This window comes from Halosimplex yunnanense, from assembly GCF_054504345.1.
In genome coordinates this window covers 1-111,410 of the sequence record NZ_JBTJEL010000037.1, presented here as the reverse complement: position 1 = coordinate 111,410, position 111,410 = coordinate 1, and the positions used below count along the sequence as shown (strand labels likewise).

107 protein-coding genes, 1 tRNA gene and 1 pseudogene (1 of these 109 running past the window's edge) are annotated in these 111,410 nt (G+C 68.1%); 60 read left to right on the top strand and 49 right to left on the bottom strand.

What is annotated here, in order from left to right; translation table 11 throughout:
* The 6 genes from AB2U09_RS19380 to AB2U09_RS19355 all read left to right on the top strand — a co-directional run.
* On the top strand, positions 1-1,845 hold the 3' portion of the coding sequence (locus AB2U09_RS19380) for a GLUG motif-containing protein (protein ID WP_459194391.1). 555 nt of this gene lie to the left of the window's left edge; 1,845 of the gene's 2,400 nt are visible here — the last part of the coding sequence; its start codon lies off the left edge, out of view; its stop codon occupies positions 1,843-1,845.
* Between the two features lie 56 nt (positions 1,846-1,901).
* Complete coding sequence (locus tag AB2U09_RS19375; RefSeq protein WP_459194390.1) at positions 1,902-3,203, top strand: M26 family metallopeptidase; 1,302 nt, start codon at positions 1,902-1,904, stop codon at positions 3,201-3,203.
* 45 nt (positions 3,204-3,248) lie between these two features.
* Complete coding sequence (locus AB2U09_RS19370; RefSeq protein ID WP_459194389.1) at positions 3,249-4,466, top strand: DUF8167 domain-containing protein; 1,218 nt, start codon at positions 3,249-3,251, stop codon at positions 4,464-4,466.
* Positions 4,463-5,692, top strand: a complete 1,230-nt coding sequence (locus AB2U09_RS19365) for a cation:proton antiporter regulatory subunit (RefSeq protein WP_459194388.1) — start codon at positions 4,463-4,465, stop codon at positions 5,690-5,692. The genes AB2U09_RS19370 and AB2U09_RS19365 overlap by 4 nt, the downstream gene beginning before the upstream one ends.
* A gap of 119 nt (positions 5,693-5,811) precedes the next feature.
* Entirely contained in the window at positions 5,812-6,189 is a 378-nt protein-coding gene (locus AB2U09_RS19360; RefSeq protein ID WP_459194387.1) for a DUF7857 domain-containing protein, read from the top strand.
* A complete protein-coding gene (locus AB2U09_RS19355; protein ID WP_459194386.1) occupies positions 6,186-6,884 on the top strand; it encodes a MinD/ParA family ATP-binding protein in 699 nt (232 codons plus the stop codon). The genes AB2U09_RS19360 and AB2U09_RS19355 overlap by 4 nt, the downstream gene beginning before the upstream one ends.
* 133 nt (positions 6,885-7,017) lie before the next feature.
* Here AB2U09_RS19355 and AB2U09_RS19350 read toward each other — a convergent pair whose 3' ends face one another.
* Both AB2U09_RS19350 and AB2U09_RS19345 read right to left on the bottom strand, forming a co-directional pair.
* Positions 7,018-8,511 (bottom strand): DUF7125 family protein, encoded by a 1,494-nt coding sequence (locus tag AB2U09_RS19350; RefSeq protein WP_459194385.1) that lies wholly within the window; start codon positions 8,509-8,511, stop codon positions 7,018-7,020.
* Between the two features lie 117 nt (positions 8,512-8,628).
* A complete protein-coding gene (locus AB2U09_RS19345; protein WP_459194384.1) occupies positions 8,629-9,546 on the bottom strand; it encodes a transcription initiation factor IIB in 918 nt (305 codons plus the stop codon).
* Positions 9,547-9,872: 326 nt separating this feature from the next.
* Between AB2U09_RS19345 and AB2U09_RS19340 the strand changes: the two genes are divergently transcribed.
* Positions 9,873-10,610, top strand: coding sequence for a DUF1028 domain-containing protein (locus tag AB2U09_RS19340; protein ID WP_459194383.1), 738 nt, complete (start codon positions 9,873-9,875; stop codon positions 10,608-10,610).
* Between the two features lie 36 nt (positions 10,611-10,646).
* On the opposite strand, the gene AB2U09_RS19335 is transcribed toward AB2U09_RS19340, so the two are convergent.
* Positions 10,647-11,909 (bottom strand): M20/M25/M40 family metallo-hydrolase, encoded by a 1,263-nt coding sequence (locus AB2U09_RS19335; protein ID WP_459194382.1) that lies wholly within the window; start codon positions 11,907-11,909, stop codon positions 10,647-10,649.
* 142 nt (positions 11,910-12,051) lie between these two features.
* On the opposite strand from AB2U09_RS19335, the gene AB2U09_RS19330 reads away from it, so the two are divergent.
* Positions 12,052-12,996 (top strand): aldo/keto reductase, encoded by a 945-nt coding sequence (locus AB2U09_RS19330; RefSeq protein WP_459194381.1) that lies wholly within the window; start codon positions 12,052-12,054, stop codon positions 12,994-12,996.
* Positions 12,997-13,056: 60 nt separating this feature from the next.
* On the opposite strand, the gene AB2U09_RS19325 is transcribed toward AB2U09_RS19330, so the two are convergent.
* The 5 genes from AB2U09_RS19325 to AB2U09_RS19305 all read right to left on the bottom strand — a co-directional run bounded on the left by AB2U09_RS19325 (position 13,057) and on the right by AB2U09_RS19305 (position 15,633).
* The gene (locus AB2U09_RS19325; RefSeq protein WP_459194380.1) at positions 13,057-13,551 is read right to left on the bottom strand and encodes an RNA-binding protein; all 495 of its coding nucleotides are present in this window, start codon (positions 13,549-13,551) and stop codon (positions 13,057-13,059) included.
* Positions 13,552-13,628: 77 nt separating this feature from the next.
* A complete protein-coding gene (locus tag AB2U09_RS19320; protein ID WP_459194379.1) occupies positions 13,629-13,862 on the bottom strand; it encodes a DUF8028 family protein in 234 nt (77 codons plus the stop codon).
* Positions 13,863-13,970: 108 nt separating this feature from the next.
* A complete protein-coding gene (locus AB2U09_RS19315) occupies positions 13,971-14,234 on the bottom strand; it encodes a DUF6684 family protein (protein ID WP_459194378.1) in 264 nt (87 codons plus the stop codon).
* Positions 14,235-14,408: 174 nt separating this feature from the next.
* On the bottom strand, positions 14,409-15,014 hold the full coding sequence (locus AB2U09_RS19310; RefSeq protein ID WP_459194377.1) for a response regulator transcription factor: 606 nt from the start codon (positions 15,012-15,014) through the stop codon (positions 14,409-14,411).
* 13 nt (positions 15,015-15,027) lie between these two features.
* Positions 15,028-15,633 carry a DUF7504 family protein gene (locus tag AB2U09_RS19305; RefSeq protein ID WP_459194376.1) on the bottom strand — a complete coding sequence of 202 codons (606 nt, stop codon included), beginning with the start codon at positions 15,631-15,633 and terminating at the stop codon, positions 15,028-15,030.
* Between the two features lie 273 nt (positions 15,634-15,906).
* Here AB2U09_RS19305 and AB2U09_RS19300 point away from each other — a divergent pair.
* A tRNA-Asp gene (locus tag AB2U09_RS19300) sits at positions 15,907-15,979 on the top strand.
* A gap of 638 nt (positions 15,980-16,617) precedes the next feature.
* Here the strand turns inward: AB2U09_RS19300 and AB2U09_RS19295 are convergent.
* Complete coding sequence (locus AB2U09_RS19295) at positions 16,618-17,619, bottom strand: DUF5784 family protein (RefSeq protein ID WP_459194375.1); 1,002 nt, start codon at positions 17,617-17,619, stop codon at positions 16,618-16,620.
* 168 nt (positions 17,620-17,787) lie between these two features.
* On the opposite strand from AB2U09_RS19295, the gene AB2U09_RS19290 reads away from it, so the two are divergent.
* A complete protein-coding gene (locus tag AB2U09_RS19290) occupies positions 17,788-17,958 on the top strand; it encodes a DUF5786 family protein (protein ID WP_459194374.1) in 171 nt (56 codons plus the stop codon).
* A gap of 112 nt (positions 17,959-18,070) precedes the next feature.
* Here the strand turns inward: AB2U09_RS19290 and AB2U09_RS19285 are convergent, their stop codons facing one another.
* Both AB2U09_RS19285 and AB2U09_RS19280 read right to left on the bottom strand, forming a co-directional pair.
* A complete protein-coding gene (locus AB2U09_RS19285) occupies positions 18,071-18,937 on the bottom strand; it encodes a YkgJ family cysteine cluster protein (protein ID WP_459194373.1) in 867 nt (288 codons plus the stop codon).
* A 42-nt stretch (positions 18,938-18,979) separates the two neighbouring features.
* On the bottom strand, positions 18,980-20,419 hold the full coding sequence (locus tag AB2U09_RS19280) for an ATP-binding protein (protein ID WP_459194372.1): 1,440 nt from the start codon (positions 20,417-20,419) through the stop codon (positions 18,980-18,982).
* Between the two features lie 174 nt (positions 20,420-20,593).
* On the opposite strand from AB2U09_RS19280, the gene AB2U09_RS19275 reads away from it, so the two are divergent.
* Entirely contained in the window at positions 20,594-20,797 is a 204-nt protein-coding gene (locus tag AB2U09_RS19275; RefSeq protein WP_459194371.1) for a DUF7561 family protein, read from the top strand.
* Positions 20,798-21,258: 461 nt separating this feature from the next.
* Here the strand turns inward: AB2U09_RS19275 and AB2U09_RS19270 are convergent, their stop codons facing one another.
* The gene (locus AB2U09_RS19270; RefSeq protein WP_459194370.1) at positions 21,259-22,611 is read right to left on the bottom strand and encodes a hypothetical protein; all 1,353 of its coding nucleotides are present in this window, start codon (positions 22,609-22,611) and stop codon (positions 21,259-21,261) included.
* A gap of 90 nt (positions 22,612-22,701) precedes the next feature.
* Positions 22,702-24,057 carry a hypothetical protein gene (locus AB2U09_RS19265; RefSeq protein WP_459194369.1) on the bottom strand — a complete coding sequence of 452 codons (1,356 nt, stop codon included), beginning with the start codon at positions 24,055-24,057 and terminating at the stop codon, positions 22,702-22,704.
* Between the two features lie 106 nt (positions 24,058-24,163).
* Between AB2U09_RS19265 and AB2U09_RS19260 the strand changes: the two genes are divergently transcribed.
* The gene (locus AB2U09_RS19260; RefSeq protein ID WP_459194368.1) at positions 24,164-26,011 is read left to right on the top strand and encodes a helicase C-terminal domain-containing protein; all 1,848 of its coding nucleotides are present in this window, start codon (positions 24,164-24,166) and stop codon (positions 26,009-26,011) included.
* Between the two features lie 26 nt (positions 26,012-26,037).
* Here the strand turns inward: AB2U09_RS19260 and AB2U09_RS19255 are convergent, their stop codons facing one another.
* Positions 26,038-26,724, bottom strand: a complete 687-nt coding sequence (locus tag AB2U09_RS19255) for a helix-turn-helix domain-containing protein (RefSeq protein WP_459194367.1) — start codon at positions 26,722-26,724, stop codon at positions 26,038-26,040.
* An 87-nt stretch (positions 26,725-26,811) separates the two neighbouring features.
* Between AB2U09_RS19255 and AB2U09_RS19250 the strand changes: the two genes are divergently transcribed.
* The 3 genes from AB2U09_RS19250 (at position 26,812) to AB2U09_RS19240 (ending at position 30,621) form a co-directional block, all read left to right on the top strand.
* On the top strand, positions 26,812-27,918 hold the full coding sequence (locus AB2U09_RS19250) for an ABC transporter ATP-binding protein (protein ID WP_459194366.1): 1,107 nt from the start codon (positions 26,812-26,814) through the stop codon (positions 27,916-27,918).
* Positions 27,915-28,775: an ABC transporter permease gene (locus AB2U09_RS19245; RefSeq protein ID WP_459194365.1), complete on the top strand. Its 861-nt coding sequence runs from the start codon at positions 27,915-27,917 to the stop codon at positions 28,773-28,775. Before AB2U09_RS19250 ends, AB2U09_RS19245 begins: the two co-directional genes overlap by 4 nt.
* A gap of 256 nt (positions 28,776-29,031) precedes the next feature.
* A complete protein-coding gene (locus AB2U09_RS19240) occupies positions 29,032-30,621 on the top strand; it encodes an RICIN domain-containing protein (protein ID WP_459194364.1) in 1,590 nt (529 codons plus the stop codon).
* A 91-nt stretch (positions 30,622-30,712) separates the two neighbouring features.
* Here the strand turns inward: AB2U09_RS19240 and AB2U09_RS19235 are convergent, their stop codons facing one another.
* Complete coding sequence (locus AB2U09_RS19235) at positions 30,713-31,396, bottom strand: helix-turn-helix domain-containing protein (protein ID WP_459194363.1); 684 nt, start codon at positions 31,394-31,396, stop codon at positions 30,713-30,715.
* A 77-nt stretch (positions 31,397-31,473) separates the two neighbouring features.
* Here AB2U09_RS19235 and AB2U09_RS19230 point away from each other — a divergent pair, with 77 nt between their 5' ends.
* The 7 genes from AB2U09_RS19230 to AB2U09_RS19200 all read left to right on the top strand — a co-directional run bounded on the left by AB2U09_RS19230 (position 31,474) and on the right by AB2U09_RS19200 (position 39,053).
* Positions 31,474-32,217 (top strand): cupin domain-containing protein, encoded by a 744-nt coding sequence (locus AB2U09_RS19230; RefSeq protein WP_459194362.1) that lies wholly within the window; start codon positions 31,474-31,476, stop codon positions 32,215-32,217.
* A 164-nt stretch (positions 32,218-32,381) separates the two neighbouring features.
* A complete protein-coding gene (locus AB2U09_RS19225) occupies positions 32,382-34,508 on the top strand; it encodes a S9 family peptidase (RefSeq protein WP_459194361.1) in 2,127 nt (708 codons plus the stop codon).
* A 234-nt stretch (positions 34,509-34,742) separates the two neighbouring features.
* Complete coding sequence (locus AB2U09_RS19220; RefSeq protein WP_459194360.1) at positions 34,743-35,039, top strand: hypothetical protein; 297 nt, start codon at positions 34,743-34,745, stop codon at positions 35,037-35,039.
* 145 nt (positions 35,040-35,184) lie between these two features.
* Positions 35,185-35,475, top strand: a complete 291-nt coding sequence (locus AB2U09_RS19215) for a hypothetical protein (protein WP_459194359.1) — start codon at positions 35,185-35,187, stop codon at positions 35,473-35,475.
* A 149-nt stretch (positions 35,476-35,624) separates the two neighbouring features.
* Positions 35,625-37,076 (top strand): phosphomethylpyrimidine synthase ThiC, encoded by a 1,452-nt coding sequence (gene thiC / locus AB2U09_RS19210; protein ID WP_459194358.1) that lies wholly within the window; start codon positions 35,625-35,627, stop codon positions 37,074-37,076.
* A gap of 119 nt (positions 37,077-37,195) precedes the next feature.
* Entirely contained in the window at positions 37,196-38,206 is a 1,011-nt protein-coding gene (locus tag AB2U09_RS19205; RefSeq protein ID WP_459194357.1) for a TIGR04024 family LLM class F420-dependent oxidoreductase, read from the top strand.
* A gap of 196 nt (positions 38,207-38,402) precedes the next feature.
* On the top strand, positions 38,403-39,053 hold the full coding sequence (locus AB2U09_RS19200) for a hypothetical protein (RefSeq protein ID WP_459194356.1): 651 nt from the start codon (positions 38,403-38,405) through the stop codon (positions 39,051-39,053).
* A gap of 9 nt (positions 39,054-39,062) precedes the next feature.
* On the opposite strand, the gene AB2U09_RS19195 is transcribed toward AB2U09_RS19200, so the two are convergent.
* The 6 genes from AB2U09_RS19195 to AB2U09_RS19170 all read right to left on the bottom strand — a co-directional run bounded on the left by AB2U09_RS19195 (position 39,063) and on the right by AB2U09_RS19170 (position 43,722).
* On the bottom strand, positions 39,063-40,448 hold the full coding sequence (locus AB2U09_RS19195) for an FAD-binding oxidoreductase (protein ID WP_459194355.1): 1,386 nt from the start codon (positions 40,446-40,448) through the stop codon (positions 39,063-39,065).
* Positions 40,449-40,544: 96 nt separating this feature from the next.
* Entirely contained in the window at positions 40,545-40,772 is a 228-nt protein-coding gene (locus AB2U09_RS19190; RefSeq protein ID WP_459194354.1) for a hypothetical protein, read from the bottom strand.
* Positions 40,773-40,894: 122 nt separating this feature from the next.
* Positions 40,895-41,080: a hypothetical protein gene (locus AB2U09_RS19185; protein WP_459194353.1), complete on the bottom strand. Its 186-nt coding sequence runs from the start codon at positions 41,078-41,080 to the stop codon at positions 40,895-40,897.
* A gap of 124 nt (positions 41,081-41,204) precedes the next feature.
* A complete protein-coding gene (locus tag AB2U09_RS19180; RefSeq protein WP_459194352.1) occupies positions 41,205-41,987 on the bottom strand; it encodes a 6-hydroxymethylpterin diphosphokinase MptE-like protein in 783 nt (260 codons plus the stop codon).
* Between the two features lie 126 nt (positions 41,988-42,113).
* Entirely contained in the window at positions 42,114-43,316 is a 1,203-nt protein-coding gene (gene folP, locus AB2U09_RS19175) for a dihydropteroate synthase (RefSeq protein ID WP_459194351.1), read from the bottom strand.
* Between the two features lie 100 nt (positions 43,317-43,416).
* Entirely contained in the window at positions 43,417-43,722 is a 306-nt protein-coding gene (locus AB2U09_RS19170; RefSeq protein WP_459194350.1) for a DUF7577 domain-containing protein, read from the bottom strand.
* Positions 43,723-43,830: 108 nt separating this feature from the next.
* Here AB2U09_RS19170 and AB2U09_RS19165 point away from each other — a divergent pair, with 108 nt between their 5' ends.
* Both AB2U09_RS19165 and AB2U09_RS19160 read left to right on the top strand, forming a co-directional pair.
* Entirely contained in the window at positions 43,831-44,358 is a 528-nt protein-coding gene (locus AB2U09_RS19165) for a DUF8114 family protein (protein ID WP_459194349.1), read from the top strand.
* Entirely contained in the window at positions 44,358-45,185 is an 828-nt protein-coding gene (locus AB2U09_RS19160) for an RNA methyltransferase (protein ID WP_459194348.1), read from the top strand. The genes AB2U09_RS19165 and AB2U09_RS19160 overlap by 1 nt, the downstream gene beginning before the upstream one ends.
* 66 nt (positions 45,186-45,251) lie before the next feature.
* Here the strand turns inward: AB2U09_RS19160 and AB2U09_RS19155 are convergent, their stop codons facing one another.
* Genes AB2U09_RS19155 through gatE form a run of 3 tightly spaced genes read right to left on the bottom strand, consistent with a single transcriptional unit; the run spans position 45,252 to position 48,623 of the window.
* Entirely contained in the window at positions 45,252-45,749 is a 498-nt protein-coding gene (locus AB2U09_RS19155) for a hypothetical protein (RefSeq protein ID WP_459194347.1), read from the bottom strand.
* The gene (locus tag AB2U09_RS19150; RefSeq protein WP_459194346.1) at positions 45,746-46,741 is read right to left on the bottom strand and encodes a hypothetical protein; all 996 of its coding nucleotides are present in this window, start codon (positions 46,739-46,741) and stop codon (positions 45,746-45,748) included. Before AB2U09_RS19150 ends, AB2U09_RS19155 begins: the two co-directional genes overlap by 4 nt.
* 4 nt (positions 46,742-46,745) lie before the next feature.
* A complete protein-coding gene (gene gatE, locus AB2U09_RS19145) occupies positions 46,746-48,623 on the bottom strand; it encodes a Glu-tRNA(Gln) amidotransferase subunit GatE (protein ID WP_459194345.1) in 1,878 nt (625 codons plus the stop codon).
* A 160-nt stretch (positions 48,624-48,783) separates the two neighbouring features.
* Here gatE and AB2U09_RS19140 point away from each other — a divergent pair, with 160 nt between their 5' ends.
* Positions 48,784-49,605, top strand: coding sequence for a hypothetical protein (locus AB2U09_RS19140; RefSeq protein WP_459194344.1), 822 nt, complete (start codon positions 48,784-48,786; stop codon positions 49,603-49,605).
* A gap of 24 nt (positions 49,606-49,629) precedes the next feature.
* Here the strand turns inward: AB2U09_RS19140 and AB2U09_RS19135 are convergent, their stop codons facing one another.
* Entirely contained in the window at positions 49,630-51,039 is a 1,410-nt protein-coding gene (locus AB2U09_RS19135; RefSeq protein WP_459194343.1) for a class II fumarate hydratase, read from the bottom strand.
* Positions 51,040-51,164: 125 nt separating this feature from the next.
* Here AB2U09_RS19135 and AB2U09_RS19130 point away from each other — a divergent pair, with 125 nt between their 5' ends.
* Complete coding sequence (locus tag AB2U09_RS19130) at positions 51,165-51,914, top strand: LolA-like protein (protein WP_459194342.1); 750 nt, start codon at positions 51,165-51,167, stop codon at positions 51,912-51,914.
* Between the two features lie 82 nt (positions 51,915-51,996).
* Here AB2U09_RS19130 and AB2U09_RS19125 read toward each other — a convergent pair whose 3' ends face one another.
* Positions 51,997-53,175, bottom strand: a complete 1,179-nt coding sequence (locus AB2U09_RS19125; protein ID WP_459194341.1) for a DUF7282 domain-containing protein — start codon at positions 53,173-53,175, stop codon at positions 51,997-51,999.
* Between the two features lie 233 nt (positions 53,176-53,408).
* Complete coding sequence (gene fen / locus AB2U09_RS19120; RefSeq protein ID WP_459194340.1) at positions 53,409-54,389, bottom strand: flap endonuclease-1; 981 nt, start codon at positions 54,387-54,389, stop codon at positions 53,409-53,411.
* 105 nt (positions 54,390-54,494) lie between these two features.
* On the opposite strand from fen, the gene AB2U09_RS19115 reads away from it, so the two are divergent.
* From AB2U09_RS19115 to AB2U09_RS19105, 3 genes are all read left to right on the top strand, one after another.
* Positions 54,495-55,283 carry a hypothetical protein gene (locus AB2U09_RS19115; RefSeq protein WP_459194339.1) on the top strand — a complete coding sequence of 263 codons (789 nt, stop codon included), beginning with the start codon at positions 54,495-54,497 and terminating at the stop codon, positions 55,281-55,283.
* Complete coding sequence (locus tag AB2U09_RS19110) at positions 55,280-56,608, top strand: hypothetical protein (RefSeq protein WP_459194338.1); 1,329 nt, start codon at positions 55,280-55,282, stop codon at positions 56,606-56,608. The genes AB2U09_RS19115 and AB2U09_RS19110 overlap by 4 nt, the downstream gene beginning before the upstream one ends.
* A 73-nt stretch (positions 56,609-56,681) precedes the next feature.
* The gene (locus tag AB2U09_RS19105; protein WP_459194337.1) at positions 56,682-58,046 is read left to right on the top strand and encodes a hypothetical protein; all 1,365 of its coding nucleotides are present in this window, start codon (positions 56,682-56,684) and stop codon (positions 58,044-58,046) included.
* 33 nt (positions 58,047-58,079) lie between these two features.
* Here the strand turns inward: AB2U09_RS19105 and AB2U09_RS19100 are convergent, their stop codons facing one another.
* Entirely contained in the window at positions 58,080-58,529 is a 450-nt protein-coding gene (locus AB2U09_RS19100) for a TIGR00725 family protein (protein ID WP_459194336.1), read from the bottom strand.
* 106 nt (positions 58,530-58,635) lie between these two features.
* On the opposite strand from AB2U09_RS19100, the gene AB2U09_RS19095 reads away from it, so the two are divergent.
* A complete protein-coding gene (locus tag AB2U09_RS19095; RefSeq protein WP_459194335.1) occupies positions 58,636-59,901 on the top strand; it encodes an alkaline phosphatase family protein in 1,266 nt (421 codons plus the stop codon).
* 81 nt (positions 59,902-59,982) lie between these two features.
* On the opposite strand, the gene phaC is transcribed toward AB2U09_RS19095, so the two are convergent.
* The 4 genes from phaC to AB2U09_RS19075 are packed head-to-tail and all read right to left on the bottom strand — an operon-like array spanning position 59,983 to position 62,902.
* Positions 59,983-61,467, bottom strand: a complete 1,485-nt coding sequence (gene phaC, locus AB2U09_RS19090) for a class III poly(R)-hydroxyalkanoic acid synthase subunit PhaC (protein ID WP_459194334.1) — start codon at positions 61,465-61,467, stop codon at positions 59,983-59,985.
* Between the two features lies 1 nt (position 61,468).
* Positions 61,469-62,014 carry a poly(R)-hydroxyalkanoic acid synthase subunit PhaE gene (locus AB2U09_RS19085; protein ID WP_459194333.1) on the bottom strand — a complete coding sequence of 182 codons (546 nt, stop codon included), beginning with the start codon at positions 62,012-62,014 and terminating at the stop codon, positions 61,469-61,471.
* A gap of 37 nt (positions 62,015-62,051) precedes the next feature.
* Positions 62,052-62,600: a hypothetical protein gene (locus tag AB2U09_RS19080; protein WP_459194332.1), complete on the bottom strand. Its 549-nt coding sequence runs from the start codon at positions 62,598-62,600 to the stop codon at positions 62,052-62,054.
* A gap of 5 nt (positions 62,601-62,605) precedes the next feature.
* Complete coding sequence (locus tag AB2U09_RS19075; protein WP_459194331.1) at positions 62,606-62,902, bottom strand: AbrB/MazE/SpoVT family DNA-binding domain-containing protein; 297 nt, start codon at positions 62,900-62,902, stop codon at positions 62,606-62,608.
* A 469-nt stretch (positions 62,903-63,371) separates the two neighbouring features.
* On the opposite strand from AB2U09_RS19075, the gene AB2U09_RS19070 reads away from it, so the two are divergent.
* Positions 63,372-63,926 carry a MaoC family dehydratase gene (locus AB2U09_RS19070; protein WP_459195129.1) on the top strand — a complete coding sequence of 185 codons (555 nt, stop codon included), beginning with the start codon at positions 63,372-63,374 and terminating at the stop codon, positions 63,924-63,926.
* Between the two features lie 62 nt (positions 63,927-63,988).
* Here AB2U09_RS19070 and AB2U09_RS19065 read toward each other — a convergent pair whose 3' ends face one another.
* Positions 63,989-65,347 (bottom strand): oxidoreductase, encoded by a 1,359-nt coding sequence (locus AB2U09_RS19065; protein WP_459194330.1) that lies wholly within the window; start codon positions 65,345-65,347, stop codon positions 63,989-63,991.
* A gap of 126 nt (positions 65,348-65,473) precedes the next feature.
* On the opposite strand from AB2U09_RS19065, the gene AB2U09_RS19060 reads away from it, so the two are divergent.
* Positions 65,474-65,902, top strand: coding sequence for a universal stress protein (locus AB2U09_RS19060; protein WP_459194329.1), 429 nt, complete (start codon positions 65,474-65,476; stop codon positions 65,900-65,902).
* 93 nt (positions 65,903-65,995) lie between these two features.
* On the top strand, positions 65,996-66,487 hold the full coding sequence (locus AB2U09_RS19055) for a phosphopantetheine adenylyltransferase (RefSeq protein ID WP_459194328.1): 492 nt from the start codon (positions 65,996-65,998) through the stop codon (positions 66,485-66,487).
* A 14-nt stretch (positions 66,488-66,501) separates the two neighbouring features.
* On the opposite strand, the gene AB2U09_RS19050 is transcribed toward AB2U09_RS19055, so the two are convergent.
* The 6 genes from AB2U09_RS19050 to AB2U09_RS19025 all read right to left on the bottom strand — a co-directional run bounded on the left by AB2U09_RS19050 (position 66,502) and on the right by AB2U09_RS19025 (position 72,329).
* Complete coding sequence (locus AB2U09_RS19050) at positions 66,502-66,951, bottom strand: universal stress protein (protein ID WP_459194327.1); 450 nt, start codon at positions 66,949-66,951, stop codon at positions 66,502-66,504.
* 51 nt (positions 66,952-67,002) lie between these two features.
* Complete coding sequence (locus tag AB2U09_RS19045; RefSeq protein WP_459194326.1) at positions 67,003-67,440, bottom strand: universal stress protein; 438 nt, start codon at positions 67,438-67,440, stop codon at positions 67,003-67,005.
* Between the two features lie 143 nt (positions 67,441-67,583).
* Positions 67,584-68,117 carry a KEOPS complex subunit Cgi121 gene (gene cgi121 / locus AB2U09_RS19040; RefSeq protein ID WP_459194325.1) on the bottom strand — a complete coding sequence of 178 codons (534 nt, stop codon included), beginning with the start codon at positions 68,115-68,117 and terminating at the stop codon, positions 67,584-67,586.
* Between the two features lie 19 nt (positions 68,118-68,136).
* Positions 68,137-70,557 carry an ATP-dependent DNA helicase gene (locus AB2U09_RS19035; RefSeq protein ID WP_459194324.1) on the bottom strand — a complete coding sequence of 807 codons (2,421 nt, stop codon included), beginning with the start codon at positions 70,555-70,557 and terminating at the stop codon, positions 68,137-68,139.
* Positions 70,558-70,864: 307 nt separating this feature from the next.
* Entirely contained in the window at positions 70,865-71,512 is a 648-nt protein-coding gene (locus tag AB2U09_RS19030) for a hypothetical protein (protein ID WP_459194323.1), read from the bottom strand.
* A 286-nt stretch (positions 71,513-71,798) separates the two neighbouring features.
* A complete protein-coding gene (locus AB2U09_RS19025) occupies positions 71,799-72,329 on the bottom strand; it encodes an HTH domain-containing protein (RefSeq protein WP_459194322.1) in 531 nt (176 codons plus the stop codon).
* Between the two features lie 142 nt (positions 72,330-72,471).
* Between AB2U09_RS19025 and AB2U09_RS19020 the strand changes: the two genes are divergently transcribed.
* From AB2U09_RS19020 to AB2U09_RS18980, 9 genes are all read left to right on the top strand, one after another.
* The gene (locus tag AB2U09_RS19020) at positions 72,472-72,714 is read left to right on the top strand and encodes a ferredoxin (protein WP_459194321.1); all 243 of its coding nucleotides are present in this window, start codon (positions 72,472-72,474) and stop codon (positions 72,712-72,714) included.
* A 208-nt stretch (positions 72,715-72,922) separates the two neighbouring features.
* A complete protein-coding gene (nadA, locus tag AB2U09_RS19015; protein ID WP_459194320.1) occupies positions 72,923-74,056 on the top strand; it encodes a quinolinate synthase NadA in 1,134 nt (377 codons plus the stop codon).
* Between the two features lie 2 nt (positions 74,057-74,058).
* Positions 74,059-75,702, top strand: coding sequence for an L-aspartate oxidase (locus tag AB2U09_RS19010; RefSeq protein WP_459194319.1), 1,644 nt, complete (start codon positions 74,059-74,061; stop codon positions 75,700-75,702).
* Between the two features lie 15 nt (positions 75,703-75,717).
* Entirely contained in the window at positions 75,718-76,545 is an 828-nt protein-coding gene (nadC, locus tag AB2U09_RS19005) for a carboxylating nicotinate-nucleotide diphosphorylase (protein ID WP_459194318.1), read from the top strand.
* Between the two features lie 153 nt (positions 76,546-76,698).
* Complete coding sequence (locus tag AB2U09_RS19000; RefSeq protein ID WP_459194317.1) at positions 76,699-77,061, top strand: hypothetical protein; 363 nt, start codon at positions 76,699-76,701, stop codon at positions 77,059-77,061.
* The gene (locus AB2U09_RS18995; RefSeq protein WP_459194316.1) at positions 77,058-78,062 is read left to right on the top strand and encodes a DUF7284 family protein; all 1,005 of its coding nucleotides are present in this window, start codon (positions 77,058-77,060) and stop codon (positions 78,060-78,062) included. The genes AB2U09_RS19000 and AB2U09_RS18995 overlap by 4 nt, the downstream gene beginning before the upstream one ends.
* A complete protein-coding gene (locus AB2U09_RS18990; RefSeq protein WP_459194315.1) occupies positions 78,059-82,447 on the top strand; it encodes a ComEC/Rec2 family competence protein in 4,389 nt (1,462 codons plus the stop codon). The genes AB2U09_RS18995 and AB2U09_RS18990 overlap by 4 nt, the downstream gene beginning before the upstream one ends.
* A 27-nt stretch (positions 82,448-82,474) precedes the next feature.
* The gene (locus AB2U09_RS18985; protein WP_459194314.1) at positions 82,475-83,029 is read left to right on the top strand and encodes a hypothetical protein; all 555 of its coding nucleotides are present in this window, start codon (positions 82,475-82,477) and stop codon (positions 83,027-83,029) included.
* 372 nt (positions 83,030-83,401) lie between these two features.
* Positions 83,402-83,926, top strand: a complete 525-nt coding sequence (locus tag AB2U09_RS18980) for a hypothetical protein (RefSeq protein WP_459194313.1) — start codon at positions 83,402-83,404, stop codon at positions 83,924-83,926.
* 550 nt (positions 83,927-84,476) lie between these two features.
* Here the strand turns inward: AB2U09_RS18980 and AB2U09_RS18975 are convergent.
* Positions 84,477-84,911 (bottom strand): hypothetical protein, encoded by a 435-nt coding sequence (locus tag AB2U09_RS18975; RefSeq protein WP_459194312.1) that lies wholly within the window; start codon positions 84,909-84,911, stop codon positions 84,477-84,479.
* A gap of 215 nt (positions 84,912-85,126) precedes the next feature.
* Between AB2U09_RS18975 and AB2U09_RS18970 the strand changes: the two genes are divergently transcribed.
* Together AB2U09_RS18970 and AB2U09_RS18965 are read left to right on the top strand one after the other, a co-directional pair.
* Entirely contained in the window at positions 85,127-85,597 is a 471-nt protein-coding gene (locus AB2U09_RS18970) for a hypothetical protein (RefSeq protein WP_459194311.1), read from the top strand.
* Positions 85,598-85,726: 129 nt separating this feature from the next.
* The gene (locus tag AB2U09_RS18965) at positions 85,727-86,179 is read left to right on the top strand and encodes a hypothetical protein (RefSeq protein ID WP_459194310.1); all 453 of its coding nucleotides are present in this window, start codon (positions 85,727-85,729) and stop codon (positions 86,177-86,179) included.
* A 19-nt stretch (positions 86,180-86,198) separates the two neighbouring features.
* On the opposite strand, the gene AB2U09_RS18960 is transcribed toward AB2U09_RS18965, so the two are convergent.
* The 3 genes from AB2U09_RS18960 to AB2U09_RS18950 all read right to left on the bottom strand — a co-directional run bounded on the left by AB2U09_RS18960 (position 86,199) and on the right by AB2U09_RS18950 (position 90,201).
* Positions 86,199-86,936, bottom strand: coding sequence for a GNAT family N-acetyltransferase (locus AB2U09_RS18960; RefSeq protein ID WP_459194309.1), 738 nt, complete (start codon positions 86,934-86,936; stop codon positions 86,199-86,201).
* Between the two features lie 124 nt (positions 86,937-87,060).
* Positions 87,061-89,268, bottom strand: coding sequence for a glycoside hydrolase family 3 N-terminal domain-containing protein (locus AB2U09_RS18955; RefSeq protein WP_459194308.1), 2,208 nt, complete (start codon positions 89,266-89,268; stop codon positions 87,061-87,063).
* Positions 89,269-89,352: 84 nt separating this feature from the next.
* Complete coding sequence (locus tag AB2U09_RS18950) at positions 89,353-90,201, bottom strand: TrmB family transcriptional regulator (RefSeq protein WP_459194307.1); 849 nt, start codon at positions 90,199-90,201, stop codon at positions 89,353-89,355.
* Positions 90,202-90,302: 101 nt separating this feature from the next.
* Here AB2U09_RS18950 and AB2U09_RS18945 point away from each other — a divergent pair, with 101 nt between their 5' ends.
* Positions 90,303-90,641 (top strand): DMT family transporter, encoded by a 339-nt coding sequence (locus AB2U09_RS18945; RefSeq protein ID WP_459194306.1) that lies wholly within the window; start codon positions 90,303-90,305, stop codon positions 90,639-90,641.
* A 24-nt stretch (positions 90,642-90,665) separates the two neighbouring features.
* Here AB2U09_RS18945 and AB2U09_RS18940 read toward each other — a convergent pair whose 3' ends face one another.
* On the bottom strand, positions 90,666-90,836 hold the full coding sequence (locus tag AB2U09_RS18940) for a DUF5786 family protein (RefSeq protein WP_459194305.1): 171 nt from the start codon (positions 90,834-90,836) through the stop codon (positions 90,666-90,668).
* Positions 90,837-90,982: 146 nt separating this feature from the next.
* Here AB2U09_RS18940 and AB2U09_RS18935 point away from each other — a divergent pair, with 146 nt between their 5' ends.
* The 4 genes from AB2U09_RS18935 to AB2U09_RS18920 all read left to right on the top strand — a co-directional run bounded on the left by AB2U09_RS18935 (position 90,983) and on the right by AB2U09_RS18920 (position 94,566).
* Positions 90,983-91,678: an RNA 2'-phosphotransferase gene (locus AB2U09_RS18935; RefSeq protein ID WP_459194304.1), complete on the top strand. Its 696-nt coding sequence runs from the start codon at positions 90,983-90,985 to the stop codon at positions 91,676-91,678.
* Between the two features lie 66 nt (positions 91,679-91,744).
* Positions 91,745-92,689: a carbohydrate kinase family protein gene (locus AB2U09_RS18930; RefSeq protein WP_459194303.1), complete on the top strand. Its 945-nt coding sequence runs from the start codon at positions 91,745-91,747 to the stop codon at positions 92,687-92,689.
* 452 nt (positions 92,690-93,141) lie between these two features.
* Positions 93,142-93,615, top strand: a complete 474-nt coding sequence (locus tag AB2U09_RS18925) for a TIGR03668 family PPOX class F420-dependent oxidoreductase (protein ID WP_459194302.1) — start codon at positions 93,142-93,144, stop codon at positions 93,613-93,615.
* 39 nt (positions 93,616-93,654) lie between these two features.
* On the top strand, positions 93,655-94,566 hold the full coding sequence (locus AB2U09_RS18920; protein ID WP_459194301.1) for a dihydrodipicolinate synthase family protein: 912 nt from the start codon (positions 93,655-93,657) through the stop codon (positions 94,564-94,566).
* A gap of 42 nt (positions 94,567-94,608) precedes the next feature.
* Here AB2U09_RS18920 and AB2U09_RS18915 read toward each other — a convergent pair whose 3' ends face one another.
* Positions 94,609-95,178 carry an NADPH-dependent FMN reductase gene (locus AB2U09_RS18915; protein WP_459194300.1) on the bottom strand — a complete coding sequence of 190 codons (570 nt, stop codon included), beginning with the start codon at positions 95,176-95,178 and terminating at the stop codon, positions 94,609-94,611.
* Positions 95,179-95,398: 220 nt separating this feature from the next.
* Here AB2U09_RS18915 and AB2U09_RS18910 point away from each other — a divergent pair, with 220 nt between their 5' ends.
* The 3 genes from AB2U09_RS18910 to ddh all read left to right on the top strand — a co-directional run bounded on the left by AB2U09_RS18910 (position 95,399) and on the right by ddh (position 98,555).
* Positions 95,399-96,169: a DUF7260 family protein gene (locus AB2U09_RS18910; protein WP_459194299.1), complete on the top strand. Its 771-nt coding sequence runs from the start codon at positions 95,399-95,401 to the stop codon at positions 96,167-96,169.
* A gap of 189 nt (positions 96,170-96,358) precedes the next feature.
* Positions 96,359-97,564, top strand: coding sequence for an MFS transporter (locus AB2U09_RS18905; protein ID WP_459194298.1), 1,206 nt, complete (start codon positions 96,359-96,361; stop codon positions 97,562-97,564).
* A 61-nt stretch (positions 97,565-97,625) separates the two neighbouring features.
* On the top strand, positions 97,626-98,555 hold the full coding sequence (gene ddh / locus AB2U09_RS18900; protein ID WP_459194297.1) for a D-2-hydroxyacid dehydrogenase: 930 nt from the start codon (positions 97,626-97,628) through the stop codon (positions 98,553-98,555).
* A gap of 31 nt (positions 98,556-98,586) precedes the next feature.
* On the opposite strand, the gene AB2U09_RS18895 is transcribed toward ddh, so the two are convergent.
* A complete protein-coding gene (locus AB2U09_RS18895; protein ID WP_459194296.1) occupies positions 98,587-99,552 on the bottom strand; it encodes an NADPH:quinone reductase in 966 nt (321 codons plus the stop codon).
* Positions 99,553-100,912: 1,360 nt separating this feature from the next.
* Between AB2U09_RS18895 and AB2U09_RS18890 the strand changes: the two genes are divergently transcribed.
* Both AB2U09_RS18890 and AB2U09_RS18885 read left to right on the top strand, forming a co-directional pair.
* A complete protein-coding gene (locus AB2U09_RS18890; RefSeq protein WP_459194295.1) occupies positions 100,913-102,118 on the top strand; it encodes an enolase C-terminal domain-like protein in 1,206 nt (401 codons plus the stop codon).
* Positions 102,119-102,120: 2 nt separating this feature from the next.
* Entirely contained in the window at positions 102,121-103,152 is a 1,032-nt protein-coding gene (locus AB2U09_RS18885) for a TIGR03560 family F420-dependent LLM class oxidoreductase (RefSeq protein ID WP_459194294.1), read from the top strand.
* Between the two features lie 115 nt (positions 103,153-103,267).
* Here AB2U09_RS18885 and AB2U09_RS18880 read toward each other — a convergent pair whose 3' ends face one another.
* Both AB2U09_RS18880 and AB2U09_RS18875 read right to left on the bottom strand, forming a co-directional pair.
* A complete protein-coding gene (locus AB2U09_RS18880; protein WP_459194293.1) occupies positions 103,268-103,525 on the bottom strand; it encodes a hypothetical protein in 258 nt (85 codons plus the stop codon).
* Between the two features lie 104 nt (positions 103,526-103,629).
* The gene (locus tag AB2U09_RS18875) at positions 103,630-103,833 is read right to left on the bottom strand and encodes a hypothetical protein (RefSeq protein ID WP_459194292.1); all 204 of its coding nucleotides are present in this window, start codon (positions 103,831-103,833) and stop codon (positions 103,630-103,632) included.
* Positions 103,834-103,973: 140 nt separating this feature from the next.
* Between AB2U09_RS18875 and AB2U09_RS18870 the strand changes: the two genes are divergently transcribed.
* From AB2U09_RS18870 to AB2U09_RS18855, 4 genes are all read left to right on the top strand, one after another.
* Entirely contained in the window at positions 103,974-105,866 is a 1,893-nt protein-coding gene (locus tag AB2U09_RS18870; protein ID WP_459194291.1) for an ABC transporter substrate-binding protein, read from the top strand.
* Between the two features lie 81 nt (positions 105,867-105,947).
* Positions 105,948-106,943 carry an ABC transporter permease gene (locus tag AB2U09_RS18865; protein WP_459194290.1) on the top strand — a complete coding sequence of 332 codons (996 nt, stop codon included), beginning with the start codon at positions 105,948-105,950 and terminating at the stop codon, positions 106,941-106,943.
* The gene (locus tag AB2U09_RS18860) at positions 106,930-108,063 is read left to right on the top strand and encodes an ABC transporter permease (RefSeq protein WP_459194289.1); all 1,134 of its coding nucleotides are present in this window, start codon (positions 106,930-106,932) and stop codon (positions 108,061-108,063) included. The genes AB2U09_RS18865 and AB2U09_RS18860 overlap by 14 nt, the downstream gene beginning before the upstream one ends.
* A gap of 70 nt (positions 108,064-108,133) precedes the next feature.
* A complete protein-coding gene (locus AB2U09_RS18855; RefSeq protein ID WP_459194288.1) occupies positions 108,134-110,281 on the top strand; it encodes a dipeptide ABC transporter ATP-binding protein in 2,148 nt (715 codons plus the stop codon).
* A gap of 67 nt (positions 110,282-110,348) precedes the next feature.
* Here AB2U09_RS18855 and AB2U09_RS18850 read toward each other — a convergent pair whose 3' ends face one another.
* A complete protein-coding gene (locus AB2U09_RS18850) occupies positions 110,349-110,654 on the bottom strand; it encodes an L-rhamnose mutarotase (RefSeq protein ID WP_459194287.1) in 306 nt (101 codons plus the stop codon).
* A gap of 365 nt (positions 110,655-111,019) precedes the next feature.
* Here AB2U09_RS18850 and AB2U09_RS18845 point away from each other — a divergent pair, with 365 nt between their 5' ends.
* Together AB2U09_RS18845 and AB2U09_RS18840 are read left to right on the top strand one after the other, a co-directional pair.
* On the top strand, positions 111,020-111,220 hold the full coding sequence (locus tag AB2U09_RS18845; RefSeq protein ID WP_459194286.1) for a hypothetical protein: 201 nt from the start codon (positions 111,020-111,022) through the stop codon (positions 111,218-111,220).
* A 25-nt stretch (positions 111,221-111,245) separates the two neighbouring features.
* Positions 111,246-111,410 (top strand): annotated as a pseudogene (locus tag AB2U09_RS18840) (LLM class flavin-dependent oxidoreductase); the annotation flags it as partial.

Here is a 111,410-nt window from a genome sequence, read left to right as displayed (position 1 = left end):
GTCGAGGGTGAGTCCAACACGGGCGGTGCCGTCGGGAGAATCAGTGCCTCGGGGGCGGTGACCGATTCGTCCGCGAGTGTGGCGGTTGACGCCAGTACGAACACTGGCGGGTTCGTCGGATGGCTCAACGCAGGGACGCTCGCTAGCGTGTCGGCCACCGGAGACGTCAGTGCGGAATCCCGGGTCGGCGGCCTCGCCGGACAAAACAACGAAGGGACAGTTCGCAACGCGTACGCGACTGGTTCGGTCAGCGGGACGAACGACGTCGGCGGGCTCGTGGGCGAAATGGAAGACGCGAGTATGACGTCCGTGTATTCTGCTGGTACCGTCGACGGTGAGAACCGAGTCGGAGGAGTCGTCGGATCGTCGGACGGCGGTACCAGCGACGGCTACTGGGACGTGGAGTCGTCGGGCATGGACGACGCAGTCGGCAGGGATCGATCCGGTTCCGAGTCGGACGCGACGGGCTTGACGACTGCAGAGATGACCGGCCAGTCGGCCGTCGAGAACATGCCGGCGCTCGACACGTCGACGTTCTGGGCGCCGACCGACGAGTACCCGGTGCTCCAGGCACAGGTCGACGCCGTCTCGCTATCGATCCCCGATCAGATTATCGTCGACCGGCCCACGACGGCGACGGCCTCGGTGGCACTTACGGACGGCCGCACCGTCGCGGTGACGGGGACGGCCGACTACGACGCGAACCAGTCGCACCTGTCGGTGGACGCCGGGTCCGTCTCCACGTCCGGAACCGGACCGGTCGAGGTGACCGCGACGGTCGCCGACCACTCCGACAGCGCGGTCGTCTCGGTGGTCACACCGCCGGACATCTCCGTCGACGACGCCGCGCTCCGGTACGACAGCGTCGGGTCAGAGACGGCCGCGCCCGTCGACGTGACGCTGACGAACGACGGCGGCGCAGACGGCGAGTTCGACGTGCTCCTGTCGGTCAACGGCACGCTCGAGGAGACCCGGACCGTCACGGTTCCGGGCCACAGTACGCGCTCGCTGCAGTTCAACTGGTCCGCGCCCGCGACGGGTACGTATCCCGTGGCGATCAACGACACCGGCCTCGGCGAACTGACCGTCGTCGAGGAACCCGAGACGAGCGTCGGTTCGGCGACGCTGTCCGAGAGCACGCTCGCGCTCGGCAACGCGACGACGGTCGAGGCGACGCTGGAGAACGCCGGCGACGCCGCTGCGAGCCACACGGTCGAACTGACGGCCAACGGCGATGCCGTCGCGAGCAAAGACGTCGTCGTGCCAGCGGACGGACGGACCGTCTCGTTCGACTACGCGCCGGAGACTGCCGGCGAGTACGAACTGGCTGTCGGTGACGCGAGCGCCGGAGCGCTCACCGCTGCCGAGATGGGGACCGTCTCCGTCGAGAGTGCGTCGGTGCCCGAATCCGTCGGCGCCGGCGAGAGCTACGAGGTGACGGTGACGCTGGCCAACACCGGTGGCCTGCCGCTGAACACCGAGGTCGCCTACAGCGTCGGCGGCAGTTCCGTCGCGACTGAGACCGTGGAAGTGCCGGCCGACGGCACGACCGTCACGTTCGAAGCCACGGCGCCGGAAGACGGCGAGTCCGTCGACCACACAGTGACAGGCGGCGATTCCGAGTGGACCGGCACGACGACCCTCGAAGTCGACGCGTCGGCGGGGACCACCTCGTCGAACAGCGACGGCGGTGACGGCGACGCTGCGAGTGGTGACGACGAATCGAGCGGCGAAGACGACGCGACGGCGACCAGCGACGACGGGGCCGGCTTCGGCGCGACGGCGGCCCTCCTCGCGCTGCTCGGGCTCGTCGCGGCGGTTCGGAGCGGACGCGATCAGCGATAGACGAGAACGATGACTGGATACGACAGACGAATCGACACGGGCGGGGTGGATAGCGAATGAACGTGACGGTGGGAACAGACCGCCTGGGTGTGGTCGTGTTCGCCGCGTTACTGGTGGTCTCGGCCGCTGGACCGTTCGCCGGGGCCGCGGGCGCGGCACAGGAGGAGGAGACCGACACGCCGCGAGCACCGCTTTCGTCGCTCGCGGGTAGCGGGACGCTCGACGATCCGTACGTGATCACGGACGCCGACGAACTGCAGGCGATGAACCAGGACCTGTCGGCCCACTACGCGCTCGCGTCGGACGTCGACGCCGGCGAGACGGAGACGTGGAACGCCGGCAACGGCTTCGAGCCGGTCGGAAACGACGACGAGCGGTTCACGGGGTCGTTCGACGGGCGAGGCTACGAGATCGACGGCCTGACGATCATCCGGCCGAGCGAGAGCGAGATCGGTCTGTTCGGCGCTTCCGAGGGGACCGTACAGAACGTCTCACTGACGGGCGCGCGAGTGAACGGCGACGAGAACGTCGGAGCCCTCGTTGGCCTGAACAAGGGCTCGATCACCGGGTCGTCGGCCGGAGGTGAGGTGTACGGCGCTCGCGAGAACACGGGCGGACTCGTCGGTAACAACGAGGGCCAGATCGTCGCGTGTGCGGCCTCCGCGACGGTCGAGGGCGAAGAAACGGTCGGTGGTCTCACCGGATACAGTAAGGGTCCGGTTCGCGGCTCCTACGCGACCGGGACCGTGACGGGCGAGGAGAACGTCGGCGGTCTCGTCGGATCCAATCGGAACGCCGTCACCGCATCGTACGCGAGCGCCACCGTCGGCGGCGAGACGACCGTCGGCGGACTCACCGGGACCAACCGCGGGACGATCACCTCGTCGTTCGCAGCCAGCACCGTCAAGCGGTCGGAACGAAACGGCAGTCTCGCGGGCCGGAACGGGGGAACGATGGTCGACGTCTACTGGGACGCCGAGGCCGCGGGAACTGCGGTGACTCCGCTGGGCGGGGACGAGGAAACCGGGACCAGACTCACCACAGACGAGATGACCGGTGAGGACGCCGGCGAGGCGCTCGAGGGGTTCGACTTCGCCAACATCTGGTCGACCACCGATTCATACCCGGTCCACCAGTGGGAACAGCCGGACGTCGACCCGCTCGACCAGTGGCAGGTGCCGACGCCCGAACCAACGCCGACGCCGACGGCGACGGTCCCCGGCGGGAACGAAACCATCACGACGGCGGGCAGCTCGGGGATCGGTCCCGGGTTCGGGCCCGTGGCCGGCTTCGGTGCGCTCGCCGTAGTCGCCGTGTTCGCCCGGTACCGCCGTCGGAGCGGAGGTCTCGACGCATGAATAGCTCACGTTCGATACAGACACACATGACATGGAGGTACAAGGATGGCGTCGCTGCCAGTTGAGGTGCTGATCGGGATCTCCTTCGGGGTCCTGATCGGGATCGTCCCGGCGTTCGTGGTGGGGCTGTCGAGCTTTCTGCTCGGCTACTACGGCGGATACGACGTGCCGCAAGTCGCCGCCGTCGGGGTCGCGCTCCCGATCGCCGCTGCGAACGGATACTACGTGGGACTGATAGGGAACAGCGTCGAACAGGCGCCGCGGCTGCTGGTCGGGGCGCTCGTCGCCGTGATGGTCGCGCTGTACGCCAACAGTCAGGGAGCCACGCTCGCAGAGCGGGTCCCGCGAGACCTCTCACAGGCGACTCAGAGCCAGCGGACGCTCTCGGCCGAGGCGGTCGACGCGGTCGACGGGTCGGGGCAGATTACGATCCGGGCGTCGGGAGAGATCCGTGACATCGAGGGACACCCGCCGCTGTCGCCGGACCTCCGGCGAACCCTGGAGGACGGGGCCTGGCGGCTCCCCGCGGACCTGCCGCTCTCGGAACTGGAGACGCGACTCGCCGACCAGCTCCGGACCGACTACGACCTCGTCGACGTGTCGGTGTCCGTCGACGCCCGGGGCCGTGCGTCCATCGCGGCGGCACCGCCGTCGCGAGACCTGGCCGAGCGCGTGCCCGACGGCTGGCGCGCCGTCTCCATCGACGCGCTGTTGCCGACTGGCCTCGCGCCGGGCGACGAAGTCACCGTGGAAGCGGGTTCAGCGACGGCGTCGGGGCACGTCCTCAGTGCGAGTGTCGACGCCGATCGGAGGTCGGGCCCCAGCGGGGGTTCGAACGGGAAAGCCCCGACCGACGGCGAGGACGGCGCGCTCGTGCAGTCGCGCGCCGAGACCGAGGGCGGTCCGGGTCGGGTGACGGTCGCGCTTCCCACGTCCGAAGCGCGCTCGTTGCTCGGCGCCGAGCGCGGACAGCTCCGCGTTACGTCGCACGGGACCAGCCACACGTTCGAGGCGTTCTCGGAACTCGAGCGCGCGGGGCAGTCGGTCCGGAAGGTGCGCGTCGACGACGGATCGGCGTTCGACGACGTCGAGGTGATCGGCGTCCGGGGTGCCGAGGGCGACGGCACCGACAGCGCGGGCTGGGAGTTCCAACCCGGCGACGACGCCGTCGAGACGGCCACGGAGGCGTTCGTGGTCGGTGACGTCAACAGCGAGGCGATGCGCGAACTCGCCGTCGACGCCGACGCGGAGGTGGCCCGATGATACCCGCAGTCCCGCTCCAGCTCGTCACCGACTGGACGACCAACGCGCTGTTGCAGATCATCGGGTACGGGCTGTACGCCAGCGTGACGGCGCTGGGCGTCTCGTTCATCTACCGCGGCTACACGACTCGCGCGATCCCCGTGGGAGTGGCATCGATCATCGGCCTCTCGTTCGTCGCCCTCTCGCTGAACATCACGGCGCTCGTGGAGCCGGCGATCATCGGCGACACCGGGAAGCTCCACTACGCGACAGCGACGTACCTCCTCGGCGTGTTCATCTTCGCGACGATCAACGCCGAGGTCGGTCGCCGGATCGGCGACCACTTCGCCTGTGACGTCTTCGACATCGACCGGCTCGACGCGACGGGCGCGGTCGCCCAGCTGTTTCGGTCGGCGAACCTGCTCGTGACCGTCGAACTGCCGGCGACCGTCGAGGACCTCGACGGCTACCCGACCGTCGACGAGGAGACAAAGCGAGAGCTCGCCGGACGGCAGATGCAGTTCCCCCGCCGACTCTCGGACGGCGAACTGACCTCGCGGCTGGTTACCCGTCTGGAGCGGGACTTCGGCGTCGGCCACGCCCACGTCGAACTCGCGGACGACGGCGCGGTCGCGTCGCTCGCGGTCGGTGAACGCCCGTCCGGCATCGGCCCGTCGCTCCCGCCGGGAACGGTCGCGCTCGCGGTCGAGGGCGACCCTTCACCGGACGTGAGCACGGGCGACCCGGTCGAGGTGTGGGCGACGGGCGGCGACTCCGAGCGGCTCGTCGCGACGGGGAAGTTCCGGGCGACCGTCGGCGACGTTGCCACGCTCACAATCGGGACGAACGCTGCCGAGGCGTTCGACGCCGACGAGAGCTACCGGCTGGTGACTCGGCCCGACACCGCCAGCGACGTGAACGAACTCGTCGCGACCATCTGGGAGGCCGACGAGACGGTCACCGCGGTCACCATCGAGGACGGCGGCCCGCTCCACGGCGAGTTCGTCGACTGGCTCCCGGTGAGCGTGCTGGCCGTCGAGCGCGACGGCGAGCCGATCCCGTTCCCCGCCGAGAACGAGACGCTCGAGGTCGGGGACACCGTCTACGTCCTCGGGACGCCCGAAGGACTCCACAGCCTTGCGGAGTACGAACCGCAGCGCGACGGCGCCGCCGCACCGGACGCCGACGACGACGGCGATGGCGGGGAGTCCAGCGACGGGCTGTTCGCGAAGGTCACGGGCGACTGATCTCGCATTCACGACAGCGGGGCCTCCAGTGCTTTCTCGCGGGTTTTCCCCGGATGCTCGACGCTTCGGAGCGTGGGTGCGTGTTGAACTTTATACAAGAGCGGGGAACCAATGACGGTATGGTAACGGTCGAGACGGACACGGACCGGCGCGACGGGGTGACCCTCGTCACGGCGCGGGTGACCAACACGCTCGGCACGGCACAGACCGTCCGCCTCGTGAACCGACTGGACGGGCCGGTCTGGCCGCCGCGGTTCGGCGACGTCACCGCACCGGAGTGGACCGACGGGACGTGGGAGGGGACCATCGAGCCCGGACAGTGCATCGGGGTCGGCTACGCCACGCCCGCCCCGCCGTTCGACGACCCTGACGAGGAACCGTTCGAGGTCGCCTCCTCGACCCGCTCGACGGGCGAGGCCGAGGTCGACTCGCGCGAAGTGCTCGCGTCGCTCGACGACTGGTCGCCCCCGAGCGACACCGTCTTCTCCGACCGATGATCCTGGCGGTCACCGGCGGGAAGGGCGGTGTCGGGAAGTCGACGACCTCGCTGAACCTCGCGCGCGAACTGGACGCGGTGCTGGTCGACGCCGACCTCGCGACCCCCGACCTGCCGCGGGGTCGCGGGCCGGACCTGCACGACGTGCTGTCGGGCCGCGCCGGCCCGCTCGAAGCCGTCGAGGAAGTCGGCTCGATCCGATTGTTGCCCTGCGGGCGAAGCCTCGCGGGCGCGCGGGCGGCGGATCTGGGAACGCTGGAGCGGGCCGTCGCGACCGTCGACCGCCAGTTCGGACGGGTCGTCATCGACTGCCCCGCCGGTCTGGCGCGAGACGTCGGCTATCAGCTCCACAGCGCCGACGCGGCCGTCATCGTGACGACCGCCAACCGCCCGGCGTTGCTGAACGCCTTTCACACAAGTCACCTCTCGCGGAAGCTCGACACCCCGGTCGTCAGTACGGTCGTCAACAAGGCGACCGCCGAGCGCGACCGCACTATCGCTGCCAGGGTCGAAGACGAGATGGGCGCCCCGACGACCGTCGTCCCGAAGCGGCCGGCGGTCGCCGACTCGATCGAAGCCGGCGTCCCGGTCCGTGAGGCCGCACCCGACTGCGACGCTATCGACGCCTTCGAGACGCTCGCCGAGCGGATCGAGCGGAGCGAGCGACAGATGAGCGAACGTGCCGGCCCGGCCTGACGCCGACGCGCGACCTGCCTCTCGATACCGACACTGCGGAAACTGGTTCCTGCTCGCCGGCCGCTCTCCCTCTGTTCGTCGGTCGCGATCAGTCTCTGACGTTCGTCGTCCGGTTCCCGGCCACCCGAGTCGATTAGCGGCCGCCCTGGTCGGTGCCGTCGCCGTTCGGGGTTCCCGCGAGCTGTTCGGCGGCGGCCGCACCGTTGCGCTGCCCGTGGTGGTTGGTTGCGGCCGCTCGACCGTTCGACCCGTTTGCGAACGAGAGTTCGAGGGGGCCGGTGCAGACCGCCGCGTATCGGAACTTCGGGACGGCCAGTCGGTCGAGTCCGGAGTCGGTGGCCTCGAACTCGAAGACGGCGTCGGCGACGTGCTCGGTCGAGGGCCGGTTCTCGGGCGGCGTCGGCCGCGAGAGACAATGTAGAAGCGCGAGGCCGTCCGACGCCACCATTCGCTCTTTGAGCGTGTTGAGGAACGAGAGATACGAGTCGCGGTCGGCGCGTTCGAGTCGCGCCATGCCGTCGACGATCAGGTTCGAGCCGTCGGGGAGTTCCTCGACGAGTTCGGTCGCCTCCTCGAGGGCGCCCTCGCCGGTGAGCGACCGGACCGTGGGACTGCCGACGTCGACGGTGACGGCGTCGAGCGCCTGCCTGACGCTCTCCTCGGTGCGTTCGGTCGTGATGTACAGCGTGCCGCGCGTCGCGGTGAACTGCGAGAGGAGGTACTCGGACTGGCTGGCCGGGTCGGCCGAGAGCACCGCCACGCTGCCCGGCGGCAGTCCGCCGACGGCCTCGTCGAGCGCGTCGATCCCGGTCACCATGTGGTCGGTGGGGTCACCGTGCCACTGGAATCCGCCGGTCTCGTCCTCGGCGGGCCCGTCCCGACCGACGCCGTCGGCCTGCGCGCCTTCGCTTCCCTCGCCGGATGAGCCAGTCGTGGCCTCCGCCCCAGGGGCCTGCTCGGCCGCCTCGGGCCCGTCGGCGGCGTCGTCGGACTCTGCCTGCTGGGCACTGGACAGCGCAGCCACGGCCTCGTCGTACGCCTGGCGGGCGACCTCGGAGGAGAGCGGCGACTCCAGTTCCGGGACGACCGCCAGAACGGGGACCTCCAGCCGGGACTCGACGGACGGCGGTAGTTCGTCGCAGTGAGTCACCACCGCACCCAGGACGGGGACTTCCAGACGTCGGGCGACGTCGACGGTGGTTTGCGCGGCACTGAGGCTCTGGTCGCTCCCGGTCGTCACGACGACGACCGCGTCGGCGACCGCGATCGGTTCGATAACGTCCGGACCCGCGCCCGAGGGGCAATCGAGCAGGACCTCCGCCGAGTCGGCCTCGAGCCACTCGAGCACCGTATCGATCTCCACGTTCTCGGAACGTTTGGGGCCCGGGAGGACGTGGACGCCGGGCTCGCCTGGCGTCTCCTGAGCGACAGACTGCCAGTGAGTGTCCCTGTCCAGCGCGGTGACCGTCGGCTCGCGGTCGACGCCGGGGATGACGTGTAGATCGGGCAACTGGCGGTCGGTGTCGATGGCCAGACTCTGCCGACCGGCGCGGGCGAACGCGCCTGCGAGTCCGAGTGTCGTCGTCGTCTTCCCGCATCCGCCTTTCGCGCCTGCGATGGCGATCATGCCCCTAGTGGTCCCCTCATCTGTTTTCAACCTACACACGATCAGGGGGTGCCAGCGGGTCGTGACGCGGGGCGACTCTACTCCTTTCCCACCGGTGTCAGACCGCGGCCGACGGGCTCACGAAATCGATTCGAGGTCGGACACCGTCGAACCGATCGTCATCCGCGAGACGTCCGCCAGCTCGGCCGCTTGGCTCTGTTTCACCTCGATGCCGCGCTCGTTCGCGGCCTTGTAGAGGCAGGCGGCGGCGACGCCGCTGGGATTCTTCCCGCCCATGCGACCGGATTCGACGAGCATGACCGCGTACTCGCGGGCGCGGCTCTCGACGTCGGCTTCGACGTCCAGATCCGAGGCGTACCGCGGCAGGTACTCCGTCGGGCTTATCGGCCCGATGGGAAGTCCCAGTTCCCTGTTCAACGCGTCGTAGGCGGTCTTGAGCTCGCTCCGGTCGGCCCGCGCCACGTCGACGATTTCGTCCATCGTCCGGGCGATTGACTGGGTCCGGCAGGTGGCGTACACCACCGCGGCGGCGAACCCTTCGAGCGACCGCCCGCAGAGCAGGTCCTCGGACTGGGCCGAGGAGAACAGCGAACACGACTGATCGCGGACCGACGTCGGCAACGACATCGCCGACACCAGCCGTCGGATCTCCGTGTAGGCGTAGAGCTTGTTGCGCTCGGCCTTCGAATCGAGTCGCGCCCGGTTGTGCTGGCGGCGCATGCGGACCAGCTGTCGCTGGCGGGCGCCGGACACCTCCGAGCCGGTCCCGTACCCGATCTCGGTCGACAGTCCGCGGTCGTGGCGCGAGGCCGTCAGCGGCGCGCCGGTGCGTCGCCGGTCGGTCTCCTCGTCGAGCGAGCGCCACTCCGGGCCGCGCTCGACGGCGTCCTCCGCGAGGACGAGCCCACAGTCTTCGCAGACCGTCTCGGTCTCGGATTCACGAAGCGTCCCACCACATTCGGAACACGCCCGGTCCGCGTCCAGGTCGGCTTCGGCGTCGATACCACTCCGTTGTCGCTCCGTTCGTTCCCTCAAACGTACTCCCCCGTGCAACCAGATGTGTAAACTGGCTTTACTGCAATAACTGTTTATATTTTATCTAAACATTTCAGAACACGCACCTGTAGCTGTTCGATACGGGGACAATCCGCTCACAGTCGCGATCGCGACTCGTGACCGGAGATGACGCGAAACGTCCCCCCACTCGCTCTCGGACTTCCACCCGATCGGCCCCCGCCGATACCACCCATGTCACACAGGGGAACTAAAAACGTACCGGAGGGTTCGAGTGGTTGCCACGAACGGTCCCGCGATCGGAGCGTGACCAAACACTGAGGGTGGTCGGGACCGATCCGGCAGCCGTGACGTTCAGCATCTGCGTTCGCGAGTCCTACACCGACGAGTCGGGCGCCGAACAGACCCGGTTCGGTGTCGCGGTGACGACGCGGCTGGCCGGCGTGGGGACGCTCTGTCCGTTCGCCAGCGAGTACGGCGCCGTGGCGACACAGAGCCTGGTCAACGTCGACCTCGGCCGCAAGGGCATCGAGTACCTGGAGGACGGACTGGCCGTCGAGGACGCACTGGAGTCGCTGCTGAACGCCGACGACGGGCGACCGCAGCGACAACTCCACGGCGTCGGTGCCGAGGGAGAGTTCGCCTTCTCCGGCGAGGAGTGTCGCCCGTGGTACGGCCACGTCGTCGGCGACAACTACACCGTCGCCGGCAACCTGCTGACCGGCGAGGACGTCGTCGAGGCGACTGCGACGGCCTACGAGGCGAGCGTGGCTCCCGCGGTTCCGAGCGACCCGACCACCGACGCCGACGCACCGCTGGCCGAGCGACTGATCGACGCGCTCGCCGCCGGGCACGAACTGGGCGGCGACAAGCGCGAGGACCTGCACGTCCAGAGCGCGGCGCTGCTCGTGCGGACCACGGAGGACCGGGAGATGACCCCCTACTACGACGACCTGCGCGTCGACGCGACCGAGACGCCGATCGAGGACCTCCGCGAGACCTACGGACTCGCGAAGGAGGGCTACGAGATGGCGATGGCCCGCTACGCCGACGACTACGAGGACGACGAGAACGCCGGCAACTGAAGCCAAAAGCCGGGACAGCAGTGAGGGGACGACCGCTCACTCCGACAGGAACCTCCGCGCGGTCCCGACCAGCACCTCGCCGGCAGTCAGCACGTCCGGCCAGTGGATCGACTCGTCGGGGAAGTGCGCCTCCTCGATGCGGCCGGGACCGAACACGACGGTCGGGATCCCGGCCTCGATGTAGTGGCGCGCGTCGCTGCCGTACGTCTCGCCGACTGGGGCAGTCTCGAAGCGTCCAGCGGCGGCCAGCGACTCCTGCAAGGCCGCCACGACGGGGTCCTCTGAGTCGCTCTCGGCGGATTCGAACTGGACGCCGAACCGTTCGAACGCCGGTGGATCGATCGGCCAGTCGTCGGTCGCCGCGAGGGCGTCGAGCGTGTCTCTGATTTCGCGTTCGACTGCGTCGAGCGACTCACCGGGTGCGACGCCGGCGCGGAACTCCGCGGTCAGTGTCCCGGGGACGTTCGATGCCCAGGTACCTGCTTCGATGCGGCCGATCACGATCGGCCACGGCGTCTCGAAGCGCTCGTACAGCGGGTGGGTAACGCGCTCGCTCCGCTCGGCTTCGAGATCCGCGAACGCCCGCTGCACCTGCCCGAACGCCGGAAGGACCGACTCGCCTTCCCACTTGCGCGCGGCGTGGGCGGGCGTCCCCGAGATTTCTACCCGTCCCATCAGACACCCCTCGGTCGCCGTGACGACGCGCATGTCCGTCGGTTCAGCGACGATGGCGGCGTCCCGCTCGAACGGATAGGGGTTCGACAGCGCCGCGCTCGCCGCGCCGACGCCGCCGTCTTCCTCGCCGGCCACGCTCTCGACGACGATTCGACCGTCGAGGTCGAACTCGCCCGCCTCGACTCGGTCGGCGAGGTGTCGCGCGGCGAACACGCAGGCCGCGAGTTGGCTCTTCATGTCCGCCGCGCCGCGGCCGACGAGCCGGTCGCCGTCCCACCGCGGTTCGAACGGGTCGCCGGTCCACCCGCTCTCGCCGATGGGGACCACGTCGACGTGCCCGTTCAGGACGAGCGTCCGCCCTGTGTCGGTGTCGCCGAACTCCAGAACGCCGGCGACGCTCGGGCGGTCCGCGACCGCGAGGTCGGCGGCCGGTGCGAACGATGGGTGGTCGGCGAGAGAGTCCGCATCCGCAGTCCACGCGTACGTCTCGAAGCCGAGGTCGGCGAAGCGGTCGCGGACCCACTCCTGGGGGGGCGCCTCGCCGCCGGCGGTCGTCTCGAACCGGACCAGCCGCTCGGCGAAATCCCGCGTTCGGTCGCCGTAGGCGGCCGCGAAATCCTCCATCGTTCGCCTTTCGGGCGGCCGGATCTATCAGTCCTCGGGCGCGGCGTGCCGGTTGCGAGACGCTCCGGCGTGCGCCACCGCAGACACAGCGTGCCTTTCCGGATTCCGTAGCGTTACACAGGACCACGCACACGGTCCGCACATGGAGTACACCAAGCTCGGTTCGACCGGCGTCGACGTCTCGAAACTCTGCTTCGGCACCTGGCGCTTCGCCAAAGAGTCCGGCGGGACGGTCGAGACGGACAAGGAGACCGCCCACGAACTGCTCGACACCTTCGACGAGCACGGCGGCAACTTCATCGACACCGCGAACGTCTACGGCGACCCGAACGGGACCAGCGAGGAGTGGATCGGCGAGTGGCTCGACGACCGCGACCGCGAGGACTACGTGATCGCTTCCAAGGTCTACTGGAGCGCGCGCAGCCGCTTCGGCGACAACCTCTCGCGGAAGAACATCCGCGCGGAGATCGAGGGCACCCTCGAACGCCTCGGGACGGACTACATCGACGTGTACTACATCCACCGCTGGGACGACGAGACGCCCATCGAGGAGACGCTGCGGACGCTGACCCGGCTGGTCGAGGAGGGCAAGGTCCACTACCTGGCGGCGTCGTCGATGGCGGCCTGGCAGCTGACGAAGGCGCTCTGGACGAGCGACGTCGAGGGACTGGAGCGGTTTGAGGTGACACAGCCGCGGTTCAATGCCGCCGACCGCCCGCAGGAGTACCTCGACGTCTGTGCCGACCAGGACATCGCGGTCTGTCCGTGGTCGCCGCTCGACGCCGGGTTCCTCACCGGGAAGTACGACACGGACGACCCCGAATCGGGCTCGCGCGCGGATCTGCAGGACTGGGACCTGGAGTTCTCCGATCAGCAGTGGCGGGTCCTGGACGCCGTCCAGGAGGTCGCCGAGGAGACCGACGCCACGCCCGCTCAGGTCTCGCTCCGCTGGCTGACCGACCAGCGCGAGTTCACCTGCGTCCCGATCTTCGGCGCCCGGACCGTCGACCAGATGGAGGAGAACCTCGGTGCGGTCGACGTCTCGCTGTCGGACGACCAGTACGACCGGATCGACGAAGCCTACTGAGACGGCGCCGAGAGACTCAAGAAGAGAATTCGGACCAAGCTGCTCGCTTCGCTCGCGCGCTCAGACGGAGAACTCGAACAGGTCGTCGCCCACGTGGTGGATGGACTCGACGACCTTCCCGGAGTCGCCGACCATGTCGTCGCCGCCGGTCTTCGCGCGGCCGATGGCGAGGAACTTCCCGTGGCCTTCCTCGTTGATGGCGACCAGATCGCCCGCTTCGATGCCCTCGTCGGCCTCGACGATGCCGGGGCGCATCACGTCGGCGCCGTCGGAGACGAAGGAGATGGCGCCCGCGTCGACGGTGACGATTCCCCGCTCGGGCGGGTAGGCGTTGGCGCCCTGGACGGTGAGGAACGGTTCGTCCTCGCCCGCTTCGGTCTCGACGTAGAGGACGAGCGGTTCGCCGTCGACGAGGACGACGTTCCAGTCGCTGTCGTCGAACTCGACCTTCTCGAAGCTGTCGGCGTCGAGCGAGACGCCCAGCCGCTCGTCGAGGGCGTCTTCGATCTCCGCCACGGCGTCGGCGCGGAGGTGGTGGCGCGACTTGACGTTCATGTCTCGACGTGGGCCCGGACAGGGGATAAATCGACCGTTCCGCGACCAACCAGCAGCGCCCCGCTCGGGTCGCCGGATCAGCGACCCGGCCCGGACAGGTGGCGGCGACCAGCGAGGAGTGCGACGCCGTGGGTCGTCCACAGGGCGACGAGCAGCGGCATCGTCTCGGGGGAGAACCCGCGGAGCGCGAACAGCGGCAGGTGGACGCAGGGGAGGGCAACGGCGGCCCAGAAGGCCAGGCGCTCGGCGACGCCGAGCGCGTCGGCGAGGGCGCGACCGAGCTGCCGGCGGGAGGGAGTCGGGGCGCTCATCCGTACAGGTAGGTCACGCCCCACCCCTCAAAAGACGGCGAACGTTCAAACCGGGGTTTGAGTTATCCCGCGGCGAGCGATTCGCGTCGGTCGGTCGGCGAGTCGACATCAGTACTTCTCCGCGTCGTTCTCGGTGACCGACTCGGTCCGTCGTTCGTCGCGCTGGATGACTCGCCCGCTGACGTAGGTGAGGATCGTCAGGAGGAGGAGGGGAACGAGCGTGAGTACGTGGCCCCAGAAGACGAACCACGGGTCCCACCCCCACGGGTTGTACAGCCAGAACATCGCGTCGAGGAAGGCGAGGATCCCGATGGGGATGAAGTTCACCGTGAGGTCGAGCCAGGTGTCGTCGGTGAGGTTCAGGTAGCTCATCTGGATATCCCCGGCGCGAGCCGCGCCGTACGGGCGATCCGAGCGCTTCCCGCAAAGCCGCCGGGCTTGCGATGCAAAGCCACGGCTCCCGAGCGGCACAGCCGAGCGTCGAGAACGAACGATGGAACGAAAACCGGGAGAATCCGGGGACAGAACTCGAACCGTCAGCCCCGTTCAGGGGTCGTCGAGGTTCCGCAGGGCGGCGTCGTAGGCGTCGGCGCTGTCGAGGTGTCGGAAGACCTCGTCGAGTCGCTCGTCGAGTTCCGTCAGCCGTCGGTCGAGTTCGGCGTCGTCGCCGTCGTCGGCCGTGGCACGCTCGCTTGCCGTCTGGTAGTACGCTTCGAGCGTGGTCCGGTAGGCCGCGCGGCGATTGAGTCGGTCGACGGTCGCCAGGAGGTGGTCGTCGGCGACCGGCTTGACGAGGTAATCGTCGAAGGCCGTCGCGTCGAGCTCGAGCGCCTCGTCGGTGAGCGCGGCGACCTGACAGTCGGCGTCGTCGGTGCGGACGCGTTCGAGGACTTGCCGCGCCGAGAGCCCGGGGATCTCCGGGTCGAGCAGCGCAACGCTCACGTCGGGGTCGAGACTCGCGAGCGCGTCGGCGCTGTCGTAGGCCGAACGGACGGTGTAGCTGTCACGGAGCACGGCCGCGATCTCGTCGGTGACGGCGGGGTCGCCGTCGGCGACGAGTACGACCGCCGACCGCGGGTCGCTCGGCGAGCGTGTCGCCCGCTCCGTTCCGGTGCAGTGGGTTTCGTCGGTGTTCATCTGTTCGTGAGTCATGCCGCCCGGGGGTTCATTCACCAGTGACGCTGGCCGTTCGGAGGTCGACGACGCTGTCGAACAGGACCTCGAACGTCCGGATCGTCTCGGCCTCGTGGACGTCCGGATTCATGTGGTAGTGCGCGACGGCGCCGGTGCGCTCGACGCTGCTGGTCATGACTTCCAGGAACTTGAATACGTCCCGCTCGTCGGCCCGCTGGAGGAGGTCGCTCACCGAGTGGACGCAGACCGCCGTCTCGCCGTCGGCGGCCAGCCGGCTCAGGTGTCGCTCGACCGTCTCGCCGAGGTCGCCCAGATCCGCTTCCGCGGGGACGACCTCGACTACAGCGTCGGTCGGCGCCGCGGTTGCGTCTCCCGCCGCGGCTGTCGACCGCGCGCTCGTCTGGACGTCGATGACCGTCGCGTCGCCAGGGTCAGCGTGGTCGTGGCCCGTCCACGCTGCCAGCCGATCCGGGGGCGACGCCAGACACGAGACCAACAGTCCGTGACTCCGTCCTTCCGGGCCGTGTAGCAGCCCGCCGCAGACTTCGGATCCATGGCCGCCCACTGACGGCTCCAGCAACAGCACGTTCGACGGCATCTCTGTACCCTCCCCGTTCGTGTCCGACTTGGTACTCATTTCAGTGTCCCCGGAGTTGACGACGACGTAACTCCGCTAGAGGTGTAACGGACTTCGCCACGCAAGTAAGTTCCGCTGGTGTTATCAGTCCTGAAACGGCGTGTCACGGGCGATACGCCGTCTCACGATAGTGGCTGACGTGGAGAACCCTCGCTGGTTCACTAGACGGTTCCGCTGTCGGGACTCGCTGCCGTGGGGTGTGTTGGTCCCCCGTGGCATAGGGCGCTCGTTTGGAAAGCCTTAAATCTACATCCGGCAAAGCGAGTAATGCGTGCCCGGGTGGTGTAGTGGCCCATCATACGACCCTGTCACGGTCGTGACGCGGGTTCAAATCCCGCCTCGGGCGTTTCTCGAAATTCACTCCCCGTGGAGTTTCATCTCCACGCAACGCTGAATTTCGTGTCCGCCGTCCGGGATTTGAGGTAGACCGAGGTTCTGCGCCGCAGGCGCAGGTTCTCGGGCGTGGTTCAAATCCCGCCTCGGGCGACTCTCTGAGTTCAACTCGTGAGCTGCTGGCTTTCCGTCGCGAGTTCAACGGGCGCCTCTCTGGGATCACAACCGCAGGGACCGCTGTGAGTTGAACGTCCTCGTCGCGTTCGCTAGCGATTCGACTGTCGCGGACAGCAGGCGATGAAAGTCCTCGGCGGGCTCGCGGTCGCTGTGCGGGATATCCGCGCTCTCGGCACCGCCCGCGCGGATAGGGCCCGCGCAGACGACTGAACTGCACGCGAGCCCGCCTCGCCCGTTCAGTCCACCAGGAACCGCGACCACACAGCACCACACTGCACCCGCACAGCACCGCAGCCAGCCACACCCTCCCCAACCGATTGCGTTGTCTGCGGGCGACCCGAGCGTCGCCCACATGGCCCGAGGGACCTTCGGTCCCTCGCTGCTCGTCGCAAGCTCCTGCGTTACTCATCCCTCGCACGATGCTGTCGCGGCATGAACGCCGCGACAGCGGGCTCCATCCGGAAATTCGGTCAGTCAGAGCCACTCGATGCCGTCGTCGAGGTCGAGAGGGACGTCGCCGTGGCGGTAGCCCTCGCAGCGGCCGTCGGGGCGGTAGCGGAAGACGACGGTCGGCTGGTACCCGAGCGAGGGGCGCTCGGCGCGGATGGGGTTCCACTCGTCGTCGCGGAAGGAGGTGCAGTCGACGAAGAGGACGGCGTCGTCGTGGATGGCGAGCTGGTCGCGGGTCTTCGAGTCGACCGTGCGCCGGAGTGCGGCGATGGCGGTGCCGGCGTTGCGGTCTCGCGGTGGCATCGGGCGGGTGACCTCGACGAGGCGCTCGCCGCCGGGGGTCTCGACGGCGAAGTCGAGGGCGTGGCCCGAGTCGCGCTCGGACTCGGGGACGAACGGGATGCCGGCGTCGGCGAGGAGCTTGGCGGCGTTGAACTCGCCCATGGTGGCGCGCATGCGGTTGAACTCGTTGCGCTCGCTGGTGCCGAGCTTGGCGGCCATCGTGTAGCGGTGGTCGTCGAGGACGCCGGTCGAGAGGAACCGCTCGTAGAAGGCGAGGGCGTCCTCGCGGGTGGCGTCCGGGAAACCTGCGGCGTCGTCGCGGAAGAACGCCCGGGTGGTCTCGCGGCCGTCCTTCGAGAAGAGGACGGGGAGGAAGAACCACGCGACGTACTCGTAGGCGGCGAGCCACGGGGCCTGTCGTTCGAGGTCGTAGGTGAGCTCGCGCTGGGCCCAGCGAGCGACGCCGAAGGGGGCTTCGTCGAAGGTCTCCTTGTCGGTGCGCCAGAGGACCTCGGGGGTGACGGTGTTACCGAGCCAGTAGGCGCCGTCGTCGTTCCAGACGAACAGCGCGAGGTCCCCGTTGTCCATCTCGATCCGGCGAGCGGTGTAGCCCTCCGGAGCGTCGATCTTCGGCGTCGTCAGTCGGGCGCCGAAGCGGTCGTCGAGCGAGGCGAGGAGCTGACGGCGCACCCGCTCCTCGTCCCAGCGCTCGGTCGACCGCCGAAAGCGAACCGGTCCGGCCATGTCCGGAGGGGGGACCGCCAGTCGTATACACTGTTCGGACTCGTCGTCCGACCGCCCGGCTATCCCGCCCGTCACTCCGAATTCGAGGGGTTCCCGGCCGCTACAGGAATATTGGTACTGACCGTTAGATTGATAGGTGTTAACTCACAAGTATGGGTGTGATTGACAATGTCTATGGGTGCATATGACGAAGTGGAGCACGAGCGGCGGGAGCGGAAAAACAGCGAAGTCGAGGTGAGCGACGACGACCGGCGGACGGAGTACCGCGGCAAGGTCGAGTACGAGAGCGACGAGTCCACCGAGGAGCTCCTCGACCAATTCAAAGAGATCAACTCCTGAACGCAGCCCTACTTCCTGCGTCGACTGCGACCGCCCAGCGGCGGTTCTACTCAGTCCGGCAGCGTGGATCTATTCGGTCGCCCCCAGAACGGTGCGAATCGAACTCCGACCGTCACGCCTCCCAGCCGGGCGTCCCGGGTGCGCCGCGCTCGTCCTCGACTGTTGTGGCCACCGTCGGGTCAGGAGACTCGTCGGCGGCCGCGCGTTCGGTCCACTCCGCGAGCGCGCCGTCGACCCACGAATCGGCGTCGAGCGCGCGCTCCCGGGCTTGCTCGTAGCGGTCGTCGTTGACGGCGAGCGTCCCGGGGCTCGACGCGGCGGCGACCGCCACGAACTCGGCGTGGTCGGCTCGCGTCGCTTCGCCGTCGGCGAGTCGCTCGACGGCGTCCTCGACACGGTCCGGTTCGGGGTGGACGAACACCCGTGACCCGACGGCACCGGGACCGATAGCGGGGTCCGAGTCAGCGGGCGGCTCATCGTCGAGGAGCCGGTCGTCACCGTGGGCTCGCTCGACGCGTTCGCACTCGGTCTCGGCGTCGAGCGCGAGGTTGTCGCCGGGGTAGGTCGAGCAGGTCTCGGGATAGCTATCAGTGCCGTGGATGCGACACTGAAGGGTCTCCGGGTCGAGGAAGACGCAGGACGGGAGCCACTGCGGGTCCGAATCGAAGGGCGCGACCGGTTTAGGCACCTTCTCGAGCCCGACGAGGAAGGCGGGCCGACCGCGGACGGCGGCGACGTCGACGCCGCCGACGGTGACGCTCGGGCCGTCCTCGATGCGGAACAGCCGCGCGACCATCGCGCCGGCGTGGCCGTCGGCGAGGAACGCGCGCACCTCGTCGCACGACAGCGGGACGAGGTTGTCGATGTCGTCGAGCGGCCGGTAGCGGCCGCGGCGCTCGTACCCGTGGTCGAAGTCCTCGGGCGCGAGCGCTCGCCAGTCGAGACAGCAGCCGGCGCATCCCTCGCAGTGCACCTCCATACCTCCGCCGTTGGCAGCCGAAGCGGAAAAACCCGACTCCGGTCAGCCCTCTACCGGGGGCGAGGTGTCGTCGGGGATCTCGCCGAACTCGAAGCGCGCGCCGCCGCTGTCGCTCTCGGTCACGTCGACCTCCCAGCCGTGGGCCTCGGCGATAGTCCGGACGATGCTCAGGCCGAGGCCCGTCCCCTCGTCGCTCGTGGAGTAGCCTGAGTCGAAGACGCTCTCGCGGTTGCTCTCGGCGATACCGGGGCCGTCGTCGGCGACGTAGAAGCCCTGCCTGACGTCGAGGTCGCCGATGGTGACCGACACCTCGGGACCGGCGTGCTCGACCGAGTTCCTGAAGACGTTCTCCAGCAACTGCTGGAGGCGTCCGCCGTCGGCCAGTAGCGTCGCGTCGGTCTGTACGTCGAGCGCGGCGTCGGTGGTTTCGACCACTCGCCAGGCGTTCTCCGCGACGGACGCGAGGTCGACCGGCTCCGGGTCGCTGACGGTCTCTCCCTCGCGGGCGAGCGTCAGGACGTCCTCGATGAGGTCGTCGATGCGGTACAGTGACCGCTCGACGGCGTCGAAGTGCTCCTCGTCGCCGTCCTCGCGGGCGAATTCGAGGCGGCCGAGCGCGACTTCCAGCGGGTTGCGCAGGTCGTGGGAGATGACGCTGGCGAACCGCTCGAGGCGCTCGTTCTGGCGTTCGAGCTGTTTCTCGTACTTCTTGCGGTCGGTCACGTCGCGAGTCACGCCGACGATACCGAGGACGTTCCCGTGCTCGTCCCGCCAGGGCGCCTTGGAAGTGGTCACGTAGGTCTCCTCCAGGTCGTCGCCGTAGGCCTGCTCGATCCGGTCTTCGATCGACTCGCCGGTCTCGACGACGTGGCGGTCGTCGGCGACCGCCCCCTCCGAGAGCGTCGGCGGGTAGAGGTCGAAGTCGGTCTTGCCGACGATGTCCTCGGGCGTGTGGTGGCGCTTGCCGTCCGGACTCTCCAGGTACGGCGGCCCGTTCAGCCCCAGCGCCCCGTCGCTGAGGCGGACGTGGCGGCTCTGTCGGTCCTTGATGTAGATGGACAGCGGGACGTTCTCCAGCAGCGAGTCGAGCATCGTCGACTCGCGGCGCTCTTCCCGGCGGCGCTCGATCACCGGGCGGAGCCGGTCCAGCGTCGCGACGCGGTCGGTGTCGGCGTCGACCTGCAGGTACGTCTCGACGCCGAGTTCGGTGGCCGTCGCCAGCGGGAATGACTCCCCGCCGGCGAGGACGATGACCGGCAGCGACGACGAGAACTCGCGAACGGCCTCGACGACCGCGGGACCGTCGAAGGAGCCGTCGCTGTCGCAGACGACGGCGTCGAACCGGCCGTCGGCCAGCGCAGCGTCGGCGTCGACCGGTGGCGTCCTCCCCTCGACGGTGAGCCCCTCCCCCGACCCCTCCCACGCATCCGCGACTGAGCTGGCGTTTTCCCCGACGTACAGGACGGCTGGTGGTGTGTGCATTTGACAGGCTCCGAGATGATTAGAATCGATTACCACTGGGGGATGATAAGTGCGTGGATTGTAACCACGGCGAACAGTCCGGATCGAAATCACGACCGCGCGGACGGTTCGGACCGCTGCCTCTCGGACGAGCGGGGCCGCGACGTTTTTGAGCGCCCCCGACCTACGCCGGGTATGACGACCCGGCAATGCGACGGCTGCGGCGACGAGGTGAGCATCGCCGGCGGCATCGCCGACATCTGGACGCTCGAGAAGTCGACGACCGACGGCATGACCCTCGAACTCGCCGACGGCTCCGAACATTTCCTCTGTTACGACTGCATGGAACGGCTCCCCGACGACTACGAGCCGACCGCCGAGGACGTCGCCGATCTATAGCGGCCGCTCCGGAACGAGTCCTGAAAAAGGCGTTCTGGTATTCTCGGACCTTACGCCGGATGACCAAGGAACCGCCAGTTCATGCCCTGAGGTGACGATTCAGTGGCGCGCGCTGTCGCGCGTCTCGTCGCGCGACGGCACCGTGCGAGGGATGAGTAACGCAGGAGCGGAGCGACGAGTAACGCAATCGGCTGGGGAGGGTGTGGCTGGCTGCGGTGCCGTGCGGGGTGGTGCAGTTGCCGTTCCTGGTGGACTGAACGGGCGAGGCGCGCTCGCGTTTATTGTAGTCGTCTGCGCGGGCACTATCCGCGCGGGCGGTGCCGAGAGCGCGGATATCCCGCCGCAGCGACCGCGAGCGCGGATATCCCGCCGCAGCGACCGCGAGCGCGCCGAGGGCGTTCATCTCTATTCCGCAGTAGCGGTTCCAAGTATTGCTAGCGAGCGGACCGATCTCCAGACCTCTAGGCGTCGGGGCCGTGGTGTTCGGCGAGCACGGCCGACGTGTCGTTCGCCGGCGACTCCCAGACCATGCTGATCTCGTAGCCACTCTGCGCACCGACCGCGACCGAATCGCCCGCTCTGACGCCGCCGTCGTCGCTGCTGGCTGCTCCCTGCCACGGGCCCGCGCTCGTCTGGTCGGCACCCTCGACGTCGGCGAACCCGCTCCCGCGGACGAACAGGGCGTCGCTGTCCACCGTATCACCACCCTCGTGGGTGATCGTCACGGTTCCGACGCCGTCGCCCGTCGACTCGTAGTCGAAGGCGAAGGAGACGGCCGGCGGCGCCCGCGACTCGGACTCGATGGCGGGCCCCGGGAACTCCCCGGGGAACTCGGTCACGTCGCCCGACGCGACCAGCGCGGTCGCCGTCACGACGCGGCCGTCGGTCCTGACCGTCGGCGACCCGCCGAGGAACGCCTCCGAGTCGCCGGCCCAGTCGGCGACGGCATCCCGATTCGCATTCTCGGTGAAGACGACGCCGGCGTGAACGCGGGTCTGCTCGCTCCCGACGTGGTAACCCATCCCCTCGCCGACGGCCCCTTCGAACGTCTCGCCCGCCTCGTGCGTCCGTCCCTGGACGACGTGGGCGTTTCCGAGCGTGTCGACGAGGCGGTCGCAGTCGGTGACCGCGTCGACGTAGCGTTCGCCGTTGCCCGTGCGGGCGTCGACGATGGCCTCGACGACGGGTTTCTTGTCGCTGGTGTCCCTGCTGGAGAAACTGCCGACCGTGACGAGCATGTTGTCCCGGACGGCGGCCGCTCGGGTGTCGTCGGCAGTGAAGATGCGGAACCCGTGGCGCGCCGGGCCGGTCGAGAACCCGAGCGAGCGCAGGTCTTCCTCGACGGGCGTGCGGTCGAAGTCGGCCTCGATGACCGACGCCGAGCGAGCGAAGCGGTGGAAGGCGGTCGCGTCGCCGACCGTGTCGATCGCGGCGATCGGGTAGGACTGCTCGAACGTGGTCAGCGCGCCCGATCCGAGCGCGTCACCGAACTCGGTCAGCGCCTGCGGCGCCATGGACATGAAGGCGTAGCCCGACTGGTCGATGACGCTCGGCGACGGCATCCACTTCGTCAGTTCGGCGGTCGGCGTCTCCGGCCGAGTTCCCACCGGCGTCGCCGTCGGCGTGCCCTCCGGCGTCGGGCTCGGCGTCGGCGTGTCGCCGCCGCTCTCACCGGACCCGTCGCTCCCGTCATCTCCCCCGTTCGATCCATCGGTCTCTCCCCCGCCCCCGACGCCCAGACACCCTCCGAGCGACGAGAGGACGGCGACAGCTGCTCCCCCACGTTTCAGTGCGTTCCGACGCGTCTCCGGCATGAACTCCGTGTATTCCGAGTGCCATCAAAGTAGTTGCGGAGTTGACCCGTCGGCGTCGCGTCTGCAGACCGCCGTTCTCCGCCCGTGAGGCTACGCGTCCGGTCCCTGGCCTTCCATGATCGTCGACGCCGTGTCGCCGTCTGCGCTCTCCCAGACGACGCTGATCTCGTAATCGCTGGCTGCCCCGACGGTGACGCGGTCCCCGGCGGCGACCGATTCGTCGTCGCCGCTGGCGGACCCCTGCCACTGGCCGGCGCTGGTCTGGTCGACGTCCTCGACGTCGGCGAACCCGCTCCCGCGGACGTAGAGTTCGCTCCGCGGGATCGCGTCGCCTCCCTCGTGGCGGATTTCGAGGGTCCCCACGCCGTCGCCGGTCTCCTCGTAATCGAACCCGAACATCGCCGTCGGGGTCCGCTCGACCGCCCGGTTCGCCTCGCCGGGGAGCTGCGAGTGGAACTGATCGATATCCGAGTTCGAGACGGTCGCCGTCGCGGTCACGACGCGCCCGTCGACCGTCGTCCCGGGTTTCCGTCCGTAGAAGACGTCCGCGTCGCTCGCCCACTCGAGGACCGGCCCCTTGCTGGTCTGCCCGTCGCGGAAGATCACGGGCGTTTCGACGCGCGTCTCCTCGGTCCCGACGCGGTAGACCACGCCGCCGCCGACCGCGCCGTCGAAGGTCTCACCCGGTTCGTGGGTCCGCCCGCGGATCAGGTGGCCAGTCCCGAGCGCGTCGGTCAGGCGCTCGCAGGCCGACACTGCCTCGGCGTACCGGGTCGCTTCGCCCGCCTCCGCGTCGACGACCGCCTCGACCGTCGACCGCGCGGCGTCGGAGTCCTCGGATCCAGCGGCCGAGACGAGGGCGTCCTCGCGGACGGCCGCCGCGCCGGATTCCCCGACGTAGAGCGTGAACTCGCGGCGAGTCCCTGCCTCGGAGAAGCCGCGCGCTTCGAAGCCGGCGGCCGCGTCCTCGACGGCCACGTCGGTCTCGACCACCGTCGCCCGGTTGGCGATCGCGTGCACGGCGCTTGCGTCGGCGTACGAGTCGACGCCGGGGACGCCCGCGTCCCGCTCGAACTCGGCGACCGCGCCGTCGCCGAGGCTGTCCTTCAGGTCGACGAGCGCGCCGGTCGCGACCGAGACGAACGGGTAGTGGTCGCGGTCGAGCGCGGTCGGCGCCGGCAACCACGCCGCGTAGTCGGCGTTGCCGAGCGTGCCGTCGGGGGTGGCCGTCTGGGCGTCGGTAGCGGTCTCCGTCGCGGTAGCCGTCGGCGTCTCGGTCGGCGTGGCCGTCGGGGTCGACGTATCGGTCGCGGTGTCGGTGTCGCCGCCGGCCCCGCCTGCTGAGTCCGTGGGGGTTCCGTCGCCGTCGGCGAGACAGCCGGCAACCGAGCCGGCGAGGAGGGCTGCGCTCGTCCGCTTCAGGAAGCTGCGTCGCGGGGATGTCATCGACCCAGGATTTCCGCGCCGCTGGTAAATACTTGCTGTGTGACAGGGGGCGGGATCGGTCGAGCCTTCCGGCAGTTTTACGCTCCCGGCACCGGTTTGGTCTCCCGTGCAACCGGGTCGGATATTCGACGGGTTCCCGGCGCCTTCCTACCGCGGCGCTCAGGAGCAGGCCCTTGCCGACATCCGCGACGCCTTCGAGGGCGACAACGACGTCGTCCTCGTGCGCGCGCCGACCGGCAGCGGCAAGTCCCTGCTCGCCCGCGCCATCGCCGGCTGCGCCCGCACCGCCGGCGAGAGCGAGGCCGGCGAACCCATCGACGCCTACTACACGACCCCGCAGGTCTCCCAGCTGGACGACGTGGCCGGCGACGACCTGCTCGCCGACCTGAAGGTCATCCGCGGGAAGAACAACTACGACTGCATCCTCCCCGGCGAGACGGACACGCCCGTCGACCAGGCGCCCTGCGCCCGCGAGCGGATGTTCGACTGCCAGGTCCAGCATCGCTGCCCGTACTTCTCCGACCGCGCCATCGCCGCGAACAACCGCATCGCCGCGATGACGCTCGCGTACTTCATGCAGACCGCGGGCTCGGACGTCTTCGGCACCCGCGACGTGCTCGTGATCGACGAAGCCCACGGACTGGGCAACTGGGCGGAGATGTACGCGACGATCGACCTCGGTCCCGACACCGTGCCCATCTGGGACGCCTGCGAGCCGCCCGCGATCGACGGGCTCGACGACGCCGTCAGCTACGCCGACACTCTCCACACGATGGCCGGCCGCCGGCTCACCGAAGTGCGCCAGCAGGCGGAACTCGCCCCCGAGGAGGCCGCCGAGCGCGACGCGCTGGTCAAACTCCAGTCGGACCTGTCGTGGTTCGCCGAGGACTACCGCGACGAGGAGAGCGGGACGACGTGGGTCGTCGACCAGTCCGACGGCGCGGGGACGCGAGTGACGATCAAGCCGATGGCGCCCGAGAAGTACCTCAAACACACCGTCTGGGACCGCGCCCAGAACTTCGCGCTGCTGTCGGCGACCATCCTCAACAAGGACGCCTTCTGCGCCAACGTCGGCCTCTCGCCCGACCGCGTCGCCCTCGTGGAGGTTCCCCACACCTTCCCCGTCGAGAACCGGCCGCTGTACGACGTGACGCAGGGGAAGATGACCTACGAGGCCCGCGACCGGACCATCCCAAAGGTCGCCGAGACGCTCGTGCGGATCATGCAGGCCCACCCATCGGAGAAGGGGCTGGTCCACTGCCACTCCTACGCCATCCAGGAGCAACTGCTGGAACACCTCCGGGAGTACGGCGTCGACTCGCGCGTCCGCTCGCACGACGCGGCCGACCGGGACGCGCAACTGTCGACGTGGAAGCGCGTCGACGACCCCGACGTCTTCCTCTCGGTGAAGATGGAGGAGGCCCTCGATCTGGAGGGCGACCTCTGTCGCTGGCAACTGCTCTGCAAGGCGCCGTACCCGAACACCCGCGACTCCCGCGTCGCGGCGCGACTGGAGGACGACCAGTGGGGCTGGTACTACCGGACCGCCCTGCGGACCGTGATCCAGGCCTGCGGGCGCGTGGTGCGAGCTCCCGACGACCACGGGGCGACCTACCTCGCCGACTCGTCGCTGCTCGACCTCTTCGATCGCGCCCGCGTCGACATGCCAGACTGGTTCGCCGAGCAGGTCGACCGCATGAGCGAACCCGACCTGCCACCTGTCGACACCACGGCCGCGACCGGATCGAGCACTGCGAGCGGGACCAGTCGCTCGCGGTCGTCGGGACCGGCCGGTTCCAGCGACGACTCGGCGGGCGGGTCCGCCGGGGCCTCGGCGTCGGGGTCCGGATCGGACGACGACGACGGCGACGGCCGCTCTCGCGGGGGTCGCCGACGCTCGCGCCGTTCGAAGTCCAGTTCCAACCCCATCGCGGACGTGTGGGACACCGAGTAGGGATTGCCGCCCAGCGCTCCCACGGGCTACTCCAACTGTCCGGCGTCGTCGAGCGCGGCGTCGACGAGTTTCGCCTCCGCCTTCCGGAGGTGGTCGCCGGCGGTCTGGGCGGCACAGCCGAGCGCCGCCGCGACGTCCTCGTGGGTCGCCCGTCTGGGCTGGTCGTAGTAGCCGAGTTCGTGGGCGACGTCGAGGGCCTCGCGCTGGCGGTCGCTCAGCGATTGCGTCGGCTGCTCCGCGTCGGCGGGCGTCGACGTGATCCCGTCGATCCGGACGCTGATGTCGTCCCCCTGCCGTTCGAACGCCCGCTGGAGCGGCGCGGGGTCGCCGACGATGCGAGCGTGGATCTCCCCGTCGCGGAAGACGACCGGCGTGCGGACGACGAGGCCACCGGATTCGAGCGCGCTGGCGAGACAGCTGAAGATAGGGACCGCCGACCGCTGGACGTGGACGAGTACCTGCGTGTCGTCCTCGCTGGACCGCCCGGCGGGGCCGTCCGCCACCTCGACGCGGTCGACGCCCGTGAACTCGGCCGTGCCGTCGGCGAGGGGGGACGGGTCGCCGTCGATCTCGAACAGGATCATCGCGTCCTCGGTCGTCAGGTTCCAGTCGAGGACGCGCGCCCGGTCGATGCCGTCGGCGTTCGCCAGCCGGTCGAACAGCGCCGGCGCTCGCTCGTGGTCGAGGCGGGCCGTGAGGCGAACGTGTTTCACGGCCCGACAGGTACGGCGACGGGTAATAAAACCCGGTTCTATCCCGCCCGGAACGCCCTCCGGGTCGCCGCGACTCCCCACGAGTAGATGTCACAGCGACAGTCGCATGCGACGGAGCACCGACCGCCGGAGACGGCCGAGACGGGTCGCCCTCCCTCGGTCGCGGTCGATGGCCTCGAACTCACCTACGCCGACGGGACGCAGGCGGTCGAGGACGTTACCCTCTCGATCCCGAGCGGGGAGTTTTTCGGGTTCCTCGGCCCGAACGGCGCGGGGAAGACGACGACGATCAAGGTACTCGCGACGCTGCTCGCGCCGACGGACGGGAGCGTCCGGATCAACGGGCACGACGTGACCGCCGAGCGGACCGCGGTCAGGGCCTCCGTCGGCTACATGGCCCAGGAGACCAGCGTCGACCCGGAACTGAGCGCCCGGGAGAACCTCGCGTTCGCCTGCGACGCCTACGGCGTCCCGCGGGGCGACCGGACCGAACGCATCGACGAGCTGCTCGACCTCGTCGACCTGGCCGACGTGGCCGACGCGCCGGCGGACACCTTCTCCGGCGGGATGCAGAAACGCCTCGACGCGGCGACCGCGCTGGTCCACGACCCCGAACTCGTCTTCCTCGACGAACCGACGACCGGGCTGGACCCCAAGGCGCGCAACCGCCTGTGGGAGTACTTCCGGGAGATAAACGACCGCGGGACGACGGTGTTTCTCACCACGCAGTACCTCGAAGAGGCCGACCGGCTCTGCGATCGGCTGGCCGTCATCCGCGACGGCCGCATCGTCGAGGAGGGGTCGCCCGACGCTCTCAAGCGCCGCGTCGGCGGGGAAGTCCTCGAACTCGCGGTCGACGGCGGATCGGGCGCAGTCGACACGGCCGCCGCGACTCTCCGGGAGACGCCCGTGCTCGAATCCGGTGCGACCGTCGAGACGACCGACGACGGCGTCCGGGTCACCACGCGGGACGCCGGCGATCTGGGCCCCGACCTCCTCCTCGCGCTCCGCGACGCCGGGGTGACCGTCAGCGGCTTCGCGGTCGAGGAGCCGACGCTCGACGATGTCTTCCTGGCCATCGCAGACGAGTCGGTCGCGGGACTCGACGCGACCGGGGAGCGGGCGGCGGCCGACGGCGGGGAGCCGGCCGATCACCGGTCCCGTTCAGCCGAACCGTCGGAGAGCGACCGATGAGCTCGCCCGACGCCGCGGCGACGAGGGTAGAGACCGGCAATACGTTCCTCGGGGACGTGCGGGTCAACGCAGAGCGCTGGACGCGGAAGGCGATTCACAACCCGACCGCGTTCGTGCTGGAAATCGTCGTCGCGACCTTCTCGCTCGTGCTGTTCTCTGCGGTCTTCGGCGACGTGGGGGCGGTCGCGCTCGAACGCGCCGGCTTCGCCGACGTGGACTACGTCACCTACCTCCTGCCCGCGGTCCTCCTGCAGGCGACGATGGGCTCGGCGTTCACGTCCGGGATGGGGCTGGTCGGCGATCTTGAGAGCGGCATGTTCGAGAAGACCGTCGTCACGCCGATGTCGTGGACGGCGGTGTTCGCGGGCAAGGCGGCCTCCGAACTGGCGCGCATCGTCCTCCAGTTGCTCGCAGTCGTCGGGCTCGCGTACGCGATGGGCGCGCGGATCGAGACCGGCGTCGTCGGACTGGTCGGTATCCTCGCGGTGTGCGCGCTGGTCGGCCTGTTGTTCATGGCCGTCTCGAACGTCGTCGGGTTGCTGGCGCGGGACGACGAGGTGGTCAACGCCGCCTCCCTGCTGTTCATGTTTCCGCTGCTGTTCCTCTCGCCGGCGTTCGTCCCCCTCTCCTCTGACGTCGAGTTCGTCGCGACGTTCAATCCCGTCACCTACGGCGTCGACGCGGTCCGGGCGCTGGTCCTCGACCGCGACGTGCTGACGGTGCTCTCGGTGGACCAGTTCGGCGGCCTGGCCGACACGCTCGTTCCCGCGATCGCCGTGCTGGTCGGTCTGAACCTGCTCGTCGGTGCACTCGCAGTGCGGCTCCTCGCCCGGGCGAGCAGCGCCGAGGCGGCCTGAACGGACGCGCTCCGAGACGCACACTGGCCGGCGGGATCGGACGAGGCTGCGCGCTTCCGTATGCCCCCTTCGACCGCGTGCGCGCTTCTCTCGGTCTCTCCCCGGAGCACCGGAGCGACTCCCTATTCGTGTGTACAACGGAGTTCCGCGTTGCTCACCGTCGTTGCGGGATGAATAGTCTCCCGTTCTGTATTTCTCCTGCATACTATACAATCAACATTATTTATTTATAGTATTGTCCGGAATCAGTTTCCGCATGACAGATAACACCATGCAAGGGACGTGCGGTGATGGGCAACGAGCGGTGTCGCGGCGATCCGTGCTCCGGGCAGCGGGGATCGGCGTCGGAGGATTGGCACTCGGCGGACTCAGCGGGACGGCCGCGGCGGCGCCGTCTCGACTCCACACGGAGGGCAAGTGGATTCGGGACGCCGACGGCAACGACGTCAAGCTCCGGGGCATCGCGATGGCGGATCCCGGGTTCTACGAGCGGTCGCACCCGAAGTCGTCGATGGAGGTGGCCCAGTGGGCGACCGACGCCGAGAGAGGCTGGCACCCGAACCTGCTGCGGATCCCCTGCACACAGGACTCGATCTCCCACTACGGGGTCGACAGCTACCTCCAGAACTACGTCCGGCCGATAGTCGACCTCTGCGCCGACCGCGGGATCTACGCGCTGGTCGACCTCCATCTGGTGCGACCGTACACGGAGCAGGCGACCGACGAGTCGAGTACGAGCTACGACAAGTATCCCGACGAGGTGGTGCGGAACTTCTGGAACGCCGCCGCGCCGGAGTTCGCCGACGACTCGCACGTCCTCTTCGAGCTGTACAACGAGCCGACCGAGCCGGCCTACTGGGACGACGACCAGCAGGCCTGGAGCACCTGGAAGGGCGTCGCCCAGCCGTGGGTCGACCGGGTCCGCGAACTCGCGCCGGAGACGCCGATCGTCATCGGCTCGCCGCGGTGGACCTCCGTGCCCGACGCGGCGCCCGACGACCCCTTCAGCGGGAACGACCTCATCTACTCGGGCCACATCTACCCGTCGAACGGCCAGCCGTCGGACTTCGACGGCACCTACGGCGCGCCCGCCAGCGAAGTCCCGATCTTCATCACCGAGTTCGGCTGGGACCCCGAGGGCAACGCCGACGTCGACCAGGGGACCACCTCCGGGTGGGGCGAGCCCTTCCGGAACTGGGTTGAAGGCTACGAGAACATGGGCTGGGCGGCCTGGTGTTTCGACGACTCCTGGGCGCCGACCTTTTTCAGTTCGCCGAACGCCGGCGCCGACGAGCCCTGGACGCTCAAGGACGGCGACGAACAGGCCGGCGGCTACATCAAGACGTGGCTCGACGAGACCGTCAACGGCAGCGGCGGCGACGGAGGCGACGGGAGCGACGGCGGCACGTCCGGCGGCCTCGCCGACGGCACCTACCAGGTCACCAACGTCAACAGCGGGCACGCGATGGACGTCTCGGGCGGTGACACCAGCGACGGCGGGGACGTGATCCAGTGGCCCTACGGGGGCGCGCAGAACCAGCAGTGGAACGTCTCACAGAACGGCGACGGGTCCTACACGTTCGAAGCGGTCCACAGCGGCAAGGTCCTGGAAGTCGCCAACGCCGGAACCAGCGCCGGTGACAACGTCCAGCAGTGGACCGACAGCGGCGGCGACCACCAGCGGTTCGAACTGATCGACCAGGGCAACGGCGAGTACCGCATCCAGCCCGTCCACAGCGGGATGGCCGTCGGGGTCGCCGGCGCCTCCACGTCCGACGGCGCGAACGTCGAACAGCAGTCCTGGAGCGACGGCGCCCACCAGCGCTGGACGTTCACGTCGGTCTGAGACCGGGTGGCCGCCCAGCACGCCGACCGGCGCTCGAAGTCCCAACCCCATCGCCGACGTGTGGGACACGGAGTAGCGGCCCGCTCCGGACTCAGACACCGGACCCGAACTCGTCCATCGCGGCGTCGACGAGTTTCGCCTCCGCGCGCTGGAGGTGTCGACTGGCCGTCGACGGCGCGCAGTCCAGTTCGGCGGCCACGTCCTCGTGGGTCGCGTCCCGGGGCGTCTCGTAGTAACCCAGTTCGTGCGCGGCGGCCAACGCGGCACGCTGGCGGTCGCTCAGCCGGGACGCCGGGTGGTCGAGCGCGCCGCGGAACGTCCCGACCGCCTCGACCCGTACGTCCATCGCGTCGGGCGCCCGATCGAGCGCCGTCTGGACGACGTCCGCGTCGCCCACGACCCGGAAGCGCATGTCGCCGTCGCGGTAGACGATCGGTTTGCGGACGACGAGTCCAGTCCGCGTCCGCGCCCGCCTGACGGCCTCGAAGAGCGGCGTCTCGTGCGGTCGGACCGCCGCGAGCGCGTACGTCCAGCGTCCGTTCACCGCCGAGAGCGTGACGGACTCGACCGCATCGGTTTCGGGTGCAGCGGCGGCGAACGGCTCGGCGTCGCCGCGGACGGCGAATAGCACCGTCTCCGCCTCGGCGGGCGTCGTGTTCCACTCCAGCACCTGCGTCTCCGCGACGCCGGGCGCGCTAGCCAGCATCGTATAGAACGCCGGCGCGCGCTCGCCGTCGACCGCTGCAGTGATACGGAGCTGTTTCACGACCGACATCTATCACGGTTACATAATAAATCCCCGTCGTATACTGTACTAAACGCCCACCCGGCCGGCGGGCGACGGTCGACGTGATGACCGACCCGACGCGGGCGGCGCCCGTCCTAACCACCGGGCGACCGCTCGACGACCGCGACGACCCCAAACCGGGACCGGCGCTGGAACTCGACCGCGACGGCCCGAGCGCGCGCCTCCTCCGCGAGTCACCGCACGCCCTCGTCTCGAGTCCGGGGGCCGACACGTGGGCGACTCTGCTCGAACGTCCCACGGACGGAGCGACCGGCCGGTGCGGGCCGGCGGTCGATCACGACCGGCCAGTCCTCGCCCAGTGGCTCGGTCCCGACGCACCCGAGCCGCCAGCGCACGTCCACCCGACGACGGAGACGTTCGAGGCTGTCGAGGGGACGTTGACCGTCGAAGTCGACGGGCGGACCCGCCGACTCTCGGCCGGCGAGTCCGCAACCGTCGACGCCGGCGTCGAGCACACCTTCCGGAACGCCACTGACGGGACCGTCGCGTTCCGGGCCGAAATGCCGTCGATGCGGACGGTCGCCTCGCTCTACACGGTGTGGGCGCTCGACCATGAGGGCGCGTTCGGCGGCGACGGCGAGTACGGTCAGCCGGGACTCCTGCACGCGCTCCCCGTCAGCGAAGACGTGTATCCCGACACGGAGACCACGATCGCACCCGTCACCGTCCAGCGGGCGCTCTGGGCGACCGTCGGTCGGCTGGCGCGCTCGGTGGGGTACACGGGCATCGACGAGGCGTACCTCGCCGACGCGTTCTGGGAGCGCCGGGTCGAACAGCCGCCCCGCTGACGCGCACGCCGCTCTCAACTGCTGTCCGATCCGACTGCCTCGCCGCCTGTGCGCTGGCGCTATTCCCTGGAGCCGTCTCGTCCGTCGGGCACCTGACAGCCCCACTCTGCGACCGCTCCCCACACCAGCCGAACCGCTAAGTGACGGCGAGCCGACGGGCGCGCATGGACGAACTACCTGCCGACGCGGTTTACGACCGGACGCGACCGACCCAGGTGGCGGTCTCGCCGGACGGCGACCGCGTCGCGTTCGCCGCGAGCGAGGCCGACCCCGACGAAGACGAAACCCACCAATCGATCTTCGTCGCACCCGTAAACGGCAGCCGCGACCCGCACCGATTGACCCGTGCTTCGGGCGCCTGGAACGTGGAGTGGTCGCCGGACGGGTCGAAGCTCGGCGTCGTGATGGTCCGCGACGACGACCTGTCCCTGCGAGTTGGACGGGACGACGAGGACGAAGACACGCAAGCCGACGACGGCGACGCGGACGAGGAAACCGACACAGAGGACGGATCGAACGGTGCGAACGGCGACGAGCCGAAGCCGCAGGTCTGGGTGTACGACCTCGAACTCGGGGGCGACGCGCGGCAGGTGACCGACCGCGAGGAGGGCGTACAGGACTTCGACTGGGGTCCGGACGGCGAGCGAGTCGTCGTCTCGGCGCGAGACCCGACCGACGAGGAACGGGAGTACCTCGACCAGCGCCGCGACGAGGGCCCCATCGAGACCGAGCGCCTCCAGCACAAGTACGACGGCAAGGGATGGCTCGACACCGTGACGACGTACCTGTTCGTCGTCGACGTGGAACGTCGCGAGGAGCGGCGGATCGACGACGCCACCGCCGGCGGTATCGGCGGCGAGGGGACCGGCATGCAACCGGCCTGGCATCCCGAGGAGGACCGGATCGCCTTCGTGAGCTACGACGGCGAGGACGGCGACGACACCTACGTGCAGGACGTGTTCGTCGCGGACGTCGGGACCGGCGACGTCGAACGGATCACGGACGGCGAGTACCGCGCGTCGGGCCCGGTCTGGAGTCCCAACGGCGACCGGCTGGCGTTCGCCGGACGGGCGCCGGACAACCTCTACGTTCCGTTCGACGTGTTCGTCGCCGACGCCGAATCCTGGGCGTACGACGCTGTCACGGACGACCTCGACCGAACCATCGGCTGGTTCGGGATGCCGACCTGGCTGGACGACGACCGGCTGCTGGCGACCATCGGTGACGGCGGCTGGACCCGCTTCGCCGAGATCGACGCCGCAGGCGGGACCGAGCGCGTCTTCGACACCCAGCCCCGCGACGAGACCGTCCGGCAGTTCGACGTCGACGGCGGATCCGTCGCGTTCGTTCGTAGCGACCCCGCGGAGGGGATGGACGTCTACGCGATGGACACGGCGGAACTCGATACAGATACTCAGAGCATCGAGGACGCCGACCCCCGACGGCGGATCACCGAACTCAATCCCGACCTGATCGCCGACTACGACCACCCCGAGACCGCCCGGCTCACCTTCGAGAGCGACGACGGGACGGAGGTCGAGGGGATCGTCTACTACCCGCCCGGGTTCGACCCGGACGACCCGGACCCGCGGCCGACGTTGCTGTGGATCCACGGCGGGCCGATGGCCTACGACCAGCCGCAGTTCGCGCTGTTCACGACGTTCTGGACGACGCGCGGCTACCTCGTCTACAACGTCAACTACCGCGGGTCGACCTCCTACGGCCGGGGGTTCTGCGAGGCGCTCAAAGGCGCGTGGAACACCCTCGAAGTCGAAGACCTGCTGGCGGGGACGGACGACCTCGTCGAACGCGGGTGGGCCGACCCCGACCGGCTGTTCGTCGGCGGGTTCTCACAGGGCGGGGTCAACACCGCCTACGTCCTGACGCGGACGGACCGCTTCCGCGCGGGGCTTGCCGAACACGGCGTCTACGACATGCGTTCGTCGTTCGGTACCGACGACTCCCACAAGTGGTTCGAACACGACTTCGGCCTCCCGTGGGAGAACCCCGAGGCCTACGAGGCCGCCTCGTCGATCACCGACGTGGCGGCGATCGACACGCCGCTACTGCTGACCGCCGGCGAGAACGACTGGCGCTGTCCGCCTACCCAGTCCGAACAGCTCTACCGCTCGCTCAGGAAGCGCGGCGTCGAGTCGAAACTCGTCGTCTACCCCGGCGAGCACCACAACGTCGGCAACCCCGACCGCGCGGTCCATCGGCTGGAGACGCTGGAGGAGTGGGTCGCCCGCTTCGACCCCGAGCGGGAGCGTGACGACTCTGAATCCGCCTGACCGCCGCATCGAAGTTCCCGACTGCCGTGTTCCCGACCGATTACCCGAGCGCGTACGCGAGGATGTAGACGACCGAGGAACCGATCATCAGGAAGACGAGGATCAGCGACAGGATCTGCTGCCGATCCAGGCCCGTGACGTTCATGCGCGGAAGTTACCGCGAGGACTGATAGGGTTTTCGCGCCGACCGCGCGCCGTGAAAAGGTTAATGACCGGACAGTTCGAACTGTGAGTATGGGAAGTCGACTGCCCGTCGGCGACCGAACCGTGTCCGTTAGCGGCACGCTCCTCGGACTCGGACTGCTGCTGGTCGGGGTCGGCATGGCCGCCGGTGCAGGGTTCGAACTGCTGCTCGCCTCCGGCCGACCACTCGCCGGACCCGTGATCGACCTCTGGCGCGTCCCCCTCGGTGTCGGACTCGCCGTCGCCGGATTCGCCGTCTTCCGGTCGGTCGCTGGCCGGGGCGGCGCCGACTCCTCCGAGGAGAACGGCCACTCCGAGGCCGGCACCATGTACGTCTGGGAGTTCTAGTCGACCCGGTCCCATCCGATTCTCGCACGCAACTACCGCCGATCCTCCAGCAACGTCCTCGTGTACCCCCGGCCACGCCACCCGGATCGTCGGGACCCACCGGTCGCGAAGAAAGAACAATGTAGTTACAGATCGTAGTACCGATATGGCGCCTCGACTGCCGTCGAACGACTGGCACGTCTCGGCCGCGGGAACGCTGACCGCGATGGCGCTGGTGCTGGTCGGCGGTTTCCTGCTCCTCGAGTTCGGTCTCGCACTCGCCAGCGGCTATGGTGGACTCGGGACGCAGTATCCGCTGCAGGGTGCGGCCGGGGTCGTCCTCGCCGTTGTCGGCGGGCTCGTCTACGAGTTCGTCGCCCGCCGAGACGTCTCGCCGCGGGCCGAGGACGAGGAGAGCTACTCCGATCCGGCCAGTACGCTCCTCTGGGGCTGGTGACGCTCCCGGTCTCCGAGTCCAACGAGCGTACTTCGACCCGACGGAACCCTCGGTCGGTTCTCTCCGTTTCGTTCCCGAGTAGCGGTGGCTTCGTCACTACGACCGCTCGACCAGCAACGTTTATCACTTGGTAGTATAACCTAGTAGTTATGCCGACGCAACTGCAGCGCGCACGAGCGGGGGAAGTGACGGCCGCGATGGAGCGAGTGGCCGAGCGCGAAAACCGGGATCCCGAGTTCGTCCGCGAGCAGGTCGCGGAGGGACAGGCAGTCATCCCGTCGAACCACGGCCACGAGTCGCTGGACCCGATGATCATCGGCCGGGAGTTCGGCACGAAGGTCAACGCCAACATCGGCGCGAGCGAGACGACCAGCGACCTCGAAGACGAACTGGAGAAGCTCCACACCGCCGTCCACTACGGCGCGGACACGGTGATGGACCTCTCGACGGGCGGCGACCTCGACCGGATCCGCGAGGCGAACGTCGAGTACTCGCCGGTCCCGGTCGGGACCGTCCCCATCTACGAGGCGGTCACGCAGGTCGACGACGTGGCCGAGTTGACCCACGAACTCCTGCTCGACGTCATCGAGAAGCAGGCCGAGCAGGGCGTCGACTACATGACCATCCACGCCGGCGTCCGGATGGAACACCTGCCGCTCACTGACGGCCGGAAGACCGGCATCGTCTCCCGCGGCGGCTCCATCCTCGCGCAGTGGATCGAAGAGAACGGGATGGAGAACCCGCTCTACACGAAGTTCGAGGAGATCTGCGAGATATTCGCCGAGCACGACGTGACCTTCAGCCTCGGCGACGGCCTGCGGCCGGGGTCGATCGCGGACGCCAGCGACGAGGCGCAGTTCGCCGAACTCGACACGCTCGGAGAACTAACCCGCACCGCGTGGGACCACGGCGTGCAGGTGATGGTCGAGGGACCGGGCCACGTCCCGATGGACCAGGTCGCCGACAACGTCGAGCGCCAGCAGGAGGTCTGCGACGGCGCGCCGTTCTACGTCCTCGGTCCGCTGGTGACCGACGTGGCGCCGGGCTACGACCACATCACCAGCGCCATCGGCGCGACCGAGGCCGCCCGCGCCGGCGCCGCGATGCTCTGTTACGTCACGCCGAAGGAACACCTCGGCCTCCCCGACGCCGAGGACGTGCGCGAGGGACTCGCCGCATACCGCATCGCCGCCCACGCCGCCGACGTGGCGAACGGCCGCGAGGGCGCCCGCGACTGGGACGACGCCCTCTCGGAGGCGCGCTACGAGTTCGACTGGCGCCGGCAGTTCGAACTCGCGCTCGACCCCGAGCGCGCCCGCGAGTACCACGACCAGACGCTCCCCGGCGACAACTACAAGGAGGCCCGCTTCTGTTCGATGTGCGGCGTCGACTTCTGCTCGATGCGCATCGACCAGGACGCCCGCGACGCCGACGGCGAGGGCCAGATGGAAGCCATCGACGACGAGACGGACGTCGAATCCTCGCCCGCCGCCGAAGTCAACCGCCCGCCCGTCGGCGAACACGACGCCGCCGACGTGCCAGACCTCCCCGAGTTCGTCGAGTATCCCCACCCGGACCACGAGGAACCCGCCGACGACTGACGAGCGACGCCGGATTCAAACTCGGCGTCGGTTGTCCGGCGTGCTACGGGGATTTTTCCGCCCGCACGCCCGAGTGACGGTATGCCCCGAAGTACCACGATCGAGGGGGTGCGTCGACGGTGACCGCCGCGCCCACCCGCGACGTCTTCCTCCCGGTCGCCGCACAGCCCTCGGTCGAATCCCTCGTCGAGTACGCCCAGACCGCCGAGGAACTGGGCTACGAGCGCGCGTGGCTCCCCGAGACGTGGGGCCGCGACGCCGTGACGGTGCTGACCGCCGTCGCCGAGCGCACCTCCGAGATCGGGATCGGCACCTCCATCGCCAACGTCTACTCCCGCTCGCCCGCTCTGATCGGTCAGACCGCCGCGACGCTCCAGGAAGTCTCCGACGGACGTCTGCGCGTCGGTCTCGGGCCGAGCGGCCCCGCCGTCGTCGAGGGGTGGCACGGAGCCGATTACGACCGGCCGCTACGCCGCACCCGCGAGACCATCGAGATCGTGCGTCTCGTGCTCTCCGGCGAGCGCGTGGAGTACGACGGCGAGATATTCCAGCTCTCGGGACTACGTTTACGCTGTGATCCACCGGATACGCCGCCGGGGATCGACGCCGCCGGCATGGGACCGAAATCCGTCGAACTCGCGGGCCGCTTCGCCGACGGCTGGCACGCGCTCATGCTGACAAAAGACGGGCTCCGCGACCGGATCGAGGACCTGCAGCGCGGTGCAGAACTTGGCGACCGGGGGCTCGACGACCTGCGCGTGACGCTCTCGCTGCCCTGTATCGCGCTGGACGACCGCGAGCGTGCACGGGGACTGGCGCGGAACCACCTCGCGTTCTACGTCGGCGCGATGGGCACGTTCTACCGCGAGGCGCTCGAACGGCAGGGCTACGAGGACGAGGCCGTCGAGATCGCAAGCGAGTGGGCGAACCGGAACCACGACGCCGCAGAGGCCGCCATCACCGACGAGTTGCTCGACGATCTGGGCATCGCCGGCACGCCCGAGGAGTGTCGCGAGCGCTACGACGACTGGGAAGGCATCGACGGCGTCGACGCGGTGTCAGTGTCGTTCCCGCGCGGCGCCGAACCGGCGGAGATCACCGAGACGATGCGCGCGCTGGCGCCGGAGTGACGCAAGCGGCTTTTTGTCGTGTTCGCTCCGGGATCCGAACTCACACGGGCCGAACAGTTCCGATCCGCAAGCCGCTCGACCCGGCAGATCCGCCGCCCCCCGTGTATCCGGAGATCGAACGCTGTCCTCGCCATCTTCTCCCGGAACCGTCCGAACCGAAATCGCGGAAAACGAGGCCTGTGATGGTCTAGCCGTGATGACCGACACTGTCTCTCGAACGCGGGACGGCGAGAGCGGGGCGTTGCCGCCGCTCGTCCGTCGCATCGCGCGGGTCGGGACCGCCGGGTTCGTTCTGGCGAACCTGCTCGTGGGGGTGGCCTTTCTCACGGACCCGGTCCCCGTCCCGTACTACCCGTGGCTGTCCCTCCCGGTTGCGCCGCTGCCCGACCAGCCGACGCTGGGCCACTACCCGGCCAGCTACACGCTCGGGCTCTGGCTCTGGGAGGTCACGTTCCCCCTGTCGATCGTGTGGGCGGTCGACAGGGCCGGCGCGGCGACCGAGCGGGGCCGCCGCACGGCGTTCGTCGGCGTCCCCGCGATCGTCGCGCTTGCGTTCCACGCCTACTGTGCGCTCGTGTTCCCGCAGCCGACGCCCACGCCGTGGGAGCCCGCAGTCACGGCGGTCTGTTACGTCTACTGCCAGACCTACGCGCCGCTGTGGAGCGCGGTCACGGTCGGGACCGTCCTGCTGGGCCTCGGCGGCTGGCTCGCGCCCCGGGACTCGCCGCTCGGCCGCGCGAGCACCGCTGCCTTCGGCCTGCTGGCCTTCCCGCTGGGGATCCCAGCGCTGTACGAGGCCGCGACGGCCGGTGCCGGCGGCAACGCGACCGACGCCGTCAACGCATGAGCGGGCCGGTTACTCCACGTCCTCGGGGAAGATTTTTCCCGGGTTCAGGATGCCCTCGGGGTCGAGTGCGTCCTTGATCGACCGCATCGCGGCCACCGTCTCGGCGCCGTGCTCGCGCTCCATGAACTGGCGTTTCCCGAGGCCGACCCCGTGCTCGCCGGTCGCGGTCCCGCCGAGGTCGATGGCCGCCTCGACGATTCGCTCGTAGGCCTCCTCCCCTCGTTCGACCATCGCCTCGTCGTCGGGGTCGACGAGGATCTCGTAGTGGAGATTGCCGTCGCCGGCGTGGCCATAGCAGGCCATCGGCAGGTCGTGTTCCTCGGCCACTTCGCGGGCTTCGCGGACGATCGTCGGGAACTTGCTGATGGGGACGGTCACGTCCCCGGGGTGTAGCGGGCGCAGGTTCGGGCGGTACTCGTCCAGCGCGTAGGCCATCTCGCGGCGCAGCTCCCACAGCTGGGCCATCTCCTCGTCGGCGGCCATCTCGAAGGAGAGGGGGTCGTAGTCGGCGAACACCGACCGGCAGAAGTCGATCTCCTCGTCGATCCCGTGGTCGGCGTGGAACTCGACGAAGACCATCGGGGCGTCGGGCAGGTCGGTCCCGACGTACTCGTTGGCGACCTCGGCCGCGAACGAGCCCATCAGTTCGATCTTCGCCACGTCGACGCCCGACTGGACGGCGTCGGCGATGGCGCTCGCCGCGTCCTCGAAGGTCTCGAAGACGACCCGGCCACCCCGGATCTGCCGCGGCCGACCGGCGAGTTTCAGCGTCGCCCGGGTGATCACCGCCAGCGTCCCCTCGCTGCCGACGAGCAGGTCCTTGAGGTTGTAGCCGGCCGAACTCTTGACGGCCTTGCTCCCGGCGGTGACGACGGTGCCGTCGGCGAGGACGGCGTCCAGTTCGAGCACCCAGTCACCGACGACGCCGTACTTGACGGCCTGCATCCCGCTGGCGTCTGTCGCGATCATCCCGCCCACCGTCGAGATGTCTCCCGAGGAGGGCAGCGGCGGGAATGTCAGCCCGTGATCGGCGGCGGCCTCGTCGACCACGCTCCCGAGGACGCCCGGCTGGACGTCGATCTGGAGGTCCTCGGGTCGAACGGCGAGAATCTCGTCCATCCGGGTCGTATCGAGGCTTATTCCCTCGTGGGCAGGAACGGCGTTTCCCTCCAGTCCGGTCCCGGCGGCGTAGGGTGTGACGGGAATGCCTCGCTCGTGGGCGCCGGCGAGGACCGCCGACACCTCTTCGGTGCTCGTCGGCCAGACGACGGCGTCGGGGCGGACCTCGTCCTCCGGGTGGGTGCCCCAGTCGCCGGCGTGCTCGTCGCGGGCGTAGTCGTCGACGGAGACCCGATCCGGGTCGACGGCGTCGGTCAGAAAGGCGTACTCGGTCATTGCCCGAGTGACCGGCCCCGTCGCATTTAGCTCCGTCGCCGGAGAAGCCGCCACGGCGCCGCAGTTGATTCTACGGCTGCCGACGGCGGGCGGCGGTCACTGGTTCACCGACTGTCGCCCGGCGGTCCGGTGGGCCAGCGAGTGGCCGATGAGCGCGAGGCCGACGGCCGCGAACACGATCGCAGCCCAGCCGTCGAATCCGGCCGGCCACTCGCCCGTGATTCCGTGCCGCACGACGGATACCAGCGCGGCCGCGATGAGCAGCGCGCCGAAGTTCCACGCCGACCAGAACTGCTCGTCTCTGCGGTCGTCCGATGCAGCCATCGGAAATCACCGCGATAGTTGGCCGTCGGTGGGCAAAACCGGACCGCCAAAAGAGTTAGAGGGGGTTGTGTTGCCACCACGGATCGCCTGCGCGGTCCCGGTCAGGTGTGACTCGCTCGCTGTCACTCCCCGGTCAGCGGCACGAACTCGTCGTTGCCGCACTGACAGCGGTCGGTCCCGAGAGGGACGACGTCGCCGTCGGCCCCCGGCTGCAGCGAGTACACCTGTCCGCAGGCGGTGCACTCCCCGACTAACGCCACCTCGTCGCTGGACTCGCTCCCGTCGTCCGTCTCCGGCGCTTCGTTCACCACATTGACAGCACGAAAGCCGGCCCTAAATCCGCACCTGCGTCGTCCGTGCGGCGTACTTGCCAGATTGTCAGCTGTCTGTCCCGACCGGCAGCGACCGATGCGGCCGGCGGATCGACCGCGTTCACACCGGGAGCGACGACTCGTCGATCCCGGCGCGCCGGCCGTCGAGCACGTCGAAGCGCTCGTCGCGGCGGATCTCCAGCCAGCGCAGCAGCCGTTCGGCCCACTCCAGCTTCCGGCGCTTGATCGATCCCACGTCCGGGTCGTCGAAGTCCCAGCCGGGAAAGACAAGCCCGGCGGCGCCGCAGTGGTCGGCGAGGAACGCCGCGCGGTCCCCGTCGGTGAACCCGCCGGTGTTGTGAACCGGTCCCGCCGGCGCCGCCTGCGTCGTCGGGAGTACCGATTCGACGGCGAGCCGGGGAACCCGCTCGCGGAGGGCGGGCCTGTTGTCTCCGTGCGCGTGGACGGCGACCGGGATCCCCTCCTGGGTCAGTTCGCGGGCCACGTCGCTTTTCTCGTCGAGGTCGGTCACCATGCAGTCCACCGCGAGGCCGGCGTCGCGGAGCCACGCGGCGGCGTCCGACGCAGCCACGACGCTGTCGGCGGCGCGAACACGGTCCAGTTCGCCGTCGAGAGACGGTCCCGCGCCGACGACGGCGACGGTCTCCCCGGCGAAGTCGAGGGCGGCTGGCGAGAGTGGTCGGCCCTTCGAGCGGGGCGCGTCTGACGTGGCCGCGCCTGCGTCTGACGCGCCCGCACCTCCGTCCGCCCCCGAATCGCTACCCTGATCGTCGCCGCCGACGAGGTCTGCGAGCAGATCCCGGGCCAGTTCGTCGTCGGCGCGGTCGAACCCCATATCGGCCAGTATCGCCCCGTAGACGTGTTTCCAGTCGTGGAATTCCATGGCTGTAGCTACGCGGTGTGAGTCACAATAAACCGGATTAGCCGAAGTGGCACGGACAAGGTACCCCTACCCAGGTGCCCTTTCGGCCTTCACAACCCCGTTTTGGCGCATCCGGTATAAGCTTTCTCACCTCTTTTCGGTCCCGCCGCCCGGCAGCGTCCCCGCGAGCGGACGTGGCACGTCGGTTCTGTCCGCCAGCGACGCCAGCGCAGCCTCCGTTCCGCATAAAAATCCCTCGTCGCCGCCTTCGTTGGTCAAGAACCGACAGCCGGCCGCGCTCGCCGCCGTCCGCAGGCGATCCCGCGTCGACTCGTCCAGCCCGCCGACGGCGTACACCCGGCTCACGGCCGTCGCCGGATCCGCGTCGACGACGCCGGCGCGTTCGAAGTGGCGCGCCGCCTCGCGGGGGGTCGTCACGTCCAGTTCCTCGACGGTGAGGTCAGCGTTCGTGGGGTCGCTCCGGTCGTGTTCGCGGGCGAACTCGTCGCCGACCAGCGCGGCGTCGCGAGTCTCGGCGACGTCGTGGGTCCGGATCACGTGGGCGCCGCGCTCGACGGCCATCGACGTGGCCGCGAGGCTCACGGGGAGCGCGCCCTCGGTCGAGCGGTCGGCGATCGACCGCAGGAAGTTCTTCCGGTTGATCGAGACGAGCATCGGCCGGTCGAGCCCCCGGAACTCCCGCAGGCGGCGGAACGTCTCGCGGTCGTCTTCCAGCGTCTGCTCCTCGGCCCACCCGCCGAACGCCGGATCGACGATGGTCTTGTCCGTGAGGCCGTTCTGTTTCAGCGCCTCGTACACCTGGTCGACGTAGTCGGCCCCCTCGGCCCACTCTCGAGACTTCCGCTCGGCCCACGGCGTCGCGCGGACGGCGCCGGGTTTCGTCAGGTCGGGCGGGCTGGCCATCTTCGCGACGGCCACGTCGTACTCGCGGCAGACCTCCGGCATCTCCGGGTCGGCGAAGCCGGCGATGTCGTTGACCATGTCGAACCCGCGGTCCAGGGCCGCCTCGGCGACCTCGGCGTAGCGAGTCTCGATGCTCCAGACCGCATCGCCCGAGGTCGAGTGCAGCGTCTCGATGGCGGTGTCGAGCCGGTCGAGTTCCTGCTCGGCCGAGAGCACGTCGAAGCGCTTGTTGGCCGACTCCAGACCCACGTCGACGATGTCCGCGCCCTCGCCGATCAGATCGTCGTCGACGTACGCCGCGGCCTCGTCGGGGTCGTCGAAGACGCTCGGGTCGTAGGGCGACTCCTCGCTGACGTTGAGGACGCCCATGATCCGCGGGGGGTAGTCGTCGCCGATCCCCAGCCCCGCGGCGGTGACGTTCTGCATGCGCGCCCCTGCGGACTACGCGTGCAAAAGCGGTGCGATGCATCTGCCCGCGTCCCGAACGACCGTGATAGTGGGTCCGCGCAGACGTCGATCCGAAAGATCACTCCTTCAGGAACGCGTTCGGCGGTCCGCCGCTGCGGTCGTAGCCCGACTCGGGGAGTTTCGACGAGCAGTTTTTGCAGACGCTGTACTCCGGATCGTTGCTAGTCCCGCAGTTCGTGCAGTACCCCGGGTACCGCGACGGCGCGGTGTAGAGCAGGCTGGAGTAGTGCGCCGGCAGCACCTCCTCGTGGCGCGGAGAGTGCGCCACGGCCCGCCCGAGCGCGAACACGGCGACCCACGTGATCAGCCCGACCGCGACCGCCGCGACGACCAGCAGCGTCAGGGCGATCAGGAGACTGGCCATGAGTGGTACTTTGTGACGCACTACCGTAAATCGTCGGACGAGGCCGTGCGGGTCCCGGGCCGGCGCTAACTCGGGCGCTTTTTGTCGGCCGACCGTCTACCCGCCGGCATGGGCAAGGTATCGATCGGTCTCCGCGGCTGGCGGTTCGACGAAGACGCGGTGTTCGACGCCGACGGCCAGGTCCGGCCGATCGGGAACATGGACGCCGAAACCCGCGAGCGGATCGTCCGCCTCTCGGCGATGATGGGCGAACCCTGCGACTGCTGCTATCTGATCCACGGTGAGGAAGACATCCAGCAGTGTAACCCCGCGCAGGCCATCTACGGGGAACCCCTCGGCGAGGTGCTCCTGTGCGACGAGCACGAGGCCGACTTCGTCTACTGGTTCCAGGAGGAGGGCGGCAAGCGCCTCGCCGGCGAGCGCGAACTGCAGGGTGAGTTCCACGAGTGGTTCGCCGACGGCGGCCGCTCGCCCGAGGGGTTCGAACTCGAACACGTCGAGGAGGACCCCGACGGCGTCCCCGAGGCCCCCGACCCCCAGGAAGAGATCCCCGGCCTCGAAGAGGAGATCGAGGAGATGAACGACGAGGAACTCGAGGCGCTGGACCTCGACCTGACCGACCTGGACTTCGACTGATGACCGACGGCGACGCGCCCCCGAACGGCGGCGGTGACGACGGCGGTGACGGCGCCGCCCCCTCGATCACCGTCGCCGTCGTCGACGCCGAGACGCCGGGCAACGTCGGCACCATCGCCCGGTCGATGAAGAACTTCGGCCTCTCGGATCTGCTGCTGGTCGACCCGCCGGAACTCGACCCCGAGGGCGAGGCCTACGGCTTCGCCGGGCAGGCCCGCGAGGACGTCCTCCCCGACGCCCGCGAGGTCTCCTTCGAGTACCTCGTCGAGAACTTCCACACGGTCGGCACCACCGCCGTCACCAACGAGGACGAGCGCAGCCACACGCGCTATCCGTTCCGGACGCCCGCCGACCTCGCGGACAGTTTGCGGGGCGTCGAGACGGACACCTGCATCGTCTTCGGCCGGGAGCGCGTCGGCCTCACGAACGACGAACTGGCCCGGCTCGACGAGATCTGTTCGATCCCCGCGGCCGCCGACTACCCCGTCCTCAACCTCGGACAGGCGGCGACCATCGTCCTCTACGAACTCCGCGATCTGACCGTCCCGGAGACCCAGCACCCCGACACCCGCCACCAGCGCGCCGAGGAGCGCGCGGTCGAGGGACTGCACGATCAGTTCGGCGACTTCCTGGCGTCTATCGACCACCCCGAGGAGAAACGGCCGAAAACCCGCCGGCTCTGGCGGCGCCTCGTCGGCCGCGCACACCCGACCGGTCGCGAGGCGGCGACGCTTCGCGGCGTCTTCCGCCGGGCGGCACAGAAGATCGAACGCGCCGAGCGCGGGTCCGACGACCGCGAAGCGCAGACGGAAGCAGACGAAGAGTAAACCTCGCCGGGCGGTTCTTTCTCGACGGCTACTCAGAGCGGTCCGTGTTCTCGGTCGAGCGTCCACCTACTCGGACTCTCGCCCGCCGTCGCTTCGCGCAGTCGCGGCGTCGTCTGCCGGTCGACCGTCGTCGACTGGCCGGCCGTCGGACCCGCGCTCGACGACGACACCGTGTCGCGTCGTCGATACCAGGTCGGCGAGCAGGTGGGCGTACAGCGACGCGCCGACCAGGCCCGCGAGATACGGCCGCCAGAGCCACAGCGCGGGCACCGCGATCCCGCCGATGACGACGTGGCTGAGGAGTCGGTTCAGCGCGCCGACGGTCCCCTCCTCGAAGATTTCGTCCTGTGCGAAGAAGACGATCCGTGGGTCGCGCAGACAGCGGCGGACCGGGCCGAGGTCGCCCGCGTTGTACCACGCGAGCAGGAAGTGGTCGAAGTCGATGCCGACGCCGACGACGACAGCGACGGCGACGACCGCCCACACCGGGATCGGCGGGTTCGTGACGACGACGGCGGCGATACCGACGACCAGCGAGATGACGGCGTGGGCGCCCGACTTCATCGCGGCGCTCCGGAGTCCTCGACCGCGGCGCCAGCCTCGCGGTCGGTCGCCGGGACCGTCCGCTGGATGATCGACAGCCCGGCGGCGCCCGCGAGGAAGGTCCCGGTCGCGAGCAGTTGCGTCCACGAATCGGGCGCCGGCCACAGGCCCATCCCGGCGGCCTCGACGGCGCCCATCGGCGTCGCCGTCGCGCCGACGAGTACGACGCCCAGCCCCGCGCTGAGGACGCCGACGGCGATACCGAGGACGACGAGCACCAGCCAGACGGCGACGGTCCCGCCCACGGCCGTCCGGACGTCAGCGCCGCGGACGGCGAGCGCGAGGAACCCGACGGCGAGGACGCCGTAGTCGACGGCCCCGCCGAGCGCGCCGACCGCGGACTCGGCGACGGCCAGCCAGAAGTACGGGACGCCCAGCACCAGCCGCGAGAGGAGTTCGATCCCGAGCCAGAGGCCGGCGACGGCGCCGACCACCGTCGCGACGCGGGCGATGGCGCGCAGGCCGGCCTCGGGGAGTCGCCGACCCGGCGCGAGCGGAAGACCGCGGGTGTGCCCGTCGTCGAGCGCGTCGCGGAGGACCGCGCCGCCCGCCGCGGTGGCTGCGAACAGCCCGGCGGCGAACAGCCCCTCCTGGACGGCCCCCGCGATACCGTTGACGAGGACCGGCGTCGACACCGCCGCGGGCTCGGCGACCAGCCTGACGAGCGGCGACGCCTCGATGGCGACCCCGCCGACGAACACCGCGAGCGCGAGACGACGGACGGTCGAGCGGGTGATCGAGTTCGCCCCCTCTCCGGTGGCGACCCGCTCGCCGAGGCTCAACAGCGCGACCACGGCGAGCCAGTCGGTCGCGACCCGGAGGCCGAGGCCGTGGACGAGCGTCACGACGCTCCGGAGCGGGCGCGGCGGCACCGACGCCAGCGCCACCGTCGCCGCCACGAGCAGGAGCGTCGCCGCGAGCACGCTCGCGCCGCGTCGCCGAGTCGCCCGCATGTCGTTACCCCGCTCGCTCCTGTATCTCCTCGCGGAGGACGCTACTCACCGTATCGCCGTCGGCCTTCCCGCGGAGTTCGCCCATGCACTCGCCCATCAGGCCGGAGAACGCGCCCATGCCCTCGGTCTCGACCTGCTCGGCGTTGCGCTCGACGACCGTCACGACCGCCTCTCGGACTTCGTCCTCGCCGACGCCGCCCAGATCCTGCTCCTCGACCGCTTGCTCGGCGGTCAGGTCGGGGTCCGCGGCAAGCGCCCGCAGCAGGTCGTCGAGCCCTTCCTGCGGGACGTCGCCGTCGTCGACCAGTGCGAGCGCGTCCGCGAGGTGTTCGTCGGAGAGGTGCTCGACGGCCACGTCGTCGCGGCGCAGTTCCGTCAGCGTCGACTCGAACGTGGTGGCCGCCAGCGTCGGGTCGACCCCCGCGCCGACGACCTCCTCGAACAGCGGCATGTACTCGCCGTAGGCGACCTGCTCGGCCAGCCCCGAGTCGAGGTCGTACTCGGACTGGTAGCGCTCGACCTTCTCGGTGAGCAGTTCCGGCTGCTCGACCTCGGTCGGATCGGGTTCCACCGGCGGCACGTCCGTCTCGGGGTACATCCGCGCCGCGCCGGGCAGCGGCCGCAGGTAGCGGGTCGTCCCGTCCTCGTTGGCGCCGCGGGTCTCCTCGGGCACCTCCGAGAGCGCCGCTTCGGCGCGGTCGACGACGGCGTCGATAGCCAGCTCGGTCGTCTCGGGGTCGTCGGCGACGAGCGCGACCGCGTCCTCGGGACCGGCGTCGACGGCGTCGCGCAGGGCCTCGACCTCCTCCTCGGTGACGCCGTAGGCCGGCAGTTCGTCGGTGTGGAAGATGCCGCCGGCGCCGTGGCGCTTGGCGTGATCGGAGAGTTCCGTCCCGAGGCGGCGGTCGGGCTGGATCTCCCGACCGACGAGGCCGTCGAAGCCCTCCAGTCGGACGGCCATGACGTTCCCGCCGCTGGACAGGGCGCCGCCGATGACGCCCGAGTCGGTGTCCTCGAAGACCGCGGTCACGTCCTGCGGGTCGCCGACCGCGGCGCCCCGCGCGTCGAGTTCGTCGGCGATGTCGAGCAGTTCGACCTGCCGGCGGACCTCGTTGCGGACGATGTCGTCGATGTCGTCGAGGCTCTGGACGCCCTTGATCTCGACGCGGGCGCCCTCGGCGATGGAGACGTTGACGTCCTGGCGGATGGTTCCGAGGCCGCGCTTTACCTGCCCGGTCGAGCGCAGGAGCATGCCGATGCGCTCGGCGGCGTCGCGGGCCTGCTCCGGCGAGCGGATGTCCGGCTTCGTCCCGATCTCGACCAGCGGGATGCCGAGTCGGTCCAGCGAGTAGCGCACCCCGGCGTCGGTCTCCGCGACGCGCTGGGCGGACTCCTCTTCGAGCATCAGGTCCTCGATCCGGACCGTGCCCTCGTCGGTCTCGATGGCGCCGTCCCCGGCGACGCGCATCGTCCGCTGGAAGCCCGTGGTGTTCGACCCGTCGACGACGATCTTCCGCATGACGTGGACCTGGTCGGCGACGGTCGCGTCGAGCAACTGGGCGATCTCCATCGTCACGTCCATCGCCTCGCGGTCGACGCGGTGGGGCGGCTCGTCGTCCTCCTCGACCAGACAGGTGGTGTCGTAGGCGAGGTACTCGAACTCCCGGTCGACCATGCTCTCCTCGAGCGCGGCCTCGTCGATCTCCCCGAGTTCGCTCTTGGTCGGGTGGAGGTAGCGCGTGAACGTCCGCTGGGCGTCCTCCGGCTCCCTGAGTTCCGTCGGACACGGGCAGAACAGTTTGGATGCCGTGTCCAGCTGCTGGTGGATCTCCAGCCCTGCCACCAGCCCCAGGTCCTCGTAGTCGTAGTCGGCGTCGCTCATTGGTGAGTCCTGCGAGGCCGTCGGGCAAAAAACACACCCTTCGGTCGCCGCGAGCGGCGGTCGCCGTTCCAAACGGTCCTCACGCCGGTCCCGGGATCCGGCGGCCGCTTCCGTCCGGTCGATGCGACGGTTTTTGCCGGCCGCGATCGTAGCGCGACTGATGCAGTGGCGACTCCTCGTCGCGCTCGCGGTCGTGGTCACCACCGCCGGCTGCGGCTCGCTGTTCGGCGCCAACGGGCAGTCGTCCGGTCCCGCGACGGACACGCTGACGCCCGCGCCGGTCCCGGAGGTCACGCCGACGCCCGAGCGGTGGCCGGTTGCGCCGGGCCTCACGGGTAGCGGCATCGCCGACGTGGACGCGCTCGTCGCCGCCCACCGCGCGGCGACCACGAACCGCTCGTACGTCTGGCGCGAACGCCGCGGGTCGACCACCCGGCAGAACGGGTCCGTCCCGCTGTTCGACCGAACGGTGGCCCACGTCGAATCGTCGTCGGTCTACCGCGTCTGGTCCGGCGAGCAGACCATCTTACTCCGCTCGGGAACGGCGAGCGTCGCCAACTACTCGGAGTACGCCGACGGCACCGAACTGTTCGTCCACTACCGCTACGTCGGTCGGAACGACTCCGAACTGCAGCGTCGTCACGCGATCCACGCGAACGCCCACCAGCGCATCGGGCTGCGCGCCACCGACGCCATCGAGAACTACCTCGACGTCGAGTCGGCGACGGTCGCCGCGGTCAGCGTCGACGGCCGCCGCCAGTACGAGGTGGTCGGTCGCAACCGGACTACCCCAGCGGGCGACCGGAGAACCAACTACACCGTGGTCGCCGTCGTCTCGCCGGAGGGGTTCGTCCGCTCGCTCGACGCGACCTACACCACCCGGTCGGCCGGCGAACCCCGACGCGTCCGCTACGCCTTCACCTACGAGAACGTCGGCGAGACGACGGTCGACCCGCCAGCGTGGTACGACGGCGAAAACTGAGGTCTCGAAGCGGCCGAGAACGCCCTACTCGTCGCCGAGGATAACGCGTTCGGTCATCTTCGCAGGGTCGAGTACCTCGTCGGCTTCCTCCTCGCTGAGGTAGCCCTCGTCGACCACGACTTCCCTGATGGTCTTGCCCTCCGCCATCGCGCGCTTGGCGACCTTGCTGGCCTTGTCGTAGCCGATCGCGGGGTTGAGCGCCGTCGCGAGCGCCATCGACTGCTGGACGCGCTCCTCGCAGTGCTCGCGGTCCGCTTCGAGCTTCGCGACGAACTTCTCGGCGAAGGTCTCGCTACCGTTGGCGATCAGCCGCGCGGACTGCAGGAAGTTGTTCGCGAGGATGGGCTTGTAGAGGTTGAGGTCGATCTGGCCTTCCGCCGCGCCCGCGGAGACAGCGGCGTCGTTGCCGACGACCTGCTTGTGGACCTGGTTGACGGCCTCCGCCACGACCGGGTTGATCTTCCCGGGCATGATGGAGGAGCCGGGCTGGTTCTCCGGCTGATCGATCTCGCCGAGACCGTTACGCGGGCCGGAGGCGAGCAGGCGCAGGTCGTTGGCGATCTTGTTCAGGCTGCCGGCGACGGTCCGCAGGGCGCCGTGGGCCTCGGACATCGCGTCGTGGGCGGCCTGAGCTTCGAAGTGGTTGTCGGCCTCGCGGAACTCGATGCCCGTCTCCTCGCTGATGTACTCGGCGGCCGTCCCGGGGAACTCGGGGTGGGTGTTCAGGCCCGTCCCGACGGCGGTCCCGCCGAGGGCGAGTTCGCTCAGGTGGTCGCGGACGCCCTCGACGCGCTCGATGCCCTTCTCGATCTGGGTGCGGTAGCCCGAGAACTCCTGGCCGAGCGTGATGGGCGTGGCGTCCTGCAGGTGGGTGCGGCCGGTCTTGACCACGTCGTCGAACGCCTCCTCCTTCTCGCCGAGCGCGTCGGCGAGCGTCTCCAGCGCGGGGAGCACGTCGTTCTCGACGGCTTCGAGGCTGGCGACGTGCATCGCCGTCGGGATCACGTCGTTTGACGACTGACCGTAGTTGACGTGGTCGTTCGGGTGGATCTCCCGAGAGCCGATCTCGCCGCCGTAGATCTCGGTCGCGCGGTTGGCGATGACCTCGTTGGCGTTCATGTTCGAGGAGGTGCCCGAGCCCGTCTGGAACACGTCGACGGGGAACTGGTCGTCGTGCTCGCCGGCGATGACCTCGTCGGCGGCCTCGACGATGGCCTCGGCCTTGTCCGCCTCGACGAGGCCGAGGTCCTCGTTGGCCAGCGCCGCGGACTTCTTCACGACGCCGAGCGCCCGAATGAACCGCCGCCCGAACGTCTCCTCACTGATCGGGAAGTTCTCGACGGCGCGCTGGGTCTGGGCGCCCCAGTAGGCGTCCGCCGGCACCTGCATCTCCCCGAGGCTGTCCTCCTCCGTACGATAGTCGTCGTCTGACATACGCGGAGCGTCGAATCGAGAGGCGTAAAAGCCACCGAAGACGCGCCGACCCGGGAGGCCCACCCGAGGTGCCGACCGCCGCGAGGCACCCAAGACATATGCCGGCGGGCAGGAAACCGCCGGCCATGCGCCGCCCCGCCCTCCACCTCGCGGTCGCCGTCTGTCTGGTCCTCGCCGGGTGTTCGCTGCTCGGTCCGGACCACACCCGCGACGACCGCGCCGAATCCGCGCTCGCCGACGCGAGAGACGCGATGAACGAGACGGACACCTACCGCTTCGACGGCGACCTCAGCGTCGTCGCGACCGCCGACGGCCGGACCGAGCGCGTCGACGTGCGCGTGAACGGCACCGTCGACGCCACCGAGCGGCGGATACACGGGTTCAGCGAACGGGACGGGGAGGTCTTCGAGTCGTACCTGCACAACCGGACGCGGTATCAGGAGTGTGGGACCATGACCGGCCTGTGGGGCGTCGACGAGCGCGAAGCCGACGACTGGTCGACGCTGACCCCCGCCGCCCGGCAACTCGCCCTGCTCGAATCCGGCTCGCTGTCCTACAACGGCACCGAGACTCTCGACGGCGAGGAGGCGACGCTGCTCGTCGGAGAGCCGACGAGCGAGGCGCTCACGCAGTACCAAAAGCGGCGTTCGCGGTCGCTGTTCGGCGGGCCGAACGTCGAGAACGCCGAGGTACGAGTCTGGCTGGACGAGGAGACCGATCGGTTGCGGAAAACGCACTTCCAGTTCGAGGTCTCCGGGAACGGGAACACGGCGACCGCGTCGACGACGATGCGATTCACCGACTACGGCGCTGACGTCGACGTCGACGTGCCGGTGATCCCCGAGAACAAGCAGTGGCCCGAGTGTCCGGGGTAGGCCTCCGAGGACCGGCGGCCGGAGGCCTCGACCGGGCGACCGGTTCCGGGGTCGGTCGACAGCTAACTGCTCGGTTCCCCGTTCAGTACCCGTCGTCCGTGTCGGTCGGAGTGTCGTGGTCCGTCTCGGTCCCGTCGTCCGTCTCCGTTTCCGCGCCGACGCCGGTCTCCGTCTCGGTCCCGGCGTCGCTCTCGAGGTTGACGAGCCCGATGTCGACGACCGGTTCGCCGGCCTCCGTGTAGGGGCCGTCGTCGGCGCCCTCGCTGGTGACGAAGTCGTACTCCTCGTTGCCGTTGGTGTCCTCGTGGGGCATCGGAACGAGCGGCGGCGCCGGGAGTGCGACCTCGGTGATCTGGTCGGGGTCGTCGAGCGTCACCTCGACGTTCCGGTGTTTCCCCGCTTCGAGGTACTCCGAGACGCCGACGACGCTCTCGATGGCCTGGCCCTCCAGCAGGCGCGCGTCGTGGAGCGCGACGAACCCGCCGTCCGAGAGAACGACCTCGCCGACGACGACCGTGTCGTCGGAGACGTTCTGGTTGGCGAAGTCGACCGCCGCGAAGGGGGCCCCGTCCTCCGTCTCGGTGGTCTCGCCGGGTGTCTCCGTCTCCCCGCCCATCTCGGTCGGCGTTTCCGTCTCGGTCGAACCGTCGTCGGTCGCCGTCCCGCCTGCACCGTCGGGGACGACGTGGCCCAGGTCGACGACGGGCAGGCCCGCCTCCGTGAACGGGCCGTCTTCCTGGCCGTCGCTGGTCAGGAAGTTGTACTCCTCGTTGCCCGAGGTCTCGCGGTGGGGCATGGCCACGATCGGCGTCGTCTCCGTGAGTTCCGTCTCGTCGAAGTCCCCGCCGGGGACGTCGTACAGCGACGCTTCGGTCCGGTATTCGATGCCCGGTTCCTGGTAGTCGGTCACGCCGATGACGCTCCCGGCGACCTCCCCGTCGAGCAACGACGGGTCGTGGAACGCCACGTAGCCGGACTCCGAGAGCGTGTGCGAATCGACGACCACGTCCGTCCCGTTCGACTCCTGGTTGGAGAACTGGACCGAGGCGAAGGGCGTCTCCGTCTCGTCGTCGCTCCCGTCGTCGGTACCCGTGTGATCGGTCAGTGCCGCGGCTCCCTGGTCGCCGCCGTCGCTGTCGTTCCCGGCGACGACGGCACCGGTTCCGAGCGCGAGCGCACTCCCCGCGAGCGCGCCACTTTTCAGAACTGATCGTCGCGACGGTTCACCTGCGGCTCTCCGGTCGCTGTGTTCGTCTGTCATCGTATTGACTCCGACGACTCTTAGGAATTCGCACGGTTAAAGCCGGGAAACCGTTCGTTCCGTAAGCTAGAGATAGGCGATGGCGTCGATCGCCTACCGCAAGTAAGGACGCTCACTCGCCCGCCGGCGTCCGTCGGGTGACACGAATGGTAGCCCTCGGGCAGTATCACCGGCTTACCGGCCGGGTCGCGTCGGTATCCGTCCTCTTCGGTGAGCTCTCGGGCCGGCGTCGCTCAGGTCCAGCGATCGAGGCCGGTCTGGACGACCGACTGCTCGATGCGCTCGAAGCCGCGCTCGACCTCGTCGGGGTCGACTTCCCACTCCTCGCAGACGTACGCGCGTGCGGCCTCCATGTCCGGTTCGATGTCGCGCTCGAACTCGTAGTCGTCGGTGACGGCGGGGTTGAGGAAGAGGTCGCGGATGCGGTCGGCCTGGTCGACGTAGACGTCGCGAGCCTCGAAGACGCCCCAGATGTCACCGTGCTCGCGGACGGCTTTGACGGCGGTCTTCGGCCCGATGCCGGAGACGCCTTCGTTGAAGTCCGTGCCCATGAGAATGGCGGCGTCGACGAGTTGCTCCCACGTGAGGTCGTGGGTCTCCAGCGTCGCCTCGAAGTCCATCAGCTCGGGGTCGCCCTTGCTGGTGAGCTGGCGGAGCGTCAGCGGCGCCCCGAGCAGGAGCGCGTCGTAGTCCTCGGTGCCGACGTAGTCGACGGCGCCCTCGCGGGCCATGTGGGCGGCCTGGGCTTCCCCCTCCGCGGGCGACTCGACCACGGGCACGTCGAGGAGTTCGAGGAGTTCGCGGGTGGTCGTCAGGATGGTGTCGGTGAGCCGCTGGGTCTGCGATTCGAGGCGCGCGACCGCGACGGCGTCGCCCTCCTCGCGGGCCGTCTCCAGTTTCTCCTCGCGTTTCTCGCGCTCGGCCCGGCGCTGCTCGACCTCGTCGTCCTTCAGGTCGACGACCGACCCGTCGAAGACGAACACGGGAGTGATGTCGTGCTCGAAGAACTTCGGGAGGCCCTGAACGATACCGACGAGGTTGGCGACTTCGTCGCCGTCGGCGGTCGTGTAGATGTCGTCGTTCGTCCACCGGACCGTCGTCGTCAGGTACCGGTAGAGCCAGTTGTGGGCGTCGACGGCGACGACCGACCCCGCAAGATCGTCGAACGACACCTCCTCGAGGGCCGCCAGGTCGCGCAGATCAGCGTTTCCCATTGACCCCCGATACGGCCGAGACCGATTTGAATCCCCCGACACGCGGACTCTCCCGGGCGGCCCATCCACGAGATATATATTATTCCGGAGTGACACCTAATCCGGATGCCCCCATTCACGCGACGCCGCGCCCTCCAGACTGCCGTCGGTCTCGCGGCCGGGTTCGCCGGCTGTAACGACACCGGCGACAGCGACGGATCGCCGACGCCAGCGGCAGACCGCCACCCCGACGACCACGTCGCGCAGGACCCGGAGCACGTGACGCTCCGGGGGAGCGACTACGAACTCGGCGACCGTCTGGCCTGGTTCCTCGACCCAGACGACCGACCGACCGACGGCCGAACCGTCGAGCGCAGGGACCGGGTCACCCGCGGACTCGTCGCCGACCGCGCGACGGCCGAGACGCTCACTATCGACGATGCCGCCGTCGCAGAAACCGAGTTCTCCGACTCCGCCGAGGCGGTCCGTGAGTTCGTCGCCGAGACGGACTTCGACCGGGAGACGCTCTACCTCCACCACGAGCTGACCGACGAGTGCTACCGGCTCGTCCTGTGTTACGTCAGCTGGGCCGACCGCGAAGTCGAGATCAGCTACGGCCAGTTCCTCCGCGACCACGACGTGGCCTGCGAGGCCGACGCCCGCGACGGACAGGCAACGCTCGTCCGGATCCCGGCCGCCCTCGACCCGGAACAGTACGAACTCGGCGGGACCGGCGTCAGCAACGGGCACTGTTTCCCCTCGCCCGGCGATCGCGGGCGGCCGACGCCTCCCGTCACTGCCCCCGGAACCACGGCAGGCTCGGGACCCTCGGGTGACTCCGGCACCGAATCGAGTGCCGGAGGCGAAACGGGGACGCCGGCCGACGCGGCGTCCCGGGACGGGGGGACGCGATGAGCGACGAACCGCAGCCGGCCGACTCGCGCGTGACGCGGCGGGGTGCGCTCGCGCTCGGCGGCGCGACGCTGCTGGCGGGCTGTAGCATCCCGGGCAACCTGCTCGGCTCGAACCCCGTCGAACTCGACAGGGCCGCCCTCCTGGACGTCGTCTCCCGGAAAGGGCCGTCGGTCGCTCGGCCGTTCCCGGTCGCGGTCGCCGACTCGCACGTGACCGCGTCCCGGGAGCGAGCTCACGGGATGCTGGACGCCGTACCGCTTCCGCTGACCGAAGACGACATGCCGAACGGGGCGATGCGCGAGGAAGTCGCCGACCACGCGGAGGAGGCGCGAAGCAGCATTGCCGACGCGGTCGAGGCGACTGGCGACCGCGAGCGGCTCGAACTGCTCGCCGACGCCCGCGGCACGGCTCGCGTCGTCGAGGCGACGTGGGCGGTCGCGAACGACGAGTCGAGCGCGGCGGACGTGCGGTCGAACCGCCGGGCGACCCGCGAGGCGATCGACGCGTTCCGCGAGGACTGGACGTACGTCGGCGAGGACGCGGTCCGGGCGCTGCTCGTCCACGACCTCGTCGAGGAGTGGACCGCGAGCGCCCGCACCGACCTCGAACTCGACGACAGTCGCGCGGAGGTCGTCAACGCCCTCGTCGTCGGCGAGCGCGCGGGGTCCGTCGAGGAAGCCACCGCCACGCTCGCGGACGCCGACCACGTCGGGCAGCGGTTCCGGGATTCGCTATCGGACCCCCGGTCGCTGCGCTCGACGTTTACGGACGCCCGCGATTCGCTGGCGTCGACCGTCGACTCGCGGATGGCCGACCTCCCCGGCGAGGACGCCGACGTGAACTCGATGGTCGATGCGGACATCGAGGAGGCGGTCGCGGGCGAGGCGCTCGCGAACGTCCACAGCGACCTCCCCTACGAGGGCGACCGGTCGTCGGCCGACGGGCCGGCCGACAGCGTCGTCGAGACCGCCGAGGCGCTCGCCCGGATCGGCGCGTTCGAGCGGCTCCGCGATCGGATCGACGCCGGCGAGCACCGCACGGTCGAGTCGGCCGAGGACGTTCGGGCGATCCGCTCGGACGCGGAGACGGCCATCGAGGACGCGCTCGCCGAGAGCGCGGACGAGCGCCTGGCGCGAGCGATCATCGCCGGACCGGTCGGCTGGTTCGACTACGTCGGTCGGATCGTCGAGCGGTACACGAGCGGCGAGTCGGTCGAGCACTACAGGGTCGCCCGGGAGATCGCCACGTACGTCCAGATCGAGGCCATCGCGCTAGCGACGCCCGCCGCCGTCGACGAGGCGCTGGCCGCGCTTGGCGCGAAGTGACTCACGCCGGACCGCCCTCCGGCCCGTCCGTCGGCCACGAGATTTTTACCGCATCGCCTCACCGTTCTCGTCAATGGGCGGATTGACGCGGCGACGGCTGCTGGCGGTCGCGGGGGCGGCGGCGCTCGGGGGCTGTTCCGTCTTCGGTTCCAGCGAGGAGTCGGAGACGACGCCGCTGGATGCGACGGCGGTCAGAACTGCCGTCTCGGGACCGCTCCCCGACGTGACCAGACCGTTTCCCGTCCTCGTCGCCGCGTCGCACTTCGACGTCTCGCGGCGGACGGTCCGGTCGACGCTCGCCGAGGTTCCCGACCCGCTCCCGTCCGATGGGACGCTCGACGAGCAGACGCGGCCGCCGGTTCGACGCAGCGTCGAACACGCTCGCCAGAACCTGACAGCGGCCAATGAGGCCGAGACTATCTGGGAGCAACTCGTCAGTCTCCGGAACGCACACTACTCGGCCGAGCGCGCCGCGAGCACGTGGGCGTTCGCGACTGACGACCTCACCCGCGAGGCGATAGGATCGCGCGGGCGAACGCTCGAACGCACGGTCGACGCGTTCCGCGAGAACCACACCCTGCTCGGCGATCCCGAGGACCCCGTTCAGGCACTGCTCGTCCACGCGATCGTCGGGTCGCTCGTCGAAGGCGCGGCCAACGACGCCGCGGCCGAACGCGACGACTACGGGCCGGCGCCGGCGGCCACACCGACGACCGACGACGCCGAGGCCGAGCGGTTACCCGACGCGCTGGCCGTCGGACAGCGCGCCGGGGCGGTCGCGAGGGGTCAGGCGCGACTGGCCGACGCCGAACACGTCGCCGAGCGGTTCACGCGATCGCTGACCGACTCCCGATCGCTGGAGTCGGCGTTCGTCGACGCCCGGGAGTCGCTGACGACGACGCTTGACGGGCGGGTCGCGAACCTCCCGGGAACGGACGCCAACGACGCCGACGAACTGATCGAGGCCGACGCGAGCGGCGTCGGCCGAGGCGTCGAGTCCGCGCTCCGAACGCTGCACGCTCACGCCCACTACTTCGCCGACCGCGACGCGACGGCGGACCCGGTTTCGGACGTCCTCGCGCGCTACGAGGGGATCGCGATGGCCGGCGCATTCCAGTCGCTGCGCGACCGGGTCGCTGCCGAGGAATTACTCGCGGTCGACAGCGCCGCGGCCTTGCGCGAGCGGCGTTCGGCGGCCGTCACCGCCGTCGAGAACGCGCTCGAAACCAGCGCCGACCGCCGACTGGCGCGGGAACTGCTGGCGTCTCCGGTCGCGAAGATGGCGAGCACCGACGCGTCGCTCCGGGAGTGGGGCGACCCGACGCTCCAGCGGGCCGCCGTGAGCGACCGGGCCAGATACTACGTCCAGTTCGCCGCCTTCGCCCGAGCGGTCCCCGCCGCCGTCGACGAGGTGCTGGCCGCGCTGGGCACCGCCTGAGTTGCCGAAAGAGCACCAGTTCCGGCCTCCCCCTCATACGCGGCGCTCGACCGAATCGACCGCTTCGGCAGGCGTCTCGACGTGGTCGATCCCGGCGACGCCGTCGATGCGATGTGTGCCGAGGCCCGCCACGGGCTTGCCGAAATCGAGCGCGTGGCCGAGTTCCGAGAGCGTGCCCGTGCCGCCGTCGACCGCGATGACGGCGTCGCCGTTCATCGCGACGAGGACGTTCCGCGCGTTGCCCATCCCCGTCGCGATGGCGGTGTCGACGTACTCGTTCGCGTCCGCGCGGCGCTCGGTCGGGAGGATGCCGATAGTGTGGCCGCCGGCCTCGCTCGCGCCGCGACAGACCGCTTCCATGACGCCGCCGAGTCCCCCGCAGACGACCTCGTGGCCGTGTTCGGCGAGTTCGCGACCGAGCCGTTCGGCCGTCGTGGCTTGCTCGTCGGTGACCCGGCCGCCGCCGATGACGCTGACTCGCATACCGGTAGGTGACCCCGGCCCACCTAAATCGATCCGCCGTCACAGGTCCCGGAAGAATGTCACCCATCCAGAAAGCTTACTTAATCTAAATGTGTGTGACTAGCTAATGCTTCGTCACGGCGAGACCGCAGCCCTTCTCGAACGGCGGGCGCGAGACGGGCTCGTGGTCCCAGACTACGAGGGATACTGCTTCGCGAACGTGCCCGGGACGGCGGGGAACGTGCTCGACGCGGACGTCGGGCGAGGGCTCCCCGCGGACGCGCTGTCGGGCGTCGAGACAGCGGTGTCCCACGTGGTCGTGGCGGTGCTGGATAGCCTCGGCTGGCACCGATGGCGCCGCGACGCCGACGACCACCGGTTCCTGTCGCGTCTCGAGGAGCGCGGCGCGGTGACGCCGCTGACCTCCGTCGCGTCGGCGTCGACGACCCCCGCGATCACGAGCGTCCACACCGGGGCGACGCCGGCCGAACACGGCGTCCTCGGCTGTGACGCCGCGCTACCCGGCGCCGAAACCATCGTCCGGCCGTTCCAGCACGACGTCCGTCCTGACCTCGCCGAGGCGTCGACCGAACCACCGCTGGAGGTCGGCGACTACGTCGGCGTCGAGCCGGTGTACGCCCGGATGGAACAGGAGGGCATCGAGTCGCGCGTGATCCAGCCCGCCGAGACGCTGGACACCGAGTACGCGAACGCGGTCTTCCGCGGCGCGAGGCAAATCCCCTTCGACGACCCGTCGGACGGCGCACGGACGCTCCGGAACGCCCTCGCCGACGCTCGCGGCCCCTCCTACACCTACTGGTACACGCCGATACTCGACGATCTGACCCACGAGTACGGCCCGGACGCCGGCGCGTACCACGACGCGCTCGGACGGGTGACGCGGTACCTCTCACGGGCGCTCTACGATGGCGTCGGCGCCGAGACCGCGGAGGAGACGCTGTTGATCGTGACGGCCGACCACGGAGCGATCCCCCTCGATTCGGGAGCCGACGGGTACCTCCGGGTGCTCGATATCGACGGGGTCGAAGAGCGACTCCGCCGACGCGACGGCGAGCCGATGCCGCCGTTCGGCGACCCGCGCGCCTGCCACCTCGCGGTCGAACCCGGCGAAGTGAGCGCCGTCGTCGAGGCTATCGAATCGGCCGGTGCGACGGCCATCACCCGCGAACGCGCTCGGACGCTGGAGCTGTTCGGGCCGGCCGACGCGCCGGGCTGGGAGCGCTGTGGCGACGTGATCGTCACCGACGACGACCGGGCACTGGGCTACCCGAGCATGGAGAAAGTCGCCGACTTCGCGGGCATCCACGGCGGGTTCACGCCCCGCGAGATGGGCGTCCCCTTCGCCGCGGCCCGGCTGTCGGCGCTGCAGTGACTCGCGGCCGGAATTGACGTCGATCCCATCGAGTGGGCGTCCGTCAAAGGCGGCGAAAAGCGAAACCGAGAGTGAGCGGCGCTACTCGACCTGTTCGAACCAGTCTTCGACGCGGGCCACGGGCGCGCCCGTGATGTCGGCGACTTCGGCAGGTTCGCTGGCGAGCAGGTCGGCGACGGTGGCGATACCGGCCTCGCGCAAGCGGTCGGCGTACGTCGGACCGATGCCGGCGACGGTGTCCACCTCGGGACTGTCGGGTTCGTCCTCGGCCGTCGTCTCGGCGACGGTCTCTTCCTCGGCGGCGGGGCCCTGTTCGGACGCGTCCTCCTCGGCGGCTTCCTCCGCCGCGGTCACGTCGTCGGGTTCGGCCGCGTCGGCGGCGGCCTGACCCTCCTCGGCGACGGCCTCGACTTCCGCACCTACGTCGACGCCCTCGACGTCGGCGACCTCCGAGCGCTCGGCGTACCACTCACAGACCTCGGGCCAGACCTCCTCGTGCGACGAGGAAGACACGGAGAGGCCGATGTGGCCGGTCGAGTACTCGATAGTGGTCACGTCGTCGGAGCCGACGACCTCGTTGAACGGCTTCGAGGCGTCGGCCGGGATGAGGTGGTCGTACTCGCCCATGATCTGCAGGACGGGCATGTCGATGTTCTCGACGTTCACGTGCGTGCCGTCGAGGTACATCTCGTTGTTGTAGAGCTTGTTGTCCTGGTAGAGGTCGCGCAGGAACTGGTCGTAGGCCTCCCCGGCGACGTCGATGCCCTCGGAGAGCCACCGCTCCATGCGGCCGAAGTTCTCGACGAAGTCCTCGTTCTCGAGGTTCTCGTAGAAGCGGACGTACTTCGAGACGTAGTTGTCGACCGGGTCCATCAGCGCGAAGCCCACGTCGAGGAACTCCGCGGGGACGTTGCCGAACGTCTCCGTCACGTCCTCGGGGTCGTAGTACTCGTCGGAGCCCCACTGCTCGAGGACCCCGCCGGTTCCCTCGAAGCACAGCCCCGCGGCCATCAGGCCGAGGGCGTTGACCTTCTCGGGGTGGAGCGCGGCGTACATGGCCGACATCGTGCCGCCCATGCAGTAGCCGAGGATGTTGATCTTGTCCTGCCCGGATCGCTCGCGGACCTCGTCGACGCAGTTCTCGATGTAGCGGTTGACGTAGTCGTCGAGCGTGAGGTACTGGTCCATCCGCGAGGGCTCGTTCCAGTCGATGAGGTAGACGTCGTGGCCCGCCTCGAGCAGGCGGCGGACGACCGACCGCTCGGGCTGCAGGTCGAGGATGTACGGCTTGTTGATCAGCGCGTAGACGATGAGGATCGGCACGTCGTGGGTCTGCTCCGGTTCGATGCCGGCCTCCTCGGGCTTGTAGTGGAGCAGTTCGAGCTTGTTCTCCTCGTAGACGACCTCGCTGGGCGTCTGGCCGACGTCGACGCTCTGGACTGTCGCCAGCGCCTCGGGGAGGTCGGCGTTGCTCTCGGTCGCCTGCGTCATCGTCTCCAGCGCGGTGCGCTGGGCGTCGAGCGCCATCGAGATGGGGTTGAACGGATCGGCGCGTTCGCTGGCCATCTTACTCCTCCAGGTGGTCGATGATCCGATCGAGCTTCTGTTCGACGGCGTGCTGGCGTCGTTCGAGTTCGACGAGTCGCTCGCCGACCTCGTCCACGTCGTCGCGGGTGGGGAAGCCGAGCTGGGCGATGGTCTCCTGGCTCACGTCGTCGGCCTCGCGGCGCATCTCCATCATGCGCTCGACGAGCTGGCCGTTGGCGGCCGCGAAGGCGCTGGTCGACATGACCTCCTTGAACGCCTCGTTGGCCGACTGCAGCCAGATGTCCCGGTACTCGGAGGGCTCGACGTCATCGCCTTGGGCGGCGTCGGTGGTCCGCTCGAACATCTGCTCGGCGGCGTCCATCCACACCTCGTAGGCGCGGTTGTAGCCCTGGATGCCCTCGGCCATCGCCTCTTCCTCGGGGACCGAGTCCTCGACGGCCTCGGCCCACGACTCGACGAACGCGGCCTGGGCCTTCATGTTCTGTTCGAGGGAGTCGGCGACCGCGTCGTTCATCTCCTCGACCATCTCCGTCCACTGCTCCTGCATCTCGTTAGTGTTGCTCATGGGTGTATGTCGTGTGCACTGAAAGAAAAAACCGGTTCTACGCCTCGACGGCCTGGGCGGCGCGCTCCTGGACGTCGCTGACCTGCTCCTGCAGGTCCTCGACCTGGTCCTGGAGCGTCTCCAGCTGCTCGCCCCACTGCTCGGCGACGTCGATGGACTGCGATTCGAGCTCCTCGTGGGCCTCGACCAGCAGCTTGACCTGCTCGTCGAACGCCTCGACGTAGTCGGCGGTCAGCTCGTCGTAGGCGTCGGCGCCCTGCTCGTACTCGTCGGCGACGGTCTCGAAGACCTCCGCGTGGTTCTCGAGCAGGAAGTCGTACTGCTCGTCGACGGCCGCGCGGACCTCGTCGACGGTGCCGGCCGCGCCGGGCATCGAGGACTCGACGACGTCGAGGTAGCTGTGGGCCAGCGTCTGGGACAGCTCGACGCCGCGGCGCTGGGCCGAGCGCTGGCTGTCGAAGCTGTCGACGACGGCCTCGTTGACCGTCCGCTGGAAGTCGATGGTCTGCTCCAGCGCCTTCTGGCTCTGCTCGATCGTGGTGCGCTGCATCTCGAACGCCGTGGTGATGGGGGTGGTGTAGGCCATGGGTATCACTCTCGGTTCCGCTTGACCGGGATGACGACGGTCTGGACGATGTCGCCCTCTTCGATGTCCAGCGCCTCGCGCTCGGCGTCGGGGATCGAGATCCGACCGCCCGACTGCACGCGCGTCTTGAACGTCGCCGTCTGGCTCATCGCGCCGAGCTGGTTCATGTCCAGCCCGCCCGCACCGGCCTGCATCATCTGGTTGAGAAACTCCTGCTGGGTCTCGATCGCCTGCTCGCTCATCTCCTGCATCCCGCTGAACATCGCCGGCGGCCACGTCGAACCGTCGTTCTCGTCGGTCATCGGTCGACAGTACGTACTTCCCTCGAATACATAAGAGTTGCGCTGAATACCACTCAATACCATTCTATACCATTCAATGGATCGTCGTCGTCTCGACGACGTCGACCGGTCGCTATCCAGCCCGAGACGCGAGCAGCCACGTAGCACCGAATCGAGGTGGCGCTAGTTCGGTGGGAACAGCCGGACGCGCTGCTGCGGGAGTGCAGTCGACGAGGCGGTAATGGCGCGTTACCGCCGACCGGCAGTCACCGGCGAGCGAGGTAGGGACCGGATTTTCTCTCGCGGCCTCGCTCGGTGATAGTAAGCCCCACGTATCCCGCATAGACGCCGTAGAGACGCTTTCTGGGACGAATATACGGGATCACGGACCACTACGTTTTAATAGCGCCAAACCCAAAAGCGGGTATCGATGAGTTCTGAACCGCACCGGAACGCGCTGCTTGACACGTGGGCGGAGACGTCCTCGCACATGTTCAACAGCGTGGTCGCGGCCAATCGGGCGGCGTTCGCGGCGTTCGGCGTCTCGCCTTCCTCGGAAGAGGACGGGGTAGCGGCCGTCGACCGGATCGAGGCCGACGAGGACCTGCCCGAGTGGCACGTCGAGCTGACGGAGCACGACCGCGGCAACCTCGGCGTCGGCGACCGCGTCGAGTTCACCAAGACCATCTCCGACCGAGACGTCAAGTCCTTCGCCGCCGCGAGCGGCGACACCAACCCGCTGCACCTCGACGACGAGTTCGCCAGCAAGACGCGCTTCCGGGGCCGCATCGCCCACGGGACGCTCGTCGGCGGCCTCATCAGCGCCGGCCTCGCCCGCCTGCCGGGCCTGACGATCTACCTCTCTCAGGATCTCGAATTCCACAACCCCGTCCGGCTGGGCGACCGCCTCACCGCCGAGTGCGAGATCGTCGAGGACCTGGGCGACGACCAGTACCGCCTGACCACCCGCGTGGTCGACGACGGCGAGACCATCATCGACGGCGAGGCCGTCGTCCTCGTCGACGAACTCCCCGACGACGACTGAGACCCTGCTGTCGACGTTCGATCTGCATTCTTCTAGCCGCTGAGAGTTCCCGCTAGCCGCTCTCAGCGCCCCTCTCGTTCCTGCCGCTCGTAGACGCCTTCTCCGTCGAGCCGAGCGCGCTCGCGGACGACCGAGGGCGTCCGACAGGTCCCCGGCGCACCAGTCACCTGCGGGACCGTACAGTTGTTACAACTGGCACAGAGCGCCGCCGCGTCGCGCTGGCCGGCCCCATCCAGCAGTCGCGCGCCCAGTCGGGGCTCTGCGTAGAACGGGCGACCCATCCCCACGAGGTCACAGGCCGGCTCACGGCCGGACGCGCCCAGCAGTTCGTCGCACGTCTCCCGCTCCCGGACGCCGCCCTCACAGAGCACGGGCACGTCGACCCGTCGGCGGACCCGCCGGCAGAGGTCGGCGTTCCAGCCCGGTTCGCGCGGGAACCGGCGGCTCTGGAGGCGATTGAGCGTCGCCACGGCCTTCGCTCTGAGCGGCCCACCGAATGCCTCGGCGTACCCCGACTGGAGGTCAGCGGCCTCCCACGCGCGGTCGGGGTAGGCCCCACGGACGACGCTCATGTCCCAGAACGTCGAGACCTCCACGGGGACCACGGCGTCATAGCCGATGTCGGCCACGCGTTCGCAGATCCCGACGGCGTCGTCGCGCGAGAGGTGCCGGCGGACGAACCGCGGTGCGGCCGTCTCGGCGGGCACCTTCGTCGCCAGCGGGACGTTGCCGGCGTGCTCACGAACGCTGTCGTGGACCGCTTCTAGAAACCGCACGCCGCCGAGACCCGGCGGGTCCCCGGGGCCGTCGCCGAACTCGTCGTCGCGGCGGTTGTAGAACGGCGAGAGGAACTGCTGGACGATTCCCATGTTCGCCCCCGAAATGTGGATCCCATCGTAGCCGGCCTCGACGGCGTAGCCCGCCGCCTCCCCGAATCGCTCGGCTAACTCGTAAACTTCGCCGGTGGACATCACGTGGGGCTCGAAATCAACCAGTCCCAGCCAGTCGAGGAGTCGCAGTTGCGGTGGAGGACGCGAGACGGCCAGTTCCTCGTGGTCCGGGTTCCGGGCGCGGTGGCCGGCGTGCCAGACGGCCAGACTCCGGAGGCCGCCGTGGGCCAGCTGGACGAAGATGCGGCCGCCGTGGTCGTGGACGGCGTCGGTCAGCCGCGAGCACCGGGCGACGAACTCAGGGTCGTGAAAGCGGGTCATGTTCGGCGCCGCACAGCCGCTCTCGGCGGTGACGATACTGGCCCCCTGGAAGATCAACCCGACGCCCGACGCGGCGGTCGGTTCGAGTTCCGAAGCGAAGGTGTCGACGGCGTCGGGGCCGTTGCCCGCACATTCGAGCAGCGGCGCCCGGTAGAGGCGGTTGGGGAGGTCGACCCCGCCGACGGAGACGGGGTCGTCGAGCGTCGCCATAGACGGACTAGTCGAGTGGACAGGTTAAGCCTACTCCCGACGTATGCCGAGGGCTACCGCCAGCGCGGCCCTGCGAACCGTCGCGCACCTATTTACCGCCGATCCGTCTCGGTCCGAACGGGGACCATGACCGACAGGATCCTGCTCTCGCTGGACGAGAGCACGGCGGACGGGGACGGATCGACCGAGGCGGCGATCGACCGCGCGCTCGAGTGGGCCGAACGCAGCGGCGGCATCGTCCACGCGCTGTACGTCGTCGACACGAGCCGGTACGGGGAACCGGCGCTGAGCAGCGGCGAAGTCCTGATCGACGAGGCCGAGGACGCGGGCCACGACCTGCTGCGGACCGTCGACGTCCGCGGTCGCGAGCGCGGCGTCACCGTGCGCACGCGCCGGTGCCACGGCCGCCCGAACGAGGAGGTGCCGGCCTACGCCGTGGAGATCGACGCCGACGCGGTCGTCCTCGCCGGTCGGCGGCGACCGGGGCGCGTCCGCCGTGAACTCGAACGGGTAGCAGACTTCGTCGTCGGGTCCGAGGCCATCGTCGGCCGCTGATCGCCGACCACGAGACCGCGGCCGGATGGCGAGACGCCGTCCCCTCACTCCGCTGGCCGTGAGACACTTCTCCCGTGGACTCCACGGGTACGTATGCGCGTCGCAGTCGCCGGCACCTTCGGCCCCGTCCACGACGGACACCGCGCCCTGTTCAGGAAAGCCCTCGAACGCGGCGACGAGGGAGTCCTCGTCGCGCTCACCAGCGACGAGTTCGCCCGCGGAAAGCGCGAGCGACCGGTCCCCGACTTCGCCGACCGCCGCGAGCGGGTCCGCGAGGAGATCGAGGCGCTCGACGAGTGGGGTCGCGACGTCGAGATCAGGGAACTCCACGACGAGCACGGCATCGCGTCGACGGACCCGTCGCTCGACGCGCTGGTCGTCTCGCCCGAGACGGCCCACGAACTCGCCGACATCAACGACGAGCGTGCCCGTCGCGGCCTCGATCCGATGGAGGGGTTCGTCGTGCCGTACGTCCGAGCCGACGACGGTGAACGGATCTCTTCGACCCGACTCGTCGGCGGCGAGATCGACGAACACGGTGAACTCACGGCCCCCCGAGAGTCCGAGGGGAGCGCGGACGCCTGACCGTTGCGCCGCGTTCAGCGAACGACCGTCACCGGGACCGACGAGCGTTCGACGACCTCCTTGGCGACGCTGCCGAGTACGCGCTCCTGTGCGTCCGAGAGCCCGCGATGCCCGACGAAGATGCCGTCGTAGCCCTCGGTCGTCGCGAAGTCGGGGACGGTCTCGACGGGGTCGCCGTAGAGCAACTCGCTGTCGACGTCCAGCCCCGAATCCGCGGCCCGCTCGATGGCCTCTTCGAGGAGGCGCTCCCCCCGCTCCTCGGCGTCGCTGACGCTCTCGACGATGAGCCGGTCCGCGTAGTCCGCACCCCCGTTCGGCGATTCACCGCCTCCGCGGTCGTACACGTCCGGGTCGACGGAGTGGACGGCGGTCAGCGCCGCCCCAGCGGCGGTCGCCAGCTCGACGGCGTGGTCGAACGCGCGGTCGCTCTCGACCGAACCGTCGACTGCCACTGCGAATCTCATGTGTGAACGTTTGGCACGCTCGGCCCTGAACCTTACTCCTCGGTCTGAGCGCTACTCCTCGGGTTCGGGCTCGGCCCGGACCGTCAAGACTGGAACGTCAGCCGTTCTGACGACCTTCTCGGTGACGCTCCCGAGGAGATACCGCTCCAGACCGGTCCGGCCGTGGGTCCCCATCACGACGAGGTCGACCGCGTTGTCGTCGATGTAGTCGAGGATCGACCGGTGGGGCGTCCCGGTCACGACGGTGCCCGTGGCGTCGACGCCCGCTTCGCGGGCCCGCTCGACGGCGCTGTCGACCGAGTTCTCGCCCATCTGCTCGAAGGACTCGACGATGTCGACGGCGCCGGCCTCCGAACTGAACGCCGCCACGTCGACGACGTACAGCGAGTGGACCGTCGCGTCGAACTGCGCCGCTAGCTCGATCGCCTCTTCCAGCGCTCTGCGAGCGCCCGCGCTCCCGTCCGTCGGCACGAGGATGTCGTCGTACATACGTGTCGATGCGACGCGCTGGCAGAAACTATTGGCGGTGGTTCCCACGGTGCGAGAAGGCGGCAACCCGAACGGGAACGGTGGCTATAGCAGCGGCCCGCTACCGGTATTTCCATACGCCGTTTAGAACGGACCGCCCTCGGTCACTTCTCGACGTCGAGCAGTGCGACGCGCTCGCGGACTACGTCGGCGAGGGTCCCGTCGACGGCATCGAGTTCCGCGTCGCCGACCGCGAAGAACTCGCGGACCCGCTCGGGGTCGTACTCGCCGAGCGTCGCCGCCGGTTCGAGCGTCGCGGAGCCGTCGATCGCTCGGACGGCCTCCGCGGCTCGCCGTTCCCGGCCAGCGGTCGCCTCGGCGGCTTCGGCGTCGGGTGCGTCCACGAGGACGACCGCCGGGCACTCCCCCTCGCTGACGCCGAGTTCGAGCGCGCGGTCGATCTGTCGCGTCCCGGCGGCGTACAGCAGGATCTCGACCGCGCGGTCGCGGGCGACGTTCTCGCCGCGGTCGATGGCCCGGTCGGCGAGTTCGACCGCCCGCTCCAGGTGCGCGCGGTCGACCACGTACTGCGCGTCGAACGCCTGGACGGTGACGCCGTGCTCGTCGCCGATTTCGCCGAGCCGCGCGACGAACCCGTCCAGGTCCGCGACCGTCGCGACGGCCTCGACGAGCTCCATCAGTGCTCACCCCAGCGCATCAGAAGTCACCCAGACTCGACTGGTCTTCCTCGTCGTCGGACGCTGTGGCGTCGGCGGGACCACCACTGCCGCCAGCCGCGCTGTCCTCGTCCGGTCGGGCGCTCGCGTCGGGGTCGACGCCGTCCATCGAGGGGTCGCGGTGGCCCGCGTTCTCCAGGACGGTCTCGGCGGTGCGCTCGCGGCCGCGGAGCGCGCCGAGGACGACCGACTTGTCGGCCTCGCGCAGGTCGGCGCGGTCCTCGATGCCCGCCTGATACAGCCGGCGGGCGCGCTTGCGGCCGACGCCACGGACGCCGGCGAGGTCAGTCAGCTCCTCGCGGACGCCGTGTTCGGCGCGAACGCGCGCCTCGCGGACGGCCGGGGCGAGGCCGAGGCCGAGTTCGCCCGCCAGCGACTCGGCGGCGCCGAGCAGCCACTGGGCGGTCTCGACCTTGCCGCGCACGTCGCCGGGGCCGACGGCGTAGCGGTCGGTGATCTCGTCCTCGTCGACCTCGCTGGCCCAGTCTTCGAGCAGGCGGGCGGTCTTCAGCGCCGACAGCCAGTCCTCGAAGGCGGGGTCGAACTCGCTTGGCATCGACCCGAGGAACTCGTCTTCGCGCTCGAAGGCGAGCATCTGGTACTCCTCCTCGTCGCCCGAGCGCAGGTAGAGCTCGTACATGTCCGGCGTCCGCGCGACGAGGTGATAGAGACCCATCGCGGTCGGATCCGGCCGCTCGGCGTCGTCGGACTCCCCTTCGTCCGCGAGTTCGCCCGCAGTCGTGAAGCCCGGCGGTTCCGCGTCGGGGTCGGCGCCGGCGTCTGGCGCTCGCATCGCACCGCTTCCGTCGTCCGAGCGCGCCCGACCGTCGCCGCGCTTCCACGCCCGCAGGCCGTCGATGATTTCCGCGGCGCTCATCGGGTCGAGGTAGAGCCGCGAGACGGTGTGGCCCAGCGAGGTCGCCGTCAGCCCGCCGTCGTCCTCTCGTTCGAGGAACTCGTTCCGTTCGAGGTACTCGATCATGTCGTCCATCACCCGCTCCAGCCGCCCGCGCTCGGTCGTCTGGGAGGCGTACAGCGTCTGTTCGAGGAACTCCAGCAGCCCCTCGCGGGAGTTGGCGAACCCCGAAGCGACGGTGGCGAGGATGTGCGTCCGCAGCGCGGGCTCGGCGGCGAGTTTCGACTCGACGGGCTCGGGGTCGGCCCAGACATACCGCTCGAACAGTTCGTCGAGTTCGTCGTGGCTGCTGGCGATCAAGAGTGCCTCGCCGTAGGGGTCGAGACCGGGACGGCCCGCGCGGCCCATCATCTGGTGGACTTCCAGCACCGAGAGCGGCTGCATCCCACCGGCGGTGCCGTCGTAGCGCCGCCAGTCGCGGACGACGACGCGCCGCGAGGGTGTGTTGACCCCGGCGGCGAGGGTCGGCGTGGCGGAGACGACCTTGACGAGTCGGTCCCGGAACGCGTCCTCGACGAGCGAGCGATGTCCGCTGGCGAGCCCGGCGTGGTGGAAGGCAGCGCCGCCCTCGACGGCGTCGGCGAGGTCGTCGCTCGTGTCGGTGTCGCTCACGTCGCGGATCTCGTCGGCCACCTCGGCCAGTTGTTCCTCCTCCTCGGGCGTGAGGTGCGGTTCGACGGTTGAAGCGAGCCGCCCCGCGGCGGCCTCGGCGTTCCTGCGGGAGTTGACGAACACGAGCGTCGACCCGTCGTCTTCGAGCGTGTCGCGAACGATCGCAGCGGTCGGCTTCTCCGAGTTCCGGACCGAGAGTTCGCTCTGGCTCCCGTCTTCGAGGTGCAGCGCCTGCCCGTAGTGGACGCCCTTCTTCAGTTCGATGGGGCGCCAGTCGGAGTCCACGAGCGCGGCGTCGAGCCACTCGGCCAGTGCCTCGGCGTTGCCGATGGTCGCCGAGAGCGCGACGGTCTGCAGGTCGGGGTTGAGCTGGCGGAGCTTCGCCAGCGTGACTTCGAGGGTCGGGCCGCGGTTCGGGTCGTCGACGAGGTGGACCTCGTCGGAGACGACGCAGGTCAGATCGTCGAGCCACGGCGCGTCGTTCCTGACCAGCGAGTCGACCTTCTCGCTGGTGGCGACGACGATGTCCTTCGTGGCGAGCCAGCCCCCTTCGGACTCGTAATTGCCCGTGGAAACGCCTACCTCCAGCCCGTACTGCTCGAACTGTTCGAACTCCTCGCGCTTCTCGCTGGCGAGCGCGCGGAGGGGCACGATATAGAGCGCCTTCCCCCCGCGCTCGACGCTCGCGAGCATGGCGAGCGTGGCGACGAGCGTCTTGCCGCTGGCCGTGGGGACGCTGGCGACGAGGTTCTCGCCCTGCGTCACGCCGGCGTCGACCGCCTCGGCCTGCGGTGGGTACAGCGACTCGATGCCGTCGGCCTGCAGGTGCTCGGGCAGCCAGTCGGGCACCCCCGGGATGTCCGCGACGTCCATTACGAGCGTGGTAGTGCGCTCCGTGATTTAAACTGTCGGACCATCTTTTTGCGGACGGGGTTTCCTCGCGCCCGAAGGGCGCTGCGGGGAACCCAGGCGGAAAAACACGGGTGAAAAAGGCCAGTCGCCCTCTGCGCGAGCGGAGTACCGCGCGCCTACGGCACGCGGATGCTTAATACAGAAGAGATACCCCTCACTTGAGATGGGGCGCCCCAAATGTCAATTTGACCATCCAAACGCAATAGTAGAGAAGGGTCGGTAGTAATTGCGTATTTTATTCTACGCTATCGTATAGGCGACTTTCGTTCTACTCGGTCTTTCCCTGTAGTGCTACTCGTGCCGTCGCACGGTCTTGTTCCGAGGCCCGAAGGAATCCTTTCGTGAAGCCCGCGCCGAACATAGCATCGACGAGAGTATCGGCTGTTTCGGGGGTCGCCTCAAGATCTATGACAGAAGCGAAGCGAATGGTGGAGGAGTCCCCTGTTGCTGTGCCAAACGTCAAATTCCACTGGTACCGCCTCGTCGATTGGTCGGTGCCTAAGTAGAGGTACGAGTCTCCGTCGTCATCGTCAACTGGAACAACGTCTCCAGAGTGCGAGACGAGCGAACCTGAGCGCCAGTCGTGTTCGACCGTCAGCGAGGTAATCTTCCATCCGTTCCCCGCTTGGTAATTCGATCCTGGAATGAGCCGATATCTGGTGACAAGAGCGTACCGTTCCGTCGGTTTGAGATCGAGTACCGATGCATCTTGTAGAACGGTCCCGTACGTTTCTGTCCCGACCGTCGTCGTATCGGTGGCTACAACGGGGGTATCCCGTTGTCCCGTTGGAAGGATTGGCTCCTCGGCGCGCTTGGCTGGTGGAGCAGCAGGCTGGCCAGGGTCCCCGACTGTGGCCCCGAAGACGCCGAGGACCCCGGCGCTAGCGGCTAATCCGAGAAGCGTGCGGCGCTGCATTATTTCCGATGAGTGTATCTGAGATATAATATCTGTTGATAGTATCTAAACAGGAACGTATGTAGAACAAACAGCTCGGAAGGAGCGATGCGTTCAAGACGAATCTACACTGATCAGGGGATTCAGCCAGTATGGTCCTGCGATCAGTCGTCTCCAGAACTGGTCTGTGTCACAGTAAAACCGCCACAACGGAGCACTTCGTCGAGATAACTACTCCGGACTACCTCCGGTACGACGATCAGTCACGATCGAGGTCGAATTCGACCCGTCCTTTCGTCTCCGGGGGTCAGTCCTCGCTGAGCGGCGCTTCCATGTGGCTCACGCTGAGCGAGACTCGGTTGCCCGTATCGTTCGTGCTGTGGACCTCGCCGGCGACGACGAGGTCCCTCTTCGCCGTCGGACCGACGATGATCGGGTCGCCGACGGAGAGGTCGGGCAGCGGCGTCTGGAAGTCGATCCACGCCCTGCAGACCGACGGGTGGTTCACGTTCGTGAACGAGATGTTCTCGACGGTCGCGTCGACGCGGTCGAACTCCTGCGTGACCGTGACGGGTTCCCGGTCGGCCTCCGGGTCGCGGTCGAGCAACGCGAACGCGCGGTCGGTCGGCTCGTAGCCGCCGCGAGGACCGGGGACGCCCTCGACAAGCCCGAGGGACTTGAGCTGTGGCATCTTGTTCCGGATCGTCCCGGTGTCGCGGTTCAGCCGCTCGGCGAGCGTCTCGGCCTTCACCGGCGATTCCTGCTGTTGATACTCGTTTACCAGTACTGTCAGCGTCTTCCGCTGATTGTCGCGGAGATCGATCGAACCGGCACCCATTCTATAGAACTACGGACGCGGTCGGTATTGATCTTTCGGTTACCACTACTTTTACCCGGATTGTTCCTCTGCGCGTCCCGGTACGGTCCGTTCGGCCGTCCTCAGCCAGCAGAACTTAGTTCGCGACCGGCCAAGCGCCCCTATGCGCATCGAATACGACCGCGACACCTGCATCGGGATGTTCCAGTGCGTCGCCGAGTGGGACGCCTTCGAACGGGACAGCGATGCAGGCAAGGCGATTCTCACAGACAGTGAGGAACGAGAGGAGGATATCTTCGTCCGTGAGGTCCCCGACGGCGCGGAACTCGACGCGAAGTTCGCCGCCCGCGCCTGCCCCGTCGACGCCATCGAAGTCTACGACGACGACGGCGAGCAAATCGTCTAACGCACGGTTTTCTCTCCCCGCGATCGGCTATTCTCGCCAGATATCTTCGGATGGTAGCATATACCATGACTAGACAATCCCGGGTATTGATTCCGATCGGTGGTCGGAAAGGGATACTACCACCCTACTGTCCACCGGTCGGATTGATTGAAGGCAAAATTTTTTCAATACGGTGGTCCATAGAATCAGCTAACCCAAGTGACCACACGTGCCGGAAATGGAAACAGCGCAGTTCGAGACTGACCTCAGTCTCTTCAAATACGACAATCTGGAACAGCTGCCGCCGGCCTACCGCGACCTCGACGAGGCCGAACGCACCGAACGCATCGAGGCCGCCCTCGACGAGCTGGGCGACGACGTGGTGATCCTCGGCCACAACTACCAGCGCCGGGAGATCGTCGAGCACGCCGACTTCGTGGGCGACTCCTACCAGCTCAGCAAGGAGGCCGCCAACGCCGACGCCGAGTACGTGATCTTCGGCGGCGTGACGTTCATGGCCGAGTCGGCGGACATCATCACCGACGACGACCAGCAGGTGATCCTCCCGAGCATGGAGGCGTCGTGTCCCATGGCCGGGATGGCCGAGGCGCTGCAAGTCGACGCCGCGTGGGCCGAGATCACCGGCGCCGCGCCCGACGAGGAGATCATCCCGATCACCTACATGAACTCCTACGCTGACCTGAAGGCCTTCTGCGCCGAGCAGGGCGGACTGGTCTGCACCTCCTCGAACGCCCACAAGGCCTTCGAGTACGCCTTCGAGAAGGGCGACAAGGTGCTCTTCCTCCCGGACAAGCACCTCGGCGAGAACACGGCCCACCGGCTGGGCATGGAGGACCAGATCGCCGAGTGGGACCCGTGGGACCCCGAGGGCAAGGACGCGGAGGAGGTCGTCCAGAACGACATCGTGCTCTGGGACGGCTACTGCCAGGTCCACGAGCGCTTCAGCGAGTCCCACATCGAGGACCTCCGCGAGCGCCGCCCCGACGCGAACGTCGTCGTCCACCCCGAGTGCCGCCGCGAGGTCGTCGAAGCGGCCGACGTGGTCGGATCGACCTCGACCATCTGCGAGACGGTCGAGAACGCCGACCCCGGCGAGGCGTGGGCCATCGGCACGGAGATCCACCTCGCGAAGCACCTCGACCGCTGGCACCCCGAGGTCGAGGTGTTGCCGCTGTGCGGCGACGCCTGCATGGACTGCAACGCCATGCGCCAGATCGACCCGAACTACCTGGCGTGGGTGCTGGAGGAACTGGTCGAGGGCCGCGAGCGCAACGTCATCGAGGTCGACCCCGAGGAGAAGGAACTCGCGCAGGTCGCCCTCGACCGCATGCTGGAGATCTGACCATGAGCGAGACAGACGACAGCGGCGACGCGAGCGCCGGCGAACTGGAGGACTACGACGACTACCGGACGACGGACGTACTCGTCGTCGGATCGGGCATCGCGGGCCTGGCTGCGGCGCTCGGCGCGGCGCGGGACGGCGCCGACGTGACCGTCGCGACGAAGGCGACCCGTCCCGAGGGCGCCTCCTCGTGGTGGGCGCAGGGCGGCATCGCCGTCTCCCGAGACGACCCCGGGCAGTTCAAGGAGGACATCTTGACAGCCAGCGCCGACACGGCGGATCCGGAGGCCGTCGACGTGCTCGTCGAGGAGGCCAACGAGGCCGTCTCGGACGTGCTGGTCGACACCCTCGGCGTCGAGTTCGACACCGCAAGCGAGGGCAACGACGGGAGCGGTGCCGACGGCGTCGAGGGCGACTTCGACTTCGGCCGCGAGGCCGCCCACGACGAACCCCGGATCCTCCACGTCGACGCCTCGACGGGCAAGCACATCCACGTTCCGTTCCTGAACCACCTCGACGACCGCGACGGCGTCGAGATCCGCGACGACACCGCCGCGCTCGAACTGATCAGCCACGAGGGCCGCGTCCACGGCGCCCTGCTGGAGCACGACGGCGAGGTTACGCCGACGTTCGCCGGCGCGACGATCCTCGCGACGGGCGGCATCGGCGACCTGTACCCGCGCTCGACCAACCCCGACGGCTCGACCGGCGACGGCATCGCGATGGCCGCGCTCGCCGGCGCCGACGTGGAGGACCTCGAGTACGTGCAGTTCCACCCGACGGTCTACCCGGGCGGCGAGGAACCCGAGGACGGCCCGTTCCTCGTCAGCGAGGCCGTCCGCGGCGAGGGCGCCGTCCTCCGCAACGGCGAGGGCGAGCGGTTCATGCCCGACTACCACGAGGACGCCGAACTCGCGCCCCGCGACGTGGTCGCCCGCGCCGTCCAGAAGGAGCGCGACGCGACCGACGAGGTCGTCCTCGACGTGTCGCCGCTGGACTTCGCCGACGAGTTCCCCGACCTCGCCGAGAAGTGCGAGGAGCGCGGCGTCGACTGGGAGTCGGGAATCCCGGTCGGCCCCGCGGAGCACTTCCTCTGCGGCGGCGTCGACGTGGACACCCACGGCCGGGCGTCGCTCGACCGGCTCTACGCCGTCGGCGAGTGCTCGCGCACCGGCGTCCACGGCGCCAACCGGCTGGCCTCCACGTCGCTGCTGGAGGGGCTGGTCTGGGGGCTGCGCGCCGGCGAGGACGCCGTCGAACGATTGTTCGACGAGCCCCCGGCCGAAGCGTCCGGGGACGCCTCCGGATTCGAACCCGACGTCGTCGAGGCACCCGAACTGCTGGACCGCGACCCGGCGCTCCCCGACAACTTCGCCCGCGAGAAGTTCGTCCGCCTGCGCCGCGTGATGGACGAGTACGTCGGTCTCCGGCGCCACCCCGACGACCTCGGGCGGGCGCAGGCGGTCCTGCGGCGACTCAAGGGCGAGGTCGACGCCTACGTCCGCACGCGGACCTCGCGCTCGCTGTACGAACTCCGCCACGCCTCGGTGACGGCGCTGCTCGTCGCGCGGGCCGCCGCCGAGAACGAGGAGTCCGTCGGGACGCACAACCTCGTGGAGACGCCCGCGAAGACGAGGGCGGACTGAGGGGTTCGACCGGACATGATCCCCGATTCGAAGATCGAGACGTGGCTCCGCGAGGACGTGGGCCACCACGACGTGACCAACGACGTGCCCGGCGAGACGACGGGCCGGCTCGTCGCGAAAGAGTCGGGCGTCGTCGCCGGTCTGGAAGCCGCCCGCGCCGTCTTCGAGTATCTGGCCGTCGAGGTCGTCGACAGTGCGACGGCCGGCGGGCGGATCGACGCGGGCGACGCCGTGCTGGAAGTCGAGGGGCCGGCCCGCGAGGTGCTCCGCGGCGAGCGCGTCGCGGTCAACGTCGCCGGTCACGCCTCGGGCATCGCGACGAAGACCCGCCGGGCCGTCGACGCTGCACGGACAGAGAGCGACGACGTTCGCGTCGCGGGCACGCGCAAGACCACGCCCGGACTGCGGGGGATCGAGAAGCGCGCGGTCGTCGCCGGCGGCGGCGACACCCACCGCCTCGACCTCTCGCACATGGTGATGGTCAAGGACAACCACGTCGCCGAGATGGGTCTCGAAAGCGCCGTCGAACACTTCCACGAGCGCGCCTCCTTCACGACGAAGATCGAGGTGGAAGTCGAGGAGCCCGGCGACGCGCCGCGGGCCGCCGAGGCCGGTGCCGACATCGTCCTGCTGGACAACATGGATCCCGAGACGACCGCCGAAGCGGTGGACTTGCTGCGTGGGGCTGCCGACGAACTGGGTCGGGAAGTACTGGCTGAGGCCTCCGGCGGGATCACCGTCGAGACCGTCCCCGACTACGCGGCCACCGGGGTCGACGTCATCTCGATGGGGTCGCTCACCCACTCCGCGCCGACGCTAGACCTCTCCTTCCGGACCGGGTAGCTGATCCGAGCGAGACGGCTGCTATCTCGCCCGGGATCGTCTTTCTGGACCGCCACCCCATAGTCGAAGCGCAGCCGAGACGACGCCTGCGACGGAGTTTTGTCGGATTTCTTCACGTTCAGGTTTAAATACAGGGACGAGACCAATCGGGGCATGGGTCTGGTAGCGCCCGCTGAGGCCAGGGACGTCGTTCGGGGGGCTTCGCGTTCCGGCGTGGCAGTTGGGGGAGTCGTCCGCTTCGCGCCGACGGGAGCCCAGATAAAGACGGGCGGCGTGCTCGCGGTGGCGGACGCCACGACCGCCGTGATAGGCGCCGCAACCGCTGCGATGGACGAGACAGGCGCCAGCGGGGACGACGCCTCGACCGTCGCCGGACACGGCGCGGTCGAGTACTCGGCCGACAGCGACCAGCCCACGCCCCGACCTGACGGGGGGATCATCCGTACATCTCTCTCCTGCAGTATCCTCACAGACATCGGGACCGACCATCCGGACACGGGGGGTCGAGACCTGTGAGATCCGACAACCGCGCGGTCAGCACCGTCGTCGACGTTTCGCTCGCTCTCCTCCTGATGAGCGCCGCCGTCGTCATCCTCAGTTACCACGTCGTCGAGCGATCCAACGAGGAGCGCGTCGACATCCGGGAATCCCAGGAGGTCGCCGAAACCATCTCCGCGACGACCATCACGACCGACTACAGGCTCACGGGGGTCATCACGGATCAGAAACTCAGCTACGGCGGGTCCGACGACGACGAGTTCACTGACCCGGCGACCTACACCAGACAAGTCCACGGGACGACTGCGGAGCTTCTCGCGGAGGCCGCCGTCACCAGCGCCGAAGTCGACGGGACACGTCTCACCAAGGAAGGGATCGATGACCGAGGTCCCGACTTCTCCGAGAAACTCGACGGCCCGATCAGAGACCAGATCACCGGCAGCGACACCGAGGCACACGTCGTCGCCGTCTGGGAACCCTTCCCCGGGTCGGACTTCCGTGGCGTCTGCGAGGGCGGCCCAGCCCCGCCGACGGACGCGGACGTCAGCACCACCACGATGACGGTCGGAATCAGGATTCCGGAGCTGTCGGACGCGGAGATAAGACGGGCCGACGAAACCGGCGGCATCGGCGAAGTCGCCGAACTCGTCGCGGAGGCGATGGTCGAGGGGTACTTCCCCGCACAGCAGACGCAGCTCGCGCTCGAACAGCAGGGCCTCGAGCCCGTCGTCGCCCGGCACCGGTACCTCCAGATGAAGGAAGCGATCAACGCGTACAACGACGCCCACGTCCGCGGCGCCTCGGACGTCGACTACGACTACCCGGGGCCGCTCGGCAACCGGTACATCGACCGGACGTATGCCGACGCCGACGGCGCGAACAGGCGGATCGAGGCGGGCCTCGCTGCGGCCATCAAGGAAGACCTCGATTCGACGTACGAAAGCCCGTCAGGGGAGCAACTCGCACAGGACGTTTCGCCCGGAACGGTCACGATCACAGTTCAGACCTGGGAACCATGAGTCGGAAGCGACCGCACACTGCACGTATCGAACTCGGCGACCGCGGCCGGATCCCCTTCGCGATCCTGGGGGTCTTCCTCGTGGTCATCAGCGCCACGGTCGTCGGCGTCATCGGAACGCGCCCGAACGAGGACTCGGACGTCGAGGTCTCGATGGCCATCGACCGAACCGTCTCGGCGTCGCAGACGGCGATACGCGACGCCGCCAGAGCGGCAACCGAGAAGGCGGCGAAGGAACCGATCACGAAGGCAAAAGCGACGGCGGAGACGCCGATCGGGGAGGCGATAGGTGACACCGAAGGCCACGAGACGATCTTCGAGCGCTACGTCAAACTGCGGGTCTATCTCGAAGCCGAGCGCAAACTCGCCGGATCCGGCCAGCGACTCGGGACGGAGACGAAGACCACCGCTTCGATCCCCGACGCCGCCTACTCCGCCGATTCGCTGAAATCGGCCATCGACCGGGTGACACTCGAGCAATCGGTCGACACGAGCGACCTCGAGACGGGCGAACTCAGGGCCACTATCGAAGACCTGACCGTCGAAGTGTACAGGGACGGCGAGTTCCAGGGTGACCGGACTCAGGACATCACCGTCACCGTGTCCTCGACGGTCTTCGACCTCCACCGGAAGGTCGAGACCTACGAGGACCGCCTCGACGACTCCACGCTGTCGAACCCCGAAGGGTCGTCGTTCGGCGCGCAGTTCGGCGCCCGAATGTACACCCTGGCGTGGGCGAAAGCGGGCTACGAACGCTACTGCGGGACGCCCTCGCCGTACGTCGCCGACCTCGGCACCGGCGACTGGGGCAACAGCGGTAGTGGAAGTGGCAGCAGCGATGGCGGCAGCGGCGGTGGCGGTGGCGGCGGTGGCGGCGGTGGCGGTGGCGGCGGTGGCGGTGGCGGCGGTGGTAGCAGTGGTGGCAGTGGTGGCGGTGACGACAAGAGCGGTGGCCGCAAATGTCCGGGTGGCTCCACCACTGGAACGTTCCACAGCATCGTCGAGAACAAGGAAATCGAGGTGATGGCCAACGACGCCATCTTCGCCATCCAGCGCGAGCAGTTCGGCACGCAGGATCCCCGAGCGACGCGGGCGATGAGCGCCGAGTGGATGTGTCTCACCAGCAAGTTCGGAAAGAAGTTCGTCTCCAGCGGGTCGGCCGCCGAGTGGGTCACGAAAGAGGCCTGCACCGTCGCCGGGTTCCTCTTCGGACCGACGGGCGGCGATCCGCCGAGTTCCCTCGGTGACCTCGTCGGCGGAAGCGGGTCTGCCGGGCCCGCGAACGGCAAGAATCCGACGAGTAGCGAGATCAGCGTCCACATCGGCCAGTTCGCCTATCCCGGCAAGCAGGACACGATAGACGAAGCGATCGACTGGGACTACGTCGAGGAGCAGTGGGGCAACCAGATGGAGTCGAACATGGGCTCCACCGCGGAGGAAAAGTGGGACGAGAAAGACGGGTACAACGTCGGAGAGGCCCCGAACAGTGGGGGATTCGACGCCGAAGACGAGTTCCCCAGCGCCGTCCAGGAGGGCGAGGATCGGGACCTGATCAAACACGTCATCGACGACGTCTACAGCGGCAGCGCCTCGGCGTCGGTCGACTCGGACAGGATCGCCGGCGAGTTCCCCGAAGCCGACCGCCCCGACGGCGCGAGCGGCCCCCACTGGGAGAAAGACGGCGAATCCCTGAACCACGCGGGGACGAGCTTCGAGACCGTCGACGTCTCCGTCGAGTACACCGACGCCGGGGAGGGAGGGAACCCCCGGCAGGGGATCCCGCTGTACGACGTCCACATCGTCGTCGAGAAGACCTACGAGGAAGTCGAGGAGTGGGAGTGTATCGACGACGACGGGGACGACGAGGACGAGTGCCCGACGGACGACGACAAAACGTCGAGCGATACCAGCACCGTCACGTTCGAACTGACTGCTTCGATCACGGGGTCACACAGCCGGGACGCCGACGTAGAGGCGATCGGGACCAGCACGGAGTTCACCTCCGGTGGGCCGACCGGACCCGACGACATGGACCAGCCGAACTTCCGGAAACTGCCCCCCAAATCGCTGGAGCAGATAACGGGGTACGAGCCGTCCGATCCCACCGACGCCGAGGATATCGAGGACGGGTTGCAGGGGCAGATCACCGGCGGCAACATCGAGAGCGCGTCGGACCTCCGCGACGAACTCATCGAGACGTCGGATACGGGCACGCTCGACCTCGCGCCCGACGACCAGGCGGCACTCGTCGAGTGGCTCCAGGACGACGTCGAGAGCACTCACGAGGAGGTGCTGGAGATCGGCGAGATCCAGGTCAGCCGGATGGACATGGTCGGGGAGGACAACCCGTTCGCCGCGCTCAAAGACAGTCTCGACGACAGGAAACCGGAACTCATCTACGGCACCGTCTCGGGCGCCGACGCACCGGCGGACGTGCCGGGCGGCGACCCGCCCACCCAGTCCGACGACTACCGGACTGCCGCCGAGATGGCCCGGTCCGAGGCCCGCGAACGGTACATCGATCGGACGAAACGCTGGATGGACGAAGTGAACGACGCCCGCGAGGCGTCGCGTGACGAAGCGAAGGACCGCCTCGGAGACAGCGGCATCGACATGGACGAGGGGGTCAGTTTCGTCGAGGAGGTCTTCAGCAAAGAGATGGACTTCGGCATGGGGACGCCGGAGAACCACGGCAACATCGACACCGGCCTGAACGACGAGATTACCTACAAGGTCCGGTCGTCCCCCACGGTACTCACGACGGCGCCGGTCATGCGCCGGACCGTCCCGGCCGTCCGCCCCGCCAACGAGACCGTCGAGGACGTCGAGAACACCGTCCACGCTCCCATGGCGGCCAGAAACCACGTGCCGGTCCCCAACCCGGGCGTCCCGATCGTCCCGTGGCCCTCCTACTGGTACGCGTCCATCAACGGCTGGTCCGTCGACGTCAAAGGCGAGTACGCGCGCTTCGAACTGTCGGCGCGTACCAACGGCCCGTCGAACACGAAGCCGATGACGTACGTCCGCGAGTCCAAGCCGGTCTACCTGGAAGTCAACGGCCTCGATCGCAAGGCCGGCCGCGTCGACCCGTTAAACTTCGACAATCACATCCCCATCGTCGTGGTGATGCCGGGGCTCACCGTCTCGGCGCAGGGCACCTGGGGCACGGGCGACCGGACGTACCCGTCGGGAGTGAACAAGTACAAGCACAGACTCGAGGAGTGTTCGGCTTCCTGGGATCACGTCGGACCCGGCTACACGCCGATGCGTGGAGAGAACTGCCCCAACAAGAAGCAGACGGACAGCGGGCAGTTGAGGCACCAGGACGCCGCGACGGACGTCCTCGGTGAGGCGCGGCACAACGGGAAGACCGCCGCCGCGATGGAACTCCTCGAAGAGGGGGCAGAGGCGTTCGCCGACGAGGCCCTGGCCGGCGAGACGTGTCTGCCGGGAAGCGACGACGATGACGACGACGCCGACTTCTTCCTCGGCGTCAGCGCACGCGACGACGAGGACGACGAGGAGGACTACGGGACCGAAGACGGGTGTGACGATCATAACCTGACCGTCGAGTTCCTTGAACCCGGAGTTAGAGGGTCGGCTATCCTCATCAGACGAAACGCGGGCGAGGAGTGCTCGTGTGAAGACAAGACGATGCTCGTCGATACCGGGAACTACGGTGGAGAGAACGATGTCGTCGAGAAACTCCAGGAGAGAGATGTGGAGGAGATTGACCATCTCGTGGTTACACATAATCACTCTGATCACGTCGGAGGGCTAATCCTAGACGAACTCTCTACATATAGTAAAGAGAGCCTCATTTCAAGCGATATAACCATCGAGAATATCTATTTCAACAGCATCATCGCAAAGAATGGTGGTCGCGAGACGGAGGAGCAAGAATATCTTACCGACGCGCTCGAGGGGACTGACATCGACCGTAGTGGTCTGGATGAAGGCGACGATATCGAGATGGGGAGTGATGTCGAAGTCGAAGTGCTGAATCCACCAGACACGCGCCGTGGGGGATGTAGTGAAAAGCCGGACTGCAATGCCATCGTCCTCAAGATCACAAAGGACGAGTACAGCTTCTTGCTGTCGTCCGACATCCGCGAAGATGTCGAAGAAGACCTCAGCGACAACTTTGGGGACGTGGACGTGCTCCAACTCGCCCACCACGGCGGGGCGGATTCTAACAGTGAACACCTCACCGACACTGACCCCCGCGTTGCGGTCTACACGGGTGGCAGAAATAACAGGGATCCCACTGTTGAACTATTCCCGTTGTATAGAACTGTCGGCGATGACGTCAAGTTCGTCGTCGACGAAGAGGGGCGGCTCATTGGCCCAGATGGTGAGGTCGATGCAGCCGAGGACAGCGATTAATACCTGGGTAAACACCATACGCCACAGATGGTCACTCTCACGTTAGATCTCGTGACCGAAATAGAGCGATTCGAACCCGTGAACGATCCCTCTGAGGAGGAGGCGATACTCCATCTTCGGTACCACAATCCCGGCGAGGGGCTTGTGAAGGCCGGCGAACTGAGTCTCGTCAAATCGGCACTCCCGAAAACAGGCCGGGACATCACGACCCAGTACGACGTAACACTCACCTTAAGAGAGTCTGCCCGGGACCTTCCCTGGTCAGTCGAAGATACCCGATCGAAGGTGGGTTTCCGTGCCGACTACGGCGGCACAACTAGCGTTAATGCGGGATTCGTGCTCCGAGAGATCGAGTCCACAGATTACGAAACGTGGTACGGCATTCTGGATCTAGCGTTCGATCACCTACCAGACGGGAAATCACTGGACTTCGTCGACCTGTCGAAGGAAATGCAGACTACTCAACCAATGGAGACGGACCACGAACACGAGTGGCTGACTGGCAAACCCTACGAATCGAATTACGTGACGCTGGAACTCGACGTTTCACCGGGCGCACTGGACGACGAGGACTCTGATTGATGCCACTCTCCTTCGGTTTGACGACGAACAACTGTACTGTCGAAAAGAATTTGTAGACGACCGCGAGTTCAACGAGACCGGCCTACTGCAACTGGCACACCACGGCGGCGCCGGCTCGAACGGTGATGCACTCCTCGACGTGAACCCCGGTGTCGCCGTCGTCACCGGCGGCAACAACGATTACAGCATGGAACCAGCGCTGTTCACGCGATTGAAATCTCGAGGAATTGGCCTGTATCACACTGACGTCCACGGAGACATCGTGTACTGGATAGGGGAAGACGGCGAACTAAAAAGCTCGGAAGGCGAAACTGCGGACCCAGACTAAGTTCGAGCGAAGGAGATTTGTCACCGCTACGAACATTTATACTCATGTCAGTCCTCGAACTGTCGGGTTTGATCGCAGACGTTAGCCGGTACGAGCAGTGGGCGCACCACTCCGACAACGAAGAGGCCATCATGCACCTCCACGATAGAGAGCGGGAGCGCGAGAAGGGATGGCGCGCCCCGGGAGTCGGCAATCTCGATATCAACGAGACGTTGCTCCCGACAGCGGGCAAGGACATCGGAACACAGTACGAAATCGCTCTCACGTTCACGGAGTCGCCGGTCGGACTGGAACGGTCGGTCGGAGAGACGGAATCGAACGTCGAACTTCGTGCGGACTACTACGGAGTGGGCAACACCGAAGCTTCGTTCGTCCTCCGGGAGAAAGGGAGCGAAGAGTACCAGAATCGACTCGGGGCCTTTTGGGTGTCCGCACAGACGCTTCCCGGCGACAAGTCGCTGGACATCGTCGACACGACGAAAAACGACATCGACCTATGGGGTCCGCCCCATAGTTCGTACTATCTCACACTCGAGTTCACCGTCGAACCCGACGCGTTCGAATCCTGACTGGTGAATTCCAGCGACAGTATCCACACCACGAGCGCGCATCCGCCGTCCCGGGGCGAGACATTCGCGGAAATCGCAGAGACGACCAGAACGCAACGTTCCCAGAAGCAAGCGTCACGCATGACACACACCATCTCAGCGTACGGACGACTCGCCACGCTCTCGACGAGTGACGCGACGGCGGAAGTCGAACTTCGTCGAGACCGAGTCGAGCTATCTCAGGAGCCGTTTCAGACGGAGACCGAGATATCGAGCGACGACGCTCAGATCACGGGCTCCGTAACGTGTGAATCGTTAAAACGCGAGAGCTGGTTCGAGATCCGGACCGAGCAGTGCGACAGAGCGGGCTACCACACTCGCGACCGTTAAGATGTCCCCGACTGGATCTCGGAAGAAGGCGACGAAGGATTCATCCGAGTCAACTTGTCGTTCGACCCCGGAGAGACGTCGTCCTCACTCGACGCTGTCGAGCAAACACGCCGTGAATATCGGGAGAAGTACTTCGGTTGAAATAGCAGTTCTCATGCGGATCGTCGTCGGGGTAATCGTATTAATCCGGTTCGATCGACTGATCAGCACGACGAACGGTTGGCGTGGACCGCGAACCCCACCTCGATTTCCTCCAGATTTGTCGGCCCGGTGCCACAGCTAACCGGGAAACACCCCACAACAGGGCGTCAACTGCCAGAACAAGCAGAGCAACAGCGAGGCCGGCTTCCTGCAACAGGGCGAGCAGTCGGAGATCCTCTTCGAAGCCGCAACCGAGGGGACGACCCACGCCATGGACGACGTGGTCGACGAACTCACCTGCGGGGAGGCCTGCCTGCCCGGTGGCAAGGACGACGATGACGACTTCTTCCCGACGCGGGCGGTGCGGAGTGACGACGAGAAAGAGGACGATACCCACTACGGGTGTGACGACCGTAATCTGACCGTCGAGTTCCTCGAACCCGGACCTAAAGGAGCGAGTATCCTCGTCCGTCACGCCCGAAGCGGTGAAACCCCAGCTCTATCGCCATGGGTGAGTGGGTCGTGTCGACGACTATCGTTATCCCGACAGAGGACCTGATCGACGAGTTACCCGCGGGCGAACAGGACGAAGCAGCAGTCGCCAGTGTGGGTCCCCTAGCGAGACTGCGTAGTGGTTGGGCCTTAAGCGGCCACTCGATTTATCAACCAGCCTCGTAACGACGTAAATACATGACTGACACTATCGAACAACCGTTCTTCGTCGAGGATATCGAGTACAAAGGGCAGGAGTTTAGCCTCATCGGTGGTCGCTATCTCGGCATTACTCGGTTATGGAAAACGCTGGTCCCTGCGAACGGACGATACAATAGCGCGTATTTCCACACGCGAGTCGAACTCAGCGAGACCGAACCAGACGGTGACACTGCAGTCGGTGACCGAGAAGCGACCATCGTCGGCCCGACCGAATGTATCAACGACAGTTCGGAAACGTGGTTCTCAGTCGATGTCGACGAGGTCGATATGAACCTCGAACATACGCGGCCCCGTGAGAAAGTCCCAGACTGGATCGCAGACGAGGGCGATACTGGCTACATCACCATCGAACTCACGTACGACGAAGAACTCACCATGGACGAAAAGTCCTGCTCCCCGGAGCGGATTGAGGAACTCCGCGAACGCTACCGCGAGATGGGGTACTGAGGCCTCGTCTCGACGAGGGAGGTGATGCGCCCCATGCCGACGCTGACTGCTCGTTTCCGGACGGGGCGGCGGCTAGGGACGATCGCGGCGTCCCCGCCGTTTATTTTCCGGCAGCGCGACACGGCTGGTATGGCAGACGCGACGGCGGACGAGCCTCCGATCGGTCCCGGTGCAGTCGGCGGCGTCGCCGCGCTCTTCACGTTCGGGGCGCTCGCCTACGTGACTATCCTCCTCTTCGATCAGATCGCGCTCGGGGTCGTCGTGGGCGCCCTCTCGGGCGTCGGGATCTTCTACACGGTCCCCTACACCATCCGGCGGGCCGACGAGACCTACGTCCGGGACGAACACGAGAACCTCGCGCGGAGCTTCCACCCCGGGGCGGCGGGCTACGCGCTCACCGGGGCCGGCGTCGTCGTGCTCGCGTTCATGTTCGTCTTCGAAGGGGCGCTCGTCTCGATCGCAATCGCACTCGCGCTCGCGATGACAGAGTACGTGGTGCTGTCGCGGACGCTCCCCCGTGCTGGCGAGTCCGCGGTCGAAGACGGTGAAGACGCGTGGTCCAGCGACGAGTGGGACGCCTGAGTCGCGCCCGCGCCGAGTTTCACTCGCCCAGTCGCCGGGCGAGCATCACTTCGTCGACGAGGCGCCCCTCGATCTCGTAGTGGTCCTCGCGGATCGCCTCGATCTCCCAGCCGTTGCGTTCGAGGAAGTCGATCGCGGTGCCGTTGGTCGCGGGGAGGCTGTTGTACACCTTCCGACAGCCCCTGGAGGCGGCCCACTCGACGCAGCGCTGGAGGAGGTGGCTGCCGATACCGTGGCGCCGGTAGCCGTCGAGGACGCCGACGGTGCACTCGGCGGTGCCGCGGAGCTTGGCCTGCTCCTGGGCGTCGACGTGGCCCCAGCCGACCACCTCGTCGGCGACCTCCGCGACGAAGACGATCCGGCACTCCGTGGGGGTCCGCCGGAAGAGCGTCTCCTCGTAAGTGAGTTCCTCGGCGACCGTCTCGGCGGTGATGTACGTCCGCTCGGCGGTGACCTCGCGGATGACGCCGATGACGCCCGAGAAGTCAGCGGGCCGGGCGGGTCGGATCGCGTAGGCGACGCCGGCCTCCGCGAACTCCTCGGTCTCGCCGGGCTGGAGTTTCGCGTGCAGACGGCCCCGTTCGTCCTCCTCGACGAAGTCGTCGCGTTCGAGGATCGAGAGGTGGTGCTGGAAGGACTCCGGGTCGACGCCGACGCTCTCGGCGACGACCGCCGGCTCGACCGGGCCGTGGCGGTCGATGAAGCGGTAGACGTGCTTGCGGTCACCGGAGAGGTCGACCTCGTCAGGGACCGACATCGGATCGTGTGTACGCTCGCCAGTCCCATGAGCGTGACGGGCAACTGAGAAGGTGGGAAATCTACCCCGTCCGCACCGCCGGTAGGAACGGCGACGTGTCACCACCGGCAGGGATATCGCTATGTCACCGCCGGTACGGACGGCTCCGGACCACCTCGAACGACTCGACCAGGTCGCCGACGCTGATCTCGAATGTCCCGGGTTCGACCGTCCGCGTCCCGTCGTTCTCGACGAAGCCGAGGTCGGGCACGTCGAGCGCGAACGATACCGTCGCCCGCTCGCCGGCGTCGAGGGCGACGCGCTCGAACGCCTGCAGTTCCCGAACGGGGGTGACTCGCGTGCTCACTACGTCGGTCGCGAACACTTCGACGGGCTCGGTCCCGGCGCGGTCCCCGACGTTCTCGACCGTCACCTCGACCTCGACCGCCGCGTCCGGCCCGACCTCCGCGGGCGTGACGGACAGGTCCGTATACTCGAACTCCGTGTAGCTCAGCCCGTGGCCGTAGTCGAACAGCGGGTCGTACGAGGAGCGGTGGGCCTCGTGGTCGACGGTCGGGTGCGTGAGGTGGTTGAACCGGACGGGCACCTGTCCCTCCGAGCGCGGGACGGAGAGCGGGAGCCGTCCCGACGGGTTGTGCTCGCCGAAGAGGACGTCGGCGACGGCGCTGCCCTCCGAGCCGGGCTGGTAGGCCAGCAGCAGGCCGGGGACGTGCTCGGCGATCCACGGCGTCGATAACACGCGCCCGGTGACGAGAACGGCGACCGTCGGCGTGCCGGTCGCCTGAATCTCCTCGATCAGTTCCCGCTGGGCGTCGGGTAGCGCCAGACTCTCGCGGTGCGGGAAGTCCTCGGCGCCGAACTCCTGGGAACTCGCGCGGAACTCGTGGATGTAGTCGGGCTCGCCGACGACGACGACGGCCGCGTCCGAGTCGGCGGCGGCGTCACGCGCGGCGTCGACATCGAGCGTCTCGTCGACGGCGCTCCCGGGTTCGTGGACCACGTCGGTCCCCTCGTCGACCGTGGCCTCGATCCCTTCCAGCACGGTATCGCCGAGCGGTCGCGGGTCCTCGACGCTCCCCCAGCCACCGTGCTGGGCGGCGATGTCGTCGGCGTTCGGGCCAGCGACGAGCACCTGGTCGAGGTCGGGTTCGAGCGGCAGCACGTCGTCCTCGTTCCGCAGGAGCGTCATCGACTCTCTGGCGACCTCGCGGGCGAGGTCGCGGTGGTCCGAGCGGCCGAGCGTCGCGACGGCGTCGTCTGGGTCGACGAACCGGTCCTCGAACAGGTCGAGCGCGAACTTCAGCCGGAGGACCCGGCGGGCGCTCTCCTCGATTCTCGCCTCGCTCAGTTCGCCGTCCTCGACGAGCGCGAGGACCCGTTCGCAGTAGTCGATCCCGCCGGAGGGGAGCAGGTCGATCCCCGCGCGGACGGCGCGCCACAGCGACTCCTCCAGCGACTCGGTGGCGCGGTGGCCGCCGTGGAGGTCCTCGGCGCCGGCGTAGTCCGCGAGCGTGAACCCGGTGAACCCCAGATCCTCGCGGAGCAGGTCCCGCAGGAATCGCTCCGAGCCGTGGACGGGTTCGCCGTCGATGACGTTATAGCAGGGCATGATCCCCGCGGTACCGGCCTCAATGGCGGCCTCGTAGGGCGGGACGTGGACGCGCCGGAGCGTGTACTCGGAGATGTCGTTGGGCGCCTGGTCCTCGCCGCGGACGCCCTCGCTGTAGGCGGGGAAGTGCTTCGTGACGGCCAGCACCGACTCGTCGAGATCGTTGTCCTGGTACCCCCTGACCATCGCCTCGGTGAACGCGCCGCAGAGGTGCGGGCTCTCGCCGAAGGTCTCCGCGATGCGGCCCCAGCGCTGGTCGCGGGCCACGTCGCCGATGGGGCTGCTCGTGGACTGGACGCCGGTCGCACGCATCTCGGCGGCGGCCGCTCGCGCCGCGCGCTCGGCGAGGTCCGGGTCCCGCGTCGCGCTTAGCCCGAGTTGCTGCGGGAAGACGGTGCTGCCCGAGATGGCGGCGTGGCCGTGCTCGGCCATCGCGCGGACGAACAGCGGGACGTCGAACCGCGAGGCGTCGATCGCCGCCCGCTGGAGCTCGTTGACGAACTCGGCCTTCTCGGCCGGCGTGTTGTGCGGTGTCCCTCCGAAGTGGATCGAGCCGACGTGATGGTCCGTGACCGCAGTCTTCGCCTGCTCGACGTCCGCGAGCGCCGGGACGCCGACGACCTGGCCGACCTTCTCCGCGACGGTCATCTCGTCGAGGATCTCCTCGACCCGCCGCTCGTCCTCGTCGGCGATCCGCTGGCCGAACGCGCTCCTGTCTGGCATGCGTTCACGTGCACCAGTCGAACCTATCAGGGTTTGGGTGCCGGAAGCAGACGGTTACGAGTCGACGGTCGAATCGGCCGGGGATCAGCCTTCGAAGTCGGACGCCGCGTCGACCGCATCCTCGCCGGGCGCGCCCGCCTCGGTCACCTCGGACAGCGGTGCGGCCTCGGCCCAGGCGCGGTCGAAGACCTCGGCCAACTGCCCGGCCATCACGTCGTCGCGGACGTGGATCACGCCGAGTCGCTCGCCGCTATCGAGCGGGTCGGGGACGTGGAAGCTGACCTCGTTGTCGTCGATGACGTCGAAAGTGCTCTCGAGGTCGGTGGTGACGCGCACGGAGACGTTCGGTGGCGCACCCGCGTCGTCCGCGAGTGTCTCCGGAGGCGCCGCCTCCGCCATCGCGACGTGCCCGAGTACCCGCACCTCGACATCGTCGCCGACCGACTCGTAGAACGGGTCGACCTCCGGTTCGTAGCGCTCCCACGGCGCATCGGCGTACGGGACGCTCATGGCCGATCGGATCGTCTCGCCGGCGGTCGCGAACAGGTCCCGCTCCAGCGAGACCGCCGTCTCGCTCCCCAGCGGCGCGGTCCAGAAGCGGCTCTCGGCGGGTTTCGTCGCGGCCAGCTCCGGGCCGATCTCGGCAGCGATCGCCTCATAGCGGTCGGCCTGTGCCGACAGCTCCCGCCGCCGCTCGGCGAGCAATCGATCGACGGCGGTCTCCGGGTCGACCGCGGCGTACGTCGTCGGGTCGGTCGACTGACTCCGGACGATGTCGCGGGCGTCGAGCCCGTTGAGCACGTCGTAGATGCGCCCCATCGGCACGCCGCTCGCCTCGGAAACCTGCTGGGCCGTCGCCGACCCGAGCGACAGCAGCGCCCGGTAGACCTTCTCCTCGTAGCTCGACAGTCCCAGCTCACCCAGGTCGGACATGGCTCGCGGTCCGACGCGGACCGACTAAACTATTCGGGAACGGACAGGAAGTGGGAGCGGGTTCGGCAAGCGCTTTTCCGGGGGACGGCCTCGTCGCGACCATGCACCCGTATCTGTCGCTCGCGCTCGCCATCGCCGCGGAAGTGACCGGAACGACCGCGCTCAAGGCCAGCGACGGGTTCTCCGAACTGGCGCCGACGGCCGTCGTCGTGGTCGGGTACGTCGGCTCGTTCTACCTGCTCGGGCTGACGCTCGAAGAGCTACCCGTCGGACTTGTGTACGCGACGTGGGCGGGGCTCGGGATCGTGGCGACGGCGCTGGTCGGGATCGTGGTCTTCGAAGAAAGTATCGACGTGGCCGCGGTCGCCGGGATGGCCCTCGTCGTCGCCGGCGTGGTCGTGCTGAACGCGTTCTCCGAGGCCTACGCGCCCGCGCACTGATCGACTGGACTGCGTCGCCGGGGGTTACTTCATGTCCTGCAGGCGGTCGAGCAGCTCGTCGGCCGAGTCCGCGCCCTCGACCGACACCTCCCCCTCGTGGTCGTGCTCGTGGACGTTGACGGCGTCGTCTTCGTCGTAGTCGGCGTCGCCGTTCTGGTTCTCCTGTTCGGATTCGTCGTAGCTCCCGAAGCCCATAGCGGATCTGCCTAGCAAGATGAGACGGAAAAACCGTGCGGTCACAGGTCCCGATGGGCCGTGCCACCGGCCAGCACGGGGAGTCGCGACGGGAGTGCCGCTCGATAGCGAACCGACTTTGCCCGCCGACGGCGAACCGATCCCCGATGACCGCTGTCCGCGCCTGCGACGACCACGGGTTCTTCGAGGGCGAACAGTGTCCCGTCTGCGGGAGCGACGGTCGCGCCGTCCTCGACGGCGGACGCCGCCAGCGCCTCTCGAAGTACCTCTCCGGCGCGCTGCGGCACTTCCCGGACGACGCGAGGATCGCGCTGGACGAGGGAGGCTGGACGCCGTTCGACGACGTCGTCGCCGCCGCCGAGCGCAAGTACGACTGGGCCTTCCGCGAGCGCGTCGCCGGCGTCGTCGCGACCGACCCGAACGGGCGCTTCGAGCGGACCGGCGGCGGGGACGCCGGTGGCGGAGACAACAGCGGCCCCAGCGAGACCGGCGAGAACGACACCGACCGCGTCCGCGCGGCCTACGGGCACTCGGTGGAGGTGGACCTGGAGTCGGGCGACGGTCCGGTCCCCGACGAACTCTACCACGGCACCGCGCCGCGGAATCTCGACACCATCCGTGGAGAGGGGTTGAAGCCGATGTCGCGCCAGCTCGTCCACCTCTCCGGAAGCGTCGAAGAGGCGCGCCGCGTCGGCGGTCGCCACACGGACGACCCCGCCATCCTCGAAGTCGACGCCGCCGCGATGCTGGCGGACGGGCGCGACATCACTCGCCGCGGCCGGGCGACCTACACGACCGAACGCGTCCCGCCGAGATACCTCTCCGTCCGCGAGTCGGAGTGAGCGTCCGCCGCGCCCCGCTCGAACGAACCATGCGGACTCTTGACACCGGGGTGAGTACGGAGCGCCATGAACCCGTCCGTCCTCGTCGCCGGGGAGACCCTCGTGGACTTCCTCCCGACGACCGAGACCGCGCTCGCATCGACCGACGAATTCGCCCGGCAACCCGGCGGCGCGCCCGCCAACGTCGCCGTCAGACTCGCACAGCTCGACAGAGCGCCGTGGTTCTGGACCCGCGTCGGCGCCGACCCGTTCGGCGAGTTCCTCGCCGACACGCTCGCCGACCGCGGCGTGCCCGACCGCTTCGTCGAGCGTGACCCCGACGCCAAGACGACGCTGGCCTTCGTCAGCGGCGACGCCACCGAAGGTCCGCGATTCACGTTCTACCGCGACGGCACCGCCGACACCCGCTTCGAGTCTGGCCGCGTTCCCGACGACGTGCTCGCCGAGGTCGAGTGGGTCGTCGTCGGCAGCGTCCTTCTGGCGAGTTCGCCCTCGCGGGAGGCGATCCACGACCTCGTCGAACGGGCGAACGAGGCCGGCTGTACCGTCGTCTTCGATCTGAACGCTCGCCCGGAGCTGTGGGCCGACGCCGACTTCGAGAGCGAGATCCGCCGGATCCTGCCTGCCGTCGACGTGGTGAAGTCGTCGCACGAAGACCTCCGGCCCGCCGGGTTCGGCGGCGAGGATTCGGCCCTCCACGCGGTCGCTCCGCAACTCCACGACCTCGGCCCGCACACCGTCTTCCTGACGCTCGGGGAAGACGGGGCGGCGGCCGCGGCGACCGGCGATGCGCCGTGGGACCCGGACGAGGCGACTCACGGGGGCTACGCCGTCGACGCGGTCGACACGACCGGCGCGGGCGACGCCTTCACCGCCGGGGTCGTCGACGCGCTCGCGGGCGGCGAGTGCTCACTCGACGCGGTGCTCGACCGCGGCAACGCCGTCGCCGCCGCCTCGACCACCCGCGCCGGCGGGATGGCCGAACTACCCGATCCCGATAGCGTCGTCTAATCTGAAATGCGGTGGCGTGCGCTGTCGCGCGCTTTCATGCGCGCGATGTAGCCGCGCGAGGGATGAGCGACCGCAGGGAGCGAATCGGCTGGGGAGGCGTGTGGCCGTCTGCGGTGCTGTGCGGGTTCGGTGCCGTGCCGTCCCTGGCGGACTGAAAGGGCGAGGCGGGCTCGCGTTTATGTAGTCGTCTGATCGGCCCCTGCCCGAGTGTAACGAGGGTATGCCGCTCAGCGACCGCGAGCGCGCCGAGGGCTTTCAACTCTCTGCGTATCCTGCGGTCGTCGCGTCAGATAGCGAGCGTGCCGGGGGCGTTCAACGTCTGCCGAATCTCACGGTCGAGTGCAGTCGTCCGAACGCCACCTCGATTCAGAACCCGGTCTGTAGCGACCATCACTGAACAAATACCCGTCTCGAACCCCTCATTCATCCCGTCAGTGGCCGTAGGTCCCGATATGTTCACCGACGCCGAGCGCCGGTATCTCGAATCGGCTCGCGTCGCCCGCCTGGCGACCGCCGACGGAGAGGGGCGCCCGAACGCCGTCCCAGTTTGCTTCGCGTTGGTCGATAGCGCAAAAGACGAGACCGACAGGGCCGACAACGAAACTCCGCTCTGGATCGCGTCCCCGATCGACGAGAAGCCGAAAGGCGGGCCACCCGAGGACCTACGCCGAGTCCGCGACGTACGCGAGAACTCGCGCGTCGCGCTCGTCGCCGACCACTACGTCGAGGACTGGGACCGCCTGGGGTGGGTGCAAGTCCGCGGGACGGCATCGGTTCTCGACTCCACAGACTCGGGACACACCGCTTCGATAGCCGCGCTCAGCCGAGAGTACGACCAGTACGCCGACCACGCGCTCGAAGATCGACCGCTGATCCGGATCGACCCCGGCCACGTCCGCTCGTGGGGTCGCATATCTGACCTGTAGCGGTATCTTCATACTTACCGCCGCTGGATGGATCGACAGATGACGGAACAAGGACCGACACGTGACGTTTCGATCCGGGGGGTCATCCCGCCGACGATAACCGCTTTCGGCCCCGACGAGGAACTCGCGCTCGAGGCGACCGCGGCCCACGCGCGGTTCGTCGTCGACCGCGGCGTCCACGGCGTCTTCCCGCTCGGGACCAGCGGGGAGTTCCCGATGCTCAAGCCCGACGAGCGCGCCGCGGTCATCGGCGCTGTCGTCGACGAGGTCGGCGACGAGGTGCCGGTCATCGCCGGCGTCAGCGCCCCGAGTACCAGGAACACGGTCTCGTACGCGCTCGACGCCGAGGAGAACGGCGCCGACGCCGTCGTCGTCGGCATCCCGTACTACTACCCCATCGACAGCGAGGCCATCGTCGAACACTACGAGGAGGTCACCGACGCCGTCGACATCCCGGTGTACATCTACCACTTCCCCGCCCGGATGGGCAACAAGCTCGACCTCGACACCCTCGATCGGCTCGCCCGGATCGACGGCATCGTCGGCGTCAAGGACTCCAGCGGCGACGTCGCGTGGCTCGGGCAGGCTATCGACCGACAGCCGGAGCTGGCGTACCTCGCCGGGCTGGACTCGCTTCTGTTCGCGGAGCTAGAGATCGGCTGTTCCGGCCTCGTCAGCGCCGTCTCAAACGTCTTCCCCGAGCTGACGGTCGAGCTCTACGAGTCCTACGTCGGTGGCGAGGAGGGCCGCGCTCGCGAGCTCCAGAGCACCGTCTTCGACGTGTGGAAGGCCATCGACCGCGGGCCGTACCTCGGCGGCGTCAAGTCGGCGCTGGAACTGCACCCCGAGGTCGAGTTCGACCCCGGCCCGATGCGCCGGCCGCTCCAGCGGATGGACCGCGACCAGGAAGTCCAGCTCGAACGCACGCTGCGGACGCTCGACCTGATCTGAAGCGGATAGAACGTGGAACGGTATCGGCGAGTGCGAACGGGGTCAGTCGTCACACTCGGCGGCGGCCGCGGGGCGTGCGGATGGGTTGACGTCCGCGTTCGCGGTCACCTCGCGACCGAGTTCGCGGATCCGGTCTTCCAGACCCGGTTCGGTGATTTCGTCGCCGTCGAACTTGTCGTAGGCGCCGCGGATACCGACCTGCGTCGGGACCGTCCAGCCGTGGACCGAGCGGACGACGACGCGCAGGTGGTCGAGCGTGCTGGCGTAGCTGCCGCCGCCGGCGGTCGCCAGCAGCCCGACGGTGGTGTCGGTGAACTCGTCTTTGCCGCAGTAGTCGAGCGCGTCCTTCAGCGTCGCCGAATAGGAGCCGTGGTAGACGGGCGAGCCGAGGACGACCGCGTCGGCATCGCGGACGCGGCGTTTGAACTCTCGGACGGCCTCGCCTTCCTCGGCGTCGGGGTCGAACGGGGGCAGATCGATCGTTCGCAGGTCCAGCAGTTCCGTCACGGCGCCGGCGTCGGCAGCGGCGTCGAGGACGATTCGGAGGGCGCGTCGGGTGTAACTCCCTTCGCGGCGGCTGCCGCAGACGGCGACCACGTCAGGGCGGGTCATGTACATCGATCGATGGACGCGGAGAATAAAGGTTCGCTGAAGGCCACTTTGGTAGCCGTCTCGATAGATCTGCGGGCCGGCACCGCCGACTACGTGGCTCCCACATCAACCTCGACGACCGCCCGGCCACACTATATATGGATACCGTCCGGTATAGACCCCACATAGCAACCGCTTACCCGTCCCGGCGGGCCGAATCCACAACGAGCGACACCTCCCCATGACTGCCTCGGATCACCCCGCCCTCCGGAATGCCATCGACGTCGTCGACAGGGAGATCGAATACGCGACCGACGAGCGAGCGGCCTTCGACCGGTTTCGCGCCCGCCTCGCGGACGTCGACCCGGCGACGCCCAACGCGGTAGCCACCGCCGGGTCCGGCGTGACGACGACGCCAGTCTCGGCGCGGAGCAAGCCTCGTCCGGCCGCGTCGCTGCGCACCGTCAGGACCGCCTACCGGGAGACGGTGATGGACGTCCCGCACTTCGAGGAGGAGTACGACGACACGCTCGGGGAGAACCTCGCCTCGGAGTTCGGCCCCGAGATCGCCGCCCAGGTGGTCGACGGCCGGCAACTGACCCCGCCGCTGTACCGTGCGCTCCGCGAGGGGAGCGAGACCGCCAGCGAGGACCGCGAACGGTTCCGCCGCGCGCTCGAACGCGAGCGGGCGTCGCTGTCGGAGATCGAACGCACGCTCGCGGACTGCGAGCGCCGCCTGTCCGGGATCGAGTCGAAACTCGACCGGGTGACGACCGAGCGGCTGAGCCGGCTCGACGACCGGCTGGCCGATCTGGAAGCCACCTGCGCACAGCTGGCCGACGACCGGCAGGACCTGGTCCACGGCCGCCCGGACGTGCGCCTGTCGGGAGTCGACGGGATGAGCCTCGTCACGTTCCTCTACGGCGACTTCGACGCACGCTGTCCGGCGCTGGCGGCGATCACCGACTGTCTGCAGCGGATCCGCGAGGACCGGACGCGCTGTCTCCGGTGACCGGCGTTCCACGTCAACGCGGCCCGAACGGGAAATATCGACCGGGAGCGAGGGGTTCAAGCGGTCGTAGCCGGGAGCGAGGAACGTGACACCTCTCAGCGGCATCGTCGCCCGTCCCCCCGCGGAGGGCCCGGTCGAATCGTCGACGCAGCCACGCGGGCGAACCCTCCGCTCCCGACCGCGGTCGCGATGAGCGGCTCGACCGCAGGCGCGGGCGGGACCGGGAAATCGCGGGGTCGTGCGGGCGTCTTCCTCTCGATCTGTGCCTTCTCCTTCCTCGTCAACTTCGGGCGGATCGCCTTCGCGCCGCTGGTGGACTACTTCATCCGCACCGGGACCAGCCCGGCCACCGCGGGGCTGGCCGCGACGGCAGTCTGGGTCGGCAGCGCGCTCCCGCGGCTCCCGACGGGCTATCTCCTGACGAGGGTCGCCCGCCACCGCGTGCTCATCGGGATGGGACTGTTCCTCACCGCCGCGGCGTGGTTCACCACGTCGTCGCCGGACATCCGCGTCACCGTCGCCGGCGCGCTGTTCGTCGGGCTGGCCTCCGGCGTCTTCTTCATCGCCGCCAACCCGCTGGTCAGCGAACTCTACCCCGAGCGCGTCGGACTGGCCGTCGGCCTGCGCGGGATGTCGTCGCAGATCGCCGCCGTCACCGCCCCGTTTCTCGTCTCCCTGGCGATCGGGCTGGGGTCGTGGCGGATCTCCTTCCGCGCGCTGGCGGGGCTATCGCTGCTGTTGACGGCCGTCTTCGCGCTCGCGGTCCGGCGGGCGGAGCTGCCCGAGGCGGGCGTCGACGATCGGGACCTCTTCGGAGCCATCCGCGCCCAGTGGAAACTCGTCGCCGCGGGCGTCGTCTTCGTCGGCTTCAGCGGGTTCGTCTGGCAGGGCGTGTTCAACTTCTACGTGACCTACCTCGGAGCGAAGGAGATCGCTTCCGGGCCGGCGAACACGCTGCTGACCGTGACCTTCGCCGCGGGGGTGCCCTCGTTCGTCGTCGCCGGCCGTCTCGCCGACCGCTTCTCGTACCTCTCGGTCCTGCTCGGGATCCTCGCCGGGTTCGTCGTCACGCTGTTCGCGTTCACGCTCGTCACCGGCTGGGTCGCGGTCGCCGCCGTCTCCATCGTGATGAGCCTGATCGTCCACGGCCTGTTCCCGGTCGCCGACGCCTACCTCCTCGACTCGCTCCCGGACGACAACCGCGCGAGCGCCTACTCCGGCTACAGCGCCACCATGATGCTGATACAGGCCCCGGGCGGCGTCGCCGTCGGCACGTTCGCGGAGTTCGGGGTCTCCTACTCGGGCGTCTTCCGCGGCTACGCCGTCGTCATCGGGATCATCACCGTCGCGATGGCCGCCCTCGCCCGCGCTGGCCGGCTCCCGACCGGAAAGTGAGAGCCGGCAGAAACGCCGGTTCGGAGGAAACGTTACTGTCCACCGACGAGTAGCCGCGGGCATGAACGCCGACCGAATCGGCGTGGACGAATCGGTCGCGGCGGTGTTCCCGCCGGAGCGGCTCGTGGACGGGCTCGCCGACGCGCCCGTCGAGGCGGCGGTCGTGGACGGCTCGGCGGACTCGCTGGCCGACTGCGAGGCCGTCGTCACGCTCGCCCATCGCGAGTCGTTCCTTGAACTCGAGTGGGTCCACTCGATCCAGGCGGGCGTCGACCGCTTCCCCCACGACCGCTTCCGCGAGGAGGGCGTCGTCCTGACGAACAGCACCGGCATCCACGGCGACGCCGTCGGCGAGACGGTCGCCGGGTTCGTCCTCGCGCTCGCCCGGCGCATCCACGAGCACGTCGCCCACGGGACCAACCGCGAGTGGTCTCGACCGGGCTGGGACGACGGGTGGACCGTCGCGGGCGAACGGGCGTGCGTAGTCGGCCTCGGGGGCCTCGGCCGCGGCATCGTCGACCGCCTGACCGGCCTCGGGCTTGACGTAGTCGGCGTCCGTCGGTCGCCGCTCCCCGAACCCGGCGTGGATCAGGTCTACACGGTCGACCGGCTGCACGAGGCCGTCGCCGACGCGCGATTCGTCGTCCTCGCCGTCCCGCTGACCGACGCGACCCGTGGATTGATCGGCGCCGAAGAACTCGCCGCGATGCGCGAAGACGCGTACCTGATCAACGTCGCCCGCGGCGGCGTTGTCGACCAGTCCGCGCTGGTCGAGGCGCTCCAGAACGGCGATATCGCCGGCGGGGCCCTCGACGTCTTCGAGACCGAACCGCTCCCCGAGGACTCGCCGCTGTGGGACATGGACGACGTGATCGTCTCGCCGCACTGCGCCGCCTACACTCGCGACTACTACCGGCACGTCGCGACGATCCTCGAAGAGAGCCTTCGGCGAGTCAACGACGGCGAGGATCCCGTCAACCGGGTCGTCTGAAGAGAACGAGGGCCCCGGTGTGACGGCTCGGCTACGGTTCGATCACGAGCTTGCCGAGGAACGAGTCCTCCATGACGGCGCGTTGGGCCTCGCCCGCCTCGTCGAGGTCGTACGTCCGCGCGAGTTCGATCGACAGCGCGTCACGCTCCATGAGGTGGGCGACGCCGCGGAGCGGTACCCGCAGGTCGGGCGTGTTGAACATCGACATGAACTGGTAGGAGACGTCCTTCGAGCGGGCGGCGCCGTCGTTCGTGAACGCGGGGTCGGGGCTGTTCTCGCCGATGCCGACGACGCGGGCGCCGGTCGCGGCCACGTCGGCGTCGAACTGGAGGTAGTCGTCCAGCCGGTGGTCGAGGACGACGTCGACACCGCCGGCGGAGGCGTCCGCGACGGCGTCGGCCAGATCGTCGCGGCCGTAGTCGAGGACCGTCTCGGCGCCGATGTCGGCGAGTCTGTCGTGATACGGCTCGCTGGCGGTCGTGATCACTCGAGCGCTCACGGCGTCGGCGATCTGGACGGCGGTGTGGCCGACGCCGCCCGACCCGCCGTGGACCAGACAGTGTTCCGCCGGGTCGAGGTCCGCGTGGTCGACCAGCGCCCGCCACGCCGTCACCGCGGCGACGCCGGCGGCGCCCGCCTCGGTCAGGTCCGCCCCGTCGGGCAGGTGGACGACCCGGTCGGTCGGGACCGTCGCGTACTCGGCGTAGGCGCCCTGATGGCAGCCGTTACCGATACCAGTGCCGAAGACGCGGTCGCCCTCGGCGAACTCGTCGACGCCCTCGCCGGTCGCGGCGACGACGCCCGAGACGTCGACGCCAGGCGTGAACGGCAGGCCGACCGGATCGTACGATCCGTCGCGGAAGTACGTGTCCACGGGGTTGACGCCCGCGGCCGCGACTTCGACGAGCAGTTCGTCCGGGGCCGGGTCCGGACGGTCGACGTCGTCGACTGTGAGCTCCTCGGGACCGCCGTGGTCTGAGAGCCGAACAGCGCGCATATCGGTCGATCCGACGAGCGGAACCGCCATAACTGTGGGCGTCCCGGCCGTGTTCCCCGTGCCCCGCTGCGCGACGTGGAGACGGGCGCCGTGGCGGCCCGCGGCGGTCTCGGGACGGGTTCGAGGAATACCTAATCATTAAGGCGCCGCGAACTTCCCGCTGGAGTTCCAACGATGAAATGGCTCGTGTGAATGCGAGCCCCATCCCACCACGGATGCACCCCACCCGCGACCCACCCTGTCCACACCCACCCGTTCCCGCGCTCGGGGGAGCGTAGGAACCCACCTTTCCGTCGTCCGCCTCCGCTCCCACCATTTCGCTCCCGTCCATCGAACCCCTGCCGCTCTCTCCCGGTTCGGTTTCGTCGTTCACCGGCCGATCCCACCCCGTTTCTCACCGCTCCCAGCCGACAGCACGGCGTGTATTCCCTGTACCTATATAAATAATATATTATCTTTTCACTTATTGATTCAATATTTGGTATGTCAAAATTGGAGTGTTCTTCATCGACGCTTCGAACGGACTGATAAGCGGATAAATCAAGCCTCTTGGGCATTCAACCGCTATTTTCCCTCGATCGAACCCCACCATGATCCCATTAATTTGGGTATCGCGCCGATCGATTTCGACACCGTGTTCTCGGATCACGATAAAACCCCAGATAAGACCGTATATCGCCAATTACTGCCCATATTCTCAGACAGGGAACCCCAGATCCGATAAACGAGCTAAATATCGTCTCACCACATATAGTCAACTATGTTGTATAGAATGTAAAATTATAGTTCTGATCGAGGGGCTCCAGTTGGGGGAGTTACGGAGAAACTCAGAACACCCCAGCCCGTTGGAGCGGTACACAGCGGACGGGGGCCGGCGCCCGTTCCCCTACGAGATCTCGATGTTGCCTCTAGCCCTCGATGTGACCGCGACTTCGGTTCCGGTAATATCGAACAGGAGAGGTGGTTTTGAATTACGACCATACAATTGTAATGCAATGAGGATGCTCGGATAGCTGTTGTTCGAGGGTCTCTGTCAGAATCTCTCGGGAGTCGCGCAGCGATCACAACCAGTTGGTCCGGTATAACCGGAATAGTTCGTCAGTAGAGAATCTAATCCTCTCGGTACACGGTATGAGACAGGAGAATGCGCATATTCCCACTGATCGCGTTCGGCATTATCGGACGATTTTTGTATCCTGTTAACACATCTCGGCTCCCGTCGAATCGCGCCGAAATTTCGATAGTCGGTCCGAAACCGCCCGAAGGGGGAGGCGACGGGCGCCGGCGCGTCGCGGCCCCGGCACCCAAGGATTATGTAACGGTTGTCCGATGTAAGAGACGACGGCTGACAGCTGCTACTATGGAGATCACCGATATCGACGTTACGAAAGTGAGCACAGAGTCATGGGGCGAGTTCGTGGAGTTCCCGCTCGTCACAGTGATGAGCCAGTACGACGAGTACAACAACGCCGACGGCGACAATCCGCAGGCCCGCCGCAAGTGGATGGGGCCGGTCGGCGACGTCGTCGTCGAGGTCCACACCGACGCGGGGATCACCGGCGTCGGCCACGGCAACTGGGCGACCGGCGCCATCGAGACCATCGTCGACGAGACGCTCTCGAAACTCGTCGTCGGCGAGGACCCCCAGGAGCGCGAGAAGCTGTGGGACATCATGTACCGGGCGACGATCCCCTTCGGCCGGAAGGGCGCCGCCGTCGAGGCGATCAGCGCCGTCGACCTCGCGCTGTGGGACATCGCCGGCAAGGAGGCCGACAAACCCGTCTACGAACTGCTGGGCGGACCGGTCAAAGACGAGATCCCCTGCTACGCGAGCAACCTCCACCCGGTCGATCTGGACAAACTCGAACGCGAAGCCCTCGAATACGCCGAGAAGGGCTTCGACGCGATGAAGCTCCGGTTCAAGCACGGCCCGGAAGCCGGCCGCGCGGGCATGAAGGAGAACGAGGAAATCGTGAAGACCGTCCGCGACGCCGTCGGGCACGACATCAAGATCGCGGGTGACGCGTACATGGGCTGGTCGGTCCGCTACGCGAAGAAGATGCTCGACCGGCTGGAGAGATACGACGTGGAGTGGGTCGAGGAGCCGGTCATTCCCGACGACATCGACGGCTACGCGGAGGTCCGCGAGTCCACCAGCATCCCCATCTCCGGCGGCGAACACGAGTTCACCCGCTGGGGCCACGAGGAGTTGCTCGAACGCGAGGCCGTGGACATCCTCCAGCCGGACGTCCACCGCTGCGGCGGGCTGACCGAACTCCAGAAGATCGACGCGCTCGCGAGCACGCACGACGTGCCGGTCGTCCCCCACTCGGGGACGAACCCGCACCTGCACTTCATCGCCGCGTCGACCAATGCGCCGATGGCCGAGTACTTCCCCATCCCCCAGTGGTTCCAGGACCAGCAGGAAGAGAAGGACTCCACCTACGCCGACGCCATCTACGCGCACCCGCCGGACGCGGAAGACGGGGTCATCCCGCTGCCCGACGGCGTCGGCCTCAGCTCCGAACTCAACCGCGAGGCGCTCGACCACTACGCCGTGGAGTGAGCATGTCCGATATCAGCTTCGAGTACAACGTGCCGGTGTTCGCGGGCGCCCCCGAGGAGGGGAGCGAACCCGTCCACCGCGACACGCCGGCCTACGAGTCGCTCGACTGGGAGACCACGCTGGAGGGCGTCCGCCGCGCGGAGGAACTGGGATTCGACGCCGCGTGGGCGCCCGACCACCTGATGCTCGGCCGCGACAACGCCGAGTACGAGTGCTGGACGCTGCTGTCGGCGCTCGCCGGCGAGACCGACGACATCGACCTGGGCTCGCTCGTCCTCTGCAACGACTACCGCAACCCCGCCCTCGTGGCGAAGATGGCCGCCACGCTCGACGTGGTCTCGAACGGCCGACTGCAGCTCGGCCTGGGCGCCGGCTGGCACGAGCCCGAGTACGACGCTTACGGCTGGGAGTACCGCGACGGGTTCGAGCGCCTGATGCGCCTCGACGAGAGCATCCGCCTGCTGAAACGGATGTGGGACACCGACCCCGGGGAGGGCGCCGACTTCGACGGCGACCACTACCAGATCGAGGACGCTCACTGCGAGCCCGGCCCCGTGCAGGATCCGCACCCGCCGATCCTCGTCGGCGGCCAGGGCGAGGAGGTGACGCTCAAACTCGTCGCCAAGCACGCCGACGTGTGGAACACCGACGTGTTCAACGGCGACGTGCCGACGCTGGAGCGCAAGATCTCGGTCATCGAAGACCACTGCGAGACGGTGGGCCGCGACCCGGCGGAGATCGAGCACTCCTGGGACGGCCACGTGATCTGCACCCGCGACGAGGAGACATTCGACCGCCTGCTCGAGTTGATGACGCCGATCCAGTTCGAGGAGGAGTACCAGGACCAGGCGCCCATCGAGACGGAGGAAGACGCCCGGGAGTACTTCGTCATGGGCACGCCCGAGGAGTGCGCCGAAGCCATCGAGGACCGCGTCGAGGCCGGCGTCACGAAGTTCCAGTGCTGGTTCGTCGACTACCCGGACTTCGAGGGCATGGAGCTGTTCGCCGACGAAGTGATGCCCGAGTTCGCCTGAGCGCGTCACTCCCGCGAAGCCACCGAGCGAACCGCCCCGTTTTCGCCGGTTTCGGCGCTCCGAGTTTCTGTCTGTACGTCCTCTCGAGTCGACTGCCTGCGGCACCCGACGGGGCTCAGCCCTTCGATCCGCGCTGGGAGAGTACGCTGTATGCGTAGGCACCCAGTCCGACGACCACGAGTGCGAACCCCCAGATCGGCAATATCCCCGCCCAGACGCCGGTTTGTAACGCGAATCCGGTCGCGATAAACGCGGCTCCGGCCACCGCGAGCTGTAACGCGAACGAGGAGCGAACGGGGCCGAGTACGGCGAGCGAACGCTGCGTGGAACGTGGCGGATCCGAGCCATTACCCTCGTCGGCATCGACGGCCATACGAACCCATCTCCTCATATCCGGATAGTTGTTTCGGCGCAACAGGCGATCGCAGATTCCCGATCCCCCCGGATCGCGACTGCTATGCGGAATTTCCCGGACCCTCAACTGAGATCGAACACGTCCCACTCGAAGTAGGTAATGAACGCGACGAGCGCCAGCATCGTGAGACAGAGCGCGGCGGTCATGACGGCGACGACGTGCGACGCGGTTCCCGGTTCGAGGTACGGGTAGGAGAATCCCAGGAGCAGCAAGAAGAGGACGTTGACCCCGAACACCAGCTTCAGTACGGAGCGCGTACGGTCCATCGTGGAGTCGGTACCGGACCTATCGGTAAATAGCTTGCCTGCACGTCTGGAGGCGCACCCGATTCGGTAGCTCGAAAGACCTAATCGAAGATTATGTTTTCAGAAAATTATTTATAGCGGTGTAGAGAAATCGGGCTATAATGCCAAACGATAACAGGCATCAGAGTGGATGGATTAGCCGCCGCAACGCGCTCAAAAGTGGTATCGCCGGCGGCGCCATGATGCTCGCCGGGTGTTCTGGTGATTCCGGAGACGGGGGAGACGGGAGCGACGGTTCCGGGGACGGGACTGGGAGTACGCAAACCGGGGATCCCGTCCAGGAACGCGTCGACGAACGGTTCACCATGGCGCTCCACCGTGGGACCTACAACATGTCCAACGCCTCGTGGAACCCGTACGACCCCCAGGCCACGATGGCGAACTTCGACCCGCCGGGGCTGATTTACGATCCCACGTTCATCTGGCATCATAGCCACAACGAGGGGCAAGCCGTAATCGCAGACGACTGGGAGAAAGAAGACGACACGACGTTCCTCGTGGAACTGAGCGACGAGTGGGAGTGGCACAACGGCGATCCGGTCACGACCGCGGACTGGAAGACCGATCTCGACCTCTCCTTCCGCATCTCGGACATCACCTCTCCGGATTCGAACGCCCACTCCGTCATTAGCGACTACGAGGCCGTCGACGACTACGCGATGCGGTTCCACCTTCACAACGCCTTCAGCACTGACCACGTTATCCAGCACGGCGTCGCCCAGAACCTGATGATCAAGGAGGGCGTGGGCGATCCGTCGTTCGGAGACTGGCGCGACGATCTCATGGACGCGGACGCGGAAACCGACGAAGCGTCCCAGATCGTCGCCGACTTCCAGGAGTGGTCGCCGACTCTCGACCAGGTCGTCGGTAACGGCGCGTTCGAGATCGCGGAAGTGACGGACAGCACCTTCGTCACCGAAGTGTACGACGGCCACCCTAACGCGGAGAACATCAACTTCACCGAGTACGCCTTCGAGAAACACAACGACCAGGTCCTGGCCTTCATGGAAGGGGAGGTCGACGGGATCAGCCTCAATCTGCCCGATTCGCCGGACGTCATGGACCAGTTCCCGGATCACCAGCCGATCAACCGGGACTACAACCACGTCTGGTCGCTCCTGTTCAACCTGGGGGACTACGACTGGGCCAACTCACCGGCGGAGAACCCATCGAACCAGCCGATAACGTCCGATCGGCGGGTCCGGCACGCTATCGCCTCGGCCGTCGACCGCGAAGAGATCTGGGCGTCGGTTCCGCAGCAGTACGAACTCTACGAGTTGCCATCGACGTTCCTCAACCAGACGACGGTCGACGAGGGAGTGGTCGACATCGAGGGGTACGATTACTACGAGGCGGACACCGATGAAGCGACGGCGCTCATGGAAGAAGCCGGGTACCAGCGAGACGGCGGGCAGTGGTACGGCGAGGACGGCGAACCGGCTTCGCTCAAGTTGATCGCTCAGTCCGGCACGAGCGTCCAGGTCGACGCGCTCGACTCCGCACGCCACCAGCTGGAGGAGTTCGGATTCGACGTGACCCTCGACGCCGTCGACGAAGCCACCTACGGCGAAGCCCGGCTCAACGGCGACCACGACATCATCTTCGACAACCACCCGATCTTCTCGCTCACGGGACTGACGTACGTCGGATTCGTCTGGGAGTGGTTCGCCAATCTGAACCACGCCGATTACGTCAATACGACCTGGGAGATCCCCGCGGAGATCGGCAACCCGGACGCCAGCGAGACGATGGAGATCAACGTCATCGACACGATCGAACAGATCCCCCTCACCGAGGGCTCGGAGCCGCTGCAAAAGCTGACGTGGTTCGTCAATCAGACACTACCGATGTACAACTGCGTCGTCGGCCGGGACTACGGTGCGGTCAACACGAGCGAGTGGGTCGTCGACGCGCCGGATGCACTGCTGGACAACCGCGTCTGCGAGTTCAACCTGGTTCGGGTCCCGGACGCGACGCTCGCCCCGAAGCAGTAAGCCGTCACCCGCTTGCGTAACTCATTCAGACAAGCACGGAACCACAACGATCGCAGAACTTCACGATACCCTATTACGGAAATGAACTGGAAGATACGCAGAATCGGTCAGGCCGTGTTTACTGTCCTGGCGGTGTTGACCCTCTCGTTCGTGATGGTACGGATGATGCCGGGCAATCCGGTCGACGCCTTCGTCGCCCGGGTCGGCCCCCAGCTGGAGAACCCCCAGGAGGCCTACGAGCGTGCGGAGATGTACATGAACATCAACCCCCAGGAACCGATGCACATCGCCTACGTGAACTACATGGTGGATATGGTCCAGGGCGATATGGGTCGTTCGATGACCCAGAACGCGCCGGTCGCCGCCATCATGGCCGAAGCCATCCCGTGGACGCTGTTCGTCATGAGCTGGGCAGTGTTCCTCGGCTTCACAGTCGGCATCGCACTCGGCGCGCTCATGGCCTACTGGGAGGGGAGCAAGTTCGACAGCGCCCTCACGGGCTATGCCACGACTATCACGTCGATTCCCTTCTACGTTCTCGCGCTCTTCCTGCTGATGACGCTGGGCTACAAACTCGGGTGGTTCCCGACGAGCGGCCGTCGGCCCGAGGGCGTCGCCGTCGGGTTCAATTTGCCGTTCATGATGGGTATCATCTACCACGCGACGCTGCCCGTCCTCTCGATGTTCGTCGCCTCGGGCGCAGCGTCGCTGACGATGCGCGGGAACAGCGTCCGCGTACTCGGCGAGGACTATCTCCGTGTCGCCCGGCTCCGCGGCCTCTCCGACCGCACGATCGCCATTCGATACGTCGCCCGAAACGCGATCCTCCCGATGTACACCGGACTGATGATCGCTATCGGGACGATGTTCGGTGGTGCAGTCGTCCTCGAGGAGATATTCTCCTACAGGGGGATGGGGTATTACATGATCCAGGCCGTGCGGGCACGCGACTACCCGCTGATGATGGGGACGTTCACGGTCATCACCATCGCGGTCGTGATCGCGCTGTTGATCGCCGACCTGACCTACGGGAAAATCGATCCCCGTGCGGGGGGTGAAAACCGTGAAGCGTTCTGACGATCCCGGACAGGACTCGGTCGACGAGTTCGTTCCAGCCCGTCCGGACGAGTCGAGTCGCGATGGTCCCCCCGATAGCGACCCGACTGCGGAAGTCCGGAGCGACGGAGGAACCGTCGGATCGGAATCGCCGTTCGAAACGACCTCGTCCATCGAAGAAACCCGCAGCGACCGGATCAACCGATTCGTCGACGAGTACGTCCGCACGCCGTGGTCGATCCTGCGCGGTGACTGGCGAGCGCTCGTCGGATTCGTGATCGTCAGTATCTACGTGTTGATGGGGACCATCGGCGTCTATCTGGTGGAGCCGACGTCTCCCGCTGCCGGGCCGAAACTGGTCGGCGCGTTCGAAAGCGGGGAGTTCCCGCTCGGGACGACGTCGGCAGGGAAGGACATTCTCTCGCTGACGGTCCACTCGACGCCGTCGATCCTCGTCATGATGGCCTCGGGCGCCGTGTTCACGGTGGTCGTCGGTACCGCCTTCGGCGTCGTCAGCGGCTACAAGGGCGGCATGGTCGACACCGTGCTCAGCACGATCACCGACGTGTTCATCAACATTCCCGGGCTCCCGCTCGTGATCGTCCTCGCGACGATACTCGAGGAGTGGATCAACAATCCGGTCACGCTCGGCGTACTGCTGGCGATCGCGGCGTGGGCGGGCCTCGCCCGCGCGATCCGATCGCAGGTGCTGACGATCCGGAGCGAGTCGTTCGTCGAGTCGGCCCGGGCGATGGACCTCTCGACCCGGTGGATTCTCACGCGGGAGATCGTCCCGCACCTGATGCCGTACATCGTGGTGAACATGGTGAACGCCGCCCGACGGACTATCTTCGCGGCCGTCGCGCTGTACTTCCTCGGCGTCTTACCGTTCTCGGACGCCAACTGGGGCGTCATGCTGAACAACGCTTACAACGCCGGTGCGCTCTATCGACCGTCGGCCTACCACTGGCTACTCGTTCCGATGATCGCAATCTCGGGTATCGCGCTGGGGCTCATCCTGCTCGCGCAATCGCTGGACCGGGTGTTCAATCCCCGGGTCAGGGCCCGACACCAGGACGGCGGCGACGAGCCGCTCGAACCGAGTTCCGAAGACGACGCAAGCGACATGATGAACGTATGATTCCGACCCGATCCACGACGACTCGCGGCGGCCGAACCGAGAGACGATCCTTCGAACCGAGGGTGATGCGATGACGCTCTCGCAATCCGACGCGCGCACGGCCCGACCGGCGGACGATGTCGTCGTCGAGTTACGGGACGCGTCCGTCGAGTACGGGATGGACCGCGGGACGTCGAAGGTCCTCAACGAGGTGGACTTCGAGGTTCGCCGGGACGAGATTGTCGGCGTCATCGGCGAGTCGGGCTCGGGGAAGTCAATGTTCGCCTCGGCGATGCTCGACGCGGTCCCGGAGCCGGGCGTCACGACCGGCGAGGTGATCTACCGCCCCGAGGACGGCGATCCCGTCTCCGTCACCGACCTCTCGAAAGAGGAGCTTCGGCGGTTCCGCTGGGAGGAGGTCTCGATGGTGTTCCAGGGCGCGATGAGCTCATTCAACCCGGTGATGAAGATCCGGACGCACTTCGTGGAGACGCTCAGCGCTCACGACTACGACGTCGACCGCGGGATCGAGCGCGCGAGAGAACTGCTCGCCGACCTCTACCTCGATCCCGACCGGATGCTCGACTCGTATCCCCACGAGCTCTCGGGTGGGATGAAACAGCGCGTCCTCATCGCGCTCTCGCTCGTCCTCGAACCGGAGGTGCTGGTGATGGACGAGCCGACCGCCGCGCTCGACCTGCTCATGCAGCGGTCGATCGTCTCGCTGCTCGAGGATATCAAGGAGAAACACGACCTCACGATCGTCTTCATCACCCACGACCTGCCGCTGGTCGCGGATCTCGCCGACCGGCTGGCGGTCCTCTACGCCTTCGAGTTCGCGGAGGTCGGCCCCTCCGAGGACATCCTGGAGGAGCCCGCCCATCCGTACACGCGGGCGCTGTTGAACGCGACGCCCAACCTCTCGGCGCCGCTCGACGAGATGCGCCCCATCGAGGGCGAGAGTCCGGACCCGGTGAACATCCCCGCGGGCTGCTCGTACCACCCGCGGTGTCCGCTGGCCGACGAGCAGTGCGTCGAGTCCGATCCCGGCGCGTACGACGCCGGCCCGGACCACGACGTCCACTGTCACCACTGGGAGCAATCGGTCGAGGACATCGACGTCGCGTTCGCCGACTCGGACGAGCGGGCGTTCACCAGCGCGGCCGAGAAGGCGGCCGACGACCCGCTCGTGTCACTCTCGGACGTCGAAGTCACGTTCGGTTCCGAGAACGACGGCTGGCTGGACTTCGGCGGGGACGAGACGGTGACCGCCGTCGACGGCGTCTCGCTGGACATCTACGAGAACGACGTCGTCGTGCTGGTCGGCGAGTCCGGCTGCGGGAAGACCACCCTCGGCAAGACCGCCGTCGGGTTGCAGCGCCCCACCGGCGGAACGATCGAGTACCGCCAGCAGGACATCTGGGAGGGGAGCGGCGGCACCAGTTCGCTGGCCGACGAGGAGATGCGTCGGGCGCTCCAGATCGTCCACCAGGACCCCGGAAGCTCGCTGAACTCCCACCAGCGCGTCCGGACGATCCTCGAACAGCCGCTCAAGCGCTGGCACCCCGAACTCGACGGCAACGACCGCCGCCAGCGAATCCTCGGCATGCTGGAGTACGTCGGCATCACCCCTCCGGAGGACTACGTCGAGCGGTACCCCCACCAGCTCTCGGGCGGCGAGCAACAGCGGATCGCGCTCATCCGCACGATGCTGATCAACCCCGAACTCATCCTCGCCGACGAGGCCGTCAGCGCGCTCGACGTCAGCCTGCGCGTCGGGATGATGGACCTCATGATCGAGTTGCAGGACGCCTTCGACACCTCCTTCCTGTTCATCAGCCACGACCTCTCGAACGCCCGGTACCTCGCCGAGAAGACCGGCGGCCGGATCGGCGTCATGTACCTCGGAAAGCTCGTGGAGGTCGGGTCCGCCGAGCAGGTCATCCAGAATCCGCAGCACCCGTACACGAAGGCGCTGCGCTGGGCGACGCCCGAACTCGGGGAAGACGGGGCCCGATCGGAGGCCCCGATCCGGACGATCGACATCCCCGACGCGCAGGACCCGCCCTCGGGCTGTCGGTACCACACGCGCTGCCCCGAAGCGCGGGAGATCTGTGCGACCGAGTCGCCCGAGTTCGTCGACGTCGGCGACGAGACGCAGATCCAGCGGTCCGCCTGCTTCCGCGCACTCGACGAGCACCCCTACTGGGAGAGCGACCCGATCGCCGAGGACGCCTGACCCGGCGGCTCCGCTCACCAGATCCTACGAGTCCGCCGTCGAAACAACTGGAATCGGCCGTCGCCGCTCAGATCATCCGGTACACTTCGTCCATCCAGATGTCGCCGTCGTCGTCTTCGAGGATGCCGTCCATCACTTCGGCCCAGTCGGCCTGTGCCTCGCTCGACTCCATGACTTCGGCGATGGCGTCGGGGTCCTCGACCTCCATGAACCCGAAGACGTGGCCGTCCTTCTCGAAGACCGAGTAGGTCTCCAGTCCGGCCTCCGAGTCGAGGTAGGCCCGCTCCAGCGCCTCGGGGACGTTCTCGTGTTCCTCGCGATACGCGTCTCGCTGCCCGTCCTCGATAGTGAGGTGGAACGCGATTCGCTCCATACCGGCCACCGCGCGCGACTCCTGCATAATAGTTTGGTCGACACTGGTGGGGATGTGGTCAGATGGGACGGCCCGACGAACAACTGCAGTGGCGCGCGCTGTCGTCTCGGAATCGTTCGCGATTCCGATGGGCCGTCAGCGCGTTGCTCTGACGTTGGCGCGCTTTCATGCGCGCGACGGAGCCGTGCGAGGGATGAGCATCGCAGGCCGTAGGCCGAGAAGCGCAATCGGTTGGGGAGGCGTGTGGCCGTCTGCGGTGCTGTGCAGTTCTGCTGTCCCTGGTGGACTGAAAGGGCGAGGTGTGCTCGCGTTCACTTCAGTCGCCTGAGCGACCTCTACCCGAAGCGGCCCACGGCCGCGAGGGTATGTCGCTCAGCGACCGCGAGCGCACCGAGGGCTTTCAGCACTTGCTGCCTCTGGCGGTAGCGACTCCTAGCGAGCGCGCCGAGGGCTTTCAACGCCCAGCGCACTCCGCGGTCGCGGTTCCGATTGCTGATGGCGAGTACACAGACGAGGACCGGCCGTCGAAAGAGTCACGACGCGAGAACAGCACAACTGGTAAGTGAGTACCGGCCACACAGCCGATGGAACATGAAATTCGGTATTTTTCCGATCGAGGGCGGTGACACCTGGGAGGGTGTCGTCGAGCAGTGTCAGGTCGCCGAGGACGTCGGGTTCGAGACCTGCTGGGTCAACGACCACCAGGCCACCGAGGGCGACAATTACTGGCCGTCGCCGCTGACACGGCTGACGAGC

Bases quoted from the DNA above. Each gene is read 5' to 3' on its own strand.
- AB2U09_RS19375 (WP_459194390.1), top strand. From the start codon at position 1,902: ATGAACGTGACGGTGGGAACAGACCGCCTGGGTGTGGTCGTGTTCGCC.
- AB2U09_RS19370 (WP_459194389.1), top strand. From the start codon at position 3,249: ATGGCGTCGCTGCCAGTTGAGGTGCTGATCGGGATCTCCTTCGGGGTC.
- AB2U09_RS19365 (WP_459194388.1), top strand. From the start codon at position 4,463: ATGATACCCGCAGTCCCGCTCCAGCTCGTCACCGACTGGACGACCAAC.
- AB2U09_RS19360 (WP_459194387.1), top strand. From the start codon at position 5,812: ATGGTAACGGTCGAGACGGACACGGACCGGCGCGACGGGGTGACCCTC.
- AB2U09_RS19355 (WP_459194386.1), top strand. From the start codon at position 6,186: ATGATCCTGGCGGTCACCGGCGGGAAGGGCGGTGTCGGGAAGTCGACG.
- AB2U09_RS19350 (WP_459194385.1), bottom strand. From the start codon at position 8,511: ATGATCGCCATCGCAGGCGCGAAAGGCGGATGCGGGAAGACGACGACG.
- AB2U09_RS19335 (WP_459194382.1), bottom strand. From the start codon at position 11,909: ATGGAGGATTTCGCGGCCGCCTACGGCGACCGAACGCGGGATTTCGCC.
- AB2U09_RS19330 (WP_459194381.1), top strand. From the start codon at position 12,052: ATGGAGTACACCAAGCTCGGTTCGACCGGCGTCGACGTCTCGAAACTC.
- AB2U09_RS19325 (WP_459194380.1), bottom strand. From the start codon at position 13,551: ATGAACGTCAAGTCGCGCCACCACCTCCGCGCCGACGCCGTGGCGGAG.
- AB2U09_RS19320 (WP_459194379.1), bottom strand. From the start codon at position 13,862: ATGAGCGCCCCGACTCCCTCCCGCCGGCAGCTCGGTCGCGCCCTCGCC.
- AB2U09_RS19315 (WP_459194378.1), bottom strand. From the start codon at position 14,234: ATGAGCTACCTGAACCTCACCGACGACACCTGGCTCGACCTCACGGTG.
- AB2U09_RS19310 (WP_459194377.1), bottom strand. From the start codon at position 15,014: ATGACTCACGAACAGATGAACACCGACGAAACCCACTGCACCGGAACG.
- AB2U09_RS19305 (WP_459194376.1), bottom strand. From the start codon at position 15,633: ATGAGTACCAAGTCGGACACGAACGGGGAGGGTACAGAGATGCCGTCG.
- AB2U09_RS19295 (WP_459194375.1), bottom strand. From the start codon at position 17,619: ATGGCCGGACCGGTTCGCTTTCGGCGGTCGACCGAGCGCTGGGACGAG.
- AB2U09_RS19290 (WP_459194374.1), top strand. From the start codon at position 17,788: ATGTCTATGGGTGCATATGACGAAGTGGAGCACGAGCGGCGGGAGCGG.
- AB2U09_RS19285 (WP_459194373.1), bottom strand. From the start codon at position 18,937: ATGGAGGTGCACTGCGAGGGATGCGCCGGCTGCTGTCTCGACTGGCGA.
- AB2U09_RS19280 (WP_459194372.1), bottom strand. From the start codon at position 20,419: ATGCACACACCACCAGCCGTCCTGTACGTCGGGGAAAACGCCAGCTCA.
- AB2U09_RS19275 (WP_459194371.1), top strand. From the start codon at position 20,594: ATGACGACCCGGCAATGCGACGGCTGCGGCGACGAGGTGAGCATCGCC.
- AB2U09_RS19270 (WP_459194370.1), bottom strand. From the start codon at position 22,611: ATGCCGGAGACGCGTCGGAACGCACTGAAACGTGGGGGAGCAGCTGTC.
- AB2U09_RS19265 (WP_459194369.1), bottom strand. From the start codon at position 24,057: ATGACATCCCCGCGACGCAGCTTCCTGAAGCGGACGAGCGCAGCCCTC.
- AB2U09_RS19250 (WP_459194366.1), top strand. From the start codon at position 26,812: ATGTCACAGCGACAGTCGCATGCGACGGAGCACCGACCGCCGGAGACG.
- AB2U09_RS19245 (WP_459194365.1), top strand. From the start codon at position 27,915: ATGAGCTCGCCCGACGCCGCGGCGACGAGGGTAGAGACCGGCAATACG.
- AB2U09_RS19240 (WP_459194364.1), top strand. From the start codon at position 29,032: ATGACAGATAACACCATGCAAGGGACGTGCGGTGATGGGCAACGAGCG.
- AB2U09_RS19235 (WP_459194363.1), bottom strand. From the start codon at position 31,396: ATGTCGGTCGTGAAACAGCTCCGTATCACTGCAGCGGTCGACGGCGAG.
- AB2U09_RS19230 (WP_459194362.1), top strand. From the start codon at position 31,474: ATGACCGACCCGACGCGGGCGGCGCCCGTCCTAACCACCGGGCGACCG.
- AB2U09_RS19225 (WP_459194361.1), top strand. From the start codon at position 32,382: ATGGACGAACTACCTGCCGACGCGGTTTACGACCGGACGCGACCGACC.
- AB2U09_RS19220 (WP_459194360.1), top strand. From the start codon at position 34,743: ATGGGAAGTCGACTGCCCGTCGGCGACCGAACCGTGTCCGTTAGCGGC.
- AB2U09_RS19215 (WP_459194359.1), top strand. From the start codon at position 35,185: ATGGCGCCTCGACTGCCGTCGAACGACTGGCACGTCTCGGCCGCGGGA.
- thiC (WP_459194358.1), top strand. From the start codon at position 35,625: ATGCCGACGCAACTGCAGCGCGCACGAGCGGGGGAAGTGACGGCCGCG.
- AB2U09_RS19200 (WP_459194356.1), top strand. From the start codon at position 38,403: ATGACCGACACTGTCTCTCGAACGCGGGACGGCGAGAGCGGGGCGTTG.
- AB2U09_RS19195 (WP_459194355.1), bottom strand. From the start codon at position 40,448: ATGACCGAGTACGCCTTTCTGACCGACGCCGTCGACCCGGATCGGGTC.
- AB2U09_RS19190 (WP_459194354.1), bottom strand. From the start codon at position 40,772: ATGGCTGCATCGGACGACCGCAGAGACGAGCAGTTCTGGTCGGCGTGG.
- AB2U09_RS19180 (WP_459194352.1), bottom strand. From the start codon at position 41,987: ATGGAATTCCACGACTGGAAACACGTCTACGGGGCGATACTGGCCGAT.
- folP (WP_459194351.1), bottom strand. From the start codon at position 43,316: ATGCAGAACGTCACCGCCGCGGGGCTGGGGATCGGCGACGACTACCCC.
- AB2U09_RS19170 (WP_459194350.1), bottom strand. From the start codon at position 43,722: ATGGCCAGTCTCCTGATCGCCCTGACGCTGCTGGTCGTCGCGGCGGTC.
- AB2U09_RS19165 (WP_459194349.1), top strand. From the start codon at position 43,831: ATGGGCAAGGTATCGATCGGTCTCCGCGGCTGGCGGTTCGACGAAGAC.
- AB2U09_RS19160 (WP_459194348.1), top strand. From the start codon at position 44,358: ATGACCGACGGCGACGCGCCCCCGAACGGCGGCGGTGACGACGGCGGT.
- AB2U09_RS19155 (WP_459194347.1), bottom strand. From the start codon at position 45,749: ATGAAGTCGGGCGCCCACGCCGTCATCTCGCTGGTCGTCGGTATCGCC.
- AB2U09_RS19150 (WP_459194346.1), bottom strand. From the start codon at position 46,741: ATGCGGGCGACTCGGCGACGCGGCGCGAGCGTGCTCGCGGCGACGCTC.
- gatE (WP_459194345.1), bottom strand. From the start codon at position 48,623: ATGAGCGACGCCGACTACGACTACGAGGACCTGGGGCTGGTGGCAGGG.
- AB2U09_RS19140 (WP_459194344.1), top strand. From the start codon at position 48,784: ATGCAGTGGCGACTCCTCGTCGCGCTCGCGGTCGTGGTCACCACCGCC.
- AB2U09_RS19135 (WP_459194343.1), bottom strand. From the start codon at position 51,039: ATGTCAGACGACGACTATCGTACGGAGGAGGACAGCCTCGGGGAGATG.
- AB2U09_RS19130 (WP_459194342.1), top strand. From the start codon at position 51,165: ATGCGCCGCCCCGCCCTCCACCTCGCGGTCGCCGTCTGTCTGGTCCTC.
- AB2U09_RS19125 (WP_459194341.1), bottom strand. From the start codon at position 53,175: ATGACAGACGAACACAGCGACCGGAGAGCCGCAGGTGAACCGTCGCGA.
- fen (WP_459194340.1), bottom strand. From the start codon at position 54,389: ATGGGAAACGCTGATCTGCGCGACCTGGCGGCCCTCGAGGAGGTGTCG.
- AB2U09_RS19115 (WP_459194339.1), top strand. From the start codon at position 54,495: ATGCCCCCATTCACGCGACGCCGCGCCCTCCAGACTGCCGTCGGTCTC.
- AB2U09_RS19110 (WP_459194338.1), top strand. From the start codon at position 55,280: ATGAGCGACGAACCGCAGCCGGCCGACTCGCGCGTGACGCGGCGGGGT.
- AB2U09_RS19105 (WP_459194337.1), top strand. From the start codon at position 56,682: ATGGGCGGATTGACGCGGCGACGGCTGCTGGCGGTCGCGGGGGCGGCG.
- AB2U09_RS19100 (WP_459194336.1), bottom strand. From the start codon at position 58,529: ATGCGAGTCAGCGTCATCGGCGGCGGCCGGGTCACCGACGAGCAAGCC.
- AB2U09_RS19095 (WP_459194335.1), top strand. From the start codon at position 58,636: ATGCTTCGTCACGGCGAGACCGCAGCCCTTCTCGAACGGCGGGCGCGA.
- phaC (WP_459194334.1), bottom strand. From the start codon at position 61,467: ATGGCCAGCGAACGCGCCGATCCGTTCAACCCCATCTCGATGGCGCTC.
- AB2U09_RS19085 (WP_459194333.1), bottom strand. From the start codon at position 62,014: ATGAGCAACACTAACGAGATGCAGGAGCAGTGGACGGAGATGGTCGAG.
- AB2U09_RS19080 (WP_459194332.1), bottom strand. From the start codon at position 62,600: ATGGCCTACACCACCCCCATCACCACGGCGTTCGAGATGCAGCGCACC.
- AB2U09_RS19075 (WP_459194331.1), bottom strand. From the start codon at position 62,902: ATGACCGACGAGAACGACGGTTCGACGTGGCCGCCGGCGATGTTCAGC.
- AB2U09_RS19070 (WP_459195129.1), top strand. From the start codon at position 63,372: ATGTTCAACAGCGTGGTCGCGGCCAATCGGGCGGCGTTCGCGGCGTTC.
- AB2U09_RS19065 (WP_459194330.1), bottom strand. From the start codon at position 65,347: ATGGCGACGCTCGACGACCCCGTCTCCGTCGGCGGGGTCGACCTCCCC.
- AB2U09_RS19060 (WP_459194329.1), top strand. From the start codon at position 65,474: ATGACCGACAGGATCCTGCTCTCGCTGGACGAGAGCACGGCGGACGGG.
- AB2U09_RS19055 (WP_459194328.1), top strand. From the start codon at position 65,996: ATGCGCGTCGCAGTCGCCGGCACCTTCGGCCCCGTCCACGACGGACAC.
- AB2U09_RS19050 (WP_459194327.1), bottom strand. From the start codon at position 66,951: ATGAGATTCGCAGTGGCAGTCGACGGTTCGGTCGAGAGCGACCGCGCG.
- AB2U09_RS19045 (WP_459194326.1), bottom strand. From the start codon at position 67,440: ATGTACGACGACATCCTCGTGCCGACGGACGGGAGCGCGGGCGCTCGC.
- cgi121 (WP_459194325.1), bottom strand. From the start codon at position 68,117: ATGGAGCTCGTCGAGGCCGTCGCGACGGTCGCGGACCTGGACGGGTTC.
- AB2U09_RS19035 (WP_459194324.1), bottom strand. From the start codon at position 70,557: ATGGACGTCGCGGACATCCCGGGGGTGCCCGACTGGCTGCCCGAGCAC.
- AB2U09_RS19030 (WP_459194323.1), bottom strand. From the start codon at position 71,512: ATGCAGCGCCGCACGCTTCTCGGATTAGCCGCTAGCGCCGGGGTCCTC.
- AB2U09_RS19025 (WP_459194322.1), bottom strand. From the start codon at position 72,329: ATGGGTGCCGGTTCGATCGATCTCCGCGACAATCAGCGGAAGACGCTG.
- AB2U09_RS19020 (WP_459194321.1), top strand. From the start codon at position 72,472: ATGCGCATCGAATACGACCGCGACACCTGCATCGGGATGTTCCAGTGC.
- AB2U09_RS19010 (WP_459194319.1), top strand. From the start codon at position 74,059: ATGAGCGAGACAGACGACAGCGGCGACGCGAGCGCCGGCGAACTGGAG.
- nadC (WP_459194318.1), top strand. From the start codon at position 75,718: ATGATCCCCGATTCGAAGATCGAGACGTGGCTCCGCGAGGACGTGGGC.
- AB2U09_RS19000 (WP_459194317.1), top strand. From the start codon at position 76,699: ATGGGTCTGGTAGCGCCCGCTGAGGCCAGGGACGTCGTTCGGGGGGCT.
- AB2U09_RS18990 (WP_459194315.1), top strand. From the start codon at position 78,059: ATGAGTCGGAAGCGACCGCACACTGCACGTATCGAACTCGGCGACCGC.
- AB2U09_RS18985 (WP_459194314.1), top strand. From the start codon at position 82,475: ATGGTCACTCTCACGTTAGATCTCGTGACCGAAATAGAGCGATTCGAA.
- AB2U09_RS18980 (WP_459194313.1), top strand. From the start codon at position 83,402: ATGTCAGTCCTCGAACTGTCGGGTTTGATCGCAGACGTTAGCCGGTAC.
- AB2U09_RS18970 (WP_459194311.1), top strand. From the start codon at position 85,127: ATGACTGACACTATCGAACAACCGTTCTTCGTCGAGGATATCGAGTAC.
- AB2U09_RS18965 (WP_459194310.1), top strand. From the start codon at position 85,727: ATGGCAGACGCGACGGCGGACGAGCCTCCGATCGGTCCCGGTGCAGTC.
- AB2U09_RS18960 (WP_459194309.1), bottom strand. From the start codon at position 86,936: ATGTCGGTCCCTGACGAGGTCGACCTCTCCGGTGACCGCAAGCACGTC.
- AB2U09_RS18955 (WP_459194308.1), bottom strand. From the start codon at position 89,268: ATGCCAGACAGGAGCGCGTTCGGCCAGCGGATCGCCGACGAGGACGAG.
- AB2U09_RS18950 (WP_459194307.1), bottom strand. From the start codon at position 90,201: ATGTCCGACCTGGGTGAGCTGGGACTGTCGAGCTACGAGGAGAAGGTC.
- AB2U09_RS18945 (WP_459194306.1), top strand. From the start codon at position 90,303: ATGCACCCGTATCTGTCGCTCGCGCTCGCCATCGCCGCGGAAGTGACC.
- AB2U09_RS18940 (WP_459194305.1), bottom strand. From the start codon at position 90,836: ATGGGCTTCGGGAGCTACGACGAATCCGAACAGGAGAACCAGAACGGC.
- AB2U09_RS18935 (WP_459194304.1), top strand. From the start codon at position 90,983: ATGACCGCTGTCCGCGCCTGCGACGACCACGGGTTCTTCGAGGGCGAA.
- AB2U09_RS18930 (WP_459194303.1), top strand. From the start codon at position 91,745: ATGAACCCGTCCGTCCTCGTCGCCGGGGAGACCCTCGTGGACTTCCTC.
- AB2U09_RS18925 (WP_459194302.1), top strand. From the start codon at position 93,142: ATGTTCACCGACGCCGAGCGCCGGTATCTCGAATCGGCTCGCGTCGCC.
- AB2U09_RS18920 (WP_459194301.1), top strand. From the start codon at position 93,655: ATGACGGAACAAGGACCGACACGTGACGTTTCGATCCGGGGGGTCATC.
- AB2U09_RS18915 (WP_459194300.1), bottom strand. From the start codon at position 95,178: ATGACCCGCCCTGACGTGGTCGCCGTCTGCGGCAGCCGCCGCGAAGGG.
- AB2U09_RS18910 (WP_459194299.1), top strand. From the start codon at position 95,399: ATGACTGCCTCGGATCACCCCGCCCTCCGGAATGCCATCGACGTCGTC.
- AB2U09_RS18905 (WP_459194298.1), top strand. From the start codon at position 96,359: ATGAGCGGCTCGACCGCAGGCGCGGGCGGGACCGGGAAATCGCGGGGT.
- ddh (WP_459194297.1), top strand. From the start codon at position 97,626: ATGAACGCCGACCGAATCGGCGTGGACGAATCGGTCGCGGCGGTGTTC.
- AB2U09_RS18895 (WP_459194296.1), bottom strand. From the start codon at position 99,552: ATGCGCGCTGTTCGGCTCTCAGACCACGGCGGTCCCGAGGAGCTCACA.
- AB2U09_RS18890 (WP_459194295.1), top strand. From the start codon at position 100,913: ATGGAGATCACCGATATCGACGTTACGAAAGTGAGCACAGAGTCATGG.
- AB2U09_RS18885 (WP_459194294.1), top strand. From the start codon at position 102,121: ATGTCCGATATCAGCTTCGAGTACAACGTGCCGGTGTTCGCGGGCGCC.
- AB2U09_RS18880 (WP_459194293.1), bottom strand. From the start codon at position 103,525: ATGGCCGTCGATGCCGACGAGGGTAATGGCTCGGATCCGCCACGTTCC.
- AB2U09_RS18875 (WP_459194292.1), bottom strand. From the start codon at position 103,833: ATGGACCGTACGCGCTCCGTACTGAAGCTGGTGTTCGGGGTCAACGTC.
- AB2U09_RS18870 (WP_459194291.1), top strand. From the start codon at position 103,974: ATGCCAAACGATAACAGGCATCAGAGTGGATGGATTAGCCGCCGCAAC.
- AB2U09_RS18865 (WP_459194290.1), top strand. From the start codon at position 105,948: ATGAACTGGAAGATACGCAGAATCGGTCAGGCCGTGTTTACTGTCCTG.
- AB2U09_RS18855 (WP_459194288.1), top strand. From the start codon at position 108,134: ATGACGCTCTCGCAATCCGACGCGCGCACGGCCCGACCGGCGGACGAT.
- AB2U09_RS18850 (WP_459194287.1), bottom strand. From the start codon at position 110,654: ATGGAGCGAATCGCGTTCCACCTCACTATCGAGGACGGGCAGCGAGAC.
- AB2U09_RS18845 (WP_459194286.1), top strand. From the start codon at position 111,020: ATGTCGCTCAGCGACCGCGAGCGCACCGAGGGCTTTCAGCACTTGCTG.